Here is a 108,239-nt window from a genome sequence, read left to right on the forward strand (position 1 = left end):
AAAATCAGGAACTGCGCCGGGTCGAAATGGGCCGGTTGTCGGGCGAGCGGTTCGAATGTCCCCCGCCGCTGCTGCCCGAACGCGTGGGCTTCGATGGCGCAGCGGTGCGCGATCCGGCCAGCGAATCGGCTGCGCATGAACGGCTGATGCTGGACCGGGAACGCATCGGGCCGGTCAATCTGGTCGCCGAAAGCGAACTGGCCGAACTGGAAGGCGCGCGTGAGACGAGCGCGGCGGAAGCTGCGGAACTTGCCGAGGCGGTGGCCAGGCTGCGCGGCAGCATCGGCACGCTGAACCGGGAGGGGCGCCAGCGGCTGACCGCTGCGTTCGAGGCGGTGGACCGACATTTCCGGCGGCTGTTCACCACCTTGTTCGATGGCGGCCAGGCGCATCTGGAACTGATCGATTCGGATGATCCGCTGGAGGCGGGGCTGGAAATCATGGCTCAGCCGCCGGGCAAGAAACTGCAATCGCTGACCCTGTTGTCGGGCGGCGAACAGGCGCTGACCGCCGTTGCGCTGATCTTTGCGCTGTTCCTGACCAATCCCGCGCCAATCTGCGTGCTGGACGAAGTGGATGCGCCGCTGGACGATGCCAATATCGACCGGTTCTGCGACCTGCTGGATGCGATGACGCGCGAAACCCGCACCCGCTACCTGATCGTCACGCACAACGCCGCGACGATGAGCCGGATGCACCGCCTGTTCGGCGTCACGATGGTGGAACGCGGCGTCAGCCGGCTGGTCAGCGTCGATCTGGGCGGGGCCAGCGATCTGATGGCGGCGGAATAGCGATGGACGGCGCGCCCCGCATCGCGTTCCTGCTGTTTCCCGGCATGACACAGCTTGACCTGACCGGGCCGGCTCAGGTGCTGTCGCGGCTGGGCACCGGGCCGTTGCACTATGTCGCGCGAACGCTGGATCCGGTGCCGACCGACAGCGGCTTTGCCATCCTGCCAACCGCGCGCATGAGCGACGTGACCGGGGCCGATATCCTGATGGTGCCCGGCGGTATGGCGGTGGAGGACGTGATCGACGATCCTGAAAGCCTCGCTTGGGTGCGACAGGTCGGCGAACAGGCGCAATGGGTCACTAGTGTCTGCACCGGCGCCCTGATCCTTGGTGCCGCGGGGCTGCTGCGCGGCTATCGCGCGACCACGCACTGGATGTGGCACCATCACCTTGCCCGTTTCGGCGCAGAACCGGTCCACGCGCGCACCGTGATCGACCGCAATCGGGCGACCGGCGGCGGCGTGACGGCGGGGATCGACTTTGCCCTGGCGCTGACCGCCGCGATCCGGGGAGAGGACCACGCACGGCTGATTCAGCTGGCACTGGAATATGATCCCGCCCCGCCCTTTGACAGCGGGTCGCCCGATCGCGCGATGGCTGAAACGATTGCCGATTATCGCGCACGGGCCGACCGCCTGGCCCCGGATCGGGAGGCGCGGTTGATGGCGGCGGCGAAGCGGCTGGGCTTCTAGCGCGCGGTTCAGGCCGCGGCGAGTTCCTTGGCGGTGGCGTCGGCCAGGCTGGTGCCATCCAGGATGCGGGCGGTTTCGTCCCGAACGCGCGCCATGGCGATGCGGATGGCACAGGTCGCTTCGTCCGCACAATCCTTGCACGGGCGATAGGCGGTGCGGCTGACACAGGGGACCAGCGCCAGCGGCCCTTCGATCACGCGGATCACCTCGCCCAGCGAAATCAGGTGCGCCGGACGCGACAGATGATAGCCGCCCGCCTTGCCGCGCATCGAATGGATGAACCCCGCCTCGCGCAGGTCAGCCAGGATCAGCTCAAGGAACTTGCGCGGTACATTGGCATTGGCAGCGATCCGGTTCATTGGCGTCGGCGCGCCATCGACCGGCTGAGTCGCCAGGAACAGCATTGCGCGCAGGGCATAGCGGGAACGCTGGGTGAGCATGACTGTCCTATAACGCCCGCATTGTGGCGGGGAAATGGCGAATTCCGATCGGACTTGGCATTATTCGGCGCGCTGCCTATATCGGTTGTGCCGGGTTCGCCCGGCTATGGCGATAAACTGCGGCGTATCAAGTAGGCGCAGCGGACCCGGGGGCAGTACCCGGCGGCTCCACCACCCGAGCTGAGGCGCTCGGCGCCACGCTTCATGCGTGGCGGCAAGCCCTCAGCTTGATTGACGGGGCCGAACTAGGATCGACGTGTGTTGAAAGGCGCAGCTTTCGCTCGGAATGGGACCACCGCGACGGCCCATTTTACAAGTGCCAACGATAACGAGGCGCTCGCGATTGCGGCCTAACCCAAGTCCTCACGGACTAGGTTAGTCAGACAAAAGCGCGGTTCGGGCCACACCGGGCAACAGAAGTGGACACCAGCGGCCGCCAGGGGGCCGGGCAACAGAACCCCTGGCACCTTTCCCACGAACCCGTCAGGCGGTCGTCAGACCGATCAGATCGCGCACCGCGCCATAATCCTGGGCAATATGCTGCACGCCCAGCGCGCGCAGACGGTCGGCATGACCGTTCACGCAGTGATTGGCGGCCGTCACCCCGATCACCGTCGCCCCGGTTTTCAGTGCGCCAGTGACGCCCACCGGCGAATCTTCCAGAATGACCGCGCGCGCGATGTCCAGCCCGATGGCCTGTGCGGCGTACAGATACAGGTCCGGCTCCGGCTTGCCCCGGCCGGGCGGCACATCTTCTTTCCCGCTGAAAATCCGGCCGTCAAACCGGTCGAGCAGGCCATTATGGTCGAGGTGCCGGCGGATCCACGCATGGCTGGACGACGATGCGATGGCGATCGGCAGATCGGCGGGCAGCGACCGGATAAACGCAATCGCGCCGTTGACCGGCCCCACCCCCTCGCGCATCGCACGGGCATCCTCCGCCGCGCGCTCGGCATAGAAATCCTCGGGCAGCGGGCGGCCGATCCATCCCTCGATCGCGCCGATGAACTGACGCCCCGACAGGCCCATGAAATGCGTCATCGCGTGTTCGACGCTGGTCGCATGGCCGATCCGCGACAGATAATCGGCGATATGGGCGTTGCCTTCATATTCGCTTTCGATGACGACGCCGTCGAAATCGAACAGGATACCTTCAAAGCGCATCATCTTCCTCGCGTCGCAATTGTCCCAGTCTGCCGCCGCACTGACGGCAGCGGATCCGCATGCGCGGGGTTGCGGTCGCGCCATAGCGGATGCCGCCTGCATCCCACACCGATCGACCGTGGCCGCACGCGACACACCGCATGATCCACTGCCGGGATTCGCGCTCTAGCCCGCGCATCCATGCCTTGGGCAACACCAGCCCGAACAGGCGCTGGATCATGCTCATCCCCGCGCTCCGAACAGGGCGCTGCCGACCCGAACATGGGTTGCGCCAATCGTGACGGCGGTCGGATAATCCCCCGACATCCCCATGCTGAGGCCGGTCAGGCCATGATCGCGCGCCAGTTTGGCCAGCAGCGCGAAATAGGGGGCGGGATCCACCTCCAGCGGCGGCACCGCCATCAGCCCGGCGACGGGCAAGTCCGCATCGCGCGCCCCGGCCAGCAGCGCGGGCAGTTCCGCCACCGCACATCCGCCCTTTTGCGGCTCGTCCCCAATATTCACCTGGATAAAACAATCCGGCCGCCGCCCGGTGCGATCCATTGCCTTCCCCAGGGCACTGACCAGCGACGGGCGGTCCACCGAATGAATGGCATCGAACAGGCGGACGGCATCCTCCGCCTTGTTCGATTGCAACTGTCCGACCAGATGCAGCGTCAGGTCCGGCGTCGCCTCGATCAGCGCGGGCCATTTGCCCTGCGCCTCCTGCACCCGATTTTCGCCGAATACTTGCTGGCCGGCATCGATCAGCGGGCGGATCGCATCGGCCTCATGCGTCTTGCTGATAGCGATCAGCGTCACCGCATCGGCCTTTCGCCCCGCCAGCCGGGCGGCGCGATCAATCTGCTGGTGCACATCGGCCAGCCGCGTCTTGGGATCGAGTTCGGACATGGCCCGCGCTATAGGCAGGGCAATGCCCCGCCGCCACCCCTCCCTGCTGCCGCGAACATGGCTGATGACCGACGAGCGGCTGGGCGATCGATTGCTGGATATCGTCCGACGCCTGCCCCCCGGCACTGGCATCGTCCTGCGCCATTATGCCACCCCGACGGCAGAGCGGCGGCGGCTGTTCAACCGGGTGTTGCGGATTACACGGTCGCGGCACCTGCTCGTGCTGCGTGCCGGCCCGCTGCGGCTGGCCGCTCGGGAGGCGGGCGTGCATGGCCGCCATGCAGTGCGCGGCCGCCCGGCGATCCGAACCATGCCCGTCCATGACCCGGCGGAACTTCGCCTGGCCCGGCGGGCGCGGGCGGACCTCGTGTTTCTCTCGCCGGTCTTTGCCACCCGGTCCCATCCGGGCGCGCCCCCGCTGGATCGGTCGCGGCTACGGCGGCTGGTGATCGGCGCACCGGCCCCGGTCATCCTGCTGGGCGGCATGAATGTGCGGCGGGTGCGCGGCCTCAACTGGCGCGGCATTTACGGCTGGGCGGGAATAGAAGCGTTTTCCGGCGGCATGGCACGCCGCTGAGCGGACCAGCCCTCAGCGATCAGAAGCGGAAGGCAGTGCCCACATAAACCGCCTGGCTGTCGCGGCGATTGTCCTGAATCTGGGGCAGGCGATCCCGCTCCGCCTTGTACCGCACGCCCGCCGTCACATCGAGGTTGCGGGTCAGCGAATAGGAACTGGTCAGGTCGACCGAATAGCTGGGCAGATCGGTGACCGCGACCGGCACGTCGGTCAGCGGGCGGCTGGTGCCGGCATTCACAGCAGCGCTGGCGCGCTTGCCGCGATAGCCAAGGCCCAGGTCGACGCGTTCCTGGCTGCCCGGCGCACCGGCCAGGTCGACGCGAGTCATCGCACCGGAAACGGCAAACCGCTTCCAGCCGACCGAAACGCCCAGGTCATAGGCGATCGGGGCAAGCGCAACGCCCGACGGGGCGGCAGCGGCCGTCCGGTCGGACAGGACCGGCATCCGGCTGGAACGGGCGCGGACCGCAACCGTCACCGGCTTGCGCCGATCGACCGAATCACTGGCGGGCGTGAAGCGGAACCCGGTTGCGCTCATCCCCGTGCGCGCGATCAGCGCCGCGAGTCGCGGGTCGGCGGTCGCCGGCGTAAAGCTGCCCAGCGGGGTCGCAACGGTGTTGGTAAAGCGGACGGGCGCACGGTCGATCGCGGTTTCACGGGCGCTGATCGCAGGCGCGACGATAGTGCCGAGCAAAAGCGCGACTATTCCCGTCCCGGCCATGATCCGACCCAATGTCATCGGTTCGTCCTTCCCGTTGAAAGCGCTACCACGAACGACGGTGCAAGTTCCACTGCCAGAGTCGCTTTCCCGCCAACCTGTTGCGCGTTATCCACAGAGGGGCGATGAATGGCGCCCGGCTTGCGGCTTGTGCGTCAGCATCTATAGAAGCCGGTGGCGCGCGTCTTCGCAGTGCCGCCCGTTTGTTCAAGGGAAATGCCGATGATCCGCCTGTCGCGTCTGTTGATCCTGGCTCCTGCCGTGCTGGCGCTTGCCGCCTGTGGCGGTCGGGACCGTCCCAAGGCCGATCTGGCCGCGTCTCAGGTGACGACCATCGGCGTCAACAGCTATCTGTGGCGGGCCAGCCTGGACACGCTGGGCTTCATGCCGCTGCTGCAGACCGATTCGAACGGCGGCGTCATCGTCACCGACTGGTATGTGAACCCCAACACCCCGACCGAGCGGAGCAAGGTCACGGTATCGATCCTGGATCGCGATCTGCGCGCCGATGCGCTGCGCATTGCCGCCCAGCGTCAGGTGAACCGCGCCGGCCAGTGGGTCGATGCCCCGGTTCAGGCCGCCACGGTCCAGAAGCTTGAGGACATCATCCTCACTCGCGCGCGCGATCTGCGCCGCGCCGCCGTCGTCAATTAAAGGTCAGGCACACCCCCTCATGGCGTCACGCTTCAACGCGCTGAAAGCGGACGCGCACTGGCAATCGGTCTGGGACGAGCGCCAGACCTTTGCCGCGCGCGACGATTCCCCCAAACCCAAAAGCTATGTGCTTGAGATGTTTCCCTATCCGTCGGGGAAAATCCATATGGGCCATGTGCGGAACTACACGATGGGCGACGTGCTCGCCCGGTTCCGCCGGATGCAGGGGATGGAGGTGCTGCACCCCATGGGCTGGGACGCGTTCGGGATGCCGGCCGAAAATGCCGCGATGGAGCGCAAGGTACATCCCGGCGCCTGGACCTATGACAACATCGCCACGATGCGGGCACAGCTGAAGCGGCTGGGCTTTGCGCTGGACTGGTCGCGCGAACTGGCGACGTGCGATCCCGCCTATTACGGGCAGGAACAGGCGCTGTTCCTTGATCTCTATGCCGCTGGCCTCGTCTATCGCAAGCAAAGCGCGGTCAACTGGGATCCGGTCGACATGACCGTGCTGGCCAATGAACAGGTGATCGACGGGCGCGGCTGGCGTTCCGGCGCGCTCGTTGAAAAGCGCAAGCTGAGCCAGTGGTTCCTCAAGATCACCGATTTTGCCGAGGATTTGCTGGCCGGGCTGGACGGGCTTGAACACTGGCCCGACAAGGTAAAGCTGATGCAGGAAAACTGGATCGGCAAATCGGTCGGCCTGCAATTCCGCTTCGCGCTGTCCGACGGCGGCTCGGTCGAGGTGTTCACCACCCGGCCGGACACGATTTTCGGATCCAGCTTCGTCGCGATCGCCGCCGATCACCCGATTGCTCAGGCGCTGGCGGCGAACGACCCGGCGGTTCAGGCGTTCATCGACCAGTGCAAGCTGGGCGGCACGACAGCGGCCGAGATCGAGACGCAAGAGAAACTGGGCCTCGACACGGGCCTGCGCGCCACCCATCCCTTTGATTCCGAATGGCAATTGCCAGTCTATATCGCCAATTTCGTGCTGATGGATTATGGCACCGGCGCGGTGTTCGGCGTGCCCGCGCATGATCAGCGCGACCTGGATTTCGCCCGCAAATACGCCCTGCCCGTCCGCCGCGTGGTCAGCGATGGCGATGCGACTGACCCGGTGTTCGAAGGCAACACCGCCTATACCGGTCCCGGCGCTCTGGTGAACTCGCGCTTCCTTGACGGCCTGTCGGTCGATGCGGCGAAGCGCACAGTGATCGACCGGGCCGAGGCGGAAGGATGGGGCAAGGGCACCACCGTATGGCGGCTGCGCGACTGGGGCGTCTCGCGCCAGCGTTACTGGGGCACGCCCATCCCGATCATCCATTGCGAAACCTGCGGCGCGGTGCCGGTGCCAAAGGAGCAGTTGCCCGTCACCCTTCCGGATGACGTCAGTTTCGATATCCCCGGCAATCCGCTGGACCGGCATCCGACCTGGCGTCATGTCGACTGCCCGTCCTGCGGCAAGCCTGCGCAGCGCGAAACCGACACGCTCGACACGTTCGTCGATTCCAGCTGGTACTTCATCCGGTTTGCCAGCCAGCCGGACGATCAGCCGTTCGACAGGGGCGTCGCGGAAAGCTGGCTGCCCGTCGCGCAATATATCGGCGGGGTGGAACACGCGATCCTGCACCTGCTCTATGCCCGGTTCTGGACGCGCGCGCTCAACCATATCGGCAAGCTGAACGTGGCGGAGCCGTTCGCCGGCCTGTTCACGCAAGGCATGGTGACGCACGAGACGTACAAGTCGGCGGATGGCCGCTGGCTGTCGCCCGACGATATTCGCGATGGCGTCGAAATCGCCTCTGGCCAGCCGGTGACGGTCGGCCGGGTCGAGAAAATGTCGAAATCCAAGAAGAACACCGTCGATCCGACCGAAATCGTCGATCAGTACGGGGCGGACGCCGTCCGCTGGTTCATGCTGTCCGATTCGCCGCCGGAACGCGATCTGGAATGGTCGGAAAACGGCATTGAGGGCGCGTGGCGGTTCATCCAGCGGCTGTGGCGCCTGTTCGATGGGCTTGAGGATGCCGCTGGCGAGGACAAGCTGCTCGACCGCAAGCTGCACCGTACCATCGCGGGCGTGGCAGAGGATGTGGAGGCGCTCGCCTTCAACAAGGCCGTCGCCAAGCTCTATGAACTGGTCAGCGCCATCGAAAAGGCCGCGCCATCGGCGTCGCGCACCGTCGCCATCCGTGCGCTTGCCCGCATCGTCGCGCCCATGGCCCCGCATATCGCAGAGGAAGCCTGGGCCGGCTGGGGCCATTCGGGCCTGATCGCGGACGCCGAATGGCCGGCGGTCGATCCCGCCCTGCTGGTCGATGACGAGGTCACCGTTGCGGTGCAGGTGAACGGCAAGCTGCGCGATACGCTGACCCTGCCAAAGGGTACTGCAAAGGATGTTGCAGAGGCAGCGGCGCTGGCGTCCGAAAAGGTTCAGCGCATCCTTGAAGGGGCGACCCCGAAAAAAGTGATTGTGGTGCCTGATCGCCTGGTCAACATCGTCGCATGATCCGCATAATCGCCCCGCTGCTGATGCTTGCCCTGACGGGAGGGTGCGGCCTTCGCCCGCTTTATGGTGGCGGGATGAACAGCCCGACCCGCACGCTGCTGTCGGGGATCGAGGTTGCACCGATTGAGGGGCAGTCCGGCTGGCTGGTCGCCAATGCCCTGCGCGACCGGATGGCCGCGACTGAGGCGGGCGGCGCCCCCGCCTATCGACTGGACGTGACGCTGGACGATCAGATCATCGGCCTGGGCGTGCGCGGCGACGACAGTGTGGCGCGCGAACGCCGCACGCTGCGCGCCCGGTATCAACTGGTCGATCTGTCGACGGGGCAGGTGGTGGTGGATGCCACGGCGGGTTCGGATGCCGGCATCGACGTGGTCGGATCGGAATATGCCACCATTGCGGCGGAGCGGACGGCGCTTGAGCGGCTGTCCGGCATCATCGCCGATCAGATGGTGGCGCGGCTGGCCCTGTTCGCCCAGCGCCAGGCCAGGGACGAGTGAAACTCACCAAGCCTGCCGAGATTGCACCCCGGCTCGACCGGCCGGACGATCAGGTCCGGCTGTTCCTGCTGCACGGCCCTGACGAGGCGGGCGCCGCCGCGCTGGTCGACCGGCTGCGCCGTGCAATGGGTGAACAGGCCGAACGGGTCGATCTGGACGGGCCGACGCTGCGCTCCAACCCCGGTCGACTGGCAGAGGAAGCCGCCTCCCTCTCTCTGTTCGGGGATCGTCGCTGGATCCGCGTGACCGGCGCGGGCGAGGAGTCGCTGGCCGCTGCCGACCAATTGCTCGGCATCGAAAAAGCCGGAAATCCTGCGGTGATGATCGCGCCTGGCGTCAAGACGTCGGGCAAGCTGGTCAAGCTTTGTCAAACGCATGGCAAGGCGATCGCCTATGGCTGTTATATCCCGGATGCGGCGGCGGCGACGCGGATTGCGGCCGATCTGGCAAAGGCAGAGGGCCTTCGCCTCGATCCGCGCGCGGCACAACGGCTCGCGGTGGCCAGTGGCGGCGACCGGTCCGTCATGGCGCGGGAGATCGAAAAGCTCGCCTTGTATCTGGACGCCAGCCCCGATCATCCGGTCGATGCCCGGCTGGACGCACTTGCCGCGATCGGCGCCGACCTTGAGGAGCATGAGGTCGGGCATCTGGTCGATGCGATGCTGGACGGCAATCTGCCGGTCCTTGGCGCGGATCTGACCCGGTTCGAGGCAGAGGGCATCAGCGGCATTGCCGTCACGCGCGCGGCCGTGCGCCGGCTGACCGACCTGGCCCAGATGCGGCAACAGGTGGATCGCGGTGCCGGCGTCAAGGACGCGGTCGAGGCAGCGCGCATCCATTTCAAGGAACAGGAAAAGGTGACGCGCCAGCTGCGCCGCTGGACCTCACCCCGCATTGCCGAAGCGATTGTCCGGCTTCAATCGGCGGAACGCGCGATGAAAAGCAGCGGCAATGTCGGCGATCTGCTTGGCGCAGAGGCGCTGATCCGGATCGCCGCGGATGGCACCCAGTTGCGCTGATCCACGCTTAACCTGTTGTAATTATTAGAATTTATCGCCCGTCAGTCGCTGGCAAACCATGTCGAGCTGATCCAGCGTCGCATAATCGATGGTCAGCGTGCCGCCACCCTGCCCGTGCACGATCCGCACCTTCAGGCCCAGCGCATCGCCCAGATGCTGCTCCAGCGCGGCAAGGTCGGCGTTCATGCCCCCCGGCTCGCCACGCGCACCGCTGCTCGCGCCGCCACCTTTCCCGTCGCCGCCGGTCTTGCCGCCCTTGACCAGCTTTTCCGTGTCGCGAACCGACAGCCCGCGCGCGATCACGTCAGCCGCCAGCGTTTCAGCATCTTCCGCCGCCAGCAGCGCACGGGCATGGCCCATGCTCAATCGTCCCTCGATCACATGGCGCTGCACCTCTGCCGGCAAGTCGAGCAGGCGGAGCAGATTGGCAACATGGCTGCGCGATTTGTGGACAATCTTTGCCAGCGCATCCTGGGTATGGCCGAACTGTTCGATCAGCTTGGCATAGGCATCCGCCTCTTCGATCGCGTTCAGGTCCTGCCGCTGGATATTCTCGACCAGCGCGATTTCCAGCGTGGCCGCATCGTCCAGATCGCGGACAATGACCGGCACTTCGTGCAGCCGTGCCCGCTGTGCAGCGCGCCAGCGGCGTTCCCCGGCGACGATCTGATAATCCTTGCCATGCGGGCGGACCACGATCGGCTGAACGATCCCGCGCGCGGCGATCGACTGGGCCAGTTCGTCCAGCGCCGATTCGTCGAAATGGCGGCGCGGCTGTTCGGGATGCGGCGACAGCGCGCTGACCGGCAGCATGCGCACACCGCCGCCAGCCCGCGGGCTGCCGGGGACTTCCGGCTTTTCCGGGGTCGGCGCCTCACCCAGCAGGGCGCCCAGTCCACGGCCCAGGCCGGTACGGGGTTTGCGGGGCGGTGCGGGCGTGGTGTCGGGATCGGTCATGCGGCCTTTGCGGGTTTGGGAAGACGGGCAATCAGTTCACGGGCCAGCGCGATATACGCCTCCGACCCGGCACAGCGATAATCATAGATCAGCGCGGGCAGCCCATGGCTCGGCGCTTCGGACAGGCGGACGTTGCGCGGGATCACCGTGTCGAACACCACCTTGCCCAGCACCTGCCGCACATCGTCCGACACCTGTTCGGTCAGGCGGTTGCGCCGGTCGTACATGGTCAGCACGACGCCCAGGATCGACAGCCCCGGATTGAACCGGGCCCGGATGCGCTCGACCGTGCTGAGCAACTGACTCAACCCCTCAAGCGCAAAGAATTCGCACTGCAACGGCACTAGCAACGCATGGGCAGCGACCATCGCGTTGATCGTCAACAGGCCAAGCGAGGGTGGGCAATCGATCAATGCCACGTCCCAGCGATCGGCACTGCGGGCAATCGCCTGATCCAGCCGATGCGTGCGCGCCTCGAAATCGATCAGCTCGATTTCCGCGCCGGACAGGTCGACCGTTGCCGGGACGATATCCAGCCGCGGCACCTTGGTCGCGACCGCTGCCTGATCCAGCGTCGCCTCTCCGATCAACAGGTCATAGGTCGAATATTCCCGCTCCGCCTTGGGCACGCCAAGGCCGGTGGAGGCATTGCCCTGCGGGTCCAGATCGATCAGCAGCACCCGCGATCCGGTCGCCGCCAATGCGGTACCGACATTGATCGCTGTCGTTGTCTTGCCCACGCCACCCTTTTGATTGGCGATGGTGATGCAGATCATCGGGGCCTGACCTTGTTGGCGATCACGATGCCGGATTGAGGATCAGTGATGCTTGGTTCCACGTGGAACACACCTTGCCATGTGCCGCGCGCGGCCGCCACCTCGGATTGCGCGCTTTGTCCCTTTGGCAGGATCCACAATGTGGATTGATCGGCATTGCCCTGCGCCCCGGCGAAAAGTTCCGGCAACCCGGCGACGGCACGCGCAGAAATGATCGCGGCGGGGCCGGTGCGCGGCGCAGTCTCGATCCGGCCCAGGACGACCTCGGCATTGTTCAGGCCAAGCGAACCGACCACCTCGTTCAGAAACTCGACCCGGCGGCGGCGCGGCTCGACCATGCGGATCGGCCCGTCACGCAGAATGGCGATGACGATTCCGGGCAGCCCGGCCCCGGTGCCGATATCGATCCACAATCCGTCGACACCCGTGGCATGGTCCAGCAGCTGCGCCGAATCGACGATATGGCGGTGCCACAACTGATCCAGCGTCGACCGCGCGATCAGGTTCTGGCGACCTGCCTCGTCGCGCACCATCTCGACGAACCGGTCGAGTGTTGTTTCACGTGAAACACCGAATCGGTGGCGCAGCCATTGCCGGGCCTGTGCTTCATCCATCGCGCTACGCCGCCGCTCTGCGTCGTGCGTGCAGATGGATCGCCGCCAACGCGGCGGGGGTGATCCCGCGGATGCGCGATGCCTCACCCATAGTCCGGGGCCGCGCCTTGCCCAATCGCTCGATCATTTCCAGCGACAGGCCGGGCACTGCGGCAAAATCGAACGTCGCGGCCAGCGGCTCATTCTCGCTTGCCCTCAGCGCAGCAATCTCCGCCTCCTGTCGCTCCAGATAGGGGGCGTAGCGCGCATCCTCGACCGCTTCGGACAATAGCGCCGGATCATGCTGCTCGCGGCACCCCGGCAGCAATTGATCGATGGTGACGTCATTCAGCCGCAGCCACTCGCTGACCGGCTTTCGCGCACCGTCCTGTGCCACGGCCAGCCCAAGCGCCGCCAGCTGAGCCGCCGTCATCCGCGTGTCGAAAGCCGCCCGGATGTCCGCCAGCGCCGCTTCGCGCGCGTCCAGGTGACGGATCCGCTCCGGCGACAGGCAACCCAGCGCCCGACCGATCGGGCCAAGCCGCCCCTCCGCATTATCGGCACGCAGGCGCAACCGGTATTCGGCACGCGCGGTCAGCATCCGATAGGGTTCGGTCACCCCCTGAATCACCAGATCGTCGATCATCACGGCCAGATAACTGGTCGCCCGGTCCAGCAGCAGTGGTTCGATGGTCAGCGCATGGGCCGCCGCATTGGCCCCCGCGATCAGCCCCTGCCCCGCCGCTTCCTCATACCCCGTCGTGCCATTGATCTGCCCGGCACAGAACAGCCCCGGGATCGCCTGCAACGCCAGCCGGTGATCCAGCGCCCGTGGATCGACATAGTCATATTCCACCGCATATCCCGGCGTCACGATCTCTGCCCGCGCCAAGCCCGGCATGGATCGCACCATGGCCAGCTGAACATCGGTGGGCAGCGATGTCGAGATGCCGTTGGGATAGACCAGATGGCTGTCCAACCCTTCCGGCTCCAGAAACACCTGATGCCCGTCGCGATCGCCAAAGCGGTGGATCTTGTCCTCGATCGACGGGCAGTAACGCGGACCGGCCGCCCCGATGGCACCCGTGAACAATGGCGATCGGTCCAGCGACGCCCGGATGATCTCGTGACTTTCTGCCGTGGTCCGCGTCATCGCACAGAATAGCTGGGGCAGCGGCCGCCCGCCCGTCGTCATCGGCGACATCGTCCAATGATCATCGTCCGACGGCTGTTCGTCGAGCACCGCCCAGTCGATCGTCCGCCCGTCCAGGCGCGGCGGCGTTCCGGTCTTCAGCCGAGCGAGCGGCAGCCCCTGTTCGCGCAACTGCCGGCCCAGCTCGATCGCCGACCGTTCATCGACGCGCCCGCCCGTACCCCGTTCCTCGCCCCGAAAGATTCGCCCGCCCAGAAAGGTACCCGTGGCCAGCACGATCGCCGGGGCCAGCAATTCGCGCCCGTCGGCAAGTCGGATACCGGCCGCCGCGCCATCCGGATGGCGGATCAGCGCCTCGGCCTCCCCCTCGATCAGGGTCAGCCCGCGCTGCGCCTTCAGCATGGACTGGATGGCGGCGGCATAGCGCACCCGGTCGGCCTGCACGCGTGGCCCCTGAACCGCCGCCCCCTTGCTGCGGTTGAGCAAACGGTAATGGATCGCCGCCAGGTCCGCCGCCCGGGCGATCAGGCCGTCCAGCGCATCGACTTCCCGGACCAGATGTCCCTTGCCCAACCCGCCAATTGCGGGGTTGCACGACATCGCACCCAGTTTCGACAGGTCAAAACTGACCAGTGCAGTGCGCGCACCGCGACGGGCGGCCATGGCCGCCGCCTCGGTTCCGGCATGGCCGCCACCGATCACGATTACGTCGAATGTGCTCATGCCACCGCCGTTATCGCAGCTTGGCGGTCGGGTCAAAATCGGGTTGAGTGTTTCACGTGAAACATCACTTGCCGATGCAGAACCGGCTGAACAGCATGTCCAGCATCGCCTCCGTATCCGCCCGCCCCGTCACCCGATCAAAGGCGAGCCGTGCCGCGCGAAGCTCCTCCGCCAGGATCAACGGATCGAACGCCGTACTTGCTGAACGGACATGATCGGCGGCACCCCCGATCAACGCCGCCTGTCGCCGGTTCAGCACCGTCTCGTCCAGCCTGGGCACCAGCGCCCCGGCCCGTCGGTCCAGCTCGGCCCAGAGTGCGTCCAGCCCCTCGCCCCGCGCGGCGGACAGGGGGATGCGCCCTTCCGGCACCTCTGCTCGACCCGGCACATCCGACCGGGCGTGAATCAGCACCGCGTCCACAACCGGCGACGGCCCATCGCCCAGCCACAACAGGATGTCGGCTGCCGCCATCGCGCTCAACGACCGCTCGATGCCGATGGCTTCGATCGCATCTTCGGTCGCCTTTGCCAGCCCGGCGGTATCGGTGAACAGCCAGGCCAGCCCGCCGCGCTGCACCGGCACCTCGATCCGGTCGCGCGTCGTGCCGGCGATGGGGGAAACAATGGCCGCGTCCCGCTGGGTCAGCGCATTGATCAGCGTCGATTTGCCGGCATTGGGCGGCCCGGCTAGCACGACCCGGATGCCGTCGCGCAATCGTTCGACCGGCGGGTTGGCAAGCACCGCCGCCATCTCGTCCGCCAGCGATGCCGCACCCGTCCGGATCGCATCCAGCGCGGCCGGGTCGGCATCCACATCACCCTCATCGCCATGATCCAGCACTGCCTCGATCCCGGCGGACAGGGTCAGCAGCCGTGCCTGCCACCCCTCCACCCGCCGACGCACGGCACCTTCGGCACTGGCCAGTGCGGCCCGCCGCTGGCTCTCCGTTTCAGCGGAGAGCAGATCGCCCAGCCCTTCCGCTTCGGTCAGGTCGATGCGACCATTGGCCAGCGCCCGCCGGGTAAACTCGCCCGGCTCCGCTCGCCGCAATCCCGGCATGGCCGCCAGCACCGCCTCGATTCGGGCCACCACCGCGCGGCCGCCATGGACGTGCAGCTCGGCCAGATCCTCCCCCGTCGCTGTCGCGGGACCGGGAAAAATCAGGATCAGCGCATCGTCCAGCGGCGATCCATCCGCCGGATCGGTCAACCGGCGCAGCGCCGCCCGGCGCGCCTCGGGCAGGCGCGTGGTCAGCGCAGCGACCGACGCCATCGCATCGGGACCGCTGATCCGGATAACGCCGATGGCCGCGGGCGGCATCCCGCTCGACAGGGCGAAAATGGTGTCCGTCATGCGCTGGCCTTAGCCGATCGGCACGATGGTGCGAATTCAGCCGTCGCGCTTTCCACCCATGCCCGCCTCGAACATCCCGCGCCAGAAATTCAGGCCCGCCTCGCCCATCGGGCTCCAGCTGCGCATCATCTGTTCCATCAGTTCGGGGCTCGCCCCCTTTTCCAGCGTGTCGACCATCATCGCGATGTATCGATCATGGACGGGAGTGAAATCGGGAAGGCCCATGGCGCGCCGGGCTTCCTCGGGCGTGCAATCGACCTCGACATTGATCTTCATCGGCGGCCTTTCGGAACAGCATCTGTGCCGGACGAACCCGGCGATGAACACCGACTATGCGCGGGAAAGGAACGTCTGCGCAATGCCAATGCCCGATCCCGTGTTCATTCACGGCAAAACCGTGACTGTTCAATGGCTTGATCTGCCTGTGCACTGGACTGTCCGGAGCCTGTCCTCATGGTATCCGCAACTTATCCACAGCCCCTGCGCATGGCCCCGCCGCAAAATCCGGCGCCATCGACGCGCCCGCCATTGTCTGGCTCCATGCCGCTTCCCATAGTCGTTGGCGTCTTCCCCCCCCCGACCGCCGCCCCCCAGGCGAGCGGCATCCCAATCGGAGTATGCTCATGACAGGAACGATCGCCATTCAGCCGCTGGACGGCACGGGCAGCTTCAATGCCTATCTCGCCGAACCGGCCGGCACGCCGCGCGGTGCAATCGTGGTGATTCAGGAGATTTTCGGCGTCAATGCCGGTATCCGCCGCAAATGCGATCGGCTGGCAGAGGCCGGGTATCTGGCGATCGCGCCGGATCTGTTCTGGCGGCTGGAACCGGGGATCGAGCTGGATCCCGATGTCGAACCGGAATTTCAGCGCGCGCTCGATCTGATGGGTCAGTTCGATCAGAATCGCGGCATTCACGATATCAAGGCGACGATCGACGCGGCGCGCGAACGGATTGGCGGCGGCAAGGTCGGCGCGGTCGGCTACTGCCTTGGCGGGCGACTTGCCTATATGACGGCGGCACGGACGGATGTGGATGCAACCGTCGGCTATTACGCGGTCGGCATCGACAATCTGCTGAACGAAAGCCAGGCGATTTCACGGCCGCTGATGCTGCACATCGCCGGCAATGACGGGTTCGTCCCCGCCGATGTTCAGGCCGCAATGCACGCGGGCCTCGGCGATCATCCGAATGTCGTCCTGCACGACTATCCGGGCGAAGATCACGGCTTTGCCACCGAAATGGGAAAGCGTCGTTCGGAAAGCGCGGCGCAGATGGCGGATCAGCGGACCGCCGAATTCTTCGCCAGCCATATCGGCTGATCCAATGAAAAGGGCGGCGGGATCATCCGCCGCCCCATTCCATGCCGGTGCCTCAGGCGAACAGGCTCAGGATACCCGGCGTTTCACCGCCGCCGACCCATCCTTCATAGATCATGCGGAACGCCACGAACACGATCACCGCCAGGCCGATATAGGCGATCCAGCGATACCGGTCGATCAACTGGGCGATGGCATTGGCGGCCAGGCCCATCAGCGCCACCGACAGCAACAGGCCGACGACCAGGATGCCCGGATGCTCGCGCGCCGCACCGGCGACGGCCAGCACATTGTCCAGGCTCATCGACACATCGGCAACCGCCACGGCCCATGCCGCGCCGACAAAGCTCTTGGCGGGCTTCAGTCCGGAATCCTCGTCTCCGGACACTTCCGGCGATCCGGCGCTTTGCCCAGCACCCTCGCGGATTTCCCGCCAGAATTTCCAGCTGACCCACAACAGCAACAGGCCGCCGGCAAAGATCAGGCCCACAATGCCCATCAGCCAGCTGACGATCAGCGCAAAGGCGATGCGCAGCACCAGCGCCGCGCCAATGCCGATCAGGATCACCTTCTTGCGCTGATCCGCGGGCAATCCGGCGGCCAGCGCACCGACGACGATCGCATTGTCGCCGGCCAGCACCAGGTCGATCATCAGCACCGAACCGAATGCAGCCAGCGCCGCCGGCTCACCCAGGTTGGAAAAATCCTTGACGATGTTGGCCCAGATGTCGGCGGGCGACCCCAGCCCCTGGGCGGCAACGGCAGCGTGATAGAACAGATCGAGCATTCCGCGCTCCTAATGACGATGGCGGCCACCGCCAAGCGGAACCGCCATCGTCTGAACATTGCTGGCTTCTATGGGTTGCAGGCGATGGTGCCATCCCCTGCAAAAACGCATCACTGATTCATGGAATCGAAGAAATCGTCGTTCGACTTGGAATCCTTCATCTTGTCGAGCAGGAAGTCCATGGCGTCGGTGGTGCCCATCTGCATCAGGATGCGGCGCAGGACCCACATCTTGGACAGCTTGGACTTGTCGACCAGCAGCTCTTCCTTGCGGGTGCCGGACTTGCCGACGTCCATCGCCGGGAAAATGCGCTTGTCGGCGACCTTGCGGTCCAGCACGATTTCCGAATTGCCCGTGCCCTTGAACTCTTCAAAGATTACTTCGTCCATCTTGGACCCGGTATCGATCAGCGCGGTGGCGATGATGGACAGCGAACCGCCCTCTTCGATGTTGCGGGCCGCACCAAAGAACCGCTTGGGCCGCTGCAGCGCATTGGCATCGACGCCGCCGGTCAGCACCTTGCCCGATGACGGGACAACGGTGTTGTAGGCGCGACCAAGCCGGGTGATCGAATCAAGCAGGATGACGACATCCTTCTTGTGCTCGACCAGGCGCTTGGCCTTTTCGATGACCATTTCGGCGACCTGCACGTGACGCGTGGCGGGCTCGTCAAAGGTCGAGCTGACCACCTCGCCCTTCACGCTGCGCTGCATGTCGGTCACTTCCTCGGGCCGCTCGTCGATCAGCAGGACCAGCAGAAACACCTCGGGGTGGTTGTCGGTGATCGCCTTGGCGATGTTCTGCAGCATCACCGTCTTGCCGACGCGCGGCGGCGCGACGATCAGCGTGCGCTGACCCTTGCCCTGTGGGCTGACGATATCGATGACGCGGGCGGACTTGTCCTTCTGCGTCGGGTCGAACGGGTCCAGCTTCAGCTTCTGATCGGGATAAAGCGGGGTCAGGTTGTCGAAATTGACGCGGTGGCGCACCGCATCCGGATCGTCGAAATTGACCTTGTTCAGCTTGGTCAGCGCGAAATAGCGTTCGCCGTCCTTGGGCGCGCGAACCTCGCCTTCGACGGTATCGCCGGTGCGCAGGCCGAACTTGCGGACCTGATTCGGGCTGACATAGATGTCGTCGGGGCCGGCCAGATAATTGGCCTCTGGCGAACGCAGAAAGCCAAAGCCGTCCTGCAGCACTTCGATGGTGCCTTCGCCCATGATCTGTTCGCCGTTATCGGCCTGAGCCTTCAGGATGGCGAACATCAGATCCTGCTTGCGCAGCGTCGAGGCGCTTTCCACGCCCAGCGCTTCGGCCATGCCGACCAGTTCGGCCGGCGGTGTCTTTTTCAAATCTTTAAGGTGCATCGGATGAATCCGTAGGAGCTTGGGGGGAAATGCCGGCGCAGTTCAGGACGAACGCGCACTGGGCGGGCAAGAAAGCGGGACAGGGGCGGTGAATGGCCGCCACCCGCTATCCCTTCAGGTAAGCGGCCCGCCCTGCCCCGTCAAGCGGATCAGAAAGGCTGGACGATGGCCAGAATGACGATCAGCGTGACGGCCAGCGCCGGCACTTCGTTCAGCATCCGCAGCTGGCGGGATTTCAGGGGCGCGCGGCCCTTGGCCAGGCCCTTGGCATAGGCGACCGCCCAGCCATGATATCCGGACAGCAGGACAACGATCAGCAGCTTGGCATGCAGCCATCCCAGCCCCGGCTGCCCGTCGAACAGGCCCAGATGCGCCGACAGCACCAGCCCCAGCACCCACACCAGGATCAGGCTGGGCGTCAGGATCATCTTGCGCAGCTTTGCCTCGCGCTCGATCCAGCGCGCCGGTTCGGCCGGATCGCCCAGCCCTTCCTGATGATGGACCAGATAGCGCGGCAGGATGAACAGCCCGGCCATCCAGAAAATGACGAAGATCAGATGCGCCGCCTTCACCCATGGATAGGCAAGGCCCAGAAATCCCGTCACGACGTCTTTCCTCCACGCAGTCTGGCCAGCGCCTGCTCGACATGAGCGATCGGCGTATCCTGCTGGATGCCATGGCCCAGGTTGAAGACGTGCGGCCGGTCGCCCAGCGCATCGATAATCCCGTCAATTGCATCGTCCAGCACCGCGCCGCCCGCAATCAGCGCCAGCGGATCCAGGTTGCCCTGCACCGGCATCCCTGCGGGCAACGCAGCGGCGGCCCAGCGCGGATCGACCGTTTCGTCCAGCCCGACCGCATCGGCCCCGGTTTCGCGGGCATAGGCGGCCAGCTTGCCGCCCGCCCCCTTGGGAAAGGCGATGATCGGCGCATCGGGGTGCAGCGCCTTCAACCCTGCGACAATCCGCGCGGTCGGCGCGATGACCCAGCGTTCGAACTGGGCGGGGCTGAGTGATCCGGCCCAGCTGTCGAACAGCTGCACCGCATCCACGCCCGCCTCGATCTGCTTGGCCAGATAGGCGATGGTCATCGCCTCGATCCGGTCGACCAGCGCCTGCATCAATCCGGGATCGGCATGGGCCAGCCGCCGCGCCTCGGCCTGTTCGCGACTGCCCTGTCCGGCGATCATATAGGTCGCAACGGTCCACGGGCTGCCCGCAAAGCCCAGAAAGGTGGTGCTGGCCGGCAATGCCGCCCGCACGCCGCGCACGGTGGCATAAACGGGGTCGAGCGCGGACGCGTCCTCGATCAGCGTGTCCAGCGTCGCGCCATCGGTGATCGTGGGGGCCAGGCGGGGACCCTCGCCCGTTTCGAACCACAGCTTCTGGCCCAGCGCCATCGGCACCACCAGAATGTCGGAAAACAGGATCGCGCCGTCGAACCCGAACCGGCGGATCGGCTGAATGGTGATCTCGGTCGCCGCCTCCGGATCCATGGCCAGCGCCAGGAAGCCACCCTTCTCTGCCCGCAACGCCCGATATTCCGGCAGATAGCGGCCGGCCTGCCGCATGAACCAGACGGGGGGAGGATCACGCCGCTCGCCGCGCAGAACGGCCAGCAGGGACTTGTCGGTCGGGGAATCGGACAGAGCGGGCTCTCCCATCTATAAAAGTAAAAGAAATAGAATCTGGTTGAAGTGATGGTTGGTCCGTGGACAGGGCGGAATTAGCCGCTCGTGCCGGAAATGCCAACAGCTTGACGTTGGCGGATGGCGAGAACGCGGCGATTCACCCGCTCTGTCCACATCGTCCACAATCTGTGGACAACCTCATCCCCCTGTCGACGGGGATGTGGACAATCGCCCGGTTGTCCACGCCTTGATGCGGCTTGGCGGAAAGGCGGGGTTGCGCTAGCGCTTGTTCGACCGCTTATCCACAGGAGCATCGACAGCGCCCGTGCAACTGCATCTCCACCTGCTCTCGGACTCGACCGGCGAGACGCTGGAGAATATCGCAAAGGCCGCGCTTGCGCAGTTCGACGATGTCGAGACGATCCGCCATTTCTGGCCGATGGTGCGCTCCGAAACGCATCTTGAGCGCATCCTTCAGGAAATTGCCCAGAAACCGGGGCTCGTGCTGTTCACGCTGGTCAACCGCGACATTCGCCGGATGCTGGAAACCCGCTGCATGGCGCTCGGCCTGCCGCTCGTCGCGCCGCTCGATGCGGTCAATGACGCGCTGACCAGCCTGCTGGGTCAGGAAATGAAGGCCCGGCCGGGGCGTCAGCACGCGCTGGACGCGGCCTATTTCGCGCGCGTCGATGCCATTCAATGGACCATTGCGCATGACGACGGCGTCGGATGGGACGATTGGGAGGATGCCGACATCCTTCTGGCCGGGGTGTCCCGATCGTCAAAAACGCCGACCAGCATCTATCTGGCCAATCGCGGGTACAAGACGGCGAACATTCCCATCGTCATCGAAAGCCCGCCGCCCCCCGCCCTGTTCACCCTGCACCGGCCGCTGATCGTCGGCCTGACGACCAGTGCGGAACGGCTGATCCAGGTGCGGCGCAACCGCCTGCTTTCGCTCAATCAGGCGCCCGAAACCGCCTATGTCGATCAGGATGCGGTGAGCCGGGAGGTCGCCTATGCCCGGCGCATGTTCGCCGACAATGGCTGGCCGGTGATCGACGTCACCCGCCGTTCGATCGAGGAAACGGCCGCCGCCATCGTCACCCTCTATCAGGATCGCCAGAACCCGTCGTGACGCTTGTCCTTGCATCGACCAGCCAGTCCCGCCGCGCCATGCTGACCGCGGCGGGCGTGACGCATGAGGCGCTGGCCAGCGGCGTGGACGAAGATCCCGTCAAGCAGGCGCTGATCGCCCGCGCCGCGCCGCCCCGCGACATCGCCGATGCGCTGGCCGAGCTCAAGGCGGTGAAGGTCAGCCTGATGATTCCCCCTGCCCTTGTGCTGGGCGGGGATTCGGTCGTCGCGCTCGACGATGGCCGGCTGCTCGACAAGCCGGAAAGCCGGGAACAGGCGGCGGAGCATCTGCGGATGCTGTCGGGTCGCACCCATGATCTGTGGTCCGCCGCCGTGATTGCGGAACAGGGCCGCGCGGTCTGGCGCTTCGTCGATCGCGCCCGCCTGACCATGCGCCCGCTGAGCGAGGTGTTCATTCAGGACTATCTGGATGCCGAATGGCCCGCCATCGCGGGTTGTGTCGGCTGTTACCGGATGGAGGGGCCGGGGGTTCAGCTGTTCGCCCGGGTTCAGGGCAGCCATTTTACCATCCTGGGCATGCCGATGCTGCAAATTCTGGATTATCTGCGCACTCGCGGGGAAATGACGTCATGACTGTCCGTGCCGAAGTGATCGGCGATCCCATCGCGCATTCCAAATCGCCAATGATCCACCGGTTCTGGATCGACGCCCTTGGCCTGGATGCCGATTATCGCGCCGTCCATGTGACGCCGGACCGGCTGGGCGATTATCTGTCCGCCGCGCTGGTCGATCCCGACTGGCGCGGATGCAACGTCACCATCCCGCACAAGCTGGCGATCATGGATCATGTCGATGATCCGGGCGACATTCGCGGCACCATCGGCGCGATGAACACCCTGCTGCGTCAGCCCGATGGCAGCGTGATCGGCACCAACACCGATGCCGCCGGATTCTATGCCCCCATCGCCGATTTCGACCTGGAGGGTGCGCCCGTGGCGGTCATCGGCGCGGGCGGCGCGGCGCGGGCCGTGCTCTATGCCCTGAAACAGGCCGGCGTGGGCGAGGTAACGGTTCTCAACCGTTCCCCGCTCAAGGCGATGGGTCTGCTTTCCGTCTTCGGCCTGCCGGGTCAGGTGCTGCCGCTGGATGCGCCGGTGCCGCCCGTCGCGCTGCTGGTCAATGCCAGTTCGCTGGGAATGACCGGCCAGCCGCCGCTGTCCGTCGATCTCGGCGCGCTGCCCGACGATGCGCTGGTCTATGACGCGGTTTACGCCCCGCTTGAAACCGGCCTGCTGGCCGCTGCCCGTGCTCGCGGACTGGAAACGGTGGATGGTCTGGAAATGCTGATCGGCCAGGCGGCAATCGCGTTCGAACTGTTTTTCGGCGCAGCGCCGCCGCGCGACCGGGACGATGAACTGCGCGCCTTGTTGACCGCATGACGTCATCGCGGCGCACCGGCCCGCTGATCCTTGGCCTGACCGGCTCGATCGGCATGGGCAAATCCACCGTGGCCGCGATGTTCCGCGACGAAGGCGTGCCGGTGTTCGACGCCGATGCCGCCGTTCATGCGCTTCAGGGGCCGGGCGGCGCGATCCTGCCCGCGATCGAGGCGGCGTTTCCCGGCACCACCGGCCCGGGCGGCGTCGACCGGGCGCTGCTGGGTGCAACGGTGTTCGGCAACGACGATGCAATGCGGCGGCTGGAAGGGATCGTGCATCCGGCGGTGGCGGCGGAGCGCCGCGCCTTTCTGGCCGCGCACGCCGATGCGCCGCTGGTCGTGCTCGATATCCCGCTATTGTTCGAAACCAGCGGCGAGTCGCAGGTGGATATGGTCGCCGTCGTCTCTGCCCCGCCCCCGGTTCAGCGCGCGCGCGTGCTTGCCCGGCCCGGCATGACGCCCGAAAAATTCGATGCCATCCTGTCGCGTCAGATGCCGGATGCGGAAAAAAGGGCGCGTGCCGATCATCTTATCCCGACGGACGGCACATTGGCCGAAACAAGCGACGCCGTGCGTGCCCTGATCGCTTGCCTGTCGGGCCGGACGGGTGAATAATCTGCGGGATGAGGGAAATCATCTTCGACACCGAAACCACGGGACTCAGCTTTTCGGCCGGGGACCGGCTGGTGGAAATCGGGTGCGTCGAAATGATCAACCGGGTCGAAACCGGCCGGGTCTTTCATGCCTATGTGAACCCGCAACGGCCCATGCCCGCCGCGGCACAAGCGGTTCACGGCCTGTCCGATGCCTTTCTGGCCGACAAGCCGCTGTTCACCGACATTGTCGAGGATCTGCTCGCCTTTATCGACGGCGATGCGCCGCTGGTTGCCCATAACGCCTCGTTCGACTTCGGCTTTCTGAATGGCGAGCTTGGCCTGTGCGGCCGCCCCATCGTCCCGCTCGACCGGATGGTCGATACCCAGGCGATTGCCCGCGTCCGCCATCCGGGGGCCAAGCACAGCCTGGATGCGCTGTGTGCCCGGTACGGCATCGATCAGAGCCGGCGGACCTTTCACGGCGCGCTGCTCGATGCGCAGCTTCTGGCCCAGGTTTATGTCGAACTGTCCGGCGGGCGACAGATCGGCCTTGGCCTTGCCGAGGAACGCAGCGACGCGATCGCCGTTTCTGATTCCCTGGTCGAACAGGTTGTCCGGCCACCCCGTCATTTCGCGCCTTCTGAGGAGGAGCTGGCGCGCCATCGGCGCTTCGTTGCCGATCTCACCTCGCCTCTCTGGGGGGAGGAAACCGTTCACTAGAGGCTGTCTCCGGGCCGCTTGTCGCGCCTGGTTCAGCGTCCAAAATCATTGGAGAATGCCATGGAAATCCGTGTCTCGGGCCATCAGGTCGATACCGGCGCCGCCCTTAAGGAACATGTCGCGACCCGGCTTCAGGGAATTGCCGACAAATATTTCTCGCGCGCGCTGTCGGCTCAGGTCACATTCGGCCGCGGGCCGCATGACAACGGATTTACCTGTGATGTCGTCGCCCATGTGATGCAGGGGCTGATCCTGAAGGCATCGAACATGGCGATGGAGGCGCATCTGTCGTTCGACGGTGCCGCCGACAAGATTGAAAAGCAGCTTCGCCGCTACATGCGCCGCCTGAACGATCGCCATGCCAGCGATGCGATCGCGGCGGCCGAAACCTTTGCCTATGACAATGCCGGCTATACCGTGTTCAACGTGCCGGCAGACGATGTCGAAGAAACGCCGGAACCCGCCGATGCGCCGGTGATAATCGCCGAAACCCGCGTCGATGTGCCCGATGCCAGCGTGTCGGACGCGGTGATGATGCTGGATCTGCGCAATACCAACGCGCTGTTGTTCAAGAATGTGGGGACGGGCGCGTTCAACATGGTGTATCGGCGCCACGATGGCACGATTGGCTGGGTAGAGCCGAACCGCGCCTGACCGAACGACGGAAGAACCAGTTTAACGCCATGCACAACCTGTCCGATCTGATCGACCCCGGCTGCGTCTTTGCCGGGGTCCATATTCCGACACGAAAGGCGCTGTTCCAGTTTTTGGGCACTCAGGCTGAACAGCAGTTCGGCCTGAACGCCCGGCTGGTGACTGATGCCCTGGGTGAGCGGGAAAAGCTGGGTTCGACGGGCTTTGGCGGCGGCTTTGCAATGCCGCACGCCCGCCTGCCCCAGATCGGCCAGGTGCGCGGCCTGTTCGTTCAGCTTGCCGCCCCGATCGATTTCGGCGCGGTGGATGATCTGGGCGTCGATCTGGTCTTTGCCCTTCTGTCTCCCGATCAATCGGGTGCCCGGCACCTGAAGGCGCTGGCGCTGGTGTCGCGCACCTTTCGCGACCGCACGGTGCGCGAACAGCTGCGCGGCGCCCAGTCGCGCGATGCGATGCTTGCCCTTTTGAACGCGATTGATGCCCGCGACGCCGCCTGATCCGGCCGCCGGGGGACAGCATGGGGCGGCGGCGCATTTTCGTGCGCTCGAATCGCTCTATGCCGCTGCCCCCATCAACCGGTTGTTCCTGTCGCGGCTGGAAATCCCGGAACTGGGCGTGGCGCGCATCCATTTCGAACTGGACGAACGCTATTTCCACGCGGCGGGCGCGGCGCACGGCACCAGCTATTTCAAGATGCTGGACGATGCCGCCTTCTATGCCGCGAACAGCCGGGTCAGCGACCGCTTCCTGCTGACCACCAGCTTCAACCTGTTCTTCACCCGCCCGTTGCGAAAGGGGCCCGTGATTGCCGAGGGCCGCTGGATCAGCGGCGAACGGCGCGTCTATGTTGCCGATGCCCGCCTGATCGATGCCGATGGCGAGGAAGCGGCGCGGGGCACCGGCACCTTCATGCGGTCCCAGATCGCGCTGGCCACCCTGCCCGGCTATCGCGTTGCCGACTGACATGGCCCGGCTGACCGCCCAGTTCCGCGTCCAGGCGCTGGTCCGCCGGGTACATGCCGCTGGCGGATCGGCGATGGTGCTGGCGCGCGGCGACGAAACCGCCGGCGCGCTGCTCATCATCGCGGGCGATCGCGGCGCGGGCTGGCAATGTTTCGAACGCGGCCTCGATGCCACGGGAAATCCCGCGGCCATCGCCAGCGGCCCGGCCGATGCCGATGATTCGGCGCTTGCCGAATATTGGCAGCGACGGCGGCGAAACGATCCCGACCTGTGGGTGGTCGAGGTGGATGTCGCGCAGGCGGAACGGTTCGCCGCTGAAACAATTCTGTCGGGTTGACATTCCGCAGTGCGAAATGGATAGGCCCGCGCAATGAATTCGCGTTGTGCTGGCCGGGGTGCGATACCGCCAGTGACGCAGTCGGGGGGCTTGCCCGGTTTCGTGGTTCCGGTGAACGGAACAATGCGAAGCACGCGCTCTCACCGCACATTGACAGTTTCGAATGTCCTTTTCTGCCCGCGCGGCGATCTCGTCCGCGCTCCTCCTCGGCACCGCAGTTCTGGGTGGTGCCTCAGTCCCCGGCCGGGCCGTCACTCCGGAAGCCGTCGTGGACAAACCCCTGCCCGTGACGGGCAGTCTTTCCCGCGAAGCTGTGCCCATGATGGGCCCTTCTGCCGAAATCGTGCAGCCCCTGCCGGCCGAAATGCCCGCTTCGGACGCCGCCGATGCCGATGATGCCACCGACGGCGCCGACGATCTGTCCTTCGACACGCTGGCCGCAGCCGTTGCATCGCAGGAAACGCCCCGCGATCTGGACGAAGAGCTGCGCTGCCTGGCCACCGGCATCTATTTCGAGGCAAAGGGCGAGCCGCTGTCCGGCCAGCTTGCCGTTGCCAAGGTCATCCTGAACCGCACCGAATCGGGCCGGTTCCCCCGCAATGTGTGCAGCGTGCTGACCCAGCCGGGCCAGTTTTCGTTCGTGCGCGGCGGCCGGATGCCCAGCGTCAACACCGACAGCCGCAGCTGGCGCACCGCCGTCGCCGTGGCACAGGTGGCGACCGACGATCATTGGGCCAATCCGATGCCCGGCGCGCTCTATTTCCATGCCCGCACCGTGTCGCCGGGCTGGCGTCTGGCGCGGCTCGGATCGGTCGGCAATCACGTCTTTTATCGCTGATCAATCGCTGACCTCTGGTCAGTGTTCCAATTTTGTTCTAGTCATCGGCGATGCGTAGCGTATCGTCGCCCCTGACAGACACTCCGGCCGCCGACCCCCCGTTGGCGGCCGGGGTTGCTCGCGGTGTGACGCGGCTGTTCCTCAATCACGATCTGGCGACGCTGGGTGAGGTTTCGCTGCCCGGCGGGCGGCGTGCCGATCTGATGGCGGTGGATTCGCGGGGCGGCATCGTGATCGTCGAGATCAAGGTCAGCCGGGCCGATCTGCTCGGCGACGGGAAATGGCCGGATTACCTCTGCTGTTGCGACCGGTTCTACTGGGCCGTGCCTGCCGGTTTCGATCTGTCGCCGCTGATGGGCGATGCGTTCCTGCCCGAACGCACCGGCATCATCGTGGCCGACCGTTATGGCGCCGCCATTGTAAGAGAGGCGCACAGCGTGCCGCTGGCGGCTGCCACGCGCAAGAAATTGACGCTCGGCTTTGCCCGCCGGGCGGCCCGGCGCGTCACCGCGCTGATCGATCCGGACGCCCCGGCCGTCGAAACGCTGGGGTGATCGCCCCTGCCCGTCCCGGATCAGCCGGTCGGGCCGGAAACCACCGCCGCCTTGGGCTTGGTCGCGGTTTCGATCAGCCGCAACAGCACCGGGTTGCGCGAATCGCCCTTGGCATAATCGCGCGCAGAGCTGCCCGACATATTGTCGGTCTTGTCCGGATCGGCCCCCGCCGCCAGCAACGTGCGAACCATGTCGACATTGCGCAGCTGCACCGCCCGGATCAGCGGCGTTTCGCCGCGGGCATTGCTCTGATTGAAATTGGCCTTGTACCGGACCAGCACGTCGATCGCCTCGGGAAAGTTCTGCTCCACCGCCAGCATCGCGGCCGTGTTGCCCTGCCCGTCCGGCACGTTCGGATTGCCGCCATTGGCCAGCAACAGCCGGACGAACAGCAGATTGCGCTTCTTGACCGCGATGTGCAGCCCGGCTTCACCCGTCGACCGGTCGCGCGTGTCGATGACCCGCTGGCCCGGCTCGCCCAGGATTTCGCGGACCTTGCCCAGCTCGCCCTCGCGCACGGCTTCCAGAAACTGATGGCTTTTCGACGTTTGCTGTGCGGCAACGGGGGCGGCAGCCGCGATCGCCACCATGACCGGGGCGGCGAAATGGATCCAACGCATCTATTCAGACTCTCAACCGATGACCTTGAGTTCGCGTCCCTATCAGATCATGGCTGATCGCACCATGAATCAAGCCCCGTTTCGCACCGCCCTGTTCGCCTTCGCCCTCGGCCTTGCCGCGTGCAGCCAGCCCAGCCAGTCCCCCCCGCTGGAAGGGGCCAGGATCGGCGGCCCCTTTGCCCTGACCGGCGCTGACGGCCGCACCGTGCGCGACACGGATTTCGCGGGCAAATACCGCATCGTCTATTTCGGCTATACCTATTGCCCCGATGTCTGCCCGGTCGACATGGCCAATATCGGTCAGGGGGTGAAGCTGTTGGCAAAGGCGGATCCGGATGCCGCCGCGCGTGTCGTCCCCATCTTCATTTCGATCGACCCCGCCCGCGATACGCCCGAAGTGGTGGGCAAATTCGCCGCCAATTTCGGCGACAGCGTCGTCGGGCTGACCGGGACGCCGGAACAGATCGCCGCCGTCGCCAAAAGCTATGCCGCCATCTATTCGAAGGAAGGGGATCCCAAGGCGAAGGATTATCTGATGAGCCACACCAACATCGCCTATCTGATGGGCCCGGACGGCAAGCCGATTGCGCTGCTGCCCGCCGAACAATCGGGTCAGGCCGTGGCGGACGAGCTGGGCAAATGGGTGAAATGACCGGCGACCGCTTCTGGGAAGACCGGCCGCTCGACCAGCTTGACCGCGCGCAGTGGGAGGCGCTGTGCGACGGCTGCGGCAAATGCTGCCTGCACAAGCTGGAGGACGAGGATAGCGGCGTCCTCTACGCCACCAATGTCGCGTGCAAGCTGCTCGACCGTAAACAGGGACAGTGCACCGATTATCGCAATCGCCGCGCCTATGTGCCCGAATGTGTGCGGCTGAGCGCGGCCAATGTCGATCGCATCGAATGGCTGCCCCGCACCTGCGCCTATCGCCTGCGCGCGGCGGGGGAACCGCTGCCGGAATGGCATTATCTGGTCTGCGGCGATCGGGAGGCGGTGCACCGCGCCGGCGAATCGACGCGTGGCTGGACGGTGTCCGAAATGGATGTCGGCGATCTCGAACATCATCTGGTCGATCGCGAACTGTGACCGCCGCCATTCAGGTGCGGCGCCATCCCCGTGCCCGGCGCATGAAGCTGGCGGTCGATCCGCTCGACGGCACAGTGACCCTCACCCTGCCCCCGCGCGCCGCCCTGGCACCGGCGCTCGCCTGGGCACAGGGGCAGCAGGGCTGGATTGCCGCCCAGCAGGCCCGGGTACAGGGGGCGGTACCCCTCGCCGATGGCAGCCAGCTGATGGTCGAAGGCGCAGAGGTGATCATCCGCTGGACCGGACCGCGCCGCCATGCCCCGGAACTGGCGGGCGGCGTGCTTGCCTGTGGCGGCCCGTCCGACCGGACCGGCGCGCGCGTGCTCCGCTGGCTACAGGATCGCGCCTTGCTCCGGCTGAGCGAGGATACCGCCGATTATGCCGCGCGGGCGGGCGTCCATGTCGCCGGGGTCGGCATCGGCGATCCCCGCCGCCGCTGGGGCAGCTGTGCGTCCAGCGGCATGATCCGCTACAGCTGGCGGCTGATCCTCGCCCCGCCCGATGTGCGCCGCGCGGTTGCCGCGCACGAGGTGGCGCATCGCCTGCACATGAATCACGGCCCCGCCTTTCACCGGGCGTGGGAGGCGCTGTACGGCACGGACCCCGCCCCGGCCATGGCCTGGCTGCGCCGCAACGGGCGGGACCTGCACCGGATTACGGCCTGATCGTCATTCCTCGCCCGTCGGCGGGCGCTGCGTCGGACGGGCGACCGGCGGCGGCTCGCGATAGCGGGGCTGCTGCGGCTGCGGTGTCGGCACGGTCGTGATGGTGCGCTGCGGACCTGGCGCGGGTTCGCGCGCGGGGCGCTGTTCCCCGCCCGTCCCCTTGGTCGCCCGGTCCAGGAAATCGTCAAAGCTCTCGTCGGGCTGCGGGCCGGGCTGCCGGTCGTCGCCGGGATAGCCGGACCCGGCACCCTCGCCCACCGGATTGCCGTCCTCATCCACGAACGCGCCATTGTCCGGCGATCCGTAATAGGATTCGGCATCCGGCTCGGTCTGCCATTCGGGCAGGGTCACTTCGGTGGCAAAGGGGACGACGGGCCGGTTGGCAACGGCGGGCTTCATGAATGCGGCAAAGGCGCGGGCGGGCGCCGTCCCCCCCTGCAACCCGTTGACGGCGCGCGCATCGTCGCGGCCCATCCACACCCCGGTGGTCAGCCCGCTGGAAAAGCCCAGGAACCAGCCGTCCTTGTTGGAACTGGTCGTCCCGGTCTTGCCCGCCACCGGCCGGCCGATCTGCGCTGCCTTGCCGGTGCCGGTATTGACCGCCGTCTGCAACAGGTCGGTCATCTGTGCCGCGACGAACGGGGCGACCAGCACGCGCGACGTATCCACTTCCTGGGAATAGATGGTGACGCCGTTCGCGGTCACCCGCGTAATGCCATAGGGGGCGACGGCCACGCCGTTTTGCGCCACCGATGCAAAGGCCCGCGTCATGTCGATCAGGCGCACGTCGGCGGTGCCCAGCACCATGGCGGGCTGGGTATTGATCGGCGACGTAACCCCGAACCGTCGGGCCATGTCCGCCACGGTGCCAAAGCCGACTTCCTCGCCCAGCTTGGCAGCGATGGTGTTCAGCGAATAGGCAAAGGCGGTGCGCAGCGTGACGTCGCCGACAAACCGGCCATTGCTGTTGCGCGGGCTCCATCCGTTGATGGTGACGGGTTCGTCGACCACCATGTCGTCGGGCTTGTACCCCGCCTCCAGCGCGGCAAGATAGACGAACAGCTTGAACGCCGAACCCGATTGCCGCTGCGCCTGGGTCGCGCGGTTGTAGATGGAGGCGACGTAATCGGTGCCGCCGACCATCGCCCGTACCGCCCCGTCCGAATCGAGCGAGACCAGCGCCCCCTGCGCCCCGCGGGGCACGTTGCGGTCGATCGCTTCGTCCGCCGCGCGCTGCATGTTCAGGTCGATGGTCGTCCACACCTCCAGCGGCGCCTCGCGCTCGTCGATCAGCAGTTCGAGCTGCGGCAACGCCCAGTCGGTGAAATAGCGCACGCTGTTCTCGCGCGGCTGCGGAATCAGCCGCACCTCGCTGGGCGTGGTCGCATTGGCCTCTGCCTGGCTGATCGCGCCGGTTTCGACCATCAGGTCGAGGACAACCCCGGCCCGGCCCACCGCCGCCTCTGCATCGGCGGACGGGGAATAACGCGACGGCGCCTTGACCAGCCCGGCAATGACCGCCGCCTCGCCCAGCGACAATTCGGTGGCGGGATGGCCAAAGAACCGCCGCGACGCTGCATCGATGCCATAGGCGCCGCCGCCGAAATACACCTTGTTCAGGTACAGCTCCAGGATCTGTTCCTTGCTGAACTTGCGCTCCAGCGCCAACGCCAGCACCATTTCCTGCAACTTGCGGCTGACATCATATTTGTTGGACAGGAATATCGTCCGCGCGACCTGCTGCGTGATGGTGGACGCGCCCTGCAACCGGCGGCCATTGCCCCAATTGTCCCAGGCGAATTTGGCGATGCGCGCCAGTGCGACCGGATCGACGCCGGGATGGTTTTCGAACCGGCGATCCTCCACCGCGATCATCGCCTCGCGCATCGGGCGCGGGATCTGGTCGTGCGGGATCCATTCGCCATAGCTGGGACCAAGCGACAGGATCACCGATCCGTCCGCCGCGCGCACGCGGATCATCTGGCCGTTGGGCGAAGATTTCAGCGCCTCGTAACTCGGCAGCGATGCCCGTGCGGAATAAACGGCGATGATCAGCGCGATCAGCGCGGCAATGCCGATGGCCGCACCGATGCCGACCGCCCACAGCAAGATCCGCCGCCAGCGGGAAGGATTTGCCGATGTCTTGCGCTTTACCATGGATGACGCGGTGAATAGGCCGCGCGCGGGCGGCAAACAAGCGCCCTTTCGGGCACCATGGCGTCAGTCCGCGTCGCGCGGCCGGAATTCCAGTGCGATGGAGTTGATGCAGTAGCGCAGGCCCGTGGGCGGCGGGCCATCGGGGAACACATGGCCCTGATGACCGTCGCACCGCGCACAGACGCATTCCACCCGCACCATGCCATGGCTGGTGTCGCGATGATTGGTCAGCGCATCCTCGGTGATCGGCTGGGTAAAGCTGGGCCAGCCCGATCCGCTGTCATATTTGTCGGCGCTGTCGAACAAGGGCTGGCCGCACCCGGCACAGAGATAGATGCCATCGCCCTTGTTGTCGGTCAGCGCACCGGCAAAGGCCCGCTCGGTCCCCGCCTGGCGCAGCACCTGATAGGCAGCGGGGGACAGGCGATCGCGCCATTCGGCATCGGACAGGATCAGTTTTTCCATATGCCCGATGTGTGGTGGCGGGCGGGTGACGTCAATTGGTCATGCGACTTGAATTCAGACGTGGACGGGTTCATCGCACGGCCATGCAGAGCCGCAAGGGCCAGATCGCGGTCATCTTCCTGTCCGAACGGACGGGCGACGATCCGGCGGGCTATGCGGCGGCGGCCGATGCGATGGACCGGCTCGCTGCCCGGCAGCCGGGCTATTGCGGGGTCGATCACCTGTCCGATGGCCAGGGGCGCTCGGTCACGATCAGCTACTGGGCCGATGACGCCGCTGCCATCGCCTGGCGCGACCATCCCGATCATGCCGCGATGCGCGATGCCGGGCGGGATCGCTGGTATCGCGCCTATCGCCTGCACGTCACCCGCGTCGAGCGCAGCTATGCGTGGGCGCGCGCATGAACGGCCGTGTCGACCGCGATTTCGCGCTGCTGTTCGCCGTGATGCTGGTCATCGCGGCGGGGAATACCGCGCTGCAATCCGTGCTGCCCGCGCTCGGCCGCTCGCTGGGTGTGGCGGACAGTGCGGTTGCGGCGGCCTTTTCCGTCTCGGCGTTGCTCTGGGTGGTGGCTGCGCCCTTCTGGGCGCGGCGGGCCGACTTGCAGGGGCGCCGCGCGATGGTGCTGCTCGGCATCTGGGGCTTTACCGCCTCGATCCTGGTCTGCGGCCTGTTCCTGATGGCCGGGATCAACGGCTGGATCGCGCCGGTCACCGCCTTTGTCTTCTTTGTCGGCGGGCGGCTGATCTACGGGATGTTCGGCGCGGCGGCCCCGCCGGCGGTGCAGGCCATCGTCGCTTCGCGCACCAGCCGCGCGGATCGCACCCGCGCGCTCGCCCTGATCGGTTCCGCCTTCGGCCTTGGCACCATCCTGGGTCCGGCCTTTGCGCCCTATCTGGTGCTCGGGTCCGTCGGCGGCGTGGAAATCGGCCTTTCCGGTCCGGCATTCATGTTCGCGCTGGTCGGCGCGATCGTCGGGCTGACGGTCATGCGCCTGCTGCCGGTTCAGGGGATGGGCGATCCCGCGGCAAAGGGCGCGGCCAACAGCTATCCCAGCATCGGCGGGCAAAGCTCGGGCGCGGCCGTCACCGCCGCGCTGGCCGATGCGGGGGAACAGGTCGGCTATTTCGATCCGCGCATCCGCATCTGGACGATCATCGGCCTGGTCGCCGGCCATGCCCAGGCAATGGCGGGGCAGGCCATCGGCTTCCTGATCATCGACCGGCTGGCGCTGGCACCTTCGGCGGCGCTGGAACCGACCGGCATCGTCCTGATGATGGGGGCCGGGGCTGCGCTGCTGGTGCAATGGGGGATCATCCCCATCCTCAACCTGTCGCCCCGCGCGCTGGTGCTGTGGGGCTGCCTGCTGGCGGCCATTGGCTGTGCGTGGATTGCGCTGGCCAATGGCCTTTATCCCATCGCCACCGGCTTTGCGCTCGCCTCGATGGGATTTGGTTTTGTCCGTCCGGGCTTCACCGCCGGGGCATCGCTGGCCGTGGGCGCGTCGGCACAGGGGTCGGTGGCGGGCAAGATCACGTCGATCAACGGCGCGGCCTTTGTCCTTGGCCCTTCGGTCGGGGTGGCGATGTACGAGCTGTGGCGGCCGCTGCCCTATGGCGTTGCGGCCGCCGCGCTGATCCTGTTGCTGGGCTATGCGCTCACCCGGTTCCGCCGGGGTTAGCGCCTACCCCTTTGGCCCGCGCCCCTCGACCATGCCGGGCGCGATGAACCCGATCGGCTGGATCGCCATCGCCCCCTGTTTCAGCCGGTCGGACATGGCGCGATATTCCTCTTCCATGTCCGGCGTCACCGATGCGCGCGATTCGCCGATGGCCGCATCGAAATGCGCCGCCGTCACCGCCACCGCATCCAGCCGCTCGCGCAGCGCGATCAGGCCCGCACGCCGCACCACATCCTCCAGGTCCGCGCCGGTATATTGCGGCGTCCGCCGGGCAATGTCGTCCAGGTCGACGTCATCGGCCAGCGGCATCTTTTCCGTCTGGATCTTCAGGATGCGCGCGCGCCCGGCCTGATCCGGCACGCCGACATAGATCAGCTCGTCGAACCGCCCCGGCCGCAGCAGCGCAGGATCGATCAGGTTCGGGCGGTTCGTCGCCCCGATCAGGACGACCGACTGCAATTCCTCCAGCCCGTCCATCTCGGCCAGGATGGTGTTGACCACCCGCTCCGTCACTTGCGGCTCGCCCATGCCGCCGCCGCGCGCGGGGACCAGCGAATCGAGCTCGTCGATAAAGATGACGCACGGCGCCACCTGCCGCGCCCGCGCGAACAGCCGGGCGATCTGCTGCTCGCTCTCGCCATACCATTTGCTCAGCAGATCGCTCGATTTGGTCGCGATGAAATTCGCCTCGGCCTCCCGCGCTACCGCCTTGGCCAGCAATGTCTTGCCGGTGCCGGGCGGGCCATAGAGCAGGAATCCCTTGGCCGGGCGGATGCCCAGCCGCCGGAACGCCATGGGATCGCGCATCGGCAGCTCGACCCCCTCCTTCAACCGCATCTGCGCATCGTCCAGCCCGCCGATATCGTCCCAGCGGATGGTCGGCGCCTGCACCATCACCTCGCGCATCGCGCTTGGCTGCACCCGCTTCAGCGCCTCGACGAAATCGCGCCGCTCGACGCACAGGCTGTCCAGCACCTCGGGCGGGATGGTCTGTTCGGCCAGGTTCAGGCGCGGCATGATCCGCCGCACCGCCTCGATCGCCGCTTCCCGCGTCAGCGCGGCAATGTCCGCCCCGACAAAGCCGAATGTCGTGCGCGCCAGTTCGTCCAGGTCGACATTGGTATCCAGCGGCATGCCGCGCGTATGGATGCCGAAAATCTCGCGCCGCCCCGCCTCGTCCGGCACGCCGACGATGATCTCGCGGTCGAACCGGCCCGGCCGGCGCAGCGCCTCGTCAATCGCATCGGGCCGGTTGGTGGCCGCGATCACGACGACATTGGCCCGCGCCTCCAGCCCGTCCATCAGGGTCAGCAGCTGCGCGACCAGCCGCTTTTCCGCCTCGCCAGACACGCGGTCCCGCTTGGGCGCGATCGAATCGATCTCGTCGATGAACACGATGCTCGGCGATGCCTTGGCCGCTTCCTCGAACACCTGACGCAGGCGGCTTTCCGATTCGCCATAGGCCGAACCCATGATCTCCGGCCCGTTGATCAGAAAGAATTGCGCATCCGATTCGTTGGCGACGGCGCGGGCCAGCCGCGTCTTGCCCGTGCCCGGCGGCCCGTGCAGCAGCACGCCCTTGGGCGGATCGACGCCCAGCCGCTGGAACAACTCCGGATATCGAAGGGGCAGCTCGACCATCTCGCGCAGCTGGTCGATGGTCGGTCCCATGCCGCCGATATCGTCATAGGTGACGTCGGCCCGGCGCGCGTCCGCCGGCTCCTCATAATCGGGGCGCAGTTCGATTTCCGTGTCCTGATCGATATGCACCACGCCGCGCGGCGTGGTCGCGATCACCGACAGGCGGATTTCCTGAAGCGCGTAGGCGGGCGCGCGCAGATGCTGCGCCACTTGTGGCGGAATGTCGGACACGCGCTGCTGGCCGACCGTCGCCACGATATCGCCCTGGCACAGCGGCCGCCCGAAAAAGGTGCGCTTCAGCGCCTGGCTCGACCCCTGCAGCCGCAGATTCTGTTGCGCGGGGGCCAGCACGACGCGAGTCGCGGCCTTGCTCTCCGCCTTGCGGATCTCGACGAAATCGCCCGAACCGACGCCCGCATTGGCGCGCTGCAACCCGTCGATGCGCAGGATCGCCAGCCCCTCATCCTCGGGATAGGGATAGACGGCGCGGGCCGGGGTCGCGCGCTTGCCGACAATCTCGATCACATCGCCTTCGGCCAGGGCCAGCGTCGCCATCAGCGCGCGTGGCAGGTGGGCCAGGCCACGGCCGCTATCCTCCGCACGGGCGTGCGCCACCTGCAACCGGTGCACCGGCTTTTCCTCATCGGCCATGCGCGATTGTCCTCCGTTCGCCTGTAGAACGGTCCAGATAGGAAAAGCGCCGACGTACCGGGAGGGCAGGGCAAAAAAAATGGCCGACCCGTCATGCGGATCGGCCGGAAAAGTTTAGGAGAGGATGCCTGAAAGGCCCATCCTGTGTGCAATGCAGCACGCGATTGTGCAAGTGCGAAATGATCACGCTTTGTTGCATTTTCTGCAACTGATGCCGGGAACCGCGGGATTGCGCGGCTGACCCCGTAACGATCGCACGGTTTCTGCCTCTTGCAAGCCGCTATGATGCACCGCAATATGATGCAATGCGACGCCTGCCGCCCCTGACCGCGATCGAAGCCTTTGTGCAGGTCGCGCGGCTGGGTTCGCTGAAGGCGGCGGCAGAGGAATTGTCGCTGTCCTCGCCCGCGCTCAGCCGCCGGGTTCAGGCGCTGGAACGCTTTGTCGGCCGGCCGCTGTTCGAACGACGGCATCAGGCGCTGCGGCTGAACGACGACGGCGAACGCCTGCTGGCGCAGATCGCGCCTGCCATCGACCGATTGTCCGATGCCGTCGAAACGATGATGAGCGGGACAGAGGTGATGCGCCTGCGCCTCAACGTCCTTCCGCTGTTCGCCGCACAGCGGTTGATCCCGAAAATGCCGGCCCTGCGCGCCCGTTATCCGCAACTGCATCTGGATATGGATACCGGCGGGCACAGCCTGGCGCGGCTGGGCGACGGGATCGATGTGGCGATCATCCTGGCCCCGATGGTGGAACCGGCCTTCTATGCCCGCCGGCTGGACCGGAACAAGGTGCATGTCATCGGCGCGCGCAGTCTGGTCGACGGGCCGAATCCGCTGGTCGAACCGCGCCAGCTTTCACGGCATACCGTGCTGGTCCACCGCGACATGCCGGATACCTTTGTCGAATGGCGCCAGGCGGCGGGGCTGGACGAACTGGTGCCGATGGCGGTCGATCATTTCGATTCAGGCTCGCTGATGTTGGAGGCCGCGGCCCAGGGCATCGGCGTCGCCTTCATGCTGGAAAGCCATTATGCCGATGCGCGCGACGATCGGCTGGTCAAGCTGTTCGATATCGATGTCGACAGTGCGTACAGCTACTGGTTCGTGTGTCGCCCGCGCGCGCTCAATCAGCGGCCGGTGCGGATTTTTCACGACTGGCTGATCGAGGCGCTGGGCGCGGTCTGATTTAAGTCCGGCACCAGCCCGCTCCCCCACCCCGCCACCCATTTCAGAATATCCTGTCGATGGGTGGTGGGGTGGGGGAGCGGGCTGGTGCCGCCAACCGATCAGCTCGCGCGGGCGGTGACGATCTTCCCCGGATTGGCCGGCGGCTCGCCCTTGGGCAGCGCATCGACCGCGTCCATGCCGTCGGTCACCTCGCCCCACACGGTATATTGCCGGTCCAGGAACGGCAGGTCGGTGAAGCAGATGAAGAACTGGCTGTTCGCGCTGTTCGGATCGGCGGTGCGCGCCATCGAACAGGTGCCGCGCACATGCGGTTCGGCGTTAAATTCCGCCTTCAGGTTCGGCCGGCTCGACCCGCCGATACCGCGGCCGGACGGATCGCCGCCCTGCGCCATAAAATCGGCGATCACGCGGTGGAACACCACCCCGTCATAAAACCCTTCATTGGCCAGCTCGCCGATCTGCTGGACATGTGCCGGGGCCAGGTCGGGGCGCAGACGGATCGTCACTTCGCCCGTGTCGAGCGTCAGGACGAGCTTGGAAAAGGTTTCGGACATGAACGGGGATACTCCTGCTACAGAAAGGGGGGTGGCTGATGGCTGTGGCCATACCGCCCGTCCGCCATGCTGGCAAATACGGGAAAGGGGCGTTACCGCAGGGGCGATCAGCGCGATTGGCACAGTGCACTGCAACAGCTAGGGGTCGGCAGGGCACCGACAGCAAGGGAGGCCGGCATGAGCGAGACCGAACTTCCCGACGGCATCGAAACCGATGGCCGGGAACTGGACGAGGATGACCGGCTGAAACCCGAATTCGTCCGCGCCGTGCTGGACGCGGTCGAGGCGGGGGACGAGGAAACCGCGCGCGAACGGGTCGAACCGCTTCACCCCGCCGACATTGCCGACCTCATTGAACTGACCCCTGCGGATCAGCGCGCAGCGCTTGCCTCGGCCATTCACGGGCTGATCGACGGCGACGTGCTGGCCGAACTCAACGACTGGGTCCGCGACGAACTGATCGAGGCGCTGACCGCGTCCCAAGTCGCCGATCTGGCCGCCGAACTCGATACCGACGATGCCGTCGCGATTATCGAGGACATGACGGAAGAGGATCAGCGCGCCGTGCTGCGCGCGCTGGATCCCGACGACCGCGCCGCCATCGAAGAGGCGCTGTCTTACCCTGAGGAATCCGCCGGCCGCCTGATGCAGCGCGAACTGATCGCGGTGCCGGAACACTGGTCGGTCGGCAATGTGCTCGATTTCCTGCGCGCGGACGAGCATCTGACCACCGATTTCTGGGAAGTGTTCGTCGTCGATCCGGCGCATCATCCGGTTGGCACCTGTCACCTGTCCTGGGTGCTGCGCGCCCCGCGCTCCGTCTCGATCGCTGACGTGATGAAGCGCGAACAGACGCTGATTCCCGTGGACATGGATCAGGAAGAGGTCGCGCTCCGGTTTCAGAAATATGGCCTCATCTCCGCCGCCGTGGTCGATGGCAGCGGCCGGCTGGTCGGGATGATCACCGTCGACGATGTGGTCCACATCATTTCCGAAGAGGCGGGCGAGGATATTCTGCGCCTGTCCGGCGCGGGCGAGGGCGACATCAACCAGCCCGTGCTGGACAGCTATCGCGGCCGCGTGCGCTGGCTGCTAGCCAATCTGGTCACGGCCAGTGTCGCGTCCACGATCATCTATCTGTTCGGCGATGCGATCGACGGGATGTGGCAACTTGCCGTGCTGATGCCCATCGTTGCCGGGCTGGGCGGCAATGCGGGCACTCAGACGCTGGCCGTGACGGTGCGCGCGCTGGCGATGAATCAGCTCACCTCGTCCAACACCTGGCGCGCGGTAAAGCGGGAAATGTCCATCGCCGTGCTGAACGGGGCCAGCGTGGCCGGGATCATCGGCTTTGCCGTCGCCATCCTGTTCCACAACAGCCTGCTGGGCGTCGTCATCGCCATGGCGATGCTGGGCAACATCGTCATTGCCGGGGCGGCGGGCGTGATCGTGCCGCTGACCCTGGAACGGTACCGGGCCGATCCGGCCATCGCCTCGTCGATCTTTGTCACGATGACGACCGATTCGATGGGCTTTCTCGTCTTTCTGGGCCTTGCCACCGCGCTGTTGCCGCTGGGGGCTTGATCGGGCCGCCCCGCCATCCCCAGATGGCGGCCATGCCCCTTCACCTGACCAAGGTCGCGTTCGGCGCGGCCAGCCTTGACCATCTGATCGACCGGCTGAACGTGCGCGGCACCGGCCCCATCGGGCTGACCACGCGCTATCTGCCCAAACGGCACGAAGAGATTGCGGGCCAGGGATCGCTGTTCTGGATCATCAAGCATCAGCTTGTCGCCCGCAACCCGATCCTGGGCTTTGCAGAGGCAGAGGGCGGGCGCGTCAACATCCTGATCGGCCTGCCGCTGGTCCGCATCCAGCCCGCGCCGAAACGCGCGCATCAGGGCTGGCGCTATCTGGAGGGGGCGGATGCCCCGCCCGACATGGGCGGCGGCAATGCCGCGGGACTGGACGCGATGCCCACCACGCTGGTCGGCGAACTGGCGGGCCTCGGCCTGATCTGAGCGTCAGCGGGCGTCACCGCGCCAGCGACGGAAATCCTGCCTTGAACGCGGCTACCTTGGGCTTGTCCCACCGCACAATATAGCCGTGATTGGGGTTCCGCCTGGCGAAATCCTGGTGATAGGCCTCGGCGGGATAGAACTGCCCGCGCTCGATCTTGGTCACGATCGGCTTGCCCCAGGCATTGGTCTTGCCCAGTTGCTGGATATAGGCGGCGGCAACACGCTGCTGCTGCGCATTCTGCGGAAAGATCGCGCTGCGATAGCTTGGCCCGGCATCCGGCCCCTGCCGGTTCAGCTGCGTCGGATCATGCGCGACCGAAAAATAGACGCGCAGCAGCGTGCCGTAACTGACCACCGCCGGATCATAGGTGACGCGGATCGCCTCGGCATGGCCCGTCGTCTCGGTCAGCACCTGCTGATAGGTCGCGGTCGCCTTTGTGCCGCCGGCATAGCCGCTGACGACGTCCTTCACGCCCTTCACCTGTTCGAACACCGCTTCCATGCCCCAGAAGCAGCCACCGGCCAGCACCGCCGTCTGCAATCCCGCCGCGCGCGGCACGTCCGCCGCCGGGGCCGGGATCGGCACGGCGCGCTCGGCATGGCCGGCGACGGGGATCAGCGTCACGGCGGCAAGGGCTGCCCCGGACAGGGCGAGGGGAAGGGTCCAGCGGTTCATCATGCCTGTCTCCGGCGGATCGGCGGCATCATTGCAACGCGCGACCCTGTCGACAACAGGTTCGTTCAGCGCGCGCTTGTGGTTTCAGCCGCGGCCTGCGGGATCGACGGGTCCAGATCGATGCCCTGCTGTACGCCCAGCACGAGCACCGCGCCCAGCGCAAAGCCGGCAAGAAACTTGTGCGTGAACCCACTGGCCAGCAAGCGGCGCATAACTCACCTATACTCTGTTTCGTCGGCTGCTGCGCACCCATCGGCGCCAGCCCTGATCGGATATACGGCAGATCGTGACTGCCGGATGTACGGACAAGTCAGATTCCCGCGAATTTCGTCTTTCGGGTGCGAAACAAAGCGTTTCGCGCGGGCCGGATCAGCGCAGTTTGGACACCGCGTCCTGAATCCGGCTGCACGCTTCCTTCAGCACATCGCCCGACGTGGCATAGCTGATGCGGAATGCCGGGGAGAGGCCGAATGCCGCGCCCTGCACCGCCGCCACACGGTAATCGTCGAGCAGATAGGCGATGAACTGTTCATCCGTCTCGATCCGCTGCCCGCCCGGCGTCGACTTGCCGATCACGCCCGAAATGTCGGGATAGACATAGAATGCACCCTCCGGCACCGGACAGGTGAACCCGGGCGTGTCATTCAGCATGGCGACCACCAGGTCGCGGCGCTTCTGGAACGCGGCATTGCGTTCGGCCAGGAACGACTGGTCCCCGGTCAGCGCCGCCGTCGCCGCCGCCTGGGCGATGGAGCAGGGATTGCTGGTCGATTGCGACTGCAGCTTGGCCATCGCCTTGATCAGCCACGGCGCGCCCGCTGCAAATCCGATGCGCCACCCGGTCATCGAATAGGCCTTGGAACAACCGTTCAGGATCAGCGTGCGGTCATAAAGCTGCGGACACACCTCGGCGATCGTCGCAAATTGGAATCCGTCATAGACGATGTGTTCGTACATATCGTCGGCCAGGATCCAGACATGGGGATGCCGGTCCAGCACCTGACCCAGCGCGCGCAGCTCGTCGGCGGTATAGCCCGCGCCCGTCGGGTTGGACGGGGAATTCAGGATGACCCATTTGGTCTTCTGCGTGATCGCCGCTTCCAGCTGCTCCGGCTTCATCTTGTACTGCTGGTCGGCACCGGCGGACACGAACACCGGCGTGCCGCCCGCAAACTGCACGACATCGGGATAGCTGACCCAATAGGGGGCCGGGATCACCACCTCGTCGCCCGCATCGATCGTCGCGACCAGCGCGTTGAACAGCGTATGCTTGCCGCCCACGTTCACGCTGATCTGGTTGGGCGCATAGGTCAGGCCGTTGTCGCGCTTGAACTTGGCGACGATGGCGTCCTTCAGCTCGGCGGTGCCATCGACATTGGTGTACCGGGTCTTGTTCTGGCGGATCGCCTCCATCCCGGCTTCCTTGATGAAGTCGGGGGTGTCGAAATCCGGCTCGCCCGCGCCCAGGCCGATCACGTCGACGCCCTCGCGCTTCAGCTCCAGCACGCGCGAGGTGACGGCGAGCGTGGGCGAGGGCTGGATGCGGTTGAGCGCTGCAGAGGGCTTCATCGGTCTGGCCTGACGTTGATCAAGAGGGAACGGGGCGGCGCGCGCTTATCAGCCGCGGTCCGCTTCCGCAACCAGCCGCGCAACAATTAGGCCGCGCAGGCTGTTTCCGACGCAAAATCCTTGCGCCAGATCAGCGGCGGTCAGCGGCCGTTCCACCGCCTCGCCCGCCTCGATCATCGCGGTCCGCAACACGCCCGGCAACAGCCCTGCGGCCAGCGGCGGCGTCGCATAGCGGCCATCCGGCATCGGCACGAACAGGCTGGTGAAACTGCCCTCGCTCAACTGGCCATCGGCATCGGCGAACAGCACCTCCAACGTGCCCGCCGCGCGGCGGGGATCGTCGTACAGCGCCCGGTCGCTGGTCTTGTGCCGCAACCGAAAGTCGTCTGGCGCGACTTTGCGCGGCACGATGGCAACACTGACCGGCTCGGTCGGGGCAGGGGGCATGGGCCCGGTTTCGATGGCGATCGCGCCGCTTGCGCCCAGCACCAGCCGCACCCGCGCTGGCCCGTCCAGGCGAAAGGTCGCCGCCTGCAACGCGTTGCGCGCCTCGTGCCGGTCGAACGCATGGCCCAGCGCCCGCGCGCTTTCCCGCATCCGGTGCAAATGATGGTCCAGCCGCAGGATGCCGTGTTCGGGCAGGAACGCCATCGTCTCGATCAGGTCCACCGGCCGCTCGCCCGCCGTCAGGAACCGTGCCTTGGTCAGGCATTCGTCCCATTCCTCGCCGCCCACCGAATCGGCGACGATCCCCGACCCCAGGCCCAGGCTCGCGGTCGCCTCTCCCGGTTTCAGGTGCAGGGTGCGGATCGCCACGTTGAACGTCGCATCGCCGCCCGGCGCAATGCTGCCGATCGCCCCGGTGTAGGCACCGCGCGGTCCCGCCTCCACGTCATGGATCACTTCCATCGCCCGGATCTTTGGCGCGCCGGTCACCGATCCGCAGGGAAACAGCGCGCGCAGCACCCCCACCGCATCCGTCCCCGCATCCAGCGTCGCGGTGACGGTGGACACCATCTGATGCACCGTGGGATAGGGTTCGACGGTGTACAGGGCGGGGACCTGCACCGATCCGGCCACGGCCACGCGCGACAGGTCGTTGCGCATCAGGTCAACGATCATCAGGTTTTCGGCCCGTTGCTTGGCATCCGCCTGCAACGCCGCCGCTGTCGCCCGGTCCGCATCCGCATCGGCCCCGCGCGGGGCGGTGCCCTTCATCGGGCGGACGGTGATCGAGCGGCCCGTGCTGGCAAAGAACAGCTCCGGCGACAGGCTGATCAGCCAGTCGGTGCCGGTCCACACCAGCGCGCCATGCCCGGCCAGCGACCGGGCGCGCAGCTTGGCATAGATCGCCATCGGGTCCCCGGCGACCGGCACCGTGGCGGGAAAGGTCAGGTTCGCCTGATAGATGTCGCCCGCACGGATCGCGGCCTGCACCGTGTCGAACGCGGTCAGATAGGCGGCGCGCGAAATCCCCGGCCGGGCCGCGCCGATCCACGCACCGGCCGGATCGGGCAACACCGCGGCGGGATCGACCGGCTCCGCCGCCTCGAACACCCCGAACCACATCAGCGGCAGTCCGCCCGCAGGTTCGCGCATCAGCGGGGCCAGTCGCGGCTCCAGCGCATGGCCCGCCTCGTAACTGATGAACCCGGCGGCATGCAGTCCGCTGGCGCTGGCAGTGGTCAGCGCATCCAGCGCCGCGGCCAGCCCGTCCGCATCCCGCGCCGTCACGGTCCGCACCGGCCGCCGGTACAGCACGGTCCGGCCGCCCGGTCGCGCGTCGTCGGCAAGGACGAAGGGCTGGGTGCGATCAACCATCATCCGCTCCCGCTTGGCCCCCTGCGCTGCGAAGGGCAAGCCCCGGTTGTCCGCCGCCGCGCAAGGCCTTACGTCTTTGCCCATGACCCAGCCCCCGATGCGCGTCCAGATCGTGCCCGTCTCTCCGCTGCAACAGAATGCCACGATCCTGTGGTGCACCCGCACCATGCGCGGTGCGTTCACCGATCCCGGCGCGGAAATCGAAAAGCTGACCGCCATTGCCGATCGTCTGGGCGTGACCATCGAAAAGATCCTGATCACCCATGGCCATATCGACCATTGCGGAGAGGCGGGGACGCTGGCGAAGCAGCTGGGCGTGCCGATCGAGGGCCCGCATGAGGCGGACCGGTTCTGGATTGCCCGGCTGAAGGATGACGGCCCCGGCTATGGCGTGCGCGGCGAATCGTTCGAACCGGACCGCTGGCTGGTGAACGGGGATCAGGTGACGGTCGGCGACCTGGCGCTCGATGTCTATCACTGTCCCGGCCACACGCCCGGCCATGTGGTGTTCCACCACGCGCCATCGGATTTCGCGGTGGTCGGCGACGTGCTGTTTCAGGGGTCGGTCGGCCGCTGGGATTTCCCGCTGGGCAATTTCGACGATCTGATCGCGTCGATCACCGGCCGGCTCTGGCCGCTGGGGGATCAGACGCATTTCGTGCCCGGCCATGGCCCGACCAGCAGTTTCGGCCATGAACGGCGCACCAACCCGATCGTCGCCGATTCGGTGCTGGCCGGGCGCTAGGGGCAGCGCATCGTCCTGCCCCATCCCCGACATCGCTGATTCGGAGCCTGTCGAAGGATGCCACCCGGCCTTATCGGGCCACGATCTCCACGGTCCGCGACTCGGCGGTGGTCAGCCACGGCACGGCCAGCGCAGCGACGGCCAGCAGCAGCATGGCGGTAAAGGTGCCGATGGTGCCCGCCTGTCGCCCGGGCATCCATCCGTCCATGCCAATGGGGTGCAGGATGCGGGCAACGACATAGGCGCCGCCCGCCAGCCACAGCCACAGGCTGGTCCCCACCGCCAGTTCGATCAGCGCGATCAGGATCAGCACGATCGGCGTATATTCGGCAAAATTGGCATGGGCCCGCATCCGCGCCGCCATCCGCGAATCGCCGCCATCGCCATGCGCGATCCCCTGCTTCATGCGAATCTTCAGGATGCGTGTCGCCAGCCAGAAATTGATCAGCGCACAGGCGGCGGCCGTGGTCAGCGCCACTGGCAGGGCAATCGTCATTGGATACGTCCCCCGAAAAACCGGTTATCGGTCGTTGCCAGCCCTTCCATATCGGCGGCGCGCTTGCAACCACGGCGAAAATCGCTATAGGCCCACGCTCGTTTCGCGACCTGCCTGTCCGCCGGTCGGGCATGTGGCGCGTTCGGCGCGCGGCTTGCCCGGTTCATGGGTTGGGCGTATCGCGGCCTGAATCCAAGCTGCTGTTCCGAATAGAAGGTGCCGAGATGGCCGTTCCCAAGAGAAAGACTTCGCCCTCCCGCCGGGGCATGCGCCGCGCGCATGACGCCCTGACTGTCGAGGCGTTCCAGGAATGCCCGAACTGTGGCGAGTTGAAGCGCCCGCACAATCTGTGCAATGCCTGCGGGCATTATAACGGCCGTGAAGTGGTGTCGGTCGAAGGCTGACGTCCGTCCGGTCAACGGGGTTTTCTGAACGATGACGCACGGCTCCTGGCTCGCCATCGATGCGATGGGCGGTGACAAGGGCCTTGAAGTCATGCTGGCCGGCGTCGCCGCTGCACGCAGCAGGGCGCAGGACCTGCGCTTCTTCCTGGTCGGCGACGAGGCTGCGATTCGCGCCGGCCTCGCCGATCATCCCACCCTGTCCGCGGCATCCGAAATCGTGCATGCGCCCGTTGTGATCGGCGGGCATGACAAGCCGAGCCAGGCGATTCGCCGTGCCAAGACCAGCTCGATGGGCATTGCCATCGATCTGGTGAAACAGGGCCGGGCCGGCGCCGCCATCTCGTCGGGCAATACCGGCGCGCTGATGGCCATGGCGAAACTGGCACTGCGCACCATGCCGGGGATCGAACGGCCTGCGCTTGCCGCCCTGCTGCCCAGCCTGGGCGAAACCGACACCGTGATGCTCGACCTGGGCGCCAATGCCGAATCGGATGCGCGCAACCTGGTTCAGTTCGCGGTGATGGGCGCGGCCTATGCCCGCACCGCGCTCGATCTGTCCTGCCCGCGCGTCGCGCTGCTCAACATCGGCACCGAAGAGCTGAAGGGCAATGACGTGGTCCGCGAAGCCGCCGCCGCGCTGCGCGCCGCCCCCCATCTGCCGCTCGACTTTTGCGGCTATATCGAGGGGGACCGGCTGTCGCGGGGCGAGGTGGACGTGATCGTCTGTGACGGCTTTACCGGCAACATCGCGCTCAAGACGGCAGAGGGCACGGCCCGGTTCGTCGCCGACCTCTTGAAACGCGCCTTCCGCTCCTCCACCCGGTCAAAGATCGGGTTCCTCATCTCGCGCCCCGCGACCGAGCTGCTGCGCCATCATCTCGACCCCAACAACCATAATGGCGCGGTTTTCCTCGGCCTCAATGGCCTGGTCGTGAAAAGCCATGGCGGCGCGAACGAAGCGGGCGTGGCCAATGCCATCGCTGTCGCTGCCAAGATGGTGCGCGACGATCTGGCCCGCCGGATTGCCGAGGATCTCGGCAATTTCGAAGCGCGCGCGGCCTGATCGGATGGACATGCGCCGCTCCGTGATCCTGGGCACCGGCTCCGCGCTTCCCGCGCGGCGCGTGTCCAATGCCGAACTGTCCGAAACCGTCGACACCAGCGACGAATGGATCGTCGAACGCACCGGCATCCGCTTCCGCCATATCGCGGGGCAGGGGGAGACGACCTCGACCCTGGCCACCGATGCCGCCCGCGCCGCGCTTGCCGCGGCGGGAATCGATGCCGCTGCGATCGACCTGATCGTGCTGGCCACCGCCACCCCGGATCAGACGTTTCCGGCCACCGCCACGCTGGTTCAGGCCGCGTTGGGCATTCCCGACTGCGTGGCGTTCGATGTCGCCGCCGTCTGCTCCGGCTTTCTCTATGCGGTGCAGGTCGCCGACAGCATGATCCGGGCGGGCGCGGCCAACCGCGCACTGGTCATCGGTGCCGAAACCTTCAGCCGCATCCTCGACTGGGAGGATCGCGCAACCTGTGTGCTGTTCGGCGACGGTGCCGGCGCGATCGTGCTGGAAGGACAGGCTGGCCCGGAAAACGGCATCCTTTCCACCCGCCTGCACGCCGATGGCCGTCACAACGGCCTGCTCTATGTCGATGGCGGCCCCTCGACGACGCAGACGGTCGGCCATGTGCGGATGAAGGGGCGGGAGGTGTTCCGCCACGCCGTCGTCAATCTGGCGACCGTGATGGGCGAGGCGCTGACCGCCGCCGGCCTGACCGCCGCCGATGTCGACTGGGTCGTCCCGCATCAGGCGAATGCCCGCATCCTCGATGCCACCGCGCGCAAGCTCGACCTGGCCCCGGAAAAGGTGATCGTCACCGTCGATCGCCATGCCAACACCTCTGCCGCCTCGGTTCCGCTGGCGCTGGACACCGCTGTGCGCGACGGGCGGATCAAGCGCGGCGACCTTCTGGTGCTGGAGGCGATGGGCGGCGGCTTTACCTGGGGCGCGGCGGTCGTCCGCTACTGATCCGGTGGTGGTGTCCCGTTCCGGCACGGATTTTCGCCAGGCCCGGGCGGTCGATACGGTCCCGTCATGGCTGCGCTTTGTGTTCCCATCCCAATATGTTACGACGTCTCCAAGTCGCGTAATCAAGACATATCGTCATCAAGGAATATGACATGAATTCTGGGGGGACGCTCACGCGCGCCGACATCGCAGAGGCGGTGCATCAGGAGGTCGGCCTGTCCCGCGCGGATTCGGGCAAACTGGTCGAACAGATTCTGTCGCACATGTGCGATGCCCTGGCGCAGGGCGAAAATGTAAAGATTTCCGGCTTTGGCAGCTTCATCCTGCGGGACAAGGGCGAACGCATCGGCCGCAATCCCAAGACGGGGGTCGAAGTGCCCATCGCCCCGCGCCGCGTGCTTACCTTCCGGCCCAGCCAGATGATGCGCGATACGCTGGCCAGCGCGGAATAAGGGCCGCGGTGACCGTCGCCCTTCCGGCCTGCTGACCCTGCCGATGGGGACGAAATCGGACACGGCCTTTCGCACCATCGGCGAACTGGCGGCTGATCTGGGGGTGCCGCAACACCGCCTGCGCTTCTGGGAAAGCCGGTTCAGCCAGCTTCGCCCGGTCCAGCGTGCCGGCCAGCGCCGCTATTACCGGCCAGAGGATGTGGCGCTCGCCCGGCGCATCCATCACCTGCTGGAGCGGGAGGGATATACGATCCGCGGGGTGCAGCAGCTGCTGGCGACAGAGGGTCGCCCGGCCGTGCCTGCCCCGCCACCGCTGCCTGCCGCACCGGCCGGGGCCACGCTGTCCGACCTGACCGCGCTTCGCAACCGCCTTGCCGCGCTGCTCGCCCGGGATTGAGCCGCACGCACGCAGCACCGCTGCCGTTCAGTCCCGGTCCGGCCCCAGGCTGGGGTCCACATCGCGCGGCCGGATGAACCGCGCCAGCCGGGCGGCGCCGCTCGCCACCTCGGCCCATGTCTCGCCCAGCGTCATCACCGCGATCGCCGCGGTCGGATATTTCTGTTCGACCAGCGCGCGCAGCCGCTCGTCCGCCCCCTCCGGCACCAGGTCGAGCACCAGTTCCTCCAGCCCCGGATTATGGCCCGCGATCAGCACCCGGTCCGCCGTTTCCGGCTGTTCGCGCACCAGGTCGAGCAGCGTGCCGGGCGAGGCGAGATAGGCCCGCCGATCCCATTCGGGGTTCAGCGCCGTCCCGTAACCCTCGCCGAAATGGGCCAGCGTCTCCTCGACCCGTCTGGCCGGTGACGCGACGATCCGGTCGAAGGTCAGGCCGATGGCGCGCGCATGCCGGCCCATCGCCTCTGCCGCGCGCATCCCCTTGGCATTGAGCGGCCGGTCGAAATCCCGTGCGACGGGATCGTCCCAGCCGGACTTGGCATGGCGCAGCAGGATCAGCGTCTTCATTCGGGCTCCGGCCGGGCATCCTCGCGGCGATCCACGGTCGCCGCCTCGTCCGCCTCATGCCCCAGCCGTTCCGTAAAGGAAAGCCGCCTCGCCGCAGCCACCGCCTCATCCAGCGTCACCCGGCGCACCGGCGTCCCCTGGGGAAAGGCGCTGAGCAGGCGCGACGGCATCGCCGCAGACAGCAGCACGAACAGCCCCCGGTCGTCCGCCCGCCGGATCATCCGCCCGAACGCCTGGGCCAGCCGCGCGCGAACGATCCGGTCGTCATAGGCGCTGCCCCCGCCGGCCAGCCTGCGCGCGGCGTGCAGCACCCCGGGCCGCGGCCAGGGCACCCCCTCCATCACCACCAGCCGCAGCGAATGGCCGGCCACGTCCACCCCGTCGCGCAACGCATCGGTCCCGATCAGGCTGGCGTGCGGATCGTCGCGGAAAATATCGACCAGCGTGCCGGTATCGATGGGGTCGATATGCTGCGCCAGCAGGGGCAGCCCCTCGCGCGCCAGCCGGTCGGCAATCCGCGCATGAACCGCGCGCAGCCGCCGGATCGCGGTGAACAGGCCCAGCGCGCCGCCCCCCGATGCCAGGATCAGCTTGCCATACGCATTGGCCAGCGCCGCCATATCGCCCTTTGGCACGTCGGTGACGATCATCACCTCGGCCTGGCGCGCATAATCGAACGGGCTTGCCGCCTCGAACCGCTCGGCCGCGCGGGGCAGGTGAACCGCGCCGCTCCGCGCCTCCGCCACCGGCCAGTCGCCGCCCGCGCGCAGCGTGGCGGAGGTGACCAGCACGCCATGCGCCGGTTCCAGCACCGTTTTGGCCAGCGGCACCGTCGGGTCCAGCCAGTGCCGGTGCAGCCCGACATCCACCTCGCGCCCGTCGATCCGGTCGACCGCCAGCCAGTCGACGAACTGCGGATCCGCCGGCCCGCCGATCCGGGCGTTCAGCGCGGCCCAGGCACGGACCAGGTCCACGCGCCAGCCGAGCGAGGCGACCGCCCCCTCGATCCGCGCCCGTGCCGGCCCGTCCAGCCAGTCCGGCCCCTCCTCGATCAGCGCCTCCAGCCGCCGGCCCAGCACCATCAGCGGCCGCATCAGCGCCTCCAGCGCATCGGCCGCCGGGCCTGCCGCCTCGATCAGCGCGGGCGACGGCTCGGCCAGGTCGGTTTCCAGGCCATATCCAGCCTCCACATTCTTTTCGGCGCGGGCATAGACCAGGCCGCGCACCTCGGCGAGCAGCCGCTCGACCGGGCCGAACGGCTCGCCTTCGTTCAATCGCTGCAACCATCCATCGCCGGGCAGCGATTGTGCCGCCTGCACCGCATCGGCAATCGCGCGCGCGCCCTCCGCATCGTAACTGGCGACATCGGACAATCGCGCGGCCAGCCCCCGGCGCCGCCCCCGGCTGGTCCCCTCCGGCCCCATCACCCACCGGCGCAGCTCGATGGCCTCCTGCCCGGTCAGCGCGGCGGAAAACATCGCGTCGGCGGCATCGAACAGGTGATGGCCCTCATCGAACACATATCGGGTCGGACGGCTCGTCGCCTCTCGCCCCCGCGCGGCATTGACCATCACCAGCGCGTGATTGGCGATGACCAGATCGGCATGGGCCGAATCGCGGGCGGCGCGTTCGATGAAGCATTTCCGGTAATGCGGGCACCCGGCATAAATGCACTCGCCCCGCCGGTCGGTCAGCGCGGTCGCCCCGTTGCGCCGGAACAAGGTGGGCAACCATCCGGGCAGGTCGCCGCCCACCATGTCGCCATCGGCGGTATAGGCGGCCCATCGCGCCACCAGCTGCGCCAGGATCGCCGCCCGCCCGGCAAACCCGCCCTGCAATGCGTCCTCAAGGTTCAGCAGGCACAGGTAATTTTCCCGCCCCTTGCGCGTCACGATCCGCTGCCGTCGGATCGCGGGGTCGGGGAACAACCGCTCGCCCTCTGCCGATAATTGCCGCTGCAACGCCTTGGTAAAGGTCGAAATCCACACCGCGCCGCCCGCCCGTTCGGCCCACAGGGCGGACGGGGCCAGATAGCCCAGCGTCTTGCCGATACCCGTTCCCGCCTCGGCCAGCACCATGTTGGGCGCATCGCGCCGGTCGCGCGGGGCAAAGGCGCGGGCGGCTGCGGCGGCATAGGCGCGCTGCCCCTCGCGCTGTTCGGCGCCCGCGCCGGTCAGCTGGCGCAGCCGGGCGACCGCCTCTTCCGGTTCGATGGCGATGGTGCGCGGGGCGGGGCGGGGCGGCCCTTCCTCCCATTCGGGCAGGCGGCTGAACAGCCAACGTTCGGCCGTTTTCGGCTTTCGGACATGGGGGGCCAGCACCGGGGCCCAGGGCCAGCGCGCACGGGCCAGCGATTCCAGCGCGTGCCACGCCCCCTCCCGCTCCGGCCATTCGGCGCCGATCCGCTCGATCATCGCCGCCGCCGCCTGACGCAGCATCGCGGCAATGTCCGCATCCTGTTCGGGGACGGTCAGGCCGACCGCCCGCGCCAGCCCCGCCGGGGTCGGCACGAGAAACCGGGCCGGGTGCAGGAATGCGAACAGCTCCAGCACGTCCAGCCCGGACAGATCGGCATAGCCCAGCCGCGCAGCGACCAGCGGCGCGTTCAGCATCAGCACCGGGGTATCGGCGGCCAGCCGGATCGCCTCGCCCCGCCCCACCGCGCGCGTACCGTCGCCGTCGCTGATCCACGCGCCGGAATGGCTGGCGTGCAGGGCGGGGTGGGGCAGGGCGATGGTCACCCCCCGCTTGTGCGGCGACGGGAACAGATTGGCAACAAAAAAGCCCCGGGATCAGGCGGGTTTGCAACGCATGGCCGGGGTGACGCCCCTGATATGCGCGGCAGCGTTGCTGCCCCGTCACCCCGGCCTTGAGCCGGCGTCCGGCGCGTCGTCCGCCCGCCCCCGCTCATCCCGCCCGCTCATCCCCACCCGCTCATCCTGAGCCTGTCGAAGGATGCTGCCCCGCCCGTGCGACGGGAACCCGTCCTTCGACAGGCTCAGGACGAGTGAGGTTGAGAAAGCGATCCCTCGCCCGCCTTATCCCCCCCGCTTCCCCCGGCAGGTCATGCCGCCAGGAGCGAACCACTCACCACAGCACATTCTTCACCGGCGTGACCGGGGGCGGGGCCTCGTCACCGATGGATTGCTTCAGGTCAATTTCGATCGTTCCGCACATCGCGGTCATCGGCACGTCATGTTCGGTATTGCTGAACGGGTCGGTCAGGTCGTCGCCGATGCGCAGCGCGGCCAGGAACATCAGGCCCGCCAGCGTCGATCCGACCGGCGTTGCCCAGCCCAGCGTCTCGACCAGGCCGATAGGCAACAGGACACAGAACAGGCGCGTGAAAAACGCCGGGAAAAACCGGTACTGCATCGGCAGCGGTGTGTTCTTGATCCGCTCCATCCCGCCTTGCGCGTTGGAAATATCGACCATGACCCGCTCGATCTGCGTCTGCTGGATGGTGTCGATCCATCCGTTGCGGCGTGCCTCCTCGATCCGGCGGCCATTGCCGGTCAACAGCGCGTTGGCGGGGTTGGCAAAGGACCGCGCCTCGGCCGCTTCCTCCGGCCCCAGGATGCGGTCGATATCGGGATTGTCGGGCAACCGGCGCAATTGCCCGCGCAGCGCGTGGACATAGGCGATGTGGCGCAGGATGATCGACCGCTTCATCTCGCGCGCCGCCTCCGGCTCGTCGGGCAGGAACGCGATGACACTGCGCGACAGGCTGCGCGATGCGTTGATCATTGCCCCCCACAGGATGCGCCCCTCCCACCATCGCTGATAGGCGGAATTGTCGCGAAACCCGATGAACAGGCCCAGCACGGTGCCGAAAATGGTCAGCGGCAGTTCGGGCGCGCGGAACGGCAGCACGAAATAGCTGACGGTGACGATGATGTCCCACACCGCCAGCACGGTCAGCGGTTTCCACACATCGCGCACGATACGGCTGAAGCGCGGGGTGCTGGAAATGATCATGGTCGCTGGGTCCGTCGGTCATTGGCGCCGCGCAACAATCCGTGATCTTGACATAGGTTCCTTTGCGCCTGTCCTACACGGCACAGGATCGCCATGCTCGCCGCCATGCCACGCCCATGTCTCTTTCCCTCCTGCGGCACACCCATGACGCCCACCGCGCGTGTCGCCCGGCTGTCGCTTCCCTGTCGCGTCGCGGCCGCTTCCGCCGGGAAAACCCACTTTTTGTGTCAAAACTGTCAACCAAACGGCCATGGGCGGGGGCGGCCGGGCGATGCGGTTTGCGATTCGCGCCGCAACGCGGCAAAGGCTCAGCCATGATGACCAGCATCGATCAGGCACTGCGCGACGCCGCGCTCGTTTCAAAGGCATGGCCCTATGAAGAGGCGCGCAAGCTTCTGAAACGCTATCCGGCGGAAAAGGGCGCGCCGGTGCTGTTCGAAACCGGCTATGGTCCGTCGGGGCTGCCGCATATCGGCACGTTCAACGAAGTGCTGCGCACCACCATGGTCCGCCGCGCCTTTGAAACCCTGTCGGATCAGCCGACGCGCCTGATCGCGTTCAGCGACGACATGGACGGCCTGCGCAAGGTGCCGGACAATGTGCCCAATCAGGAGATGCTGAGGAGCTATATCGGCCATCCGCTGACGAAAGTGCCGGACCCGTTCGAAAAGTACGAAAGCTTCGCCCATCACAACAATGCGATGCTGCGCGAATTTCTCGACCGATTCGGCTTTGATTACGAGTTCGCCTCTTCGACCGATTACTACACCTCCGGCCGGTTCGACGATGCGCTGCGCCAGGTGCTGCGCCAGTATGACGCGATCATGGGCGTGATGCTGCCGACGCTGCGCGCCGAACGTCAGGCGACCTATTCCCCCGTCCTGCCGATCAGCCCCAAATCGGGCGTGGTGCTGCAGGTGCCGGTTGAGGTCGTGGATGCAGAGGCGGGGATCGTCCGCTTTACCGACGACGGGGACGTCATCGAACAATCCATCCTGTCCGGCGGTGCGAAACTGCAATGGAAGGTCGATTGGGCGATGCGCTGGGTCGCGCTGGGCGTGGACTATGAAATGGCGGGCAAAGATCTGATCGATTCGGTCACCCAGTCGTCCAAGATCGTCCGCGTCCTTGGCGCCCGCCCGCCCGAAGGCTTCAATTACGAGATGTTCCTGGATGAAAAGGGGGAGAAAATCTCCAAGTCCAAGGGCAATGGGTTAAGCCTCGAACAATGGCTGACCTATGGTTCGGACGAAAGCCTGGCCTTCTACATCTACCGCGAGCCGAAAAAGGCCAAGGCGCTGCACATGGGCGTCATCCCCCGCGCGGTGGACGATTACTGGCAGTTTGCGGGCAATTATGACGGCCAGCCGGTCGAACAACGGCTCGGCAATCCGGTGCATCACATCCATAACGGCCCGCCGCCGGTCGCGGCGCTGCCCGTCACCTTCGGCCTGATCCTCAATCTGGTCGGCGTGATGGGCGCTGGCGCGACGCGGGAACAGGTCTGGGGCTATCTTGGCAATTACGTCGCCGATGCCACGCCGGAAAGCCACCCGGCGCTGGATGAACTGATCGGCAAGGCGCTGGCCTATAACCGCGACTTCGTTGCCCCCACCCTGGTCCACCGCGCGCCAGAGGGGGTGGAGGTGGACGCCCTCCGCCGGCTCGATGCGGTGCTCGCCGCGCTGCCCGCCGATGCCAGTGCAGAGGATATCCAGAACGAGGTCTATGAAATCGGCAAGACCGGCGGCTTCGAAAACCTGCGCGACTGGTTCAAGGCGCTGTATGAAACCCTGCTCGGCTCCAGCCAGGGGCCCCGCATGGGCAGCTTCATCGCGCTCTACGGTATCGACAACAGCCGCACCCTGATCGCGGAGGCGCTGGCAAAGGCCTAACGGCTATTCGCTGTCGGGTGCCAGCCAGCCCAGGGTGACGGCATCGCCGGTTGCGGCGCGCCCCGTCACCCGGGCCTGGACCCCGGCCGATGTCAGTCGGGCGACCACCGCCTCTGCCCGCTGGGCCGGGCCGGAAACGCCGATGGGCGCGGCGACCCGCTGGCCCGCCCATACTGCCAGTGCCAGCGCCGCGGCATCCGGCTCGTCCTCGCGATAGGGGATGTCGGGCAGGGCAAGCGCCGGCGGCACCAGCTCGACCCGCCACCCCTCGGCGGTGCCGGCGATCCGCTGTTCCAGCCCGCGATAGGTCGCCAGGCTGGCGCCCGGCAGCACCACCGCCCGCACCATCGCCCGCCGCGCCTCCCGGTCGATCAGCACCGCGCCCCGCTCGACCCCCGCGACCAGCGCCAGCCGGTCGGTCATCGCTGAAATCGTCTCTTCGCGGTTGCGCGCCGTAGCACTCGCCGCCGCCAGCTGCGCTGCCTCCGCATCGCCGCCCGCAACCTGAACCTGCTCCAGCACCACGGCCACCGGACGATTCAACAGCCGCGTCAGCGTCGCCGCCGCTGTCGGCTCCGCCCGCCCCCGCAACTCCGGGGTCAGCATCGTGGCCGTGACCCGTACCGTCTCACCGGCATAATTGACCTCGATCTGGCTGATCCGCGCATCGTTCGGAAACTGGCTCGCCACCACCTCCCGAACCTGCCGCGATGCGGATGCCTCCCATGCAATCTGCCGCAAGGTCAGCCCCAGCGGGACCGCCAGCGCAGCGAACACCGTCAACAGCAGGACGGTCTGCACCAGCGTGTGCTGCGGCGACAGATGCGCCCCGAACCCGTACAGCCGCGCCACAATCGCTGCCGCCAGCGCGATCGTCATCAAGTTGGTGAAAAACAGCAGCAGCGCACCGCCGAACACCGTCCAGTTGGCTGTGGCCAGGCCGAACCCCACGACGGCCAGCGGCGGCATCAATGCCGTCGCAATGGCAACGCCAACAATGGTCCCGGCCCGGCCCCGGACCATTGCATAGGCACCCGCCAGCGCCGAAAACAGCGCGATAAGCAGGTCGTACAGCGTCGGCCGGGTGCGTGCTGCAATCTCCTCCGTCACATTCTGCAAGGGCGACAACAGGACGATTGCCGCGGTGAATGCCACCGCCAGCACCACGCCGAGCGCCAGTGCGGTGGCAGAATCCCGGATTTCCTTGGTATCGAAGGTCGCCAGACCAAAACCCAGCCCGATGATCGGTCCCATCAGCGGCGAGATCAGCATCGCACCGATCACCACCGCCGGCGAAGACAGCAAAAGTCCCAGCACCGCAATGCCGGCGGACATCAGGATCATGAACGCATAGCGGCCTGACCAGCCGGCCTCGTCCCGCACACGTTCCACGACATCGACATGATCGACATTCACGACGGCGTGCTGTCGCCACCATTGGATCAATGGGTTGGCTCGATGGCCCTCATAGGAACTCGCCATGGCTGCCGGATAGGGGGTTTGCGGGCCGATGACCAGCAGTTAGGAGGTGGGTCGGGGCGGCAACAGGAGATCTCAATGGCTACCGGCTCCCGGGCTCCATCAGCCCTGCGGCAGTTCCTCAAGAGCGAGGCGACAGGCGGCATTGTCCTGATCGTTGCTGCCGTGCTGGCCATGCTTGCCGCCAACCTGCCCGCAACGGCAGAGGGGTATCAGCATTTCCTGCACCTCGATACCGGCCCTGTCCTGTCGCCCAAATACGGGTCGATGACCGTTCATCTGTGGATCAACGATGCGCTGATGGCGATCTTCTTCCTGCTGGTCGGGCTGGAGATCAAGCGGGAGTTTACCGATGGCCGGCTTGCCCGCTGGTCGGACCGGCGGCTCCCCTTCATCGCCGCCGCGGCGGGGATGGCGGCACCCGCGGCGGTCTATCTGTTCGTCACCGGCTTTGATCCGGCGCTGACCAATGGCTGGGCGATCCCTGCCGCCACCGATATCGCCTTTGCCATCGGCGTGCTGGCGATCCTCGGCCGCCATGCGCCTGCCTCGCTCAAGCTGTTCCTGACGACCGTTGCCATCGTCGACGATATGGGTGCGGTGGCGATCATCGCCTTTGTCTATACCGCCGGGCTGTCCTCGCTGGCGCTGGCGGCGGCGGGGCTGGTGCTTGGTGGGATGTATTTCCTCAACAAGTCGAATGTTCAGCGGCTCTGGCCCTATCTGCTGCTGGGCGCACTGCTCTGGTATCTGGTCTTTCTGTCCGGCGTTCATGCGACCATTGCCGGCGTGCTCACCGCCTTGATGATCCCGGTAAAGCCGACGCCGGGCGCCCCCGATGCGCATGATTCGCCGCTGCACCGGCTGGAACACGCGCTGCACAAACCGGTCGCGTTCCTGATCGTGCCGCTGTTCGGCTTTGCCAATGCCGGGGTGCCGCTGATGGGACTGGGGCCGGAAATCCTGTTTGAGCCGCTGCCGCTCGCCATCGCGCTCGGCCTGTTCCTGGGCAAGCAGTTCGGGATTTTCGGCAGCATCTGGATCAGCTGCCGGACCGGCTTTGCCGAAGTGCCGGGCGGCGCGAGCTGGCAACAGATCTATGGCGTCGCGATGCTGGCCGGGATCGGCTTTACCATGAGCCTGTTCATCGGCGGCCTTGCATTTCCGGGCAACGAGCTGTTCGTCAACGAGGTGAAGATCGGCGTGCTGGCCGGGTCGATCCTGTCCGCGATTGGCGGCTATCTGTTGATCCGCTCGGCAGGCGGCAAGGCCGCTGTCCGGCCCGCCCGGCCGGACAATGCGGTGGACGAACCGGCGCCTTTGATGCCTGCCGGCGCGGATTAATCGAACAGGCTGGAAACGCTCGCTTCTTCCGCGATCCGCCGGATGGCCTCGGCCAGCAGCGGAGCGATGGTCAGGTGGCGGATATGCTTGGCATCGGCGATGATGCTGTGATTGCCGATCGAATCGGTGATCACCAGCTCTTCCAGCGACGATGCCTCGACCCGCGCGACCGCCCCGCCCGACAGGACGCCGTGCGTGCAATAGGCAACGACCCCTTCGGCCCCCGCCGCCTTCAGCGCGGCGGCGGCATTGCACAGCGTGCCTGCCGAATCGACGATATCGTCGATCAGGATGCAGAACCGGCCTTCCACCTCGCCGATGATGTTCATCACTTCCGATTCGCCTGCCCGCTCGCGGCGCTTGTCGACAATCGCCAGCGGGGCATTGTCCAGCCGCTTGGCTAGCGACCGGGCGCGCACAACGCCGCCGACGTCGGGCGATACGACCATCAGGTTCTTGTCCCCGAACCGGGTATGGATGTCGGCCGACATCACCGGCGCGGCGACCAGATTGTCGGTCGGAATGTCGAAAAATCCCTGAATCTGACCGGCGTGCAAGTCCACTGACAGCACCCGGTCGGCGCCGGCGGTGGTGATGAGGTTGGCGACCAGCTTCGCGGAAATCGGCGTGCGTGGGCCGGGTTTGCGGTCCTGGCGGGCATAGCCGAAATAGGGGAGGACGGCGGTGATGCGCTTGGCCGATGCGCGCTTCAGCGCATCGATCATGATCAGCATCTCCATCAGGTTGTCATTGGCCGGATAGGCGGTGGATTGCAGGACGAACACGTCCTCGCCCCGCACATTTTCCAGGATTTCGACAAAGATCTCTTCATCGGCGAACCGGCGCACATTCGCCTGGGTCAGCGGAATTTCGAGATAATGCGCGATGGCCCGCGCGAGCGGAAGATTGGAATTGCCCGCCAACAGCTTCATGTCGCGCCCCACGCAGTTGATGAAGGAATTTTGACAGCGGCCCTTTAGGCGGCGGGTGGCCCCCCCGGCAAGTGGCGATTGCGACACGGGCCGCTGCGGCCTAGACGCGGGCGCATCATGACCATCGTGACCCGTTTCGCCCCCAGCCCCACCGGCCGCCTGCACGTCGGCAATCTGCGCACGGCCATCCACAACTGGCTGGCGGCGCGCGCGGGCGGCGGGCGCTTCCTGCTGCGCATCGACGATACTGATGCCGAACGCTCCCGCGCCGAATATGTCGATGCGATCCGCGCCGACCTTGCCTGGCTGGGCCTGATCCCGGATGCAGAGGTGCGCCAGTCCGAACGCTTTGCCCTGTACGAGCGGGAGTTCGATCGGCTGAAGGCGGCGGGCCGGGTCTATCCCTGTTACGAAACGCCGGAAGAGCTGGACCTTCGCCGCAAGATCCTGCTGGGGCGCGGCCTGCCCCCCGTCTATGACCGCGCGGCGCTTCGCCTGACCGACGATCAGCGTGCGGCGTTCGAGCGCGAGGGGCGGCGGCCGCACTGGCGCTTTCGTCTGGCCGACGGCGCGATCGAATGGGACGATGCCGTGCGCGGGCCGCAGCAGTTCGATGCCGCGTCGATGAGCGATCCCGTGGTGCGCCGCGCGGATGGCAGCTGGCTGTACCTCCTCCCCTCCGTGATCGACGATATCGACCTTGGCATCACGCTGGTCGCGCGGGGCGAGGATCATGTCACCAATACCGCGGCTCAGGTACAGATGTTCGAGGCGCTGGGCGCTGCCCCGCCGCGCTTCGCCCATGCCGCGCTGCTGACCGGGGCGGAGGGCAAGCTGTCCAAGCGGCTCGGCTCGCTCGGCTGCGATCATTTCCGCGACGCGGGCATCGAACCTGCGGCGATCCTGTCGCTGCTGGCCCGCATCGGCACCAGCGATCCGGTGGAGCCCTTTGCCGATCCCGCGCCCCTCCTCGCCAGCTTTGATTTTGCGCGTTTCGGCCGTGCCCCGGCCCGGTTCGACGAACAGGAACTGGCGCAGCTCAATGCCCGTATCGTGCATCAGCTACCCTTTGATGCCGTTGTCCATCGCCTGCCCGCTGGCATGGATGCCGCCGCATGGGATGCGGTGCGGCCCAACCTGTCAGTAGTGGCAGAGGCGGCGGACTGGTGGCCAGTGATTGCGGGCGACATCGCCATCCCGGTCCAGCCGGACGAGGCAGGATTCCTGGCCGAGGCGGCTGTGGTCGCCGAAGCACTGGACTGGAACCAGGATCCCTGGGGTCAGCTGACCGCCGCGCTCAAGGGGTCGACGGGTCGAAAGGGCCGCGCCCTGTTCCTGCCGCTGCGCCTTGCGCTAACCGGCCGGGATCATGGCCCGGACATGGGCGCGCTGCTGCCGCTGATCGGCCGGGATCGCGCACTGGCCCGCCTGACGGCTCATTGATTGCGCCTGTGTCCAGTCATAGCGAAAGCCTTTGACAGCGATCTGTGATGTTGTACCATCACTCGTCTCCACTGGAGAGGAGACGAAGCCATGTATGCAGACCGTAACAAGGGATTGAACCCGGCGGCGCTGGGTTCCGCGTTGCTGGTGAATGGCGGGATCATCGCCGCGCTCGCCACATTGGGCGCAGTCACGGTAATACCGCGCGGCGACGACACCATCGAAACCTATCGCGTCCCCATCGAAACCCCGCCTCCGCCCCTGCCCGTCGAAAAGCAGGCACCGGTGAAGCCGACGGTGGAAACGCCCCCGCGTTCATCGACCATCGACATTGTCCGCCCCGTGATCGAAGCGCCGCCGACTGGCCCGGTTATCACCGGCCCCACCGAACCCACGGTTGTGCCCACCGGCCCGACCATCGGCACGTCCGGCGGCACGTCGGGCGGCACAGGTACAGGGTCAGGCACGGGCACCGTCGTCGATCCGCCCGCCCCCGTGCTGATCGGGGCAACCGTCGATCCCCGTCATGCCGGGACGTTTCAGCCCGATTATCCAGGCCGCGAACTTGGCCTTGGCGAAGAAGGGATTGTCACTGTCCGCGTCCTGATCGGCGTCGATGGGCGGGTGAAGGCGGTGGAGCGCGTCTCTGCCGATACCGACGGCTTCTTTCAGGCAACGCGCCGCCACGCGCTTGCCCGCTGGCGGTTCCGCCCCGCCACCCGCGACGGCGTGCCGCAGGAACTGTGGAAACAGATGACAGTCCGCTTCCGGATCAACTGATCCGGGCCGTTTTGGGGGCGGGGGCTGGTCGTGGCCGGCCTCTGCCCCTATGTTTTGTCCATGCTTTCGCCCAACCATTTCCGGATGATGCGACAGGTGCGGCCGCGCAGCGCCCTTCGCGACGCCTATGACATGCTGATCCGTCCCGCTCCGCACAAATGGGGCTTTCTGGGCCTGGCCGCCACGCTGACCGGTCTGGTCGTGTTCGGGTTCGTTCAGGACAGCAAATGGGAAAAGCCGTACAAGCGCGAGATCGTCTATGTGAAGGACTGGCGGCTTGACCGGTCCGATGCCGAAATTACCGCCCAGCAAAAGGTGGACGAGGCGGAAAAGCTGGAACGGCTGAAAAAGATCAACGCCGAAAAGGAAAAGCGCCGCCGCGAGTGGCAAAAGATCGACGACGGCCTCAGCCGGTTCGGGCTCTGAACCGGGTGCCGGGGGGTGCGGTTGATGAGCGGACGATGGCGGCGGCCATTGCGCTGGCCGACCGGACCCGCGGGCTCAGCGATCCCAATCCCAATGTCGGCTGCATCGTCCTTGCCCCAGATGGCCGGGTGGTCGGGCGCGGCTGGACGCAGCCGGGCGGGCGGCCCCATGCAGAGGCGATGGCGCTGGCGCAGGCGGGCGATGCCGCGCGCGGCGGCACGCTCTACACCACGCTTGAGCCGTGCTGCCATCTCTCCCCCCGCGGCCCGGCCTGTGCGGACCTGATCCTGGCCGCCGGCATCGCCCGCGTTGTCGCGGCGATGGGTGATCCGGATCCGCGCGTCAGCGGCGGCGGCCATGCCCGGCTGCGCGATGCGGGGATTGCCGTTGATATCGGCACCGGCGCGGTGGCGGCGGCGCAGACGATGGCGGGGTTTCTGACGCGTCAGGTGCTGGGCCGTCCGCTGGTCACGCTGAAACTTGCCCTGTCGCTGGATGGTGCAGCCGCAATGGCGGATGGCAGCAGCCGCTGGATCACCGGGCCACAGGCGCGGGCGCACACCCATCTGGAACGCGCACGGCATGGCGCGATCCTGGTCGGGCGCGGCACATGGCTGACCGATCGCCCGGCACTCGACGTCCGGCTGCCCGGACTGCACGACCGTTCGCCCGCTCGTTACGTGCTGACCGGCGCGGCGCTGGAGGGCGTGGAAACGCTGGCATCGCCCGGGGCGATCGCCGGCCTGCCGGTCAATCATCTGCTGGTCGAAGGCGGGATGCAGACGGCGGCGGCATTCCTGTCGGCCGATCTGGTCGATCGCCTGCTCCTTTATCGGGCGCCCATCCTGATCGGCGGGGGCCGGACCCTGCCCGATCTGGGTCTGGGTAACCTGTCCGCCGCGCACGGCCGCTGGCACCTGCTCGATCAGCGGATGCTTGGCAGCGACATCATGCAGCTCTACCAGCGGGCGCGATAACGGAGAGAGTGCAGCCATGTTCACGGGCATCGTCACGGATATCGGCACGATCGAATCGGTTGAGGCGACGGGCGACCTGCACGTCACCGTGGCAACCGGTTACGACGTGGCCGGCATCGATCTGGGCGCATCCATCGCCTGTTCGGGGGTCTGCCTGACCGTGGTGGACAAGGCGCCGGGCCGGGTGCGGTTCGACGTGTCCGGCGAAACGGTCAGCAAGACGGCATCCGGCATGTGGACTGCCGGCCGCCGCCTCAATCTTGAGCGCGCCCTGCGCCTGGGCGACGAACTGGGCGGGCATATCGTGACTGGCCATGTCGATGGCGTGGCCAGCGTCATCGACGTGACCCCCGATGGCGAATCGCACCGCGTCCGCTTTCGCCTGCCCGAACCGCTTGCCCCCTTTGTCGCGCCAAAGGGGTCGATCACCATCGACGGCGTGTCGCTGACCGTGAACGAGGTTGCGGACACGGCCGATGGCTCGGACGTGTCGGTCAACATCATTCCCCATACCTGGTCGGTCACCACGCTGGGGACGCTGCAACCCGGGGATGCGGTGAATATCGAGATTGACGTGCTGGCCCGCTATCTGGCGCGGATGAAGGATCGCCTTCACCCGGCAATGTGAATCTATTCTGGAAAATCACATTATGATGTGATAGTGGCGCGGCTTCCGTTCTGGAGCGACGTCCGATGTCCACTGATCTGATTGCCCGTGTCCGCAAGCTGGTGGTGGAGGGGGGAATGTCCCGTTCCGGCCTTGCTCGCGCAGCCGGGCTTCATGCCAACACCCTGCGCGATCTGGAACAGCCCGACTGGAATCCCACCGCGGACACGCTGCGCAAGCTCGAATCCTTTGTCTTCGCCAATGACGACACGCCCGTCCTGGTCCCGATCGAGGAGATCATCGACGAGGCACGCAATGGCCGGATGTTCATCCTGGTCGATGACGAGGACCGCGAGAACGAAGGCGATCTGGTCATCCCGGCCCAGATGGCGACGCCCGCCGCGATCAATTTCATGGCGACGCACGGCCGGGGGCTGATCTGCCTGTCGCTGACCAAGGACCGGGTGGATCAGCTTGGCCTCGATCTGATGAGCCGCGCCAACGGCACCCGCCACGAAACGGCCTTCACCGTTTCGATCGAGGCAAAGACCGGCGTCACCACGGGCATTTCGGCGGCGGACCGGGCGCGCACCATCTCTGTCGCCATCGATGCGTCGAAGGGCGCGGACGAAATCGTGACGCCGGGCCATGTCTTTCCGCTGGTCGCGCGGCCGGGCGGCGTGCTGGTCCGCGCCGGCCATACCGAGGCGGCGGTCGATGTCTCCCGACTGGCCGGGCTCAACCCCTCCGGGGTGATCTGCGAGATCATGAAGGATGACGGGACCATGGCCCGCATGGACGATCTTGTCGCCTTTGCCCGGCTGCACAAGCTCAAGATCGGCACCATCCGCGATCTGATCGCCTATCGCCGCCGCCACGACCATCTGGTCGAACGGCGCGCGGAAACCAGCTTCACCAGCCGCTGGGGCGGCGAATGGCGCGTCATCACCTTCTGGAACAAGGCGGCGGGCACCGAACAGGTCGCGCTGCTGAAGGGCAAGGTGGATCCGGCCACCCCCACCCTGGTGCGGATGCACGCCCTGTCCCCCTTTGGCGACCTGTTCGGCGAGGCGGGGGATCGGGGCGGCCTTCTGGAACGGTCGATGCAGATCATCGGAGAGGCCGGGGCCGGCGTGGTCGTGGTCATCAACAAGCCGCGCAGCGATGCCTTTACCATGGCGGTGGAGCGCCGCGCCGGCACCCGGACCGAGGTGGATATGGAAGAGTTGCGCGATTACGGCGTCGGCGCGATGATCCTGACCGAACTGGGGGTCGAGGAAATGGTGTTGCTCAGCAATACGCATCACACGCTGGTCGGCCTTGACGGCTATGGCCTGTCCATCGTCGGCGAACGGCCGATCGACGTCGAACCCTGACGCCGCTGTCCGGTCGACCCGGACCGGCCGGAACCAACCTTATTGTTGCAGGAGCATCCCATGGCCAAGTTTCTGATCGTCGAGGCGCGATTTTACGATCATCTCAACGATCTGCTGCTCGCCGGCGCCCGTGCCGCGATCCAGGCGGCGGGCCATGACCATGAAACGGTCACCGTCCCCGGCGCGCTCGAAATCCCCGGTGCCATCGCGCTGGCCGACCAGTCGGGCGATTATGACGGCTATGTCGCGATCGGCGTCGTCATCCGGGGCGAAACCTATCACTTCGAAATCGTGGCGGGCGAAAGCGCGCGCGGCATCATGGCGCTGACCATGGACGGGGTCGCCATCGGCAACGGCATCCTGACCGTGGAGAACGAGGCGCAGGCGCTGGTCCGCGCCGATCCCGCGCAAAAGGACAAGGGCGGCGAAGCGGCCAAGGCGGCGCTGGCCATGCTCGCCCTGCGCGATCGCTTCGGCCGGTGACCGCGCCCGTCCTTGCCACGCAGCGACTGATCCTCCGCCTGCCGGAGGCGTCGGACCTGGATGGCTGGGCGGAAATGAATGCCGATGGCGACGCCATCCGCTTTCTGGGCGGCGTCAAATCGCGCGCGGTGACGTGGCGGGAACTGTGCACCATGCGCGGTGCTTGGGACATTCGCGGCTTTGCGATGTTTTCGGTCATCGAACGCGACACCGGGCGCTGGGTCGGCCGGATCGGCCCCTGGCAGCCCGAAGGCTGGCCGGGCACAGAGGTGGGCTGGGGCGTCCATCCCGGTTTCGCAGGTCGCGGCTATGCCCATGAGGCCGCGATGGCGTGCATGGACTATGCCGTCGATGTGCTGGGCTGGACACGGGTGATCCACACCATCGCCCCCGACAATCTGCGCTCCATCGCGCTGGCCCGGCGCCTGGGGTCGACGAATGGCGGCCCGGTTTCGCTGCCCCCGCCGCATGAGGCGGTACAGGTCGATGCCTGGGGCCAGACCGCCGATCAATGGCGAAGCCGCCGCTCCGCCTGACGCCGTCTGCAGGCCCATCTGCGCCGATTCAGCTTTTCTTTGTCAATTTCTGCGACAGCCGGATCGACTGTCGGCGGATTTGACAGTGAAGCGCATCGGACGGGTCGATGATCAGACTGTTCAAGCATTATGTTCCCTATGCCGTGCTGTTGCTTGGCCTGTTCGATCTCATCCTGCTGTTGATCGCAGCGGAAATCGGCTGGGTCGTCCGGGCGGGCCAAATCGACATGCTGGTCGAACCGCTGCACACCCGCCTGCCGCAACTGTTCAGCTTTGCCCTGTCGCTTCAGGTCGCGATGATCGCGGTCGGCGTCTATGGCGCCGATGCGCTGCAATCGCTGCGCGTCGCGGTCGCCCGGCTGATCGTGGCCGTATCGCTCGGCATCATCTTTCTGTCGGTGATCTTCTTTCTGGTGCCGGTGCTGACCTTCTGGCGCTCCAATCTGCTCTACGCGATGTCGGCGGCGGTGGTGATGCTGACGCTGATGCGCATCCTGCTGGGCAAGACGCTGGGCGGACAGGTGTTCAAGCGCCGGGTCGTCGTGCTGGGTGCCGGGCCGCGCGCCCAGCGGCTGAAACGGCTCGCCGCCTCCCGCGGGGCGGGCTTCGTCGTCGTCGGCTATGTCGCGATGAGCGAGACGAACCGCGTCATTCCCGAAGCGATCGCGCGCGATGCGATCTATAACCTGGCCGATCATGTCGTGCTGCTCAACGCCGCCGAAGTCGTGCTGGCGCTGGAGGAACGTCGCAACGCCCTGCCGCTCAAGGACCTGTTGCGCATCAAGACGACCGGCGTCCATGTGAACGACATTTCCAGCTTTCTGGAACGCGAAACCGGCCGGGTCGATCTGGACAGCGTCAATCCCAGCTGGCTGATCTTTTCCGACGGCTTTTCGTCGGGCCGGATGCTGTCCAGCCTGTTCAAGCGATTGTTCGACGTCACGGCCAGCCTGTTGCTGCTGACGCTGGCCGGGCCGGTGATCCTCTTGACCGCGATCCTCGTCAAACTCGACAGCAAGGGTCCGGCCTTTTACCGCCAGCGCCGGGTCGGTCTGTTCGGACAGCCGTTCAACATCCTGAAACTGCGCTCGATGCGCGTCGATGCCGAAGTGGCAGGCAACGCCGTCTGGGCGGAAAAGGACGATCCCCGCATCACCCGTGTCGGCCGGTTCATCCGCAAGACGCGCCTCGACGAACTGCCCCAGTGCTGGAGCGTGCTGAAGGGCGAAATGAGCTTTGTCGGCCCGCGCCCCGAACGGCCGCAATTCGTGTCCGATCTGGAACAGCAACTGCCCTATTATGCCGAACGCCACATGGTGAAACCCGGCATTACCGGCTGGGCGCAGATCAATTTCCCCTATGGCGCGTCGGTCGAGGATGCCCGCGAAAAGCTGGAATACGACCTCTATTACGCCAAGAATTATTCGCCCTTTCTCGACCTGTTGATCCTGATTCAGACGGTGCGCGTCGTCCTGTGGCCGGAAGGGGCGCGGTGACGCGGGCATGATGGCCGCGATCATCCTTTGGGGCCATGCCAGTGCTGCGGTGCTGTTTGCCGCCCTGGCGCTGGCGACGCTGCGCCGGCCCGTGCCCGGCGTCCCGCGGCCCGCGCTGGTCGCCGCGCTTGCCCTGACTGCGCTCTGGGCGCTGGCGGTGGCGGGGGTCGGCCCGGTGGAGCTTGGCACCCGGCTGGCGGCCGGTGCGCGCGGCATGGCCTGGCTGCTGCTTGCCGCGCTGGTCCATCGCCTTGCGCTGACGCGTCCCCCCGCCGCGCTTGGCCTCGTCTATCTGGTCGTCCTGCTGATACAGGGGACGCAGATGATGGTCGCGCTGGCCGCCACGGCTGCTTCGCCCGCCACGGCCGATGCCTATCTGAATGCGTCGGCAGCGCTGAACCTGATGGTGTCGGTGGCGGCGCTCGTCCTCCTCCTCAATGGCTATCGCGCCGCGACGATGGGCCGGGGCCGCGCGGTGATCGCTGCGGCATCGGTGCTCTGGCTGATCGAGGCGAACGGCGCGCTGCTCCATCTGGCGGCGGGCGGCGTTTCGGACGAATTGCTGGCGGCGCGCGGCATCGCCATGGGCATGATTGCGGCGGCGCTTGCCCTGTCGCTGATCGCGCGCACCGACCGGCGGGTTCAGGTGTCGCGCACCGCGTTGATGCAGTCGCTCTGGCTGCTCGGTGCGATCGTCTATCTGACGCTGCTTCTTTCCGCGCTCAGCCTGATTGCGGTGCTCGGCGGCGACCATGCGCGCCTGGGTCAGGCCGCGTTCGTGTTCGGCACCACGGCGGCAACGCTCGTCTTCCTGTCCAGCCCGTGGCTGCGTGCCTGGGTGCGGGTCAAGCTTGCCAAGCACCTGTTCCGCCACCGCTATGACTATCGCGTCGAATGGCAGCGGTTCACCGAAACGCTGGGCCAGCCGGACAGCGGCGCCACCCTGGACGAACGGGTGGTCAAGGCCGTGGCCGATCTGGTCGATGCCCCGGCTGGCCTGCTGCTGCTGCCGGCCGGCGATGGCCTGTCCGTCGCCTCGGGTTGGCGCTGGTCGCTGCCGGTTGTCGACCCTGCGTCGATGATCGTCCCGGCCGATACGCACGAGCGCATCGTCGAACTGGATGCGGTACGCCGGACGGGCAGCGACCCGTCCGTTCCGGCCTGGATCCTTGCCGAATCCGATGCCTGGATCATCGTGCCGCTGCCCCATGTCGGCACGCTGGCGGGCGCGATCCTGCTCGCCCGGCCGCCGCTCGACCGGGCGCTGGACTGGGAGGATTTCGACCTGCTTCGCGTCGCCGGACGTCAGGCGGCAAGCTATCTGGCCGAGGCGCGGGCTCAGGATGCGCTGGCCGAGGCGCGCCGGTTCGACGAATTCAACCGCCGCTTCGCCTTCATCCTGCATGACATCAAGAATCTGGTCAGCCAGCTCAGCCTGGTTGCCCGCAACGCCGAACGCCATGCCGACAACCCCGAATTCCGCGCCGACATGATCGCCACGCTGCGCGATTCGGCCGGCCGGATGACCGATCTGATCGCCCGCCTGTCGCACCAGCAGCGTGGCGGCGGGGCAGAGGCGATGGGCGCGGTATCGCTGCGCCCGGTCATCGATGCGGTGATCGCCCGCCGTCCGGGTCAGCCCATCGTGCTGGACGGCGACAGCCACCCGGTCGCGCTGGCCGATCCGCAGCGGCTGGAACAGCTGCTCGCCCATCTGGTCCAGAATGCGGTCGAGGCAAGCGCGCCCGGCACGCCCGTCACCATGCGGCTGGGCGAGGCGCAGGACCATGTGTGGATCGACGTCATCGATTCGGGCGCGGGGATGACCGCCGCCTTTATCCGCGATTCGCTGTTCCGGCCCTTTGTCTCGTCCAAGCCGACCGGCTTCGGCATCGGCGCGTTCGAGGCGCGCCAGCTGGTCGAGGCGATGGGCGGCCGGATCGATGTGGACAGCACCCCCGGCATCGGCAGCCGCTTTCGCGTGCGACTGGCCCGTGCCGATGCCGTTCCCGCCGCCATCACCGACACGCCCAGCATGGAGAAAGCGGCATGAGCGCCGATGCCCCCCGTCTCTTGATCGTTGAGGACGATCTGGGCCTGCAGCGGCAGCTGCGCTGGGCCTATGACGGCTATCAGGTCACGGTTGCGGGCGACCGGGACAGCGCGCTTGCCGCGTTGCGGGCAGAGGAACCGGCCGTCATCACCCTCGATCTTGGCCTGCCGCCCGATCCGGACGGCACGACAGAGGGATTTGCCCTGCTTGCCGATATCCTGGCCCTGAAACCCGATGCAAAGGTGATCGTCGCGTCCGGCCATGGCGCGCGGGAAAGCGCGCTGCGGGCGATCGACATGGGCGCATTCGATTTCTACGCCAAGCCGATCGACATCGACGCGCTTGGCCTGATCGTTGCGCGCGCCTTTCACGTCCATGCGCTGGAGGCGGAGAATCGCCGCCTGCGCGAACGTCCTGACGGCGACCGGGCCTCGATCGGCGGCATCATCACCGCCGCGCCCGAAATGCAGAAGGTGACGCGCACCATCGAACGGGTGGCCGCCGCTGATGTTTCGGTCATGCTGCTGGGGGCCAGCGGCACGGGCAAGGAATTGCTGGCGCGCGGCCTGCACGATGCCAGCCGCCGGGCAAAGGGCGCATTCGTCGCCATCAACTGTGCCGCCATTCCCGAAACGCTGCTGGAAAGCGAGCTGTTCGGCCATGAAAAGGGTGCGTTTACCGGCGCGGTCAAGACGACGGAGGGCAAGATCGAACAGGCGCATGGCGGCACCCTGTTCCTGGACGAGGTCGGCGACATTCCCCTGCCGCTTCAGGTCAAGCTGCTGCGCTTTCTGCAGGAACGGGTGATCGAACGCATCGGCGGCCGCCGCGCGATCCCGGTCGATACCCGCATCGTGTGCGCCACGCATCAGGACGTCGATGCGATGGTCGCCGATGGCCGTTTCCGCGAAGACCTGTACTACCGGCTGGCCGAAATCGTCGTGCCCATCCCGGCGCTGGCCGAACGCACCGGCGATGCCGGCCTGCTCGCCCGCCATTTCCTGCGCAAGCATGCCGCGTCGATGAATGCGGCGGTCAAGGGGTTCACGCCCGATGCCCTTGCCGCAATCGACGCCTGGGGCTGGCCCGGCAATGTCCGCGAACTGGAAAACCGGGTAAAGCGCGCCGTCATCATGGCCGATGGCGCGCGCGTCACTGCCGCCGATCTCGACCTTGCCGAACCGGGCGAGGGCGATGACGCCATCAACCTGAAGGCGATGCGCGAAATCGCCGACCGCCGGGCGATCCGGCGCGCGCTTGCCCGCACCAATGGCAATATCTCCGGCAGTGCCAAGCTGCTGGGGATCAGCCGCCCGACCCTCTATGACCTGATCAAGGCCTATGACCTTCAGCCCTAGGGTTCTTGCCCCGCTCGCCATGCTGCTGGCCGTGGTGGCCGCGCCGGTTCGCGCCGATGACGGCGCGGCGCGCGATCAGCTTGCCCGTTCCGCCCGGCTGATGGCGGCGGGCAATGCCACGGGCGCGCGCGCCTGGGCGTGGAAGGCCGTTCGCGCCAATCCCGACATGGCGGCGGCGCATCTGGCCCTGGCCCGTGCCCATCTGGCGCTGGGCGAGGGGGCACAGGCAGAGGGCGAACTGGAACGCGCCGTTGCTGCCGGGACGCCGCTTGCCGGGGTCCAGCATCTGCGCGCCCATGCCATCGTGCTCCAGGGCGACGGCCGCGCCGCGTTGCAGGCGGTGGGTCAGGCGCTGCCCGAACACCGCGTCTATGCCCTGCGGATGCGCGGGCTGGCCATGCTGGCGCTGGGCGATCTGGCGGCGGCGCGCGCTAACCTGGAACAGGCGGTGGCCGCTGCCCCGCGCGACGCCGATGCCTGGACCGATCTTGGCCGGTTCCGCTTTGTCGCCGGCGATCTGGTCGGTGCCCTCGCCGCATCCGACCGGGCCGTCACGTTGCGGCCGCAGAATGTGAACGCGCTGGTCCTGCGCGGCGAACTGGTCCGCCAGCAGGCCGGGCTGGTCGCGTCCATCCCCTGGTTCCGCCGGGCGGTGGCGATCGACGGCTATCATCACGATGCGCTGATCGAACTGGCCGCGACGCTTGGCGACACCGGGCACAGTGTCGAGATGCTGGCGATGACCCGCCGCGCGGCAGAGGCGCGCCCGACCAGTCCCCGCGTCTTCTATCTTCAGGCGCTGCTTGCCGCCCGTGCCGGGCGCTATGCACTGGCCCGTTCGGTGCTGGAACGCGGCGGCCCGGGCGTGCTGGCCATGCCCGGCGGGCTGCTGCTCGCCGCAACGCTGGACATGCAGGCCGGAGCGAACGAACAGGCCGCGACCAAGCTCGGTCAGCTGATCGATCAGCAGCCGATGAACCTTAACGTCCGTCGCCTGTTCGCGGCCAGCCTGTTGCGGGTCGATGCCGCGCGCAACGCCGTCCGCGTCCTGCGCCCGCTGGTCCTGCGTGCCGATGCCGACAGCTATGCGCTGGAACTGGTTGGTCGCGGCCTCGAACGGATTGGCGAGCGGGCAGAGGCGGGCGCCTTTCTGGATCGCGCCGCCTGGCCGGTGCGCGCTGCGCCCGCGCCCTTTTCCAGCGATGCCGGGCTGGCGGTGCTTCAGGCCGCGGCGGATGAAGCGCCCGGCCGGCCCGATGTCGCCATTCCCTATATCCGCGCGCTGATCGAGGCCGGACGATCGGCCGATGCACTGGCCCGGGCACAGCGGGTGGCGGCGGACAATCCCGGCGCGCCCGGCGCGTTCCTGTTGGTCGGCGATGTGTTGATGACGCTGAACCGGCCGGTCGATGCGCTCGCGCCCTATCGCCGCGCCGCCGCCATCCGGTTCGATCAGCCCGCCCTCCTCCGCCTGATCGAGGCGATGGAACGGACCGGCGATGCCGCCGGCGCCTCCGGGGTGCTGGCCGGGTTCGTCGCGCAGAATCCCCGCAACCTGATGGCGCTGCGCCTGCTTGCCGATCGCCAGCTTGCCGCCGGGCGCTATGACGATGCGGTGGCAACGCTTGAGGATATCCGGTTCCGCATCGGCAATCGCGACGCCGCCCTGCTCGCCGCGCTGGCACAGGGATATGCCGGGCTGGACGATGCCGATGCCGCCCGCCGCTATGGCGAGGGGGCCTATGCCCTTGCCCCGGCCAATGCCGTGGCCGTCCATGCCTTTGGCCTGTCCCGGCTGGTCGCGGGCGATGCTGCCGGTGCGGTACCCATCCTGGAAAAGGCGGTGGCGCTTGCCCCGGATCAGGCGGTACTGCGCTGGCGGCTGGCACAGGCCTATGCCGGGGCGGGCCGCCGGACAGAGGCCGCAACCCTGCTGCGCGCGCTGATCGCCGATCCGCGCTTCGTCGACCGGACAGAGGTAGAGGCGCTGCTCGCCGGGCTTGCTTGAGGGTTCGGCGAACGCGGGCTAGGAGGGCGGCCGTCATGACCGATCCGATCGCCCGCATCGCTGCCGCGCTTGAACGGCTGAGCCCGCCGCCCGCGCCGATGGCGGATCCGGCTGCGTATCCCGCCTATGGCTGGGACGGTGCGTCGCTGTCGGCGATCGCTGCGTTCCGGCCGCTGCCGCTCGCCCGGCTGGTCGGGGTGGATCGTCAGCGCGACCTGCTGCTCGCCAATCTGCGCCGCCTGGCTGGCGGTGCTGCGGCTCAGGACGTGCTGCTCTGGGGTGCGCGGGGCACGGGAAAATCGGCGCTGGTCAAATCCGTCGTCGCCAATCTTCAGGGCACGGGCGCCGATATCGCCATGATTGATGTCGGCGCGGCGCGCATCGCCACCCTGCCCCGGCTGTTCGCGCTGATCGGCGCGGTGCCGCGCGCCTTTGTGCTGTTCATCGACGATCTGGGCTTTGACGCGCCAGGCGAGGGCCGCGCCTTTCGCTCGCTGCTGGAGGGCGGGGCCGCTGCCCGGCCGGACAATGCCCGGCTGGTCGTCACGTCGAACCGCCGCCACCTCGTCCCTCGCGATTTCGCGGCAGAGGCGGATGCGATCAATCCGCGCGACACCGCCGATGATCAACTTGCGCTGGCCGACCGGTTCGGCCTGTCGCTCGGCTTTCATGCCGTGGATCAGGATCAGTATCTGGCGGTGGTCCATGCCCATGCCGCGGCGCTGGGCCTGGTTGCCGACGATGCCGACGCGATCCGCTGGGCAACGCAGCGCGGGGCGCGTTCGGGCCGGGTCGCCTGGCATTATGTCGTGGATCTGGCCGGGCGGGCCGGGGTGCCGGTCACCTGAAAATCGGGCGGGATGGCTGGCGGCGGGCGGAACGATCGCCTAGCTAGAGCCAATGACTGAAAGCCAACTGCCAAAGCGCGTGTTTCGCCGCGCTGAAGAAGACGCCGAAACCGCCCGTTGCGGCACCCATACGCCGCAGACGGAGCATCCCTCCTATCGCCTTGCCTTTCAGGACATGGATTTCCTGTTGCGCGAGGATTTGCGCCCCATCCGCTTCCAGCTTGAGCTGCTCAAGCCGCAGCTGGTGATGGACGAGGCAAAGATCGGCTCCACCCTCGTCATCTATGGCTCGGCCCGCATCCCCGAACCGGCCAAGGCGCAGGCGCTGCTTAATCTGGCCAGCGACGATCAGGCGCGGCGCATTGCGGAGCGGCTGGTCGCCAAATCCCGCTATTATGACGAGGCAAAGGCGCTCGCCACGCTGGCCAGCGCCTATCCGGTCGACGCCGACGGCACGCGCCAGTTCGTCGTGTGCTCCGGCGGCGGTCCGTCGATCATGGAAGCGGCCAATCGCGGCGCGTGCGAGGCGGGGGCCGAATCCATCGGCCTCAACATCGTGCTGCCGCATGAACAGGCGCCCAATCCCTATGTGACGCCGGCGCTGTCGATGCAGTTCCACTATTTCGCGCTGCGCAAGATGCACTTCCTGCTGCGCGCGCGTGCCGTCGCGGTGTTCCCCGGCGGCTTTGGCACCTTTGACGAGGCGTTCGAGCTGCTGACCCTGATGCAGACCGGCAAGGTCGAGCGGATGCCCGTCCTGTTCTATGGCCGCGAATTCTGGGAACGGGTCATCAATTTCGAGGCATTGTGCGAAGAAGGCGTGATCTCGCCGCGCGACCTCGACCTGTTCCATTATGTTGAAACGGCGCAGGAAGGATGGGATTACATCCAGGGCTATTATGCGATGCGCGAAAAAATGGCCCAGGCCGCGCAGTAACATCGACCGTCCCTGTCATCGCCACGCGTGCGGCGGTGACAGGGAAACGGGATCGCGCCTTACTGGGCGGCGTTGGCCATCGCGTCGGCGGGGGCAGCATCAGCAGCAGCGGCATCGCCGGCCGGGGCAGCCGCGCCTTCAGCCGGGGCGGCGGGCAGGGGCAGGTTCGACCCCTGCGAATTCAGATACGCGATGACATTGGCGCGGTCTTCCGGCTTGGACAGGCCGGCAAAGGTCATCTTGGTGCCCTCGGCATATTTGCGCGGGCTTTTCAGCCACTGGTTCATCGCATCGAAGTCCCAGTTGCCGCCGACGGCCTTCAGGGCGTCGGAATAGGCAAAGCCCGCAACCGCCGCATGCGGCTTGCCCATAATGCCCCACAGATTGGGGCCAATGCCGTTGGCGCCGCCCTGATTCACGGAATGGCACGCCGCGCACTTCTTGAACACCTCGGCACCCGCGGCGGCATCGGCCGTCTGGAGCAGCGCCGCGATCGGCGGTTCGGCCGCACCGCCGCCGCCGCCGCCACCGGCATCCTCGGCCGCTGCAACCGGATAGCCCTGCTTTTCCGGGGCTTCACCGTGAAAGATCATGCCGCTCGCGATCGACAGGCCCAGCGCAGCTGCGCATCCCGCCAGCACCCAACCCGCGATCGTGTTCGTCTGATTGTCCATGTTCCGTGCGTTGTCCCGCATGAAGAAAAGTAGGTCGGGTGATCCCTTACCGACGCAGGTGCAGCACCGCAAGCCGTGGCTTTGCCGCGCCGGCCCGGGATCCTGCCCGCGTCTTGCGCCGGCGGGGGGTGGGGGCTAATCGCGCCGTCGATGCAGCAATTCGCCGCCCCCGCCCGTCCGCTGGTTCAGCGCATGACCGCCGCCGCCCTGGCCGATCCGGCGCGCGCCGTCGCGTTTCAGGGCGCACCCGGCGCGAACAGCCATGTCGCCGCGCTGGAAGCGTTTCCGGATTGCGCGCCGCTGCCCTGTTTCAGCTTTCTGGAGGCGATCGACGCCGTGCGCGACGGGCGCGCGGACTGCGCGATCATCCCCATCGAAAATTCGCTGCACGGGCGCGTTGCCGACATCCATTTCCTGCTGCCCGAATCCGGCCTGGTCATCACCGGCGAACATTTCCTGCCGATCCGCCATGCGCTGCTCGGCCGTGGCCCCGTGGCGGGCGTGCGCCGCGCGATCAGCCATGAACAGGCGCTGGGCCAGTGCCGCCACTGGCTGCGCAGTCACGACATCGAACCGGAAGTCTATGCCGACACCGCCGGGGCGGCCGCGCTGGTCGCGGCATCCGGCGATCCCGCGCTTGCCGCCCTTGCCCCGCCGGGGGCCGCCGCGCTTTATGGGCTTGAGGTACTGGCCAGCGACATTGCCGATGCCGATCACAACACCACGCGCTTCGTCGTGCTGGCGCGTCAGGCACCGGATGTGCAGCCTGCTGGTCCGCACATGACGACGCTGGTGTTCGAGGTGAAGAACGTGCCCGCCGCGCTGTACAAGGCGATGGGCGGCTTTGCGACCAACGGCGTCAACATGACCAAGCTGGAAAGCTATCAGACCGGGGCCAGCTTTGCCGCCACGCAATTCTATTGCGACATCGAAGGGCGTCCGGGCGATGCCGCCGTCGACCGCGCGCTGGATGAACTGCGTTTCCATTCCAAATGGGTCCGGCTGCTCGGCACCTATACCCAGGCGCGCAAGCGCGGCTGAACCATTGGCGGATGGGCCGCAGCGCCCTATGTCGAACCGATGCTGACGATTGAACAGGCCGTGGCGCAGGCCAGCGCCGCCGTCGATGCCGCCCGCCGCGCGGGCGCCGATGCCGCCGATGCGCTGATCGCCGCCGATACCGCGATCGGCGCGTCGGTGCGCCTTGGCGTGCTGGAGGATGTCGACCGGTCGGAGGGCGCGGAACTTGGCTTGCGCGTCTTTGTCGGCAAACGGTCGGCCAGCGTTTCGACCAGCGATTTCGGCCCTGATGCTCTGCGCACGATGGCCGAACGCGCCGTGGCAATGGCGCGGCTGGCGCCGGAGGATGACTGGGCCGGCCTTGCGCCGGCAGAGCGGCTGATGCACGGGCACGCCCCGCTGCTCGACCTCGACGATGGCGGCGATGCCGACCCGGCGGTGCTGAAGGAGCGCGCCCTTGCGGCAGAGGATGCGGCCCGCGCCGTTGCCGGCGTCACCAACAGCGAAGGGGCGGGGGCCAGCGCCAGCCGCGGCATCACCGCCCTTGCCACCAGCCACGGCTTTGCCGCCGGCTATGCCGCCACCGGCTATTCCGTATCGGCCAGCGTGCTTGCCGCCGACGATGCCGGGATGCACCGCGATTACGCGCATCACACCGCCCGTCACCAATCGATGCTGGAGCCGCCGACGCTGGTCGGCGCGCGAGCGGGTGAACGGGCGGTGGCGCGCCGCGCGCCCGTCCGCATCGACAGCGGACCCATGCCGGTGCTGTTCGATCCCCGCGTCGGGTCCAGCCTGATCGGTCATCTGATCGGCGCGATTGCCGGGTCGGCCATTGCCCGGCGCACCAGTTTTCTGATCGACGCGCTGGGCACCCCCATCCTGCCCGCCGGGATCACGATCATGGACGATCCCCATCGCCCGCATGGCCTGCGCTCCCGCCCCTTCGATGGCGAAGGGCTGCCGGTGTCGCCGCTGGCCATCGTCCATCACGGCGTGCTTCAGACCTGGCTGATGGATTCCGCCTCCGCGCGTCAGCTCGGCCGTGAACCCACCGGCCATGCCACGCGCGGCCTGTCCGGTCCGCCGGGCGTCACGGCCAGCAACGTGCATCTGGAAGGCGGCACCATCCCGCCCGAAACGCTGATCGGCGATGTGCGGCGCGGCATCTATGTCACCGAACTGATCGGTCAGGGGGTGAACGGCATCACCGGCGATTACAGTCGCGGCGCTTCCGGCTTCCTGATCGAGGATGGGCAGATCGGCCCGGCGGTTCAGGAAATCACGATTGCAGGCAATCTGAAACAGATGTTCCTGGCGCTGACCCCGGCGAACGACCTTGAATTCCGCTATGGCATCAACGTCCCCACCCTGCGCATCGACGGGATGACGGTGGCGAGTGGCTGACGGCGGCGGCGATGCCCTGACCCGCGCGGTCGCCGATGCCGTCCGCACGGCCGGCGATCTGGCGCATGATCGCTGGCAGGGCGCGTTCAACGCCTGGGAAAAATCGCCGGGCCAGCCGGTATGCGACGTGGATCTTGAGGTGGACGATCATCTCAAGCGGTCGCTGGCGGCAATCGACGGCGATGCCGGCTGGCTGTCCGAAGAAACGCTGGACCGGTCCGACCGGCTGATGCGGCGGCGGGTCTGGGTGGTCGATCCGATTGACGGGACCCGCGATTTCATTCGCCGCCGCCCCGGCTGGGCGGTATCGGTCGCGCTGGTCGAGGGGGAGCAGCCGCTGGTCGCCGCGCTCTATGCCCCGGTCACTGGCCAGTTGTGGCTGGCCCGGGCAGGCCGCGGCACCGTGCTGAACGATGTGCCGGTGCGCGCTTCGGATCGCACCGACCTGCCCGGCGCGCGCGTTCCCGCCGACACGCTGCCCAGCGCCGACCGCGATCTGGTCGCGGTGGAAAAGCCCAACAGCATTGCGCTGCGCATCGCGATGGTTGCGGGCGGCGATGCCGATCTGCTCGCCACGATCCGCTGGGGCCATGAATGGGATATCGCTGCCGCCGTGCTGATCGCGCGAGAGGCCGGCGCGCTGGTCACCGATGCACTGGGGCGGAAATTGCGGTTCAACACGCCCCGTGGTCAGGCGTTCGGCGTCATTGCCGCCGCGCCGGGCATCCATGCCGCTGCGATCGAGCGTCTGCGCGACCGCGCCGTGGACGCACTTGGCCGCTGATCAGCGCACGACGCGCGTTACATGGCCCATCTTGCGGCCCGGACGGATCTCCACTTTGCCATACAGGTGCAGGTGCGCGCCCGGTTCGGCCATCAGTTCGGGCCAGCGGCGCGCATCCTCGCCGATCAGGTTTTCCATGGTCACGCCCTGGCCGGTGAGGCCCGTCGGCCCCAGCGGCAGGCCACAGATGGCGCGGACATGGTTTTCGAACTGCGACGTTTCCGCGCCCTCGATCGTCCAGTGCCCGCTATTGTGGACGCGCGGCGCCATTTCGTTGAACACCGGCCCGTCCGGCCCGCAAAAGAATTCCAGCGTCAGCACGCCGATATAGCCCAGCCGCTCCGCCACCCGTCCGGCCAGCGCCGCCGCCTCGGTCCATTGCGCCGCGACCGGCGCGGGCGCGGGCACGGCGGACGTTGCCAGGATGCCGTCCCGGTGCGTGTTCAGCGGCGGGGGATAACCCTGCACCCCACCATCGGCGCCGCGTGCCAGCAGGATCGAAAATTCATGCTCGAACCGGACAAACCCCTCCAGGATCGCGGGCTGTCCACCAATCGCCGCCCACGCCGCATCGGCATCGGCCGCTGACATCAGCCGCGCCTGCCCCTTGCCGTCATAGCCGAAGCGGCTGGTCTTCAGGATCGCCGGCGTCCCGATATCCGCAATCGCCCGGTCCAGCGCCGCGCGATCCTCGACGATCCTCCAGGGGGCGGCGCGCCCGCCCAGCGCCTCGACGAACCGTTTTTCCAGCACCCGGTCCTGCGCGGTGCGCAGCGCCTCGACGCCGGGGCGCACGGGCACGCTGTCGGCCAGCGCCGCGATCGGCCCCGCCTCGATATTCTCGAATTCGTAGGTGACGACATCCACCGCGCGGGCGAATCCGGCCAGCGCGTCGGCATCGTCATAGGCTGCTTTGGTGAACGCGTTGCAGATATCGTTCGCCGGGCCGCTGGCGGGCGCGAACACATGCACGCGATAGCCAAGCTGCGCCGCCGCCACGCCCAGCATCCGGCCCAGCTGGCCCGCACCGATGATGCCGATGGTCGATCCGGGGGGAAGCGCACCGTTCATTGCGGCGCATCCGCCACGCTGTCGGTCTGCGCAGCCCGCCATGCCTTCAGCCGCTCGGCCAGCGCCTCGTCCTGCGTCGCCAGGATCGCTGCGGCCAGCAGGCCGGCATTGGTCGCCCCCGCCTTGCCGATCGCCAGCGTGCCCACCGGAATGCCGCCCGGCATCTGCACGATCGACAACAGGCTATCCATGCCCGACAGCGCCTTGGATTCCACCGGCACGCCCAGCACGGGCAGGTGCGTCATCGCCGCCGCCATGCCAGGCAGGTGCGCCGCCCCGCCTGCGCCGGCCACGATCACCTTCAGCCCCCGGTCGGCGGCGGATTGGGCATAATCGTACAATCGCTGCGGCGTGCGATGGGCGGACACCACCTTGACCTCGTGCGGCACCGCCAGCGCGGCCAGCGCGTCGGCGGCATGGCGCATCGTCTCCCAATCGGATGTACTGCCCATGATGATGCCGACCAGCGGCTGGCGATCGGCCATCTGTCTTCCCCTCACCGCGGCAGGAAACGCCTGACGGGCGGCGGGTTAGCCGGGCTTCCGGCCAAGAGCAACGGGGATTGGCCCGGCCTATGGCCCCAACCCGCAAAAACCCCGGTCGAACAGGGTTAATGTCCCGCACCTACGGGACATGACGGCGGCCGCCTCATCCGCTAAGCGCACCCTGTTTCCAGCGAGAAACCGGCCGGCACTACGGATCGGCACTGCGGCACCCTGTCGCCATCCATCAGGACGAGAACATTGAAACTCATGCACGCGCACAGCGCGGGCGAGGTGGGTCAGCCCATTTCGACCCCGGCCGAGGTCTATCAATTCCGCCGCTGGCGCGATGCCCATGCGCCCGGCGGCTATTTCGGTGAGCCTGGCTGGGATATCCTGCTGCGGCTGTCGATCGCGCGCGAACAGGCGACGGCGATGACCCCGGCGCAGGTGCGCGACGAAATTGCGGTGCCGGATGGTGCATTCGCGCTGGTGCTCGACCGGCTGGTCGATGACGGCATGATCGCCCTGGTCCCCGGCGGAGAGGGCGCGCCGCATATCGAGCTGACCGATCGCGCGATTCAGTTCATCGATTCGGTGTTCAATTTCCTGCGGCCCGCCGCGTCACCCGCCACCGCCTGAACTCTGCGCTTCACGCAGGTCGCCGGACGGTCCCTTCATCCCCCTGGGGATCGTCCGTTCGTCCCCCGTCATCCCGGCGCTTCCTCCCTTGCCGGGATGACGGATCGGGGCCGCCGCCGGTCAGCGTTCGCTCAGATAATAGCGGTCCGTCGCCCCCAGCGCGTCATCCAGTTCATAGACGATCGGCTGCCCGGTCGGGATTTCCAGCGCCGCGATATCCGCATCCGAAATGCCGGACAGGTGCTTGACCAGCGCGCGCAGCGAATTGCCATGCGCCGAAATCACCACCCGCTTGCCCGCGCGCAGTTCCGGCGCGATCACCTGTTCCCAATAGGGCAGGACGCGGGCGATCGTGTCCTTCAGGCTTTCGGTCGACGGAATGGCAATCCCGGCATAGCGGCGGTCGGTGCTCAGGTCGAACGCGCTGCCGGCCTCCATCGGCGGCGGCGGCACATCGAAACTGCGCCGCCACACATGGACCTGTTCCTCGCCGTGGCGCGCCGCCGTCTCCGCCTTGTTCAGCCCGGTCAGGCCGCCATAATGCCGCTCGTTCAGCCGCCAGTCCTTGACCACCGGCAACCACAGCCGCCCCATCTCCTCCAGCGCCAGATTCAGCGTCTTGATCGCGCGCGTCTGCATGCTGGTGAATGCCAGGTCGAAATCGAACCCCTTGTCGGCCAGCATCCGCCCGGCGGCCTTTGCCTCCTCGATCCCCTGCTCGGTCAGATTGACGTCCCACCATCCGGTGAACCGGTTTTCCAGGTTCCAGGCGGACTGGCCGTGGCGGATCAGGACGAGGCTGGGCATGGGCTTCCTTTCGGGAATGGTTGGGTTCCGCCGTGCCGCTAGCCTAGATCGCGCGGGTGAGAAAGCGGCTGAACGGGTCGCCATCCCGATAATCGCCGAATGCGCCGCACGGTTCGAACCCATGGGCCGCATACATCGCCAAGGCAGGGGCAAAGGGCGCGGTGCTGCCCGTCTCCAGGCTCAGCTGCGTCATGCCCATCGCCTGCGCCGTCGCGATCAGGTGTTCCAGCATCGCCCGGCCCACTCCCTGGCCCAGAAACGCCTCGGCCACCCGCATCGACTTCAGCTCGCCATGCCCGGCATCCAGCCGCTTCAGCGCGCCGATCCCCGCCAGCCGGTCGCCGGCCCAGGCGGAAAAGAACCGCACATCCGGCTGTTTCAGGCCGGACAGGTCCAGGAAATGGCAACTGCCGGGCGGGGACGCGGTCAGCATCCCCTCTGCGTGAACCCGCAACAGCGCGACGACCGCCGCATCGTCCAGCCCGCCCTCGCGAAGGACGATGCTCATGGGATCGCAGGCGCCGCGGCGGGCGACAACGCCCGGATCGGGACCCTCTGCTCGACCATGAACGAGCGGCCGAACACATCGACCGGCGATTGGAAGGACAGCGATTCAAGATGACGACAGGCGGCCTGGTCACCCGCATCGCTGCCGGTGGTGGCGATGATCCGGCATTGCGGGGTTCGGCCGCCGACCGCGAATGTCATGCTGGCCTGCGGACGGGCATCGGGTGGGATGACGATCTCGGGCACGCGCTGCCTTGCCGGGTCCGCCCAGCGCAATGGCTTGCCCATCTTTCCTGCCGGTGCCAGTTCCAGCGTCGCTGCCCAGTTGCCCAGCCATCGGACCAGCATGGTTAGCTCGTTGCTGCCCAGTTCCGGCCGGGTGCGATATCGCGCTGTCTTCATGGCCGCACACGCCGCCTTCCATGACGGCTGATCCTGCGCCGGCCGCAGCGGGGTACAATAAAAGGATCCGCTGCCGTCGGGCTGAATGCGAAAGGCGGTCATCCGTACCGCTGCCTCGCCGGCCACGCCCGGGTGGAACCGCGCCCAATCCGGTTCGGACAGCAACTCCAGCGTCTGCGCGTGCGCCCGGATCAGGGGGTCGCTGTTATCGCCGTCCCGCGGCGCGGGCGGGGCAGGCACGGTCGGGATGTTTGCGCCCAGGAACACGCCCCGGATCGGCACCCTGTCCGCCACCCGTCCGCCACCGCGATCCAGCGCGGGCACGAACCTTGCCCGTGTCATCACCGCCCGGCAGACGATGCCGCGCAGCGCGGGCAGTGGCACCTCGGTTTCCTCGCACGCCGTTACCGTGCCATCTGCGCCGACGCTGACCATGGCGGTCACGTCCACCGCCCGCTTTTCGGTCAGCACACCGGGCGGCACGTCCGTCCCCTTAAGCCCCAGCCGATCCGGGCCCAGGGGAATGGCCCCGCGCAACAGGCCATCGTCCGGCTCATCGGCCAGCATGGCATAGGCATCCACCGGGATCAGCGGCGGCGCAGGGACCAGCACGGGGTCGGCAGGTGCGGCGGTTCCCGTTTGCGCCATCGCTGCACAGGGTGTTGCAACGGCGATCAGCCAAAGTCCGCGTCGTATCAATCCCATGCCTCGCCCCGACCGTTGCTGATCCCGCTAGAGGCCGTCGACGAACCCTGCCAGCGTGTCCAGGCACGCATGGGCCAGCGCCTTGCAGCGATCGGGCGACCAGCCGAACTCGGGGTCCGGCGACGGGTCATGGTCCTTGAACGGCATTTCCAGCGTCATCGCGACGGCGCCGAACCGCTCGGCCAGCTGGTTGGTCGACATGGACAGGTTGGCCCGGCCGGGCTTTGCCTTTTCATATCCCCGCTCGGTCTGGAACAGCGGCGTGTTGGCGGCCAGTGCGCGGCCATAGGCATAGTATTTCTCGCCCTGCGCGTCGGTCCAGCTCGGAATCCCCTCGAACCCCGCCAGGAAATTGGCCGGAATCGCCTCGTCGCCATGTACGTCCATCGCAAAATCGACGCCGGTTTCGTCCATCGCATTCCGTACGCACAGCACTTCCGGGCTGCGATCCGGCGTGGGCGCGTGCCATTCGCGGTTCAGGTTGACGCCCGCCGCATTGGTTCTCAAATGCCCCCGACGCGAACCATCGGGGTTCATGTTCGGCACGATATGGAACGTCGCCTTGTCGCGCAGGGCGCGTGCCTGCACGTCGGACGGATCGGTCAGCTTTTCCAGCGCGCCTTCCATCCACCATTCCGCCATGCTCTCGCCCGGATGCTGGCGGGCATAGAGCCATACCTGTTTCGGCCCGGTGCCCAGCGTCAGGCAATCGATCGCCTGTCCGTCCAGCGTGGTGCCCAGTTCGCGGTGTTGAACGCCCGGCATCGCCGCCATACGCGCGATCAGGTCCTGATGCCGTTCCATCGAATAGGGCGCGAAATAGGCGAACCAGGCGACGTCGCTGTCAAAGCTGTGGGTAAAGGACAGGACGCCATCGGCATAGTCCGTCGGTGCCAGCCGCCAGTGCGCCCGGTCGGTGCTGACCCGGGTGCGATAGCCGGGCCAGCCAAAGGCATAGGCCGCGCTGCCCGCGTTCAGGATGCGGAACGTCAGCGTCCGCCCCTTTGCCCCCGCCACGCGGAAATGAAACCATTGATAGAATTCCGACAGATGATCCGCCCGGATGGTCAGGTCCACCCGGTCGCCCTCGATCATGGTCAGGTCGATATTGCCGCTGTCGAACGCGGCGTTGATGCAAATGCTCATCGGATCGTCGTCGTGATGCCTGATTCGCCGGGGAAGCCCGCGAACAGACCATCGGCCAGCCGCTGTGCGACCGCCGCCGGTTCGCCCGCCGGGGTGCCGTTCACCGTCTCGCCCTCGGCCCGGCCTTCCCAGATGGTGGTGCTGTCCGACCGCTGGCGGATCTGAACGCTCAGCTGCGTTGCCGAAATCTGCCGCGTCCGGCCGCCCAGGCCCAGATTGACGCCGCCGCCGACCGCGCCGCCCATGCCGCCCGAAACGCCGCCCAGGCCGATCGACACCGGCGACTGGCTGCGCACCGAACCTGCCGCCACGCGGCTGAACGACACGGCGACGACATACCGGCTGTTGGCTGCCTGTCCGTCCGGCAGGATGGTAAAGCCCAGATCGCCCAGTTCCGCCGCCACCGCGTCCAGATAGGCGCGATAGGCAAGGCTCGGCTCGCCGCCGCTGGTCATTGCTTCGACCGCAACCGTGCCCGGCTCGATCGGCGTGTTCAGATGGTATCGGATCGCGCTGGCCGGCGGCAGCGACGGGGTGGTGGCACACGCGCCCAGCATCAGCGCGGCGCTCAGCGCCAGCAGGGGGCGGGAAACGGCATTTTGCGGCATGGGTAACCTGTTCCCTCTTGATACGCGGGCGGCCATCGCGGCGCCCGGCGGCACCATGCCTTAACGCCTCGGGCCGCGCCAGTGTCCATCCCCGCCGGTTTTGGCCCGCTTTGGCCGTCCATCCCTTGACTTGATGCCCCCCCTCGATTAGGCGAGCGCCTCTTTCCGGGCCCGAATCCGGAACCCCTGTTCATTCTGGATTGCAAGGTCAGCCGGTCATGAAGATCGTCAATTCTCTGAAGTCGCTCAAGGATCGCCACCGGGACAACCGCGTGATCCGCCGTCGCGGCCGCATCTACGTCATCAACAAGACCCAGGCCCGCTTCAAGGCCCGCCAGGGCTAAAGGCCGGTCATGGCGCACGCGTCTGCCGTCATTTTCGATGTCGGCAACGTGCTGTACCATTGGCACCCGCGCAACCTCTACCGGCGCCTGATCGACGATGATCAGGCGCTGGAAGCGTTTGTGCGCGATGTCGTGAACGAAGAATGGCATTTTCAGCATGATGCCGGGCGCAGCTTTTCCGAAACCGCGGTCGAACTGACCGAACGCTTTCCGCAGCACGCCGATCTGATCACTGCCTGGGGGCCGCGCTTCAACGAAAGCCTGTCCGGCCCGGTCGACGGGATGCTCGACATCGTGCGCGAACTGGATGCAGCCGGCGTGCCGCTGTTCGCGATCACCAATTTCTCCGCCGAGTTTTTCCCGCCGTTCCGCGATACCCAGGCCGAGATTTTCGACCGGTTCCGCGACATCGTGGTGTCGGGGGAGGAGCGGCTGGTAAAGCCCGATCCGGCGATCTACCGCCTCGCCCTCGACCGGTTCGGCCTGACGCCGCAGCAGGCGGTGTTCGTGGACGACAACCCGGCGAACATCGCCGCCTCCAGCGCGATGGGCATTGATTCGGTGCTGTTCACCACCGCCCCGGCCTTTCGCGCGCATCTGGTTCAGGTCGGCCTGCTCGTGCCGGTCGAGGCGGCCTGAACTGGCCGTCTTCGGGCACTGCAATCCGCCAGTACCGGTCACTTACCCGTCGCGCTGTTCCAGCCGCCAATAGGTCGCGTAGCGTTCATGCGCGATCCGGTGATACGGGATCATTCGGACAACCGATCCATCCGCCGCCCGCGTCTCGAATGTCAGCGGCCCGTCCATGCGCCGGATCGTGGCTGCCACGCTCTCTGGCGAACCGGCCAGCCGGGGCACCGCGAATGCACTGTTGTTGTAATCGCCATAGCGTCGTTCGTTGACCACGATGTCCGCGCCCGGTGCCAGTCCCTCGCGCCCCAGCGCCCCGGCCAGAACCAGCGGGCCATAGGTAAAGGCAACGATGTCCGCCGCTGCCGGTGCACGGTCGATGCCCACAGCCATCGCCAGCCGTAGCTCGACCGTATCGCCATTCTGCCAGGTCCGCTTGACCTCGACATAACTGCCGGGGCGGGACGATTGCGTAACGGGTTCGCCGTTGACCAGCACTTCGGCGGTCGCGCTCCAGCCCGGATGGCGCAGCTTCAGCGTTGCAGGGGTCGGCCGCGCCGCCTGCCAGCGCAGCGTCGTCGTTGCCTCATCTGGAAAGCGCGTTGTCTGAGTGATCACCGCTTCCTTTTCGCGCCATTGCACAGCGGAGGGTACGAACAGATTGACGACCAGCGTGTCGGCACCGTGAAAATAGATGGAGTCGGTATATTTGACGTGATTTTCCATGCCCGTGCCGGTGCAGCACCAGAAACTGTCTTCGGGCGTGTGGTACAGCTTCATGTATCCGGGACGCGCACCCTGGAAATAGGTGCTCATGCCGGTTTCCGGGTCCTGCGATGCCAGGATGCCGTTATACAGCGTCCGCTCGTAATAGTCGGCATAGCCGGGCTGCGGATCGTGCAGGAACAGCGCGCGGGTCAGGCGCAGCATATTGTGCTGGCAACAGGTTTCCGATCCTTTGGCCGAAAAGACATGGTCGGCGAAATCGGCAGCGGGAAAGAAATGCTCGTTGTCGCCATGTCCGCCGGTGGCAAAGGACCGGGTGGTCGCTACCGTGTGCCAGAAAAAACGCGACGCTTCCCGGTAATCCGGCGTTCCGGTCGCTTCCCATAGCCGCTGATAGCCGATGATCTTTGGAATCTGGGTGTTGGCGTGCAACCCGTCCAGATGGTCGCGCCGCCGCACCAGCGGATTCAGCACTGCCTTGTGTGCAAAGCGTTCGGCAAGCGCGCGATATTCGGCATTGCCGGTCATGTCGTACAGATCGACCAGCACCTCGCTCATGCCGCCATGCTCAGTTTCCAGCATGGCCTCGAACTGGGCATCGCTCAATGGCCGGGTGGCGACCACGGCCCAGTCGGCCAGGCGGATCAGCACGGAGCGCGATGCGGCACTTTCGGCCAGAACCGCCGCATCACGCAGCCCGGCAAAGATCTTGTGCAGCGTGTACCAGGGCACGCCGCTGATCCGCTGGCCGGACAGATGGGCGGTCATCAGGCGCGCGCCGGTGGGAAAGGCGGTGATCAGCCCGCTGTCCGACGCCTGCTGGCATTCGGCGAGTTCGGCAGCGATATGCTCGATCCGCCGCCGATACTCGGCCCGACGACCGGCATCCTGTGTCGACCGGAATGCCAGCGCACAGCCCGACAGATAATGGCCCAGCGTGTGGCCATGGCAGTGAATATCGGCCCAGGTCGCCTCTGATTCCCACCCGCCATAGACCGGGGCCCTGGGCGACAAACCGGCATTGACCCGGAAATTGTGCAGCATCCGGTCCGGGTTCAGCGACAGCAGATAGGTTTCCGTCATCCGCTGGGCGTGCAGGAACGGCCCCTCGGTCAGCGCCACATCGGCCATGTCAAACGGCTGCAGCACAGCGGCTGGCGGCGGGGCAGGGGGAGACTGGGCGGTCCGGGCCGCCGACGCCGCGGTCAGCAGATTGCCAGCCAGCCCCCATGCGCCCGCGGATTTCAGAACCTCGCGCCGGTTCGGCCCGTTACAGCAATGCGTCGACACCGGCCTCTCCTACCCGAACACTTATTTGTCCGAGTAATGCTAGCCCGCCTCGCTCTACTCCGAAAGCCTCAAATCGAAGTCAGGCGGCGCGATAGCCCTTCAGCTCGTCGCCGGTGATGCGCACGACATGGACCAGGTTGGTCGATCCGGGCGTTCCGAACGGCACGCCCGCGCACACGACGACGCGGTCGCCCGCTTGGGCAATACCGTGGCGCAGCGCCATGCGCTTTGCCTTGGCCACCATTTCCTCGAAACTGGCGACATCCTTGGTCTGCACCGCGTGCACACCCCACAACAAGCCCAGCCGCCGGGCGGTCTCCTGTTTCGGGGTCAGCACCATGACCGGGACGGACGGCCGCTCGCGCGCCATGCGCCGGGCGGTCGAACCGGAAATGGTGAAACAGATGATCGCCTTTGCACTGGTCGTCTGGGCGATGTTCTTCGCCGCCTCGGCCAGCGCGTCGGCCGTGGTGGGGTCGGGCGTGGTGACGGTGAAATGCACGCGGTCGCCATGCGCCGGGTCGCGCTCCACGGCCTGTGCGATGGCATCCATCATCGCCACCGATTCGACGGGCCAGGCACCGGCGGCGCTCTCCGCCGACAGCATGATCGCGTCCGCCCCGTCATAAACGGCGGTGGCGACGTCCGATACTTCGGCGCGGGTCGGCGTCGGCGCGGTGATCATCGATTCCAGCATCTGCGTCGCCACGATGACCGGGCGGCCCATGCGCCGGGCGGTCTCCACGATCCGCTTCTGCATCGGCGGCACGGTTTCCGGCGGCAGTTCGACGCCCAGGTCGCCGCGGGCCACCATCACGCCGTCGCACTGTTCGACAATCTCGTCCAGCCGCGCCACCGCGCTCGGCTTTTCGATCTTGGCCAGCAGCGCGGCGCGCCCCTGGATCAGCCGGCGCGCCTCGGCCAGGTCGTCCGGCCGCTGGACAAAGCTGAGCGCGATCCAGTCGACGCCCTGTTCGACGGCAAAGGCGAGATCGCTGCGGTCCTTCTCGGTCAGCGCCGCCATCGGCAGCACCACGTCGGGGACGTTCAGTCCCTTGGAATTGGACAGCGGCCCGCCGACCTGAACCTCGGTGACGATGCGCGTTTCGTCATGTTCCAGCACGCGCAGCTTCAGCTTGCCGTCATCCAGCAACAGGTGCGCGCCTGTCTCGATCGCCTGAAAAATCTCGCGGTGGGGCAATTCCACCCGGGTCGAATCGCCCGGCTCTGCCGACCGGTCCAGCACGAACCGCTGCCCGGTTTCCAGGATGACGCGCCCGTCGGTGAACTTGCCGACGCGCAGTTTCGGGCCCTGCAGATCGGCCAGGATCGTGGTTGGCCGGCCGAACTGCTTTTCCAGGCTGCGGATCGCCTCGATCAACGGAATCTTCGATGCCTGATCGCCGTGACTCATGTTGACGCGGAACGCATCGGCGCCTGCTGCGTAGAGTCTGGCGATCATCTCCGGCGTGCTGCTTGCCGGGCCCAGGGTCGCCAACACGCGGACCTTACGCGAACGGGGGCTGATGGCCATGGTCATGAAATGGGGCAATCCTTGGCTTGTTCTGCCGTGGCTCTAACTCATATTTGATCTGGATCAACAGGAGGGATGACAATGACGACGCTTGCCGATCTGGACGATGCGGTCGCTGCAGCGGCATTCCGGCGGCTGGTCCGCCATCTGCGCCACCGCACGGATGCGGAGAATATCGAGCTGATGGGCCTTGCCGGCTTTTGCCGCAACTGCCTGGCTGACTGGGTTCAGGAGGCGTCCGAGAATACGAATACGCCGCTGGACCGGGACGCTGCCCGGCACCTCATCTACGGGATGCCCGCCGCCGAATGGAAGGCAAAGCATCAAGGCGATGCCACCCCGGAACAGCTGGAACGGATGCGCCTGTCCATGCTGAAAAACCCGGTACCGGAGGCAGAGGCCGCACTGGACGATGCGCTTGCCGATACCTTTCCGGCCAGCGATCCGACTGTGCTTCAGGATCCGTCGCGCTAATCCCTTTCCTTGCCCGCCGGCCGCGTTAGGCTGGCGGCAACAAGGAACAAGGGGATTGCCATGAACCGCCTGATCGCCGCTGCCCTGCTGATGGGGCCCGCCGCCGCTGTTGCCCAGGGGGCGCCCGCGCCGGCCACCTTCATCCATGCCGGGCGGGTCATCGCCGAACCGGGCAAGCCGCCGCTTGGCCCCACCACGATCATCGTTCGCGATGGCAAGGTGGCGGACCTGCGCGATGGCCATGTCGCGCCCGATTCGGGGGGCAGCGTCATTGACCTTCGCGACAAGACGGTGCTGCCCGGCCTTATCGACCTGCACGTCCATCTCTGGGGCTTTCGCGGCGATCCCATCCAGACGCGGGCGACGGCGATCAACCGCGATGTGTCCGACGACCTCATCCATGCCGCCGCCAATGCGAAAAAGACGCTGTCGGCAGGGTTCACCACCGTCCGCGACCTTGGCGGCAATCCGCGCGGCATTCGCGCACTGCGCGACGGGATTGCGCGCGGCGACATTGCCGGCCCGGCGATCGTCAATGCCGGTACGATGATCTCCGTCACAGGCGGCCATGGCGATGGCGCGAACGGCGTGCGCGAGGATATCGCCGACATGATCAAGGATACGCAGGTCAATGTCTGCGACGGCGTCGACGATTGCCGCCGCGCCGTCCGGCAACAGGTGGGCCTGGGCGCACAGGTGATCAAGTTCGCGGCAACCGGCGGCGTGCTGTCCAACGTGTCGGGCGGGCTGGGCCGCGCCATGCAGCCGGAGGAGATGCGCGCGATCATCGACACCGCCCATGCCCTGGGCCGCCGGGTCGCCGCGCACAGCCATGCGGCCGAAGGAACGCGCGCCGCTGTCGATGCGGGCGTGGACACGATCGACCATGGCACCTTTCTGGATGACGAAACGATCCGCCTGATGAAGGCAAAGGGCACCTGGCTCGTCCCCACCATGATGGCCCCGCGTGCCGCGCTGGCGCAGGCGCGCGGCGGCCAGCTGCCCCCCGCGACGATCCCCAAGGCAGAGGAGGCCGCCGCCGCCGCCATCGAAAGCCATCGCCGTGCCATCGCTTCGGGCGTCAAGGTCGCGTTCGGCACCGACACCGGCGTGTCGCCCCATGGCGACAATGCACAGGAATTCGCCCTGATGGTCGAGGCGGGGATGACCCCGGCCCAGGCGATTCGCGCCGCCACGGTCAGCGCCGCCGAAGTGCTGGGCCAGTCGGCCGTGATCGGCACCATCGCGCCGGGCAAGCAGGCGGATCTGATCGCGGTCGACGGCGATCCGCTGGCTGACGTCAAACGCCTTGAAACCGTCGCTTTCGTGATGGCCGACGGGGTTGTCCACAAGGATTGAGGGCAGCGCCGACGATCCCGGTTGAGGCGGCAGGCGTCATTGCCTAAACGCGCTGGCCAACCTCTCACCCCAACCGGGAATCATCCATGAGCGACAACATCTCCGCCGAACAGCTCCGCCTGCTCATCGAACGAATCGAGCGGCTGGAAGAGGAAAAGAAGGGCATCGCCGACGACATCAAGGACGTGTATGGCGAGGCAAAGGCCACCGGCTTCGACGTCAAGACGATGCGCTCCATCGTCCGGCTGAGGAAGATGGAAAAGCATCACCGCGAAGAGGCGGAAATGCTGCTCGAAACATACAAGCAGGCGCTGGGCCTGGTCTAAGGCCCGCCGCTACCGACAGGGAGAGACGCCGTGATCCTTTCGACCACCCCCACCATCCAGGGCCGCGAAATCCGGGAATATCACGGCGTCGTCGCTGGCGAAGTGATCGTCGGCGCCAACCTGTTCCGCGATCTGTTCGCCAATATCCGGGACATCGTCGGCGGCCGTTCGGGCAGCTATGAGCGCGTGTTCCGCGAAGCCCGCGATGGCGCGTTTGCCGAAGTGCAGGCAGAGGCAGCGCGGCTGGGCGCCAACGCCGTGGTCGGTATCGACATCGATTACGAGGTGGTGGGCGACAAGGGGTCGATGCTGATGGTCTCCGTCTCCGGCACCGCCGTCACCCTCGCCTGATCCGACCCGCGATCCTCGGCTGATCCCCCTCGCTCGCTCATCCTGAGCCTGTCGAAGGATGGTGCCGACCTTGTCGAACCGCCGTTCTTTCTTCTAGGGCAGGGGACCGTCCGTTCAACAGACCAAGAAACGAACCCATGGCAGGCCATTCCAAGTTCAAGAACATCATGCACCGCAAGGGCGCTCAGGATAAGAAGCGTTCGGGCATGTTTTCCAAGCTTTCCCGCGAAATCACTGTCGCGGCCAAGATGGGCCTGCCCGATCCCGACATGAACCCGCGCCTGCGCGCCGCGGTCAACGCGGCCAAGGCCCAGTCCATGCCAAAGGACAATATCCAGCGCGCGATCGACAAGGCGTCAAAGGGCGATACCGAGAATTACGAGGAAATCCGGTACGAAGGCTTCGGCCCCGGCGGCGTGTCGCTGATCATCGAGGCGCTGTCCGACAACCGCAACCGCACCGCCACCAATGTGCGGACGGCGGTGTCGAAAAATGGCGGCAACCTCGGCACCGCCGGCTCGGTCAGCCATGCGTTCGACCGGATGGGCCTCATCACCTATCCCGCCAGCGCGGGCGATGCCGACACCGTGTTCGAGGCCGCACTGGAAGCGGGCGCAGAAGATGTGACCAGCAGCGATGAAGGCCACGAAATCTGGACCGCGCAGGACAGCCTGCACGAAGTGGCCAAGGCGCTTGAACCCGTGCTCGGCGAATATGAAGGGGCAAAGCTGGCCTGGCGTCCGCAGACCATGGTAGCCGTCAGCGAAGGCGACGCCGCGACGCTGTTCAAGCTGATCGACGCGCTCGACGACGATGACGATGTCCAGACCGTCTGGGGCAATTACGAAGTCTCTGACGAGGTGATGGAGAAGCTGGGCTGATCATCCTCGGCCTCGATCCCGGCCTTGGTACGACCGGCTGGGGGCTGATCCGGGCAGAGGGCAATCGCCTGTCGCATCTTGCCAACGGGCAGCTCAAGACCGACGCCGGCGCGCCGCTGCCCCGACGCCTTGCCCATCTGGACGCCATGCTCGCTGCGCTGATCGTGGACCATGCGCCCGATGCAGCGGCGGTGGAGGAGGTGTTCGTCAACGCCAACCCGCAATCCACCCTGAAACTGGGCCAGGCGCGCGGCGTGGTCCTGTGCGCCGCTGCGCGGTCGGGCATTGATGTCGGCGAATATGCCGCCCGGCTGGTGAAAAAGGCGGTGGTCGGCGTCGGCAATGCCGAAAAGGCGCAGGTTCATGCCATGGTCGCCCGCCTGCTGCCGGGCGTGAAGATTGCGGGCGCGGACGCGGCCGATGCGCTGGCCGTCGCCATCTGCCATGCCCATCACGCCGCCAGCGCGCGGGCGGTCAGCGGCCGGGCATAACGGCCGCCCCTTTCCTACCCGCCCCTGCTGCTGTTAGCTGGCGGTATGACCCGGCCTGTCCCTCCTGCTCGCTGCACGTTGAAGCCCGATTTTCTGCAGGGGCCATTTCTGAAACCCTGTCATTCTGTCAAAACTGTCAGCCGGTTGACCATGGACGTCCTGCAATGATCGCGCATCTGAAGGGGGAACTGGTCGCCACTGCCGCCGACCATGCGGTGATCGACGTGAACGGCGTCGGCTATCTGGTCGGGGCATCGTCGCGCACGCTGGAGGCGATCGGCGCTGTTGGCGGCACCGTCAAACTGCACACCGAAATGCTGGTGGGAGAGGACTTCATCCGGCTGGTCGGCTTTGCCACGGCGGATGAACGCGACTGGTTCCGCCTGCTTACCGGGGTGCAGGGGGTCGGGGCAAAGGTTGCGCTGGCGATTCTCTCCATCCTGCCGCCCGCCGATCTGCACCGCGCCATTGCGGGTCAGGACAAGGCGATGGTGGCGCGGGCGAACGGTGTCGGCCCGAAACTGGCCGAGCGCATCGTGCGCGAGTTGAAGGACCGGGCAGGAGGCGCGCCGCTTGCCGCCGGGCCGGCCGCCATCGGCGCTGCGCCCGTGGCCGGGCATGGTGCAGATGCTGTCTCCGCGCTCCTCAACCTCGGCTTCCGCCTGGCAGAGGCCAGCGCCGCCGTCCGCGCGGCAGAGGACGCGATCGGCCCCGCCGCGTCGCTCGATGCGCTGGTGCGGGAGGCACTGAAGCGCGCGGCGCGATAGGCTGATGGTAGCGATATCATATTTTGCTTGCCTGCTGGATTGATAGCGATACCATCGACCCCATCAGACCGGATGATCATTCCGGCGATGCTGTGGGCCGCACCCGCGGCCGGGTGGGAGATGGATGATGAAGCCCTATACTCGACGGGAAACGATTGCGCTTGCCGGTGCGCTTGGCCTGACTGCCTGTGGCGGCGGCAGCGGCGGCAGTAGTGGTGGCGGTGGCAGCATTTCCGCGCCTCCGCCGGCCCCTACCCCGGCTCCACCTCCGCCTCCGCCCGCTCCCCCCGCGCCGACACCGACGCCCACCACGACCCTTGCCGCCGCTGCCGCCGCGCGCGGCATGCGCTTCGGATCGACGCTGGCCTGGGCCGCGCCCGGGGCCGACGCGGGATCGTTCAACAACCCGGCCTATGCCGCGCTGCTGGAGCGGGATTGCAAGCTGCTGGTCCCCGAAAACGAGATGAAATGGGAATATCAGTCCAGTGCCGAAAATGTGTACGACTGGCGCCGCGCCGACGAAATGCTCGCCTATGCCGAAAGCAAGGGCATGGAAATGCGTGGCCATGTGATGCTCTGGTACATTCAGGAACGCTTTCCGGCGTGGCTGCGCAATTACGACATGGGCGCCAATCCCCGCGCCACCGCCGAACGGCTGGTGCGCACCCATGTTCAGAATGTCGCCCGGCATTTCGGCAACCGGATCAAGAGCTGGGACGTGGTGAACGAGGCGATTGAGCCCAGTACCGGCGCCGTCCGCACCAACATCCTGCACAATGCGGTGGGCGGCGACAATTCGATCCTAGACCTGGCCTTTCGCACGGCGCGGGCGGAACTGCCGACGGCAGAGCTGGTCTATAATGACTATATGGACTGGGGATCGACCACGCACCGCAACGGGGTACTCAACCTGCTGCGCGGCTTTCGCGACCGCAACGTGCCGGTCGATACGCTCGGCATCCAGTCGCATATCGGCTTTTATTCCTCTGGCACCGCGCAGGATATCGCCAATGCCCAGATTCCGCAGATGCGCGCCTGGCTCGATCAGGTGGTGGCGCTGGGCTACAAGCTGATCATCACCGAATTCGATGTCAGCGATCAGAACCGGTCGGGCAGCATCGCCCAGCGCGACGCGGATGTCGCAACCTATGGCCGCGCCTGGCTCGACCTGCTGTTCAGCTATCCGCAGCTCAGGGACGTGCTTGTCTGGGGCATGAACGACAAATATAGCTGGCTGCAAAACTTCAACCCGCGAACCGACGGCCTGCCGGTCCGCCCCTGTCCCTATGACGCCAACGCCCAGCCGAAACCGCTGTACAGCGCGATTGCCAACGCCTTCAACGCGACGACGACCCGCACCGCGACCTGAGGCACAGCGGGGCGCTTGGCTTCGCGGATGCGAACGGATAAGGAACGGCGGTGACCGATCCCGACCGCATCCTGACTGCCGCCCGCCGCCCGGAGGATGTGGACGCCGCGCTGCGGCCGAAATCGCTGGACGAATTTGTCGGCCAGCGGGCGGCGCGCGAAAATCTGCGCGTGTTCATCGATGCCGCGCGCGGGCGCGGCGATGCCCTGGATCATGTCCTGTTCTTTGGCCCACCGGGGCTTGGCAAGACCACGCTGGCGCAGATCATCGCCCGCGAACTGGGTGTCGGCTTTCGCGCGACCTCCGGCCCAGTCATCGCCAAGTCGGGCGATCTTGCCGCGCTGCTGACCAATCTGGAGGATGGCGACGTCCTGTTCATCGACGAGATTCACCGGCTGAATCCGGCGGTCGAGGAGGTGCTCTATCCCGCGATGGAGGACCGCGCGCTTGACCTGATGATCGGGGAGGGGCCGTCGGCCCGCTCGGTGCGCATCGACCTGCCGCGCTTTACTCTGGTTGGCGCAACGACGCGGCAGGGATTGTTGACGACGCCGCTGCGCGACCGGTTCGGCATCCCGGTGCGCCTGCAATTCTATACGGTGGACGAACTGGAACGAGTGGTCACCCGCGCCGCCGGGCTGCTCGATCTGGCCATCGCCCCCGATGGCGCGCGAGAGGTTGCGCGCCGGTCGCGGGGCACGCCGCGCATCGCGGGCCGGCTGCTGCGGCGGGTGCGCGACTTTGCCAATGTCGCGGGCGCGCCGATCGTCGATGCTGCCGTTGCCGATGCGGCGCTCAACCGGCTGGAGGTCGATGCCCTGGGCCTTGACGCAATGGACCGGCGCTATCTGGCGATGATCGCCGATGTCTATCGCGGCGGGCCGGTGGGGGTGGAAACGCTGGCCGCCGGCCTGTCCGAACCGCGCGACACGGTGGAAGAGGTGATCGAGCCCTATCTGATCCAGATCGGCATGATCGCGCGCACCGCGCGGGGCCGTTGCCTGAACGGTCTGGCGTGGCGGCATCTGGGCCTTGAACCGCCGCAAGGGAGCCAGGACGGCCTTTTCGACTGACGTCAGACCGCCCGAAAGCGCGGCCGCTCGCCGCTTATGGGGTTTCCCCCGCGCGCGTTCATGGGTAGCAGCGGTGCGGCATGGACGGACCTGGCGACGATCTACCGGCACAAGGCCGCTTTGACGGGCTGGAACACCGGTTCCCGCTGCGCGTCTATTTCGAGGATACGGACCTGTCCGGTATCGTCTATCACGCCAACTATCTGCGGTTCATGGAACGGGCACGATCGGATATGCTGCGCACCGCCGGGATCGATCAGCGCGCGGCCCATGAAGCGGGTGAGGGCGTCTATGCCATTCGCGACGTCAAGCTGCGCTATGTTGCACCGGCACGGCTCGGCGATGCGCTGCTGATCGTCAGCCGCGTGATCGCGGTCCGCGCCGCGGCGGTCACCATTCATCAACGGGTCATGCGCGGCACTGACTTACTGGTCGATGCAAAGGTCGAGGCGGTGTTCGTCACGCCCGCCGGTCGGCCACGGCGTCAGCCGGCGGACTGGCTGGTCCGATTCGCGCCGCTGATCTGGCAGGGGAAACAGGAAACATCATGGAATTGAATCTCGCCACCGATCCCGCGTCGCTATCGCCGCTGGCGCTGTTTCTGCAGGCGGATATTGTCGTCAAGATCGTGATGATCGGCCTGGCGGCTGCCAGCCTGTGGACCTGGTCGATCATCATTGCGTTCGTCCTGCGGCTGGGCGGGGTCCACCGGTCCATCGCCCGGTTCGAACGGGATTTCGACCGGGCACAGGATATCGACCTGCTCTATCGCCAGCGTGCCGATGGCGACACCGCGATCGAGCGCGTCTTTGCCGCCGGTGTCGATGAATGGCGAAAGTCGACTGCCGGTCACCGCATCGACCGCGAAGGAACGCGCGAACGCCTTGCCACCGCAATGGCGGGCCGTGTGGCGCTGGAGGTGGAAAAGCTGTCGGATCGCCTCAACTGGCTGGCGACCATCGGATCGGTCGCCCCCTTTGTCGGCCTGTTCGGCACCGTCTGGGGCATCATGCGCAGCTTTACCGCGATCGCGGCGGAACAGAATACCGCGCTTGCCGTCGTCGCGCCGGGCATTGCAGAGGCGCTGTTTGCGACCGCCATCGGCTTGTTCGCGGCCATTCCGGCGGTAATCGCCTACAACCGCTTTGGCCACCGCATCAACGGCGTCGAATCCCGGCTGATGCGCTTTGCCGATCGCTTTCATCTTCAGCTGTCGCGCCAGCTGGAAGGATAATCGGCGATGGCGATGAACCTGCCCTCTGCCCGTGCCAAGGGCCGCCGCGCGCCGATGGCGGAAATCAACGTGACGCCGCTGGTCGACGTCATGCTGGTCCTGCTCATCATCTTCATGGTCACGGCCCCGCTGCTGACCGCCGGGGTGTCGGTGAACCTGCCCGACAGCCGGGCCAAGGCGGTGGATCAGGATCAGGAACCCGTTGCGATTTCCATCGACGAAACCGGTGCGGTGTTCGTCGGGGAACAGGCGGTGGCGGCCGATGCGCTGCCCGGCCAGCTGCAGGCGATTGCCGCCCGCGCCGTTGATGGCCGTCCGCCGCAGATTCTGCTGCGGGCCGACCGCAGCCTCGACTACGGCCGGGTGATGGTGGTGATGGGCGAGCTTAACCGCGTGGGTCTGACCCGCGTGGCGTTGGTCACCACGCAGGGCGAGGGGCGCTGACGCGGCATGGCCCGGGCGGACCGCAGCGAATGGATCGGCTTTGGCGTCGCAGTGCTGGCGCATCTGGCGCTGTTCGCCCTGTTGTCGGTGTTCCTGTCCCGGCCAGCCACCAATGAACGGGTCAGCGCGCCGATGGACGTGTCGCTCGTCGACGATGTGGCCCTGATTTCTCAGGCGCCGCCAACGACCGAGGCGCCGGCCACCTCTGTCGCCCCCGATTTCGGCCCGCCGGAAGACGCCGCCGCACCCGAACCGGTGCCGGAAACGCCCGCCCCCGCGCCCGTTGCTAAGACGGAAGCGCCAGCGCCTAAGCCCGTGCCAAAGCCGGTGCCGCCAAAGGCGCAGCCAAAGCCGCCTGCGGCCAAGGCGGATCGATCGCCCCGCCCCGAAACGCCCGCCCGGCCCGCGCCGAAATCCGCCCAGGCGGCAAGCAAGCAGGCGGGCACGGCCAAGAGTAGCAATCAGGCCCGGCCCACCGGCGGCCGGCTGGGCGACAATTTCCTGAAGGGGATCGTCGCCAATGAAAGCCCCGGCAAGGGGGCGACGCCGCGGGGCGAACAAGTGGGGGCACAGGCCGTGGCCAATCTGGCCCAGGCGATCCAGCGTCAGGTGCAGCCCTGTGCCAACCGCATCCCCAATCCGGGGCCTGGCGCCAACGAAATCCGCTCGCGCATCCGGCTTCAGCTGTCGCCCGACGGTACCATGGCCGCCCGGCCGCAGCTGCGCGGGCAGACCGGCGTGACCGACGAAAACCGCCGCTATTCCCAACGCGTCGCCGAACTGGCGATTGCCGCGTTCATTCAGTGCGCACCCTATGAACTGCCCGCCGATCTGTATGCCGGGGGTTGGGAGGATATCATCATCAATTACCGGCTGCCGTGATGCGCCTTCCTTCCGCCTTGATTGACCGTTTCAATGCCAAGCCGCCGGCCCGTGCCGGACGAGGAGATGTGATGAGTAACTGGCTGAACCCGCTGATCCGCGCCGCTGCCGCAGCGATGATGCTCGGCCTTGGCGCCGCGCCCGCGCTGGCGCAGGTCGAGGTGGATATCGTCGGCGGCATTTCGGCGCCGGCCCCCATCGCCGTCCCCGCCATGCCCACGCCTCAGGTCGCCGCGACGCCCGCCGGATCGACGGACGAGCTGGGGCGGAAGGTGGCGCAGATCATCACCACCAACCTCACCAATTCCGGCCTGTTCAAGCCGCTTGGCCCCGGCCAGCTGCGCGCGCCCGACTTTGCTCAGGTGACGGCCCCCGATTTCGCCTATTGGGGCGGCACCGGCGCACAGACGCTGGTTCAGGGATATGTCCGCGCCAATGGCAACGGCACGCTGACGGTCGGCTGCTACCTGTATGACGTGTTCGCCCGCACCGAACTGACGCGGCAGGGCTTTGTCGTGACGCCCGCCGACTGGCGGCGCGCGGCGCATAAATGCTCCGACGCCATTTACACCCGGCTGACCGGCGAAGGCCCCTATTTCGACAGCCGCATCGTGTACATCAGCGAAACCGGTCCCAAGGGAAAGCGGATCAAGCGGTTGGCGATCATGGATCAGGACGGCGAAAATCACCGCTTCCTCACCAATGGCCAGTCGATCGTGCTGACCCCGCGCCTGTCGCGGGACAATCGCCAGATCGTGTACATGAGCTATCTGAACGATAAGCCGACGCTCTATGTCTACGATCTGGAGAACGGGCGTCAGCGGGCGCTGGTCAGCAATGTCAGCCTCGCCTTTGCGCCGCGCTTTTCGCCCGATGCGCGCTGGGTGCTGTTTTCGATGGCGGTGAACGGCAACACCGACCTGCACCGCGTGTCGACCCAGGGCGGCCGGCCGGAACAACTGACCACGGCACCCGGCATCGACACCGGCGGCAGCTATTCGCCCGACGGCAACCGCATCGTTTTCGAAAGCGACCGGTCGGGCACGCAGCAGCTTTATGTCATGAATGCCGACGGATCGAACCAGCAGCGCATCAGCTTTGGCGGCGGCCGCTATGCCACCCCGGCATGGAGCCCGCGCGGCGACCAGATCGCGTTCACGAAGATCGGCGGCGGTGCATTCCGCATCGGCGTCATGTCTCCGTCCGGCGGCGGCGAAAAGCTGCTGACCGAGGCATGGGGCGATGAAGGGCCGAACTGGGCACCCAATGGCCGCGTCCTCACCTATTTCCGTTCGGCCCAGGGTTCGGGTCGGGGCGATGTGTGGATCGTCGACCTGACCGGGGTCAACGAACGCCGCGTGCCGACTCCGCTGGATGGATCGGATCCCGATTGGGGGGCGCTGCGTCCCTGATCGCCGGGATCAATTCATCCGCTTCATCCGTTACACGATCAAACCAATCTGCGAACAAAGGAGAACGATATGGCCCGTCTGACCGCCACGATCCTGGTATCCGCGGCGCTGATCGCGACCGCCGGTTGCGCCAAGAAGCGCCCCGAGGTGCTGCCGCCCGGCCCCGGCGATACCGGCGCAGGCGCGGTGACGCCCACGCCCTCGACCGGTCCCGTCCCCGGATCGCGTGAGGATTTCATGGCCAGCGTGGCATCCGACACGGTCAATTTCGACCTGGACCGTTATCAGATCGATTCGCGTGCCGCTCAGATCCTGGATAGCCAGGCCCAGTGGCTGCAGCGTTACCCCAATGTCCGCATCACCATCGAGGGGCATTGCGACGAACGCGGCACGCGCGAATACAATCTGGCACTGGGGGACCGCCGCGCCAATGCAGCCGCCAATTACCTGGCGGCGCGCGGCATCGCGCCCTCGCGCATCACGACGATCAGCTATGGCAAGGAACGGCCCCTGGCACTGGGGTCGGACGACACCAGCTGGGCGCAGAACCGCCGCGCGGTGACGATCACGCTGCAATAACGCGGCGGTCCAATTGCAGGATCTGGGGGGGCGTTCCGGGATCGGGACGCCCCCTTTTCGTTGCGGTTCCGAATCCGCTTGCCGACCTTCAAGGATGATATTAAAGTGATATCATAATTTATCGGGAGGTCGTGATGGTTGATCAAGGGGTGGGCGCGCTGAACCGCAGTCTGGAGCGGCCCGCGCAGACGATGAGCGGATACGTCCATCTGCTCGTGCTGCTGGTGCTGGCGGCCGCGACGGTGCTGGGCATCGGCGCGGTGGAGGCAAAGGGCGCACGGGTGCTGATCGTTGCGATCGGTGCGACGCTGTTCCTGTTCTGGTCATGCGGGTTTTACCTGTTGCAACCCAATCAGGCGGCGGCGATCCTGTTGTTCGGCGATTACAGGGGCACGGACCGTACGACGGGCCTGCGCTGGACATGGCCGTGGATGACCAAGAAAAAGGTGTCGGTGCGCATTCACAATGTCACCTCCGAACGGATCAAGGTGAACGATCAGCGCGGCAATCCGATCGAGATTGCATCCAACGTCGTCTGGCGTGTGGCCGATACGGCGCAGGCACTGTTCGATGTGGATGATTACAAGGCGTTCGTGAACGTGCAGATCGAAAGCGCGGTCCGCGCGATCGGCAGCCGCTATCCCTATGACGATTTCGAATCGGAACAGGTGACGCTGCGCGGCGATGCCGACACGATCAGCAATGAATTGCAGGTCGAATTGCAGGATCGGGTTGCGATGGCCGGCGTGCGCATCGACGAATGCCGCCTGACCCACCTGGCCTATGCACAGGAAATCGCCCAGGCGATGCTGCGCCGCCAGCAGGCAGAGGCAGTGATCGCCGCCCGCATGAAGCTGGTCGAAGGGGCCGTCGGCATGGTCGAACTGGCGCTGGAGCAGCTGTCGGCCAAGAATGTGGTCGAGCTGGACGACGAACGCCGGGCGGCGATGGTATCAAACCTGATGGTCGTGCTGTGCGCCGAACGCGATACCCAGCCGGTGGTCAACGCCGGGTCGTTGTACCAATAGAGACCGGCGATGGTGCCGCCGAAAAAAGCCTTTCCGCTGAGGCTCGATCCGGTGCTGTACGCCGCGATCGAGCGGTCGGCGGCGGGCGACCTGCGCAGCGTCAACGCACAGGTCGAATGCCTGCTGCGCGAGGCGCTGGCGCGGCGCGGCGTCAAACTGGCCGAGCCCGAACGCGCCCGGCGGGGCCGCCCGCCAAAGGGCGGGGAGCATGGCGACGACATGGAGGGATGAGCTTTGCCGGATCAGCGGCGTCGCCGCTGTTCCCGGCTGTCGAAGCTGTTGGCCGGATCGAATGCTTCGTCCAGCAGCCGGGCGAGCCGCACGCCGCCCCGCACCACCTGATCCCGGGCCGCGGGGACGGCGGCGGCGATCTGGTCATCGCTCAGCACGGATCGTTCCGGCCCCTTGGCGCACGGATCGCCGCCCATCGCCTGGGCATAGGCGACATCACGGCTGACCTGCCAGCTTTCGCGGCTCCAGTCCTCGACACTTCCCTTTGCCAGTTCCGCCCGCTCTGCGGGTGAATAGGCGCGAACGGCTGGCGGCGGTGTGGTGATCGCCCGTTCAGCCAGCGGCCCGTCCCACAGGCTGTGCAGGTTGAACCGTTCGGGCGCGTAAAGGCCATAGCCCGCCTTGACCCGGTTGCCGCCCAGGTCGCCGCGATCGCCCGCATGAAGCGGCTGGTGCAGATCGCCGACGAAATGGATGAGGAACGCCAGTGCCATCACCTTTTCCCGCTGCGGCACGGCGCGATCCTGAAGCAGGCGCAGGTTGCGATCGATCTGGGCGGACACGCAGTTTCCGTCCTTGCACGCGGCCTTCAGGTCGAACGGCTTGCACACATCGACATTCTGGTAATGCCAGCTGCTGGCATAGCTGAACCGTTCGCCAAGCGGCTTGATGCAGTCGGCCCAGACGCTGGCTTCCTCCATCGTCCGGGCCGGGCATTGCGGCGTTTCGAGCAAGGACTGGCGGGCCAGCAGACGGGTAACGGCGGCGCGGGTCGAAGGGCGGATATTGTCGCGGGCGATCCGCGCGACGCTTTCGTGCCCGAACTCCCAATAGGCCATGACCGGCGCGGCGATCATGGCCAGGATCAGTGCGCCGATGAGGGAAAGGTGGCGGATCATCGCTCGTCCCCGTAAATCGCGACCGTCCGTTCGCCCCCGGCCGTCGCGCTGCCGCGATACATGCCGGGGGTATTGAAGCTCCAGGCGATCTCGCCCGACGGACCGGTGACGATCACGCCGCCGGTGCCGCCCAGCGCCCGCGTTTCTGCCATCACGGTGTCGGCAGCCTGTTTCAGCGTGTCTCCGGCGAACCGGACCCGCGCACAGATTTCATGGGCAACGCCCTCGCGGATGAAAAACTCGCCCGCGCCGGTGGCGGAAACGGCGCAGGCGCGATCGTCGGCATAAGTGCCCGCGCCGATCAGGGGCGAGTCGCCAACCCGGCCCCATCGCTTGCCGGTCACTCCGCCGGTCGAGGTGGCGGCGGCGACATGGCCCTGTGCGTCGCGGGCGACAGCGCCGACCGTGCCGTATTTCATGTCGACATCGAACCAGCTGGTCTTTTGCGCCTTCATCTTTTCAAGCTGCTGGCGGCGCTCTTCGGTGGCGAACCATTCGGGTCCGGCCTGTTCCAGCCCCTGTTCGCGGCTGAAGGTATCGGCGCCCTTTCCTGCCAGCATGACATGGGGGCTTGCCTCCATCACCCGGCGGGCCAAACCGATCGGGTTCTTCGTCGCGGTGACCCCGGCTACTGCGCCCGCCGCGCGCGTCGAACCATCCATGATCGCCGCATCAAGCTCGTTCGTCCCTTCATAGGTGAACACGGCCCCGCGCCCCGCGTTGAATGCGGGATCATCCTCAAGCACGCGAACCGCCGCTTCGACGGCGTCCACCGCACTGCCACCGGCATCCAACACCTTGGAACCGGCATCCAGTGCGGCATTCAGCCCGGCACGGGCCGCCGCCTCGCGTTCGGGGGTCATCTTGTCGCGTTCGATCACCCCGGCCCCGCCATGGATGACAAGCGTCCAGCGGGGCGGTTCCTGGGCAGTGGCGGGGGCAGACATGATCCATACTCCAATCAGCAACAACAGGCGCATCATCCACTCCATCAGACTGCGGCCACCGGGCGGGGCATCGGCAGATGCGGCCGCTTGCGGCGCAGGCCGATCAGCGGGCGCAGCCAGGGCAGCGTGCGTCCCACCCCATAGAAAAGCCAGCATCCGGCCACCGTCACCGCGACCGTCGCCAGAAACTCCGCCCATCCCGGCAGGGCCAGCGGCACCAGCCAGAAAATCGCCAGGATGATGATCGTCTGATGGATCAGGTAAAAGGGGAAAACAGCCTCGGTCAGCATCGGCCGGATGGGATGATCCCGGTTCCAGAATCGTTCCGCAATGCCGATCATTGCCACGATCGCGCACCATTGCTGGGTGGCATGGGCGGCGGCATATGGGGCGATGAAAGCGTTCGGCACCGGCATGTCGCCCGGCCAGGCAAGCTCGGCATAGACCTTGAAGCCATAGGCCAGCGCCGCAACCGCCGCCGTTACCGGCCACCAGCGCCGGATGGCGGCCATCGCCTGTCCGGACCGCGCCAGGGCAAAACCGAACAGAAAGCCGGGCAGATACATCAGATGGGCGATGTAATCGTCGAACAGGGCGTGCGTTTCGCCCCGGAACGGGAACCACAGGACGTGGACGCACAGCAGCCAGCCGAGCGGGATCAGCACCACGCCCATTCCGCCGCCAATGCTCATGGCCCGGTCGAACAATCGCTGCGCCCGCCCGCCGCCGGGCAGCAGCACGATCAGGGCCAGCAGCAGTGTGTACACCCATAGATAGACGATGAACCACAGATGGTTCCATGTGGGCAGGACCAGGCCGAACAGTTTCCCGAACCGGAAATAGTCCGTGGTCCAGAAATGCCAGTAGCTTTGCGGATAGCCGAATTTCGTCACCAGCTCGACCCAGGGCTGGGGCGGCACGATGACGATCACGCCGAACAACAGCGGCAGGACAAGCCGCAGCGTGCGGTTGCCGGTAAAGCTGGCGATGCCGCTCGACCGTTCCAGAAGCGCGCGGCTGGCATAGCCCGACACGACGAACAACAGGCCCAGCCGCCACGCATTGACCGCCAGCATCGGAATGGTCGTCCAGTCCGCACCCGATGGCGACTTCACGTGAAAGCCCCAGGGCACATAGACCATGCCGATATGATAGAGAATCAGGATGGCGAACGCCCCGATGCGCAGCCAGTCCATGCCGTGGTGCCGCGCGACCGGATCCGTTACCCGCGCCTGTCGCGCCGCGCCCGCACCACCGTCTTTCATGCCGCCCGCCTTACGGGTATAGCGGCGCGAACGAAAGCTGCCTTCTTAGCCGGGAAATCTTCATGTCTGTCCGTCCCTGGCGCGATATCGCGCGACGCCCCTGCCGCCAGATCATGGTCGGCAATGTCCCCGTGGGCGGCGATGCGCCGGTGACGGTGCAGACCATGACCAACACGCCAACCACCGATGTGAAGGCGACGGTCGATCAGATCCGCCGGTGTGAAGAGGCGGGCGTGGACATCATCCGCGTGTCCGTGCCGGACGTGGAAAGCAGCACCGCGCTGAAACAGATCGTTCGCGCATCCCGCGTGCCGATCGTCGCGGACATCCATTTCCACTACAAGCGTGCGCTGGAAGCGGCGGATGCAGGGGCGGCCTGTCTGCGCATCAATCCCGGCAATATCGGCAGCGCCGACCGGGTCCGCGAAGTGGTCAACGCGGCCAAGGCCAATGGGTGTGCGATCCGCATCGGCGTGAACGCCGGCAGCCTGGAAAAGGACCTTCTGGAAAAATATGGCGAGCCGTGCCCGGAGGCGCTGGTCGAAAGCGCGCTCGACCACATCAAGCTGCTGCAGGACCATGATTTCCACGATTACAAGGTCGCGGTGAAGGCGTCGGACGTGTTTCTGGCCGTCGCCGCCTATCAGCAGCTGGCAGAGGCGGTGGATTGCCCCCTGCATCTGGGCATTACCGAAGCGGGCGGGTTCGTCGGCGGGACGGTCAAGAGCGCGATCGGCATCGGATCGCTGCTGTGGTTCGGCATCGGCGATACCATTCGCGTATCGCTGTCGGCCGAGCCGGAGGACGAGGTGCGCGTCGGGTTCGAGATCCTGAAGGCGCTGGGGATCCGCAACCGCGGCGTCCGCGTCGTTTCATGCCCCAGCTGCGCCCGGCAGGGGTTCGACGTGATCCGCACGGTCCAGGCGCTGGAGGAACGGCTTCAGCACATTCGCACGCCCATGTCGCTGTCGGTGCTGGGCTGCGTCGTGAATGGTCCAGGCGAGGCGCGGGAAACCGATATCGGCCTGACCGGCGGCGGCAATGGCAAGCATATGGTGTATCTGTCGGGCGTCACCGACCACACCGTCGAAAGCGCGGACATGCTGGACCACATCGTCAAGCTGGTCGAGGCAAAGGCAGCGGAGATCGAAGCGGCGAGCGCGCCCGCCGTTGCTGCGGAATAACCCTGTGTTGCGGGGGGCTACTGCTGTGCTGGCGATCCTGGCGACTGCGCTGCCGGTTGCCGCGCACGCACCCGACGACCGGCTGCTGGCGGGGATGAAGGCATTGCGGAACGGCCGGTCGCCGCATCCGATGATCGAGGCGGGCGCATGCCGCCGCTTTGCCGATGCCGCCGAGGCGCGGCTGGACAAACGACTGGCGGACGAGCGCGGCGGTTGACGCCGGGGGCGGGCACCTTCAAGCGCGGGGCATGACCCGCCCTGCCACCGCCCCCATCATCGCCTTTGCCATGGGCTGTGTCGGCATCGCCCTGTTTTCCGGCATGGATGCGATCATGAAGGCGCAGAGCATCGCCATCGGCGCCTATAGCGCAATGTTCTGGCGCTCGCTGCTCGGCTCCGTGCTGGGCGGTGCGATCTTTTTCGGCGGGGGCGGGCGGTTGCCCGGATGGCGAGCGCTGCGGCTCCACCTGATCCGGGGCAGTTTCGGCGCATTGTCCATCGTCCTGTTTTTCTGGGGACTGACGCGGGTGCCGCTGGCACAGGGCATTGCGCTTGCCTTTATCTCGCCGCTGGTCGCCATCGGGCTGGCCGCCCTTGTGCTGAAGGAACAGGTCGGGCGGGCCGCCATCATCGGTTCGGTCACCGCCTTTGCCGGGGTCGGCGTCATCCTGATCGGACAGGCGCAGGCGGAAATGGGGCCGGACGCGTTTCGCGGGGCCATCGCCATCCTGATCGCGGCCATGCTGTACGGCGCATCCAACGTCATGCTGCGCGTGCAGGCCCAGTCGGCAAGCCCGTTGGAGGTCGCCTTTGCCACCAATTTCGTCTTTTTCCTCTGCTATCTGGCGGCGACGCCGTTCGTCGCGCTGATGCCGATGGCGGGATGGGGCGGCACGGGGTGGATTGCGGCAGCCGCCGTGCTGGCGCTGGTGTCGATCCAGGCGCTGGCCTGGGCCTATGCCCGCGCCGATGCCAGCTATCTGGCCCCGGTGGAATATACCGCTTTTGCCTGGGCGGCGCTGCTCGGCTGGCTGGTGTTCGCAGAGGTCGTGTCGCCATGGACGGTGGCGGGCGCGTCGCTGATCGTTGCGGGGTGCATCCTGGCAGCGCGGAGCAAGACCGTCAAAGGCGTGGAGGCGGCGATATGATGGTGCGTGCGGCTGGGCCCGGCGATGTGGGCACCATTCTGCGGTTCGTGCGCGAACTTGCCGAATATGAGCGTGAGCCCGATGCCGTAAAGGCCGACGAGGCGATGATGACGGACGCGCTGTTCGGCGAACGCCCCGCGGCCGAGGCGCTGATCGCCGAAGCGGCTGGCGAGCCGGTTGGCTTTGCGTTGTTCTTCCACAATTTCTCGACCTGGGAGGGGCGGCGCGGCCTGTATCTTGAGGATTTGTACGTCACGCCCGCCGCGCGCGGATCGGGCGCGGGCAAGGCCCTGCTGAAGGCGTGTGCGCGGATCGCGATCGAACGCGGCTGTGCCCGGTTTGAATGGGCGGTGCTGGACTGGAACCGGCCCGCGATCGACTTTTACCGGGCGATGGGCGCGGTCGGCATGGACGAATGGACGGTGCAGCGGGTCAGCGGCGATGCGCT

General features: G+C 66.7%; 119 protein-coding genes and 1 other RNA gene (2 of these 120 cut by a window edge). 77 read left to right on the plus strand and 43 right to left on the minus strand.

From position 1 onward, the window contains the following. Both ACNI3Q_RS05760 and ACNI3Q_RS05765 read left to right on the plus strand, forming a co-directional pair. Positions 1–791: the final stretch of a chromosome segregation SMC family protein gene (locus tag ACNI3Q_RS05760; protein ID WP_426274776.1), read on the plus strand. 2,614 nt of this gene lie to the left of the window's left edge; only the last 791 of its 3,405 coding nucleotides appear in the window; its start codon lies off the left edge, out of view; the stop codon is at positions 789–791. 2 nt (positions 792–793) lie between these two features. Further along, positions 794–1,483 carry a DJ-1/PfpI family protein gene (locus ACNI3Q_RS05765; RefSeq protein WP_426274778.1) on the plus strand — a complete coding sequence of 230 codons (690 nt, stop codon included), beginning with the start codon at positions 794–796 and terminating at the stop codon, positions 1,481–1,483. Between the two features lie 8 nt (positions 1,484–1,491). Here the strand turns inward: ACNI3Q_RS05765 and ACNI3Q_RS05770 are convergent, their stop codons facing one another. After that, positions 1,492–1,923 (minus strand): RrF2 family transcriptional regulator, encoded by a 432-nt coding sequence (locus tag ACNI3Q_RS05770; protein ID WP_260020780.1) that lies wholly within the window; start codon positions 1,921–1,923, stop codon positions 1,492–1,494. A 50-nt stretch (positions 1,924–1,973) separates the two neighbouring features. On the opposite strand from ACNI3Q_RS05770, the gene ssrA reads away from it, so the two are divergent. Continuing rightward, positions 1,974–2,351: a transfer-messenger RNA gene (gene ssrA / locus ACNI3Q_RS05775) on the plus strand. A gap of 55 nt (positions 2,352–2,406) precedes the next feature. Here ssrA and ACNI3Q_RS05780 read toward each other — a convergent pair. The 3 genes from ACNI3Q_RS05780 to ACNI3Q_RS05790 are packed head-to-tail and all read right to left on the minus strand — an operon-like array spanning position 2,407 to position 3,978. Continuing rightward, positions 2,407–3,087, minus strand: coding sequence for an HAD family hydrolase (locus ACNI3Q_RS05780; protein WP_426274781.1), 681 nt, complete (start codon positions 3,085–3,087; stop codon positions 2,407–2,409). Then, positions 3,077–3,307, minus strand: coding sequence for a hypothetical protein (locus ACNI3Q_RS05785; RefSeq protein ID WP_426274783.1), 231 nt, complete (start codon positions 3,305–3,307; stop codon positions 3,077–3,079). Before ACNI3Q_RS05785 ends, ACNI3Q_RS05780 begins: the two co-directional genes overlap by 11 nt. Before the next feature lie 2 nt (positions 3,308–3,309). After that, complete coding sequence (locus ACNI3Q_RS05790; protein ID WP_426274785.1) at positions 3,310–3,978, minus strand: YggS family pyridoxal phosphate-dependent enzyme; 669 nt, start codon at positions 3,976–3,978, stop codon at positions 3,310–3,312. Positions 3,979–4,042: 64 nt separating this feature from the next. Here ACNI3Q_RS05790 and ACNI3Q_RS05795 point away from each other — a divergent pair, with 64 nt between their 5' ends. Then, positions 4,043–4,555: a thiamine phosphate synthase gene (locus tag ACNI3Q_RS05795; protein WP_426274787.1), complete on the plus strand. Its 513-nt coding sequence runs from the start codon at positions 4,043–4,045 to the stop codon at positions 4,553–4,555. A 19-nt stretch (positions 4,556–4,574) separates the two neighbouring features. Here the strand turns inward: ACNI3Q_RS05795 and ACNI3Q_RS05800 are convergent, their stop codons facing one another. Next, positions 4,575–5,294 (minus strand): hypothetical protein, encoded by a 720-nt coding sequence (locus tag ACNI3Q_RS05800; RefSeq protein WP_426274789.1) that lies wholly within the window; start codon positions 5,292–5,294, stop codon positions 4,575–4,577. Between the two features lie 201 nt (positions 5,295–5,495). Between ACNI3Q_RS05800 and ACNI3Q_RS05805 the strand changes: the two genes are divergently transcribed. Genes ACNI3Q_RS05805 through holA form a run of 4 tightly spaced genes read left to right on the plus strand, consistent with a single transcriptional unit; the run spans position 5,496 to position 9,961 of the window. Beyond that, complete coding sequence (locus ACNI3Q_RS05805; RefSeq protein WP_260020787.1) at positions 5,496–5,927, plus strand: DUF3576 domain-containing protein; 432 nt, start codon at positions 5,496–5,498, stop codon at positions 5,925–5,927. A 19-nt stretch (positions 5,928–5,946) separates the two neighbouring features. Beyond that, positions 5,947–8,442, plus strand: a complete 2,496-nt coding sequence (leuS, locus tag ACNI3Q_RS05810) for a leucine--tRNA ligase (protein ID WP_426274791.1) — start codon at positions 5,947–5,949, stop codon at positions 8,440–8,442. Next, complete coding sequence (lptE, locus tag ACNI3Q_RS05815) at positions 8,439–8,942, plus strand: LPS assembly lipoprotein LptE (RefSeq protein WP_426274793.1); 504 nt, start codon at positions 8,439–8,441, stop codon at positions 8,940–8,942. The genes leuS and lptE overlap by 4 nt, the downstream gene beginning before the upstream one ends. Then, entirely contained in the window at positions 8,939–9,961 is a 1,023-nt protein-coding gene (gene holA, locus ACNI3Q_RS05820) for a DNA polymerase III subunit delta (RefSeq protein WP_426274795.1), read from the plus strand. Before lptE ends, holA begins: the two co-directional genes overlap by 4 nt. 24 nt (positions 9,962–9,985) lie before the next feature. Here the strand turns inward: holA and ACNI3Q_RS05825 are convergent, their stop codons facing one another. From ACNI3Q_RS05825 to ACNI3Q_RS05850, 6 genes are all read right to left on the minus strand, one after another. Next, on the minus strand, positions 9,986–10,918 hold the full coding sequence (locus tag ACNI3Q_RS05825; RefSeq protein ID WP_426274797.1) for a ParB/RepB/Spo0J family partition protein: 933 nt from the start codon (positions 10,916–10,918) through the stop codon (positions 9,986–9,988). Then, positions 10,915–11,694, minus strand: coding sequence for a ParA family protein (locus ACNI3Q_RS05830; RefSeq protein ID WP_260020792.1), 780 nt, complete (start codon positions 11,692–11,694; stop codon positions 10,915–10,917). Before ACNI3Q_RS05830 ends, ACNI3Q_RS05825 begins: the two co-directional genes overlap by 4 nt. After that, complete coding sequence (rsmG, locus tag ACNI3Q_RS05835; RefSeq protein ID WP_426274800.1) at positions 11,691–12,308, minus strand: 16S rRNA (guanine(527)-N(7))-methyltransferase RsmG; 618 nt, start codon at positions 12,306–12,308, stop codon at positions 11,691–11,693. The genes ACNI3Q_RS05830 and rsmG overlap by 4 nt, the downstream gene beginning before the upstream one ends. 4 nt (positions 12,309–12,312) lie before the next feature. Continuing rightward, a complete protein-coding gene (gene mnmG, locus ACNI3Q_RS05840) occupies positions 12,313–14,163 on the minus strand; it encodes a tRNA uridine-5-carboxymethylaminomethyl(34) synthesis enzyme MnmG (RefSeq protein WP_426274802.1) in 1,851 nt (616 codons plus the stop codon). 64 nt (positions 14,164–14,227) lie between these two features. Continuing rightward, entirely contained in the window at positions 14,228–15,517 is a 1,290-nt protein-coding gene (gene mnmE / locus ACNI3Q_RS05845) for a tRNA uridine-5-carboxymethylaminomethyl(34) synthesis GTPase MnmE (RefSeq protein ID WP_426274804.1), read from the minus strand. 36 nt (positions 15,518–15,553) lie between these two features. Continuing rightward, positions 15,554–15,793 carry a DUF6489 family protein gene (locus tag ACNI3Q_RS05850; protein ID WP_260020796.1) on the minus strand — a complete coding sequence of 80 codons (240 nt, stop codon included), beginning with the start codon at positions 15,791–15,793 and terminating at the stop codon, positions 15,554–15,556. A 347-nt stretch (positions 15,794–16,140) separates the two neighbouring features. On the opposite strand from ACNI3Q_RS05850, the gene ACNI3Q_RS05855 reads away from it, so the two are divergent. Beyond that, complete coding sequence (locus ACNI3Q_RS05855) at positions 16,141–16,839, plus strand: dienelactone hydrolase family protein (RefSeq protein ID WP_426274807.1); 699 nt, start codon at positions 16,141–16,143, stop codon at positions 16,837–16,839. Between the two features lie 52 nt (positions 16,840–16,891). Here the strand turns inward: ACNI3Q_RS05855 and ACNI3Q_RS05860 are convergent, their stop codons facing one another. From ACNI3Q_RS05860 to hemE, 4 genes are all read right to left on the minus strand, one after another. Then, positions 16,892–17,623, minus strand: coding sequence for a TerC family protein (locus ACNI3Q_RS05860; protein WP_260020800.1), 732 nt, complete (start codon positions 17,621–17,623; stop codon positions 16,892–16,894). A gap of 110 nt (positions 17,624–17,733) precedes the next feature. Continuing rightward, positions 17,734–18,990: a transcription termination factor Rho gene (gene rho, locus ACNI3Q_RS05865; protein ID WP_260020802.1), complete on the minus strand. Its 1,257-nt coding sequence runs from the start codon at positions 18,988–18,990 to the stop codon at positions 17,734–17,736. Between the two features lie 149 nt (positions 18,991–19,139). Then, complete coding sequence (locus tag ACNI3Q_RS05870; protein WP_426274809.1) at positions 19,140–19,595, minus strand: CopD family protein; 456 nt, start codon at positions 19,593–19,595, stop codon at positions 19,140–19,142. Next, complete coding sequence (gene hemE / locus ACNI3Q_RS05875; RefSeq protein WP_426274811.1) at positions 19,592–20,653, minus strand: uroporphyrinogen decarboxylase; 1,062 nt, start codon at positions 20,651–20,653, stop codon at positions 19,592–19,594. Before hemE ends, ACNI3Q_RS05870 begins: the two co-directional genes overlap by 4 nt. A gap of 292 nt (positions 20,654–20,945) precedes the next feature. Here hemE and ACNI3Q_RS05880 point away from each other — a divergent pair, with 292 nt between their 5' ends. From ACNI3Q_RS05880 to ACNI3Q_RS05930, 11 genes are all read left to right on the plus strand, one after another. Beyond that, the gene (locus ACNI3Q_RS05880; protein WP_426274813.1) at positions 20,946–21,758 is read left to right on the plus strand and encodes a pyruvate, water dikinase regulatory protein; all 813 of its coding nucleotides are present in this window, start codon (positions 20,946–20,948) and stop codon (positions 21,756–21,758) included. Continuing rightward, positions 21,755–22,351 carry a Maf family protein gene (locus ACNI3Q_RS05885; protein ID WP_426274815.1) on the plus strand — a complete coding sequence of 199 codons (597 nt, stop codon included), beginning with the start codon at positions 21,755–21,757 and terminating at the stop codon, positions 22,349–22,351. The genes ACNI3Q_RS05880 and ACNI3Q_RS05885 overlap by 4 nt, the downstream gene beginning before the upstream one ends. After that, positions 22,348–23,157, plus strand: coding sequence for a shikimate dehydrogenase (gene aroE, locus ACNI3Q_RS05890; RefSeq protein WP_426274817.1), 810 nt, complete (start codon positions 22,348–22,350; stop codon positions 23,155–23,157). The genes ACNI3Q_RS05885 and aroE overlap by 4 nt, the downstream gene beginning before the upstream one ends. Next, positions 23,154–23,771 carry a dephospho-CoA kinase gene (gene coaE / locus ACNI3Q_RS05895; RefSeq protein ID WP_426274818.1) on the plus strand — a complete coding sequence of 206 codons (618 nt, stop codon included), beginning with the start codon at positions 23,154–23,156 and terminating at the stop codon, positions 23,769–23,771. The genes aroE and coaE overlap by 4 nt, the downstream gene beginning before the upstream one ends. An 8-nt stretch (positions 23,772–23,779) precedes the next feature. Further along, on the plus strand, positions 23,780–24,472 hold the full coding sequence (gene dnaQ / locus ACNI3Q_RS05900; RefSeq protein ID WP_426274820.1) for a DNA polymerase III subunit epsilon: 693 nt from the start codon (positions 23,780–23,782) through the stop codon (positions 24,470–24,472). Between the two features lie 60 nt (positions 24,473–24,532). Next, entirely contained in the window at positions 24,533–25,126 is a 594-nt protein-coding gene (gene hpf / locus ACNI3Q_RS05905; protein WP_426274822.1) for a ribosome hibernation-promoting factor, HPF/YfiA family, read from the plus strand. 29 nt (positions 25,127–25,155) lie between these two features. After that, positions 25,156–25,623 (plus strand): PTS sugar transporter subunit IIA, encoded by a 468-nt coding sequence (locus ACNI3Q_RS05910; RefSeq protein ID WP_426274824.1) that lies wholly within the window; start codon positions 25,156–25,158, stop codon positions 25,621–25,623. Next, on the plus strand, positions 25,604–26,089 hold the full coding sequence (locus tag ACNI3Q_RS05915; RefSeq protein WP_426274826.1) for a PaaI family thioesterase: 486 nt from the start codon (positions 25,604–25,606) through the stop codon (positions 26,087–26,089). Before ACNI3Q_RS05910 ends, ACNI3Q_RS05915 begins: the two co-directional genes overlap by 20 nt. Position 26,090: 1 nt before the next feature. Continuing rightward, positions 26,091–26,426, plus strand: a complete 336-nt coding sequence (locus ACNI3Q_RS05920) for a DUF1491 family protein (protein WP_426274828.1) — start codon at positions 26,091–26,093, stop codon at positions 26,424–26,426. 163 nt (positions 26,427–26,589) lie between these two features. After that, a complete protein-coding gene (locus tag ACNI3Q_RS05925; protein WP_426274830.1) occupies positions 26,590–27,264 on the plus strand; it encodes a cell wall hydrolase in 675 nt (224 codons plus the stop codon). A 50-nt stretch (positions 27,265–27,314) separates the two neighbouring features. Next, entirely contained in the window at positions 27,315–27,818 is a 504-nt protein-coding gene (locus ACNI3Q_RS05930; protein WP_426274831.1) for an MmcB family DNA repair protein, read from the plus strand. 20 nt (positions 27,819–27,838) lie between these two features. Here the strand turns inward: ACNI3Q_RS05930 and ACNI3Q_RS05935 are convergent, their stop codons facing one another. Beyond that, positions 27,839–28,438 carry an ankyrin repeat domain-containing protein gene (locus ACNI3Q_RS05935; protein ID WP_426274833.1) on the minus strand — a complete coding sequence of 200 codons (600 nt, stop codon included), beginning with the start codon at positions 28,436–28,438 and terminating at the stop codon, positions 27,839–27,841. Positions 28,439–28,502: 64 nt separating this feature from the next. Between ACNI3Q_RS05935 and ACNI3Q_RS05940 the strand changes: the two genes are divergently transcribed. The 3 genes from ACNI3Q_RS05940 to ACNI3Q_RS05950 are packed head-to-tail and all read left to right on the plus strand — an operon-like array spanning position 28,503 to position 30,189. Next, positions 28,503–29,090 (plus strand): SCO family protein, encoded by a 588-nt coding sequence (locus ACNI3Q_RS05940; RefSeq protein WP_426274836.1) that lies wholly within the window; start codon positions 28,503–28,505, stop codon positions 29,088–29,090. Next, positions 29,078–29,524 (plus strand): YcgN family cysteine cluster protein, encoded by a 447-nt coding sequence (locus ACNI3Q_RS05945; RefSeq protein WP_426274838.1) that lies wholly within the window; start codon positions 29,078–29,080, stop codon positions 29,522–29,524. The genes ACNI3Q_RS05940 and ACNI3Q_RS05945 overlap by 13 nt, the downstream gene beginning before the upstream one ends. Continuing rightward, complete coding sequence (locus ACNI3Q_RS05950; RefSeq protein WP_426274840.1) at positions 29,521–30,189, plus strand: M48 family metallopeptidase; 669 nt, start codon at positions 29,521–29,523, stop codon at positions 30,187–30,189. Before ACNI3Q_RS05945 ends, ACNI3Q_RS05950 begins: the two co-directional genes overlap by 4 nt. A gap of 3 nt (positions 30,190–30,192) precedes the next feature. Here the strand turns inward: ACNI3Q_RS05950 and ACNI3Q_RS05955 are convergent, their stop codons facing one another. Both ACNI3Q_RS05955 and msrB read right to left on the minus strand, forming a co-directional pair. Then, positions 30,193–32,346, minus strand: coding sequence for a transglycosylase domain-containing protein (locus ACNI3Q_RS05955; RefSeq protein ID WP_426274842.1), 2,154 nt, complete (start codon positions 32,344–32,346; stop codon positions 30,193–30,195). A gap of 63 nt (positions 32,347–32,409) precedes the next feature. Then, a complete protein-coding gene (msrB, locus tag ACNI3Q_RS05960) occupies positions 32,410–32,811 on the minus strand; it encodes a peptide-methionine (R)-S-oxide reductase MsrB (protein WP_426274844.1) in 402 nt (133 codons plus the stop codon). Positions 32,812–32,894: 83 nt separating this feature from the next. On the opposite strand from msrB, the gene ACNI3Q_RS05965 reads away from it, so the two are divergent. After that, complete coding sequence (locus tag ACNI3Q_RS05965; protein ID WP_426274846.1) at positions 32,895–33,215, plus strand: antibiotic biosynthesis monooxygenase; 321 nt, start codon at positions 32,895–32,897, stop codon at positions 33,213–33,215. Next, positions 33,212–34,492 (plus strand): MFS transporter, encoded by a 1,281-nt coding sequence (locus ACNI3Q_RS05970; RefSeq protein WP_426274848.1) that lies wholly within the window; start codon positions 33,212–33,214, stop codon positions 34,490–34,492. Before ACNI3Q_RS05965 ends, ACNI3Q_RS05970 begins: the two co-directional genes overlap by 4 nt. A gap of 3 nt (positions 34,493–34,495) precedes the next feature. Here ACNI3Q_RS05970 and ACNI3Q_RS05975 read toward each other — a convergent pair whose 3' ends face one another. After that, on the minus strand, positions 34,496–36,784 hold the full coding sequence (locus ACNI3Q_RS05975) for a CDC48 family AAA ATPase (protein ID WP_426274850.1): 2,289 nt from the start codon (positions 36,782–36,784) through the stop codon (positions 34,496–34,498). Between the two features lie 305 nt (positions 36,785–37,089). Between ACNI3Q_RS05975 and ACNI3Q_RS05980 the strand changes: the two genes are divergently transcribed. Continuing rightward, positions 37,090–37,974, plus strand: a complete 885-nt coding sequence (locus tag ACNI3Q_RS05980) for a LysR substrate-binding domain-containing protein (RefSeq protein WP_426274852.1) — start codon at positions 37,090–37,092, stop codon at positions 37,972–37,974. Between the two features lie 101 nt (positions 37,975–38,075). On the opposite strand, the gene ACNI3Q_RS05985 is transcribed toward ACNI3Q_RS05980, so the two are convergent. Continuing rightward, positions 38,076–38,531 carry a peptidylprolyl isomerase gene (locus tag ACNI3Q_RS05985; RefSeq protein WP_260020825.1) on the minus strand — a complete coding sequence of 152 codons (456 nt, stop codon included), beginning with the start codon at positions 38,529–38,531 and terminating at the stop codon, positions 38,076–38,078. Positions 38,532–38,708: 177 nt separating this feature from the next. Here ACNI3Q_RS05985 and mgtE point away from each other — a divergent pair, with 177 nt between their 5' ends. Both mgtE and ACNI3Q_RS05995 read left to right on the plus strand, forming a co-directional pair. Further along, positions 38,709–40,115 (plus strand): magnesium transporter, encoded by a 1,407-nt coding sequence (mgtE, locus tag ACNI3Q_RS05990; RefSeq protein WP_426274854.1) that lies wholly within the window; start codon positions 38,709–38,711, stop codon positions 40,113–40,115. 32 nt (positions 40,116–40,147) lie between these two features. Beyond that, the gene (locus ACNI3Q_RS05995; RefSeq protein ID WP_426274856.1) at positions 40,148–40,552 is read left to right on the plus strand and encodes a DUF1489 family protein; all 405 of its coding nucleotides are present in this window, start codon (positions 40,148–40,150) and stop codon (positions 40,550–40,552) included. A gap of 13 nt (positions 40,553–40,565) precedes the next feature. Here ACNI3Q_RS05995 and msrA read toward each other — a convergent pair whose 3' ends face one another. The 4 genes from msrA to pabB form a co-directional block, all read right to left on the minus strand. Continuing rightward, a complete protein-coding gene (gene msrA / locus ACNI3Q_RS06000) occupies positions 40,566–41,228 on the minus strand; it encodes a peptide-methionine (S)-S-oxide reductase MsrA (protein ID WP_426274858.1) in 663 nt (220 codons plus the stop codon). Between the two features lie 65 nt (positions 41,229–41,293). Continuing rightward, positions 41,294–41,440, minus strand: coding sequence for a hypothetical protein (locus tag ACNI3Q_RS06005; RefSeq protein ID WP_260020830.1), 147 nt, complete (start codon positions 41,438–41,440; stop codon positions 41,294–41,296). Between the two features lie 157 nt (positions 41,441–41,597). Then, on the minus strand, positions 41,598–42,797 hold the full coding sequence (locus ACNI3Q_RS06010) for a pyridoxal phosphate-dependent aminotransferase (protein WP_426274861.1): 1,200 nt from the start codon (positions 42,795–42,797) through the stop codon (positions 41,598–41,600). Positions 42,798–42,845: 48 nt separating this feature from the next. Continuing rightward, positions 42,846–44,621 (minus strand): aminodeoxychorismate synthase component I, encoded by a 1,776-nt coding sequence (gene pabB, locus ACNI3Q_RS06015; protein WP_426274863.1) that lies wholly within the window; start codon positions 44,619–44,621, stop codon positions 42,846–42,848. Between the two features lie 79 nt (positions 44,622–44,700). Between pabB and ACNI3Q_RS06020 the strand changes: the two genes are divergently transcribed. Continuing rightward, positions 44,701–45,363 (plus strand): MBL fold metallo-hydrolase, encoded by a 663-nt coding sequence (locus ACNI3Q_RS06020; RefSeq protein WP_426274865.1) that lies wholly within the window; start codon positions 44,701–44,703, stop codon positions 45,361–45,363. 70 nt (positions 45,364–45,433) lie between these two features. Here the strand turns inward: ACNI3Q_RS06020 and ACNI3Q_RS06025 are convergent, their stop codons facing one another. Next, on the minus strand, positions 45,434–45,859 hold the full coding sequence (locus tag ACNI3Q_RS06025; protein ID WP_426274867.1) for an MAPEG family protein: 426 nt from the start codon (positions 45,857–45,859) through the stop codon (positions 45,434–45,436). Positions 45,860–46,083: 224 nt separating this feature from the next. Between ACNI3Q_RS06025 and rpmF the strand changes: the two genes are divergently transcribed. From rpmF to ACNI3Q_RS06050, 5 genes are all read left to right on the plus strand, one after another. Further along, entirely contained in the window at positions 46,084–46,263 is a 180-nt protein-coding gene (rpmF, locus tag ACNI3Q_RS06030) for a 50S ribosomal protein L32 (protein WP_260020836.1), read from the plus strand. Between the two features lie 31 nt (positions 46,264–46,294). After that, positions 46,295–47,326 carry a phosphate acyltransferase PlsX gene (plsX, locus tag ACNI3Q_RS06035; RefSeq protein WP_426274869.1) on the plus strand — a complete coding sequence of 344 codons (1,032 nt, stop codon included), beginning with the start codon at positions 46,295–46,297 and terminating at the stop codon, positions 47,324–47,326. A gap of 10 nt (positions 47,327–47,336) precedes the next feature. Continuing rightward, positions 47,337–48,296, plus strand: a complete 960-nt coding sequence (locus ACNI3Q_RS06040) for a beta-ketoacyl-ACP synthase III (protein ID WP_426274871.1) — start codon at positions 47,337–47,339, stop codon at positions 48,294–48,296. A 152-nt stretch (positions 48,297–48,448) separates the two neighbouring features. Further along, entirely contained in the window at positions 48,449–48,748 is a 300-nt protein-coding gene (locus ACNI3Q_RS06045) for an integration host factor subunit alpha (RefSeq protein ID WP_426274873.1), read from the plus strand. Between the two features lie 43 nt (positions 48,749–48,791). After that, positions 48,792–49,145 (plus strand): MerR family transcriptional regulator, encoded by a 354-nt coding sequence (locus tag ACNI3Q_RS06050; RefSeq protein ID WP_426274875.1) that lies wholly within the window; start codon positions 48,792–48,794, stop codon positions 49,143–49,145. Between the two features lie 27 nt (positions 49,146–49,172). Here the strand turns inward: ACNI3Q_RS06050 and ACNI3Q_RS06055 are convergent, their stop codons facing one another. The 3 genes from ACNI3Q_RS06055 to ACNI3Q_RS06065 form a co-directional block, all read right to left on the minus strand. Beyond that, positions 49,173–49,712: a SixA phosphatase family protein gene (locus ACNI3Q_RS06055; protein ID WP_426274877.1), complete on the minus strand. Its 540-nt coding sequence runs from the start codon at positions 49,710–49,712 to the stop codon at positions 49,173–49,175. Then, the gene (locus ACNI3Q_RS06060; protein WP_426274879.1) at positions 49,709–52,453 is read right to left on the minus strand and encodes an ATP-dependent DNA helicase; all 2,745 of its coding nucleotides are present in this window, start codon (positions 52,451–52,453) and stop codon (positions 49,709–49,711) included. The genes ACNI3Q_RS06055 and ACNI3Q_RS06060 overlap by 4 nt, the downstream gene beginning before the upstream one ends. 346 nt (positions 52,454–52,799) lie before the next feature. Then, positions 52,800–53,690, minus strand: a complete 891-nt coding sequence (locus ACNI3Q_RS06065) for a bestrophin family protein (protein WP_426274881.1) — start codon at positions 53,688–53,690, stop codon at positions 52,800–52,802. Positions 53,691–54,007: 317 nt separating this feature from the next. On the opposite strand from ACNI3Q_RS06065, the gene ACNI3Q_RS06070 reads away from it, so the two are divergent. Continuing rightward, positions 54,008–55,585 (plus strand): lysine--tRNA ligase, encoded by a 1,578-nt coding sequence (locus ACNI3Q_RS06070; RefSeq protein WP_426275631.1) that lies wholly within the window; start codon positions 54,008–54,010, stop codon positions 55,583–55,585. 3 nt (positions 55,586–55,588) lie between these two features. On the opposite strand, the gene ACNI3Q_RS06075 is transcribed toward ACNI3Q_RS06070, so the two are convergent. Continuing rightward, the gene (locus ACNI3Q_RS06075; protein ID WP_426274883.1) at positions 55,589–57,067 is read right to left on the minus strand and encodes a DUF389 domain-containing protein; all 1,479 of its coding nucleotides are present in this window, start codon (positions 57,065–57,067) and stop codon (positions 55,589–55,591) included. A gap of 75 nt (positions 57,068–57,142) precedes the next feature. Here ACNI3Q_RS06075 and nhaA point away from each other — a divergent pair, with 75 nt between their 5' ends. Further along, positions 57,143–58,408, plus strand: coding sequence for a Na+/H+ antiporter NhaA (gene nhaA / locus ACNI3Q_RS06080; protein WP_426274885.1), 1,266 nt, complete (start codon positions 57,143–57,145; stop codon positions 58,406–58,408). Here nhaA and ACNI3Q_RS06085 read toward each other — a convergent pair. Continuing rightward, positions 58,405–59,340, minus strand: a complete 936-nt coding sequence (locus ACNI3Q_RS06085) for a ribose-phosphate pyrophosphokinase (protein ID WP_260020851.1) — start codon at positions 59,338–59,340, stop codon at positions 58,405–58,407. The genes nhaA and ACNI3Q_RS06085 overlap by 4 nt on opposite strands. 117 nt (positions 59,341–59,457) lie before the next feature. On the opposite strand from ACNI3Q_RS06085, the gene gltX reads away from it, so the two are divergent. The 14 genes from gltX (at position 59,458) to ACNI3Q_RS06155 (ending at position 74,668) form a co-directional block, all read left to right on the plus strand. Further along, complete coding sequence (gltX, locus tag ACNI3Q_RS06090) at positions 59,458–60,783, plus strand: glutamate--tRNA ligase (RefSeq protein ID WP_426274888.1); 1,326 nt, start codon at positions 59,458–59,460, stop codon at positions 60,781–60,783. Positions 60,784–60,873: 90 nt separating this feature from the next. Further along, positions 60,874–61,563: an energy transducer TonB gene (locus ACNI3Q_RS06095; RefSeq protein ID WP_426274890.1), complete on the plus strand. Its 690-nt coding sequence runs from the start codon at positions 60,874–60,876 to the stop codon at positions 61,561–61,563. Positions 61,564–61,623: 60 nt separating this feature from the next. Next, positions 61,624–61,989: a hypothetical protein gene (locus ACNI3Q_RS06100; RefSeq protein WP_426274892.1), complete on the plus strand. Its 366-nt coding sequence runs from the start codon at positions 61,624–61,626 to the stop codon at positions 61,987–61,989. Between the two features lie 35 nt (positions 61,990–62,024). After that, positions 62,025–62,966 (plus strand): bifunctional diaminohydroxyphosphoribosylaminopyrimidine deaminase/5-amino-6-(5-phosphoribosylamino)uracil reductase RibD, encoded by a 942-nt coding sequence (gene ribD / locus ACNI3Q_RS06105; protein ID WP_426274894.1) that lies wholly within the window; start codon positions 62,025–62,027, stop codon positions 62,964–62,966. A 16-nt stretch (positions 62,967–62,982) separates the two neighbouring features. Then, a complete protein-coding gene (locus tag ACNI3Q_RS06110) occupies positions 62,983–63,594 on the plus strand; it encodes a riboflavin synthase (RefSeq protein ID WP_426274896.1) in 612 nt (203 codons plus the stop codon). A gap of 65 nt (positions 63,595–63,659) precedes the next feature. Further along, the gene (gene ribB / locus ACNI3Q_RS06115) at positions 63,660–64,949 is read left to right on the plus strand and encodes a 3,4-dihydroxy-2-butanone-4-phosphate synthase (RefSeq protein ID WP_426274898.1); all 1,290 of its coding nucleotides are present in this window, start codon (positions 63,660–63,662) and stop codon (positions 64,947–64,949) included. A gap of 60 nt (positions 64,950–65,009) precedes the next feature. Further along, the gene (gene ribH / locus ACNI3Q_RS06120; protein ID WP_426274900.1) at positions 65,010–65,432 is read left to right on the plus strand and encodes a 6,7-dimethyl-8-ribityllumazine synthase; all 423 of its coding nucleotides are present in this window, start codon (positions 65,010–65,012) and stop codon (positions 65,430–65,432) included. After that, positions 65,429–65,968 (plus strand): GNAT family N-acetyltransferase, encoded by a 540-nt coding sequence (locus ACNI3Q_RS06125; protein ID WP_426274902.1) that lies wholly within the window; start codon positions 65,429–65,431, stop codon positions 65,966–65,968. The genes ribH and ACNI3Q_RS06125 overlap by 4 nt, the downstream gene beginning before the upstream one ends. A 107-nt stretch (positions 65,969–66,075) precedes the next feature. Beyond that, complete coding sequence (locus tag ACNI3Q_RS06130; RefSeq protein WP_260020860.1) at positions 66,076–67,464, plus strand: TIGR03013 family XrtA/PEP-CTERM system glycosyltransferase; 1,389 nt, start codon at positions 66,076–66,078, stop codon at positions 67,462–67,464. A gap of 7 nt (positions 67,465–67,471) precedes the next feature. Further along, positions 67,472–69,517, plus strand: a complete 2,046-nt coding sequence (gene prsK / locus ACNI3Q_RS06135; protein ID WP_426274904.1) for an XrtA/PEP-CTERM system histidine kinase PrsK — start codon at positions 67,472–67,474, stop codon at positions 69,515–69,517. Beyond that, positions 69,514–70,875, plus strand: a complete 1,362-nt coding sequence (gene prsR, locus ACNI3Q_RS06140) for a PEP-CTERM-box response regulator transcription factor (RefSeq protein ID WP_426274906.1) — start codon at positions 69,514–69,516, stop codon at positions 70,873–70,875. The genes prsK and prsR overlap by 4 nt, the downstream gene beginning before the upstream one ends. Next, a complete protein-coding gene (locus ACNI3Q_RS06145) occupies positions 70,859–72,883 on the plus strand; it encodes a tetratricopeptide repeat protein (RefSeq protein WP_426274908.1) in 2,025 nt (674 codons plus the stop codon). Before prsR ends, ACNI3Q_RS06145 begins: the two co-directional genes overlap by 17 nt. Positions 72,884–72,918: 35 nt before the next feature. Beyond that, positions 72,919–73,731, plus strand: coding sequence for a DUF815 domain-containing protein (locus ACNI3Q_RS06150; protein ID WP_426274910.1), 813 nt, complete (start codon positions 72,919–72,921; stop codon positions 73,729–73,731). A 52-nt stretch (positions 73,732–73,783) separates the two neighbouring features. Beyond that, a complete protein-coding gene (locus tag ACNI3Q_RS06155) occupies positions 73,784–74,668 on the plus strand; it encodes an LOG family protein (protein WP_426274912.1) in 885 nt (294 codons plus the stop codon). 59 nt (positions 74,669–74,727) lie between these two features. On the opposite strand, the gene ACNI3Q_RS06160 is transcribed toward ACNI3Q_RS06155, so the two are convergent. After that, the gene (locus ACNI3Q_RS06160; protein WP_426274914.1) at positions 74,728–75,342 is read right to left on the minus strand and encodes a c-type cytochrome; all 615 of its coding nucleotides are present in this window, start codon (positions 75,340–75,342) and stop codon (positions 74,728–74,730) included. A gap of 150 nt (positions 75,343–75,492) precedes the next feature. Here ACNI3Q_RS06160 and ACNI3Q_RS06165 point away from each other — a divergent pair, with 150 nt between their 5' ends. From ACNI3Q_RS06165 to ACNI3Q_RS06175, 3 genes are read left to right on the plus strand one after another with little or no spacing between them, the layout of a single operon-like run. Beyond that, on the plus strand, positions 75,493–76,383 hold the full coding sequence (locus tag ACNI3Q_RS06165) for a prephenate dehydratase (protein WP_426274916.1): 891 nt from the start codon (positions 75,493–75,495) through the stop codon (positions 76,381–76,383). 39 nt (positions 76,384–76,422) lie between these two features. Beyond that, positions 76,423–77,769 (plus strand): TldD/PmbA family protein, encoded by a 1,347-nt coding sequence (locus tag ACNI3Q_RS06170; RefSeq protein WP_426274918.1) that lies wholly within the window; start codon positions 76,423–76,425, stop codon positions 77,767–77,769. Further along, positions 77,762–78,553: a 3'(2'),5'-bisphosphate nucleotidase CysQ gene (locus ACNI3Q_RS06175; RefSeq protein ID WP_426274919.1), complete on the plus strand. Its 792-nt coding sequence runs from the start codon at positions 77,762–77,764 to the stop codon at positions 78,551–78,553. The genes ACNI3Q_RS06170 and ACNI3Q_RS06175 overlap by 8 nt, the downstream gene beginning before the upstream one ends. Here the strand turns inward: ACNI3Q_RS06175 and ACNI3Q_RS06180 are convergent, their stop codons facing one another. Both ACNI3Q_RS06180 and purE read right to left on the minus strand, forming a co-directional pair. Further along, a complete protein-coding gene (locus ACNI3Q_RS06180) occupies positions 78,554–79,624 on the minus strand; it encodes a 5-(carboxyamino)imidazole ribonucleotide synthase (RefSeq protein WP_426274921.1) in 1,071 nt (356 codons plus the stop codon). Continuing rightward, complete coding sequence (gene purE, locus ACNI3Q_RS06185; protein ID WP_260020874.1) at positions 79,621–80,109, minus strand: 5-(carboxyamino)imidazole ribonucleotide mutase; 489 nt, start codon at positions 80,107–80,109, stop codon at positions 79,621–79,623. Before purE ends, ACNI3Q_RS06180 begins: the two co-directional genes overlap by 4 nt. Positions 80,110–80,367: 258 nt before the next feature. Between purE and ACNI3Q_RS06190 the strand changes: the two genes are divergently transcribed. Then, positions 80,368–80,748, plus strand: coding sequence for a hypothetical protein (locus tag ACNI3Q_RS06190; RefSeq protein WP_426274923.1), 381 nt, complete (start codon positions 80,368–80,370; stop codon positions 80,746–80,748). Between the two features lie 120 nt (positions 80,749–80,868). Here the strand turns inward: ACNI3Q_RS06190 and gpmA are convergent, their stop codons facing one another. Genes gpmA through ACNI3Q_RS06215 form a run of 5 tightly spaced genes read right to left on the minus strand, consistent with a single transcriptional unit; the run spans position 80,869 to position 84,923 of the window. Beyond that, positions 80,869–81,555: a 2,3-diphosphoglycerate-dependent phosphoglycerate mutase gene (gene gpmA / locus ACNI3Q_RS06195; RefSeq protein ID WP_426274925.1), complete on the minus strand. Its 687-nt coding sequence runs from the start codon at positions 81,553–81,555 to the stop codon at positions 80,869–80,871. A gap of 43 nt (positions 81,556–81,598) precedes the next feature. Continuing rightward, the gene (locus ACNI3Q_RS06200) at positions 81,599–82,063 is read right to left on the minus strand and encodes a GNAT family N-acetyltransferase (protein WP_426274927.1); all 465 of its coding nucleotides are present in this window, start codon (positions 82,061–82,063) and stop codon (positions 81,599–81,601) included. Further along, a complete protein-coding gene (locus ACNI3Q_RS06205; protein ID WP_426274929.1) occupies positions 82,060–83,169 on the minus strand; it encodes a hypothetical protein in 1,110 nt (369 codons plus the stop codon). The genes ACNI3Q_RS06200 and ACNI3Q_RS06205 overlap by 4 nt, the downstream gene beginning before the upstream one ends. Before the next feature lie 27 nt (positions 83,170–83,196). Then, the gene (locus ACNI3Q_RS06210) at positions 83,197–84,315 is read right to left on the minus strand and encodes a M14 family metallopeptidase (RefSeq protein ID WP_426274931.1); all 1,119 of its coding nucleotides are present in this window, start codon (positions 84,313–84,315) and stop codon (positions 83,197–83,199) included. Next, positions 84,312–84,923: a DUF4136 domain-containing protein gene (locus ACNI3Q_RS06215; RefSeq protein ID WP_426274933.1), complete on the minus strand. Its 612-nt coding sequence runs from the start codon at positions 84,921–84,923 to the stop codon at positions 84,312–84,314. The genes ACNI3Q_RS06210 and ACNI3Q_RS06215 overlap by 4 nt, the downstream gene beginning before the upstream one ends. Positions 84,924–85,141: 218 nt before the next feature. On the opposite strand from ACNI3Q_RS06215, the gene ykgO reads away from it, so the two are divergent. Continuing rightward, a complete protein-coding gene (gene ykgO, locus ACNI3Q_RS06220) occupies positions 85,142–85,267 on the plus strand; it encodes a type B 50S ribosomal protein L36 (RefSeq protein ID WP_260020881.1) in 126 nt (41 codons plus the stop codon). A gap of 9 nt (positions 85,268–85,276) precedes the next feature. Further along, a complete protein-coding gene (locus tag ACNI3Q_RS06225; RefSeq protein WP_426274936.1) occupies positions 85,277–85,906 on the plus strand; it encodes an HAD family hydrolase in 630 nt (209 codons plus the stop codon). Between the two features lie 42 nt (positions 85,907–85,948). Here ACNI3Q_RS06225 and ACNI3Q_RS06230 read toward each other — a convergent pair whose 3' ends face one another. After that, a complete protein-coding gene (locus ACNI3Q_RS06230; RefSeq protein WP_426275633.1) occupies positions 85,949–87,754 on the minus strand; it encodes a glycoside hydrolase family 127 protein in 1,806 nt (601 codons plus the stop codon). Between the two features lie 238 nt (positions 87,755–87,992). Then, complete coding sequence (gene pyk / locus ACNI3Q_RS06235) at positions 87,993–89,453, minus strand: pyruvate kinase (protein ID WP_426274938.1); 1,461 nt, start codon at positions 89,451–89,453, stop codon at positions 87,993–87,995. A gap of 75 nt (positions 89,454–89,528) precedes the next feature. On the opposite strand from pyk, the gene ACNI3Q_RS06240 reads away from it, so the two are divergent. The 17 genes from ACNI3Q_RS06240 (at position 89,529) to ACNI3Q_RS06320 (ending at position 102,348) form a co-directional block, all read left to right on the plus strand. Further along, entirely contained in the window at positions 89,529–89,921 is a 393-nt protein-coding gene (locus ACNI3Q_RS06240; protein ID WP_426274940.1) for a DUF1244 domain-containing protein, read from the plus strand. Positions 89,922–89,981: 60 nt separating this feature from the next. Then, a complete protein-coding gene (locus ACNI3Q_RS06245; protein ID WP_426274942.1) occupies positions 89,982–91,280 on the plus strand; it encodes a metal-dependent hydrolase family protein in 1,299 nt (432 codons plus the stop codon). A gap of 86 nt (positions 91,281–91,366) precedes the next feature. Then, positions 91,367–91,606 carry a DUF2312 domain-containing protein gene (locus ACNI3Q_RS06250; protein WP_260020890.1) on the plus strand — a complete coding sequence of 80 codons (240 nt, stop codon included), beginning with the start codon at positions 91,367–91,369 and terminating at the stop codon, positions 91,604–91,606. A gap of 30 nt (positions 91,607–91,636) precedes the next feature. Continuing rightward, positions 91,637–91,957 (plus strand): heavy metal-binding domain-containing protein, encoded by a 321-nt coding sequence (locus ACNI3Q_RS06255; protein ID WP_260020892.1) that lies wholly within the window; start codon positions 91,637–91,639, stop codon positions 91,955–91,957. A gap of 137 nt (positions 91,958–92,094) precedes the next feature. Further along, positions 92,095–92,838, plus strand: coding sequence for a YebC/PmpR family DNA-binding transcriptional regulator (locus tag ACNI3Q_RS06260; protein WP_260020893.1), 744 nt, complete (start codon positions 92,095–92,097; stop codon positions 92,836–92,838). Further along, positions 92,835–93,329 carry a crossover junction endodeoxyribonuclease RuvC gene (ruvC, locus tag ACNI3Q_RS06265; RefSeq protein ID WP_426275635.1) on the plus strand — a complete coding sequence of 165 codons (495 nt, stop codon included), beginning with the start codon at positions 92,835–92,837 and terminating at the stop codon, positions 93,327–93,329. The genes ACNI3Q_RS06260 and ruvC overlap by 4 nt, the downstream gene beginning before the upstream one ends. A gap of 164 nt (positions 93,330–93,493) precedes the next feature. Next, positions 93,494–94,096, plus strand: coding sequence for a Holliday junction branch migration protein RuvA (gene ruvA / locus ACNI3Q_RS06270; RefSeq protein WP_426274945.1), 603 nt, complete (start codon positions 93,494–93,496; stop codon positions 94,094–94,096). Between the two features lie 127 nt (positions 94,097–94,223). Further along, the gene (locus ACNI3Q_RS06275; RefSeq protein ID WP_426274947.1) at positions 94,224–95,465 is read left to right on the plus strand and encodes an endo-1,4-beta-xylanase; all 1,242 of its coding nucleotides are present in this window, start codon (positions 94,224–94,226) and stop codon (positions 95,463–95,465) included. A 50-nt stretch (positions 95,466–95,515) separates the two neighbouring features. Next, positions 95,516–96,538, plus strand: a complete 1,023-nt coding sequence (gene ruvB / locus ACNI3Q_RS06280; protein WP_426274949.1) for a Holliday junction branch migration DNA helicase RuvB — start codon at positions 95,516–95,518, stop codon at positions 96,536–96,538. An 80-nt stretch (positions 96,539–96,618) separates the two neighbouring features. After that, complete coding sequence (gene ybgC / locus ACNI3Q_RS06285) at positions 96,619–97,095, plus strand: tol-pal system-associated acyl-CoA thioesterase (protein WP_426274951.1); 477 nt, start codon at positions 96,619–96,621, stop codon at positions 97,093–97,095. Next, positions 97,086–97,772: a protein TolQ gene (gene tolQ, locus ACNI3Q_RS06290; protein WP_260020900.1), complete on the plus strand. Its 687-nt coding sequence runs from the start codon at positions 97,086–97,088 to the stop codon at positions 97,770–97,772. The genes ybgC and tolQ overlap by 10 nt, the downstream gene beginning before the upstream one ends. A gap of 6 nt (positions 97,773–97,778) precedes the next feature. After that, positions 97,779–98,216, plus strand: coding sequence for a protein TolR (gene tolR / locus ACNI3Q_RS06295; protein WP_426274953.1), 438 nt, complete (start codon positions 97,779–97,781; stop codon positions 98,214–98,216). Positions 98,217–98,222: 6 nt separating this feature from the next. Further along, positions 98,223–99,098, plus strand: coding sequence for a cell envelope biogenesis protein TolA (locus ACNI3Q_RS06300; protein ID WP_426274955.1), 876 nt, complete (start codon positions 98,223–98,225; stop codon positions 99,096–99,098). 71 nt (positions 99,099–99,169) lie between these two features. Beyond that, positions 99,170–100,510, plus strand: a complete 1,341-nt coding sequence (gene tolB, locus ACNI3Q_RS06305; protein WP_426274957.1) for a Tol-Pal system beta propeller repeat protein TolB — start codon at positions 99,170–99,172, stop codon at positions 100,508–100,510. Positions 100,511–100,579: 69 nt separating this feature from the next. Continuing rightward, on the plus strand, positions 100,580–101,089 hold the full coding sequence (gene pal / locus ACNI3Q_RS06310; protein WP_260020904.1) for a peptidoglycan-associated lipoprotein Pal: 510 nt from the start codon (positions 100,580–100,582) through the stop codon (positions 101,087–101,089). Positions 101,090–101,223: 134 nt separating this feature from the next. Then, the gene (locus ACNI3Q_RS06315) at positions 101,224–102,117 is read left to right on the plus strand and encodes an SPFH domain-containing protein (protein ID WP_426275637.1); all 894 of its coding nucleotides are present in this window, start codon (positions 101,224–101,226) and stop codon (positions 102,115–102,117) included. 9 nt (positions 102,118–102,126) lie between these two features. Then, positions 102,127–102,348 (plus strand): type II toxin-antitoxin system antitoxin, encoded by a 222-nt coding sequence (locus ACNI3Q_RS06320; RefSeq protein WP_426274959.1) that lies wholly within the window; start codon positions 102,127–102,129, stop codon positions 102,346–102,348. Between the two features lie 11 nt (positions 102,349–102,359). On the opposite strand, the gene ACNI3Q_RS06325 is transcribed toward ACNI3Q_RS06320, so the two are convergent. Genes ACNI3Q_RS06325 through ACNI3Q_RS06335 form a run of 3 tightly spaced genes read right to left on the minus strand, consistent with a single transcriptional unit; the run spans position 102,360 to position 105,459 of the window. After that, the gene (locus ACNI3Q_RS06325) at positions 102,360–103,247 is read right to left on the minus strand and encodes a S1/P1 nuclease (protein ID WP_426274961.1); all 888 of its coding nucleotides are present in this window, start codon (positions 103,245–103,247) and stop codon (positions 102,360–102,362) included. Beyond that, the gene (locus tag ACNI3Q_RS06330) at positions 103,244–104,230 is read right to left on the minus strand and encodes an isoaspartyl peptidase/L-asparaginase family protein (protein ID WP_426275639.1); all 987 of its coding nucleotides are present in this window, start codon (positions 104,228–104,230) and stop codon (positions 103,244–103,246) included. Before ACNI3Q_RS06330 ends, ACNI3Q_RS06325 begins: the two co-directional genes overlap by 4 nt. An 8-nt stretch (positions 104,231–104,238) precedes the next feature. Next, complete coding sequence (locus ACNI3Q_RS06335) at positions 104,239–105,459, minus strand: acyltransferase family protein (protein WP_426274963.1); 1,221 nt, start codon at positions 105,457–105,459, stop codon at positions 104,239–104,241. 62 nt (positions 105,460–105,521) lie between these two features. Between ACNI3Q_RS06335 and ispG the strand changes: the two genes are divergently transcribed. The 4 genes in view from ispG to ACNI3Q_RS06355 are tightly spaced (at most 31 nt apart) and all read left to right on the plus strand, a layout consistent with a single transcriptional unit that may run on beyond the window. Next, on the plus strand, positions 105,522–106,643 hold the full coding sequence (ispG, locus tag ACNI3Q_RS06340; RefSeq protein ID WP_426274965.1) for a flavodoxin-dependent (E)-4-hydroxy-3-methylbut-2-enyl-diphosphate synthase: 1,122 nt from the start codon (positions 105,522–105,524) through the stop codon (positions 106,641–106,643). A 25-nt stretch (positions 106,644–106,668) separates the two neighbouring features. After that, on the plus strand, positions 106,669–106,860 hold the full coding sequence (locus ACNI3Q_RS06345; RefSeq protein WP_426274967.1) for a hypothetical protein: 192 nt from the start codon (positions 106,669–106,671) through the stop codon (positions 106,858–106,860). Positions 106,861–106,891: 31 nt separating this feature from the next. Further along, positions 106,892–107,791 carry a DMT family transporter gene (locus tag ACNI3Q_RS06350; protein ID WP_426274969.1) on the plus strand — a complete coding sequence of 300 codons (900 nt, stop codon included), beginning with the start codon at positions 106,892–106,894 and terminating at the stop codon, positions 107,789–107,791. Next, positions 107,791–108,239 carry the 5' portion of a GNAT family N-acetyltransferase gene (locus ACNI3Q_RS06355; RefSeq protein ID WP_426275641.1) on the plus strand. It continues 25 nt past the right edge of the window, so only the first 449 of its 474 coding nucleotides appear in the window; its start codon is at positions 107,791–107,793; its stop codon lies beyond the right edge, outside the window. The genes ACNI3Q_RS06350 and ACNI3Q_RS06355 overlap by 1 nt, the downstream gene beginning before the upstream one ends.

This window comes from Sphingomonas eleionomae, from assembly GCF_049889035.1.
Lineage (GTDB): Bacteria > Pseudomonadota > Alphaproteobacteria > Sphingomonadales > Sphingomonadaceae > Sphingomonas.

What these genes read in the sequence shown, in the direction of transcription:
- ACNI3Q_RS05765 (WP_426274778.1), top strand. Translation starts at nt 794, where the DNA reads ATGGACGGCGCGCCCCGCATCGCGTTCCTGCTGTTTCCCGGCATGACA.
- ACNI3Q_RS05770 (WP_260020780.1), bottom strand. Translation starts at nt 1,923, where the DNA reads ATGCTCACCCAGCGTTCCCGCTATGCCCTGCGCGCAATGCTGTTCCTG.
- ACNI3Q_RS05780 (WP_426274781.1), bottom strand. Translation starts at nt 3,087, where the DNA reads ATGCGCTTTGAAGGTATCCTGTTCGATTTCGACGGCGTCGTCATCGAA.
- ACNI3Q_RS05785 (WP_426274783.1), bottom strand. Translation starts at nt 3,307, where the DNA reads ATGATCCAGCGCCTGTTCGGGCTGGTGTTGCCCAAGGCATGGATGCGC.
- ACNI3Q_RS05790 (WP_426274785.1), bottom strand. Translation starts at nt 3,978, where the DNA reads ATGTCCGAACTCGATCCCAAGACGCGGCTGGCCGATGTGCACCAGCAG.
- ACNI3Q_RS05795 (WP_426274787.1), top strand. Translation starts at nt 4,043, where the DNA reads ATGACCGACGAGCGGCTGGGCGATCGATTGCTGGATATCGTCCGACGC.
- ACNI3Q_RS05800 (WP_426274789.1), bottom strand. Translation starts at nt 5,294, where the DNA reads ATGACATTGGGTCGGATCATGGCCGGGACGGGAATAGTCGCGCTTTTG.
- ACNI3Q_RS05805 (WP_260020787.1), top strand. Translation starts at nt 5,496, where the DNA reads ATGATCCGCCTGTCGCGTCTGTTGATCCTGGCTCCTGCCGTGCTGGCG.
- leuS (WP_426274791.1), top strand. Translation starts at nt 5,947, where the DNA reads ATGGCGTCACGCTTCAACGCGCTGAAAGCGGACGCGCACTGGCAATCG.
- lptE (WP_426274793.1), top strand. Translation starts at nt 8,439, where the DNA reads ATGATCCGCATAATCGCCCCGCTGCTGATGCTTGCCCTGACGGGAGGG.
- ACNI3Q_RS05825 (WP_426274797.1), bottom strand. Translation starts at nt 10,918, where the DNA reads ATGACCGATCCCGACACCACGCCCGCACCGCCCCGCAAACCCCGTACC.
- ACNI3Q_RS05830 (WP_260020792.1), bottom strand. Translation starts at nt 11,694, where the DNA reads ATGATCTGCATCACCATCGCCAATCAAAAGGGTGGCGTGGGCAAGACA.
- rsmG (WP_426274800.1), bottom strand. Translation starts at nt 12,308, where the DNA reads ATGGATGAAGCACAGGCCCGGCAATGGCTGCGCCACCGATTCGGTGTT.
- mnmG (WP_426274802.1), bottom strand. Translation starts at nt 14,163, where the DNA reads ATGAGCACATTCGACGTAATCGTGATCGGTGGCGGCCATGCCGGAACC.
- mnmE (WP_426274804.1), bottom strand. Translation starts at nt 15,517, where the DNA reads ATGACGGACACCATTTTCGCCCTGTCGAGCGGGATGCCGCCCGCGGCC.
- ACNI3Q_RS05850 (WP_260020796.1), bottom strand. Translation starts at nt 15,793, where the DNA reads ATGAAGATCAATGTCGAGGTCGATTGCACGCCCGAGGAAGCCCGGCGC.
- ACNI3Q_RS05855 (WP_426274807.1), top strand. Translation starts at nt 16,141, where the DNA reads ATGACAGGAACGATCGCCATTCAGCCGCTGGACGGCACGGGCAGCTTC.
- ACNI3Q_RS05860 (WP_260020800.1), bottom strand. Translation starts at nt 17,623, where the DNA reads ATGCTCGATCTGTTCTATCACGCTGCCGTTGCCGCCCAGGGGCTGGGG.
- rho (WP_260020802.1), bottom strand. Translation starts at nt 18,990, where the DNA reads ATGCACCTTAAAGATTTGAAAAAGACACCGCCGGCCGAACTGGTCGGC.
- hemE (WP_426274811.1), bottom strand. Translation starts at nt 20,653, where the DNA reads ATGGGAGAGCCCGCTCTGTCCGATTCCCCGACCGACAAGTCCCTGCTG.
- aroE (WP_426274817.1), top strand. Translation starts at nt 22,348, where the DNA reads ATGACTGTCCGTGCCGAAGTGATCGGCGATCCCATCGCGCATTCCAAA.
- coaE (WP_426274818.1), top strand. Translation starts at nt 23,154, where the DNA reads ATGACGTCATCGCGGCGCACCGGCCCGCTGATCCTTGGCCTGACCGGC.
- dnaQ (WP_426274820.1), top strand. Translation starts at nt 23,780, where the DNA reads ATGAGGGAAATCATCTTCGACACCGAAACCACGGGACTCAGCTTTTCG.
- hpf (WP_426274822.1), top strand. Translation starts at nt 24,533, where the DNA reads ATGGAAATCCGTGTCTCGGGCCATCAGGTCGATACCGGCGCCGCCCTT.
- ACNI3Q_RS05910 (WP_426274824.1), top strand. Translation starts at nt 25,156, where the DNA reads ATGCACAACCTGTCCGATCTGATCGACCCCGGCTGCGTCTTTGCCGGG.
- ACNI3Q_RS05915 (WP_426274826.1), top strand. Translation starts at nt 25,604, where the DNA reads ATGCCCGCGACGCCGCCTGATCCGGCCGCCGGGGGACAGCATGGGGCG.
- ACNI3Q_RS05920 (WP_426274828.1), top strand. Translation starts at nt 26,091, where the DNA reads ATGGCCCGGCTGACCGCCCAGTTCCGCGTCCAGGCGCTGGTCCGCCGG.
- ACNI3Q_RS05925 (WP_426274830.1), top strand. Translation starts at nt 26,590, where the DNA reads ATGTCCTTTTCTGCCCGCGCGGCGATCTCGTCCGCGCTCCTCCTCGGC.
- ACNI3Q_RS05930 (WP_426274831.1), top strand. Translation starts at nt 27,315, where the DNA reads ATGCGTAGCGTATCGTCGCCCCTGACAGACACTCCGGCCGCCGACCCC.
- ACNI3Q_RS05935 (WP_426274833.1), bottom strand. Translation starts at nt 28,438, where the DNA reads ATGCGTTGGATCCATTTCGCCGCCCCGGTCATGGTGGCGATCGCGGCT.
- ACNI3Q_RS05940 (WP_426274836.1), top strand. Translation starts at nt 28,503, where the DNA reads ATGAATCAAGCCCCGTTTCGCACCGCCCTGTTCGCCTTCGCCCTCGGC.
- ACNI3Q_RS05945 (WP_426274838.1), top strand. Translation starts at nt 29,078, where the DNA reads ATGGGTGAAATGACCGGCGACCGCTTCTGGGAAGACCGGCCGCTCGAC.
- ACNI3Q_RS05955 (WP_426274842.1), bottom strand. Translation starts at nt 32,346, where the DNA reads ATGGTAAAGCGCAAGACATCGGCAAATCCTTCCCGCTGGCGGCGGATC.
- msrB (WP_426274844.1), bottom strand. Translation starts at nt 32,811, where the DNA reads ATGGAAAAACTGATCCTGTCCGATGCCGAATGGCGCGATCGCCTGTCC.
- ACNI3Q_RS05965 (WP_426274846.1), top strand. Translation starts at nt 32,895, where the DNA reads ATGCAGAGCCGCAAGGGCCAGATCGCGGTCATCTTCCTGTCCGAACGG.
- ACNI3Q_RS05970 (WP_426274848.1), top strand. Translation starts at nt 33,212, where the DNA reads ATGAACGGCCGTGTCGACCGCGATTTCGCGCTGCTGTTCGCCGTGATG.
- ACNI3Q_RS05975 (WP_426274850.1), bottom strand. Translation starts at nt 36,784, where the DNA reads ATGGCCGATGAGGAAAAGCCGGTGCACCGGTTGCAGGTGGCGCACGCC.
- ACNI3Q_RS05980 (WP_426274852.1), top strand. Translation starts at nt 37,090, where the DNA reads ATGCGACGCCTGCCGCCCCTGACCGCGATCGAAGCCTTTGTGCAGGTC.
- ACNI3Q_RS05985 (WP_260020825.1), bottom strand. Translation starts at nt 38,531, where the DNA reads ATGTCCGAAACCTTTTCCAAGCTCGTCCTGACGCTCGACACGGGCGAA.
- mgtE (WP_426274854.1), top strand. Translation starts at nt 38,709, where the DNA reads ATGAGCGAGACCGAACTTCCCGACGGCATCGAAACCGATGGCCGGGAA.
- ACNI3Q_RS05995 (WP_426274856.1), top strand. Translation starts at nt 40,148, where the DNA reads ATGCCCCTTCACCTGACCAAGGTCGCGTTCGGCGCGGCCAGCCTTGAC.
- msrA (WP_426274858.1), bottom strand. Translation starts at nt 41,228, where the DNA reads ATGAACCGCTGGACCCTTCCCCTCGCCCTGTCCGGGGCAGCCCTTGCC.
- ACNI3Q_RS06005 (WP_260020830.1), bottom strand. Translation starts at nt 41,440, where the DNA reads ATGCGCCGCTTGCTGGCCAGTGGGTTCACGCACAAGTTTCTTGCCGGC.
- ACNI3Q_RS06010 (WP_426274861.1), bottom strand. Translation starts at nt 42,797, where the DNA reads ATGAAGCCCTCTGCAGCGCTCAACCGCATCCAGCCCTCGCCCACGCTC.
- pabB (WP_426274863.1), bottom strand. Translation starts at nt 44,621, where the DNA reads ATGATGGTTGATCGCACCCAGCCCTTCGTCCTTGCCGACGACGCGCGA.
- ACNI3Q_RS06020 (WP_426274865.1), top strand. Translation starts at nt 44,701, where the DNA reads ATGACCCAGCCCCCGATGCGCGTCCAGATCGTGCCCGTCTCTCCGCTG.
- ACNI3Q_RS06025 (WP_426274867.1), bottom strand. Translation starts at nt 45,859, where the DNA reads ATGACGATTGCCCTGCCAGTGGCGCTGACCACGGCCGCCGCCTGTGCG.
- rpmF (WP_260020836.1), top strand. Translation starts at nt 46,084, where the DNA reads ATGGCCGTTCCCAAGAGAAAGACTTCGCCCTCCCGCCGGGGCATGCGC.
- plsX (WP_426274869.1), top strand. Translation starts at nt 46,295, where the DNA reads ATGACGCACGGCTCCTGGCTCGCCATCGATGCGATGGGCGGTGACAAG.
- ACNI3Q_RS06040 (WP_426274871.1), top strand. Translation starts at nt 47,337, where the DNA reads ATGCGCCGCTCCGTGATCCTGGGCACCGGCTCCGCGCTTCCCGCGCGG.
- ACNI3Q_RS06045 (WP_426274873.1), top strand. Translation starts at nt 48,449, where the DNA reads ATGAATTCTGGGGGGACGCTCACGCGCGCCGACATCGCAGAGGCGGTG.
- ACNI3Q_RS06050 (WP_426274875.1), top strand. Translation starts at nt 48,792, where the DNA reads ATGGGGACGAAATCGGACACGGCCTTTCGCACCATCGGCGAACTGGCG.
- ACNI3Q_RS06055 (WP_426274877.1), bottom strand. Translation starts at nt 49,712, where the DNA reads ATGAAGACGCTGATCCTGCTGCGCCATGCCAAGTCCGGCTGGGACGAT.
- ACNI3Q_RS06065 (WP_426274881.1), bottom strand. Translation starts at nt 53,690, where the DNA reads ATGATCATTTCCAGCACCCCGCGCTTCAGCCGTATCGTGCGCGATGTG.
- ACNI3Q_RS06070 (WP_426275631.1), top strand. Translation starts at nt 54,008, where the DNA reads ATGACCAGCATCGATCAGGCACTGCGCGACGCCGCGCTCGTTTCAAAG.
- ACNI3Q_RS06075 (WP_426274883.1), bottom strand. Translation starts at nt 57,067, where the DNA reads ATGGCGAGTTCCTATGAGGGCCATCGAGCCAACCCATTGATCCAATGG.
- nhaA (WP_426274885.1), top strand. Translation starts at nt 57,143, where the DNA reads ATGGCTACCGGCTCCCGGGCTCCATCAGCCCTGCGGCAGTTCCTCAAG.
- ACNI3Q_RS06085 (WP_260020851.1), bottom strand. Translation starts at nt 59,340, where the DNA reads ATGAAGCTGTTGGCGGGCAATTCCAATCTTCCGCTCGCGCGGGCCATC.
- gltX (WP_426274888.1), top strand. Translation starts at nt 59,458, where the DNA reads ATGACCATCGTGACCCGTTTCGCCCCCAGCCCCACCGGCCGCCTGCAC.
- ACNI3Q_RS06095 (WP_426274890.1), top strand. Translation starts at nt 60,874, where the DNA reads ATGTATGCAGACCGTAACAAGGGATTGAACCCGGCGGCGCTGGGTTCC.
- ACNI3Q_RS06100 (WP_426274892.1), top strand. Translation starts at nt 61,624, where the DNA reads ATGCTTTCGCCCAACCATTTCCGGATGATGCGACAGGTGCGGCCGCGC.
- ribD (WP_426274894.1), top strand. Translation starts at nt 62,025, where the DNA reads ATGGCGGCGGCCATTGCGCTGGCCGACCGGACCCGCGGGCTCAGCGAT.
- ACNI3Q_RS06110 (WP_426274896.1), top strand. Translation starts at nt 62,983, where the DNA reads ATGTTCACGGGCATCGTCACGGATATCGGCACGATCGAATCGGTTGAG.
- ribB (WP_426274898.1), top strand. Translation starts at nt 63,660, where the DNA reads ATGTCCACTGATCTGATTGCCCGTGTCCGCAAGCTGGTGGTGGAGGGG.
- ribH (WP_426274900.1), top strand. Translation starts at nt 65,010, where the DNA reads ATGGCCAAGTTTCTGATCGTCGAGGCGCGATTTTACGATCATCTCAAC.
- ACNI3Q_RS06130 (WP_260020860.1), top strand. Translation starts at nt 66,076, where the DNA reads ATGATCAGACTGTTCAAGCATTATGTTCCCTATGCCGTGCTGTTGCTT.
- prsK (WP_426274904.1), top strand. Translation starts at nt 67,472, where the DNA reads ATGATGGCCGCGATCATCCTTTGGGGCCATGCCAGTGCTGCGGTGCTG.
- prsR (WP_426274906.1), top strand. Translation starts at nt 69,514, where the DNA reads ATGAGCGCCGATGCCCCCCGTCTCTTGATCGTTGAGGACGATCTGGGC.
- ACNI3Q_RS06145 (WP_426274908.1), top strand. Translation starts at nt 70,859, where the DNA reads ATGACCTTCAGCCCTAGGGTTCTTGCCCCGCTCGCCATGCTGCTGGCC.
- ACNI3Q_RS06150 (WP_426274910.1), top strand. Translation starts at nt 72,919, where the DNA reads ATGACCGATCCGATCGCCCGCATCGCTGCCGCGCTTGAACGGCTGAGC.
- ACNI3Q_RS06155 (WP_426274912.1), top strand. Translation starts at nt 73,784, where the DNA reads ATGACTGAAAGCCAACTGCCAAAGCGCGTGTTTCGCCGCGCTGAAGAA.
- ACNI3Q_RS06160 (WP_426274914.1), bottom strand. Translation starts at nt 75,342, where the DNA reads ATGGACAATCAGACGAACACGATCGCGGGTTGGGTGCTGGCGGGATGC.
- ACNI3Q_RS06165 (WP_426274916.1), top strand. Translation starts at nt 75,493, where the DNA reads ATGCAGCAATTCGCCGCCCCCGCCCGTCCGCTGGTTCAGCGCATGACC.
- ACNI3Q_RS06170 (WP_426274918.1), top strand. Translation starts at nt 76,423, where the DNA reads ATGCTGACGATTGAACAGGCCGTGGCGCAGGCCAGCGCCGCCGTCGAT.
- ACNI3Q_RS06180 (WP_426274921.1), bottom strand. Translation starts at nt 79,624, where the DNA reads ATGAACGGTGCGCTTCCCCCCGGATCGACCATCGGCATCATCGGTGCG.
- purE (WP_260020874.1), bottom strand. Translation starts at nt 80,109, where the DNA reads ATGGCCGATCGCCAGCCGCTGGTCGGCATCATCATGGGCAGTACATCC.
- gpmA (WP_426274925.1), bottom strand. Translation starts at nt 81,555, where the DNA reads ATGCCCAGCCTCGTCCTGATCCGCCACGGCCAGTCCGCCTGGAACCTG.
- ACNI3Q_RS06200 (WP_426274927.1), bottom strand. Translation starts at nt 82,063, where the DNA reads ATGAGCATCGTCCTTCGCGAGGGCGGGCTGGACGATGCGGCGGTCGTC.
- ACNI3Q_RS06205 (WP_426274929.1), bottom strand. Translation starts at nt 83,169, where the DNA reads ATGGGATTGATACGACGCGGACTTTGGCTGATCGCCGTTGCAACACCC.
- ACNI3Q_RS06210 (WP_426274931.1), bottom strand. Translation starts at nt 84,315, where the DNA reads ATGAGCATTTGCATCAACGCCGCGTTCGACAGCGGCAATATCGACCTG.
- ACNI3Q_RS06215 (WP_426274933.1), bottom strand. Translation starts at nt 84,923, where the DNA reads ATGCCGCAAAATGCCGTTTCCCGCCCCCTGCTGGCGCTGAGCGCCGCG.
- ykgO (WP_260020881.1), top strand. Translation starts at nt 85,142, where the DNA reads ATGAAGATCGTCAATTCTCTGAAGTCGCTCAAGGATCGCCACCGGGAC.
- ACNI3Q_RS06225 (WP_426274936.1), top strand. Translation starts at nt 85,277, where the DNA reads ATGGCGCACGCGTCTGCCGTCATTTTCGATGTCGGCAACGTGCTGTAC.
- ACNI3Q_RS06230 (WP_426275633.1), bottom strand. Translation starts at nt 87,754, where the DNA reads ATGGCCGATGTGGCGCTGACCGAGGGGCCGTTCCTGCACGCCCAGCGG.
- pyk (WP_426274938.1), bottom strand. Translation starts at nt 89,453, where the DNA reads ATGACCATGGCCATCAGCCCCCGTTCGCGTAAGGTCCGCGTGTTGGCG.
- ACNI3Q_RS06240 (WP_426274940.1), top strand. Translation starts at nt 89,529, where the DNA reads ATGACGACGCTTGCCGATCTGGACGATGCGGTCGCTGCAGCGGCATTC.
- ACNI3Q_RS06245 (WP_426274942.1), top strand. Translation starts at nt 89,982, where the DNA reads ATGAACCGCCTGATCGCCGCTGCCCTGCTGATGGGGCCCGCCGCCGCT.
- ACNI3Q_RS06250 (WP_260020890.1), top strand. Translation starts at nt 91,367, where the DNA reads ATGAGCGACAACATCTCCGCCGAACAGCTCCGCCTGCTCATCGAACGA.
- ACNI3Q_RS06260 (WP_260020893.1), top strand. Translation starts at nt 92,095, where the DNA reads ATGGCAGGCCATTCCAAGTTCAAGAACATCATGCACCGCAAGGGCGCT.
- ruvA (WP_426274945.1), top strand. Translation starts at nt 93,494, where the DNA reads ATGATCGCGCATCTGAAGGGGGAACTGGTCGCCACTGCCGCCGACCAT.
- ACNI3Q_RS06275 (WP_426274947.1), top strand. Translation starts at nt 94,224, where the DNA reads ATGAAGCCCTATACTCGACGGGAAACGATTGCGCTTGCCGGTGCGCTT.
- ybgC (WP_426274951.1), top strand. Translation starts at nt 96,619, where the DNA reads ATGGACGGACCTGGCGACGATCTACCGGCACAAGGCCGCTTTGACGGG.
- tolQ (WP_260020900.1), top strand. Translation starts at nt 97,086, where the DNA reads ATGGAATTGAATCTCGCCACCGATCCCGCGTCGCTATCGCCGCTGGCG.
- tolR (WP_426274953.1), top strand. Translation starts at nt 97,779, where the DNA reads ATGGCGATGAACCTGCCCTCTGCCCGTGCCAAGGGCCGCCGCGCGCCG.
- ACNI3Q_RS06300 (WP_426274955.1), top strand. Translation starts at nt 98,223, where the DNA reads ATGGCCCGGGCGGACCGCAGCGAATGGATCGGCTTTGGCGTCGCAGTG.
- tolB (WP_426274957.1), top strand. Translation starts at nt 99,170, where the DNA reads ATGAGTAACTGGCTGAACCCGCTGATCCGCGCCGCTGCCGCAGCGATG.
- pal (WP_260020904.1), top strand. Translation starts at nt 100,580, where the DNA reads ATGGCCCGTCTGACCGCCACGATCCTGGTATCCGCGGCGCTGATCGCG.
- ACNI3Q_RS06315 (WP_426275637.1), top strand. Translation starts at nt 101,224, where the DNA reads ATGGTTGATCAAGGGGTGGGCGCGCTGAACCGCAGTCTGGAGCGGCCC.
- ACNI3Q_RS06320 (WP_426274959.1), top strand. Translation starts at nt 102,127, where the DNA reads ATGGTGCCGCCGAAAAAAGCCTTTCCGCTGAGGCTCGATCCGGTGCTG.
- ACNI3Q_RS06325 (WP_426274961.1), bottom strand. Translation starts at nt 103,247, where the DNA reads ATGATCCGCCACCTTTCCCTCATCGGCGCACTGATCCTGGCCATGATC.
- ACNI3Q_RS06330 (WP_426275639.1), bottom strand. Translation starts at nt 104,230, where the DNA reads ATGATGCGCCTGTTGTTGCTGATTGGAGTATGGATCATGTCTGCCCCC.
- ACNI3Q_RS06335 (WP_426274963.1), bottom strand. Translation starts at nt 105,459, where the DNA reads ATGAAAGACGGTGGTGCGGGCGCGGCGCGACAGGCGCGGGTAACGGAT.
- ispG (WP_426274965.1), top strand. Translation starts at nt 105,522, where the DNA reads ATGTCTGTCCGTCCCTGGCGCGATATCGCGCGACGCCCCTGCCGCCAG.
- ACNI3Q_RS06350 (WP_426274969.1), top strand. Translation starts at nt 106,892, where the DNA reads ATGACCCGCCCTGCCACCGCCCCCATCATCGCCTTTGCCATGGGCTGT.